This is a genomic window from Lentzea flava (assembly GCF_014648475.1).
GTDB classification, from domain to species: Bacteria; Actinomycetota; Actinomycetes; order Mycobacteriales; family Pseudonocardiaceae; genus Lentzea; species Lentzea flava.
This window is the reverse complement of the sequence record NZ_BMRE01000032.1, coordinates 1-96,590: the sequence shown is the minus strand read 5'-3', so window position 1 is coordinate 96,590 and position 96,590 is coordinate 1. Positions and strand designations below refer to the sequence as shown.

Annotated in this window: 92 protein-coding genes, 1 tRNA gene and 2 pseudogenes; 61 read left to right on the top strand and 34 right to left on the bottom strand. The window is 69.1% G+C overall.

Features of this window, described 5'->3' with window-relative positions; genetic code table 11:
* Positions 1-811 (top strand): DUF5753 domain-containing protein (locus IEZ09_RS29720; RefSeq protein ID WP_229813070.1); only part of this gene is annotated, 811 nt, incomplete at its 5' end.
* Positions 726-968 (top strand): DUF397 domain-containing protein, encoded by a 243-nt coding sequence (locus tag IEZ09_RS29715; RefSeq protein ID WP_308427937.1) that lies wholly within the window; start codon positions 726-728, stop codon positions 966-968. The genes IEZ09_RS29720 and IEZ09_RS29715, both read left to right, overlap by 86 nt.
* On the opposite strand, the gene IEZ09_RS29710 is transcribed toward IEZ09_RS29715, so the two are convergent.
* The 3 genes from IEZ09_RS29710 to rocD form a co-directional block, all read right to left on the bottom strand.
* Positions 952-1,356, bottom strand: coding sequence for a GNAT family N-acetyltransferase (locus IEZ09_RS29710; RefSeq protein ID WP_189257091.1), 405 nt, complete (start codon positions 1,354-1,356; stop codon positions 952-954). The genes IEZ09_RS29715 and IEZ09_RS29710 overlap by 17 nt on opposite strands.
* 44 nt (positions 1,357-1,400) lie before the next feature.
* A complete protein-coding gene (locus IEZ09_RS29705) occupies positions 1,401-2,786 on the bottom strand; it encodes a DUF2252 domain-containing protein (protein WP_189257090.1) in 1,386 nt (461 codons plus the stop codon).
* Positions 2,787-2,878: 92 nt separating this feature from the next.
* Complete coding sequence (rocD, locus tag IEZ09_RS29700; protein ID WP_189257089.1) at positions 2,879-4,108, bottom strand: ornithine--oxo-acid transaminase; 1,230 nt, start codon at positions 4,106-4,108, stop codon at positions 2,879-2,881.
* Between the two features lie 140 nt (positions 4,109-4,248).
* Here rocD and IEZ09_RS29695 point away from each other — a divergent pair, with 140 nt between their 5' ends.
* From IEZ09_RS29695 to IEZ09_RS29645, 11 genes are all read left to right on the top strand, one after another.
* On the top strand, positions 4,249-5,079 hold the full coding sequence (locus IEZ09_RS29695; protein WP_189257088.1) for a PPK2 family polyphosphate kinase: 831 nt from the start codon (positions 4,249-4,251) through the stop codon (positions 5,077-5,079).
* 145 nt (positions 5,080-5,224) lie between these two features.
* On the top strand, positions 5,225-6,280 hold the full coding sequence (locus IEZ09_RS29690) for a lactonase family protein (protein WP_189257087.1): 1,056 nt from the start codon (positions 5,225-5,227) through the stop codon (positions 6,278-6,280).
* Positions 6,281-6,330: 50 nt separating this feature from the next.
* Complete coding sequence (locus tag IEZ09_RS29685; RefSeq protein ID WP_229813069.1) at positions 6,331-7,068, top strand: SGNH/GDSL hydrolase family protein; 738 nt, start codon at positions 6,331-6,333, stop codon at positions 7,066-7,068.
* 10 nt (positions 7,069-7,078) lie between these two features.
* On the top strand, positions 7,079-7,381 hold the full coding sequence (locus IEZ09_RS29680; RefSeq protein ID WP_189257085.1) for an ArsR/SmtB family transcription factor: 303 nt from the start codon (positions 7,079-7,081) through the stop codon (positions 7,379-7,381).
* Positions 7,378-7,833 carry an SRPBCC family protein gene (locus tag IEZ09_RS29675; RefSeq protein WP_189257084.1) on the top strand — a complete coding sequence of 152 codons (456 nt, stop codon included), beginning with the start codon at positions 7,378-7,380 and terminating at the stop codon, positions 7,831-7,833. Before IEZ09_RS29680 ends, IEZ09_RS29675 begins: the two co-directional genes overlap by 4 nt.
* A 10-nt stretch (positions 7,834-7,843) precedes the next feature.
* Positions 7,844-8,611, top strand: a complete 768-nt coding sequence (locus IEZ09_RS29670; protein WP_189257083.1) for a HipA family kinase — start codon at positions 7,844-7,846, stop codon at positions 8,609-8,611.
* Positions 8,595-8,981, top strand: coding sequence for a DUF3037 domain-containing protein (locus IEZ09_RS29665; RefSeq protein WP_189257082.1), 387 nt, complete (start codon positions 8,595-8,597; stop codon positions 8,979-8,981). The genes IEZ09_RS29670 and IEZ09_RS29665 overlap by 17 nt, the downstream gene beginning before the upstream one ends.
* A 75-nt stretch (positions 8,982-9,056) precedes the next feature.
* A complete protein-coding gene (locus IEZ09_RS29660; protein WP_189257081.1) occupies positions 9,057-10,076 on the top strand; it encodes an LCP family protein in 1,020 nt (339 codons plus the stop codon).
* A gap of 294 nt (positions 10,077-10,370) precedes the next feature.
* Positions 10,371-11,102, top strand: coding sequence for a 3-hydroxybutyrate dehydrogenase (locus IEZ09_RS29655; RefSeq protein ID WP_189257080.1), 732 nt, complete (start codon positions 10,371-10,373; stop codon positions 11,100-11,102).
* 10 nt (positions 11,103-11,112) lie between these two features.
* Entirely contained in the window at positions 11,113-12,396 is a 1,284-nt protein-coding gene (locus IEZ09_RS29650) for an MFS transporter (protein ID WP_189257079.1), read from the top strand.
* Positions 12,393-13,940, top strand: coding sequence for a helix-turn-helix domain-containing protein (locus tag IEZ09_RS29645; RefSeq protein WP_229813068.1), 1,548 nt, complete (start codon positions 12,393-12,395; stop codon positions 13,938-13,940). The genes IEZ09_RS29650 and IEZ09_RS29645 overlap by 4 nt, the downstream gene beginning before the upstream one ends.
* On the opposite strand, the gene IEZ09_RS29640 is transcribed toward IEZ09_RS29645, so the two are convergent.
* From IEZ09_RS29640 to IEZ09_RS29620, 5 genes are all read right to left on the bottom strand, one after another.
* Positions 13,920-15,383, bottom strand: a complete 1,464-nt coding sequence (locus IEZ09_RS29640) for an APC family permease (RefSeq protein WP_189257078.1) — start codon at positions 15,381-15,383, stop codon at positions 13,920-13,922. The two genes, IEZ09_RS29645 and IEZ09_RS29640, sit on opposite strands and share 21 nt — an antisense overlap.
* A complete protein-coding gene (locus tag IEZ09_RS29635) occupies positions 15,380-16,858 on the bottom strand; it encodes a GMC family oxidoreductase (RefSeq protein ID WP_229813067.1) in 1,479 nt (492 codons plus the stop codon). The genes IEZ09_RS29640 and IEZ09_RS29635 overlap by 4 nt, the downstream gene beginning before the upstream one ends.
* Positions 16,855-18,294: an aldehyde dehydrogenase family protein gene (locus IEZ09_RS29630; protein WP_229813066.1), complete on the bottom strand. Its 1,440-nt coding sequence runs from the start codon at positions 18,292-18,294 to the stop codon at positions 16,855-16,857. Before IEZ09_RS29630 ends, IEZ09_RS29635 begins: the two co-directional genes overlap by 4 nt.
* A gap of 181 nt (positions 18,295-18,475) precedes the next feature.
* On the bottom strand, positions 18,476-19,588 hold the full coding sequence (locus tag IEZ09_RS29625) for an NAD(P)/FAD-dependent oxidoreductase (RefSeq protein ID WP_189257076.1): 1,113 nt from the start codon (positions 19,586-19,588) through the stop codon (positions 18,476-18,478).
* Positions 19,585-19,905 carry a bifunctional 3-phenylpropionate/cinnamic acid dioxygenase ferredoxin subunit gene (locus IEZ09_RS29620; protein WP_189257075.1) on the bottom strand — a complete coding sequence of 107 codons (321 nt, stop codon included), beginning with the start codon at positions 19,903-19,905 and terminating at the stop codon, positions 19,585-19,587. The genes IEZ09_RS29625 and IEZ09_RS29620 overlap by 4 nt, the downstream gene beginning before the upstream one ends.
* A 119-nt stretch (positions 19,906-20,024) precedes the next feature.
* Here IEZ09_RS29620 and IEZ09_RS29615 point away from each other — a divergent pair, with 119 nt between their 5' ends.
* From IEZ09_RS29615 to IEZ09_RS29595, 5 genes are all read left to right on the top strand, one after another.
* Positions 20,025-20,795: an IclR family transcriptional regulator gene (locus tag IEZ09_RS29615; protein ID WP_189257074.1), complete on the top strand. Its 771-nt coding sequence runs from the start codon at positions 20,025-20,027 to the stop codon at positions 20,793-20,795.
* A gap of 216 nt (positions 20,796-21,011) precedes the next feature.
* Positions 21,012-23,378, top strand: coding sequence for a GcvT family protein (locus tag IEZ09_RS29610; protein WP_189257073.1), 2,367 nt, complete (start codon positions 21,012-21,014; stop codon positions 23,376-23,378).
* Between the two features lies 1 nt (position 23,379).
* Positions 23,380-24,495 (top strand): N-methyl-L-tryptophan oxidase, encoded by a 1,116-nt coding sequence (gene solA, locus IEZ09_RS29605; RefSeq protein ID WP_308202435.1) that lies wholly within the window; start codon positions 23,380-23,382, stop codon positions 24,493-24,495.
* On the top strand, positions 24,492-25,604 hold the full coding sequence (locus IEZ09_RS29600; RefSeq protein ID WP_189257072.1) for an aromatic ring-hydroxylating oxygenase subunit alpha: 1,113 nt from the start codon (positions 24,492-24,494) through the stop codon (positions 25,602-25,604). The genes solA and IEZ09_RS29600 overlap by 4 nt, the downstream gene beginning before the upstream one ends.
* Before the next feature lie 43 nt (positions 25,605-25,647).
* A complete protein-coding gene (locus tag IEZ09_RS29595) occupies positions 25,648-25,899 on the top strand; it encodes a hypothetical protein (protein ID WP_189257104.1) in 252 nt (83 codons plus the stop codon).
* A gap of 3 nt (positions 25,900-25,902) precedes the next feature.
* On the opposite strand, the gene secA2 is transcribed toward IEZ09_RS29595, so the two are convergent.
* The 5 genes from secA2 to IEZ09_RS29570 form a co-directional block, all read right to left on the bottom strand.
* The gene (gene secA2, locus IEZ09_RS29590; protein ID WP_189257071.1) at positions 25,903-28,188 is read right to left on the bottom strand and encodes an accessory Sec system translocase SecA2; all 2,286 of its coding nucleotides are present in this window, start codon (positions 28,186-28,188) and stop codon (positions 25,903-25,905) included.
* Between the two features lie 91 nt (positions 28,189-28,279).
* A complete protein-coding gene (locus IEZ09_RS29585; protein WP_229813065.1) occupies positions 28,280-29,110 on the bottom strand; it encodes an oxidoreductase in 831 nt (276 codons plus the stop codon).
* An 88-nt stretch (positions 29,111-29,198) separates the two neighbouring features.
* Complete coding sequence (locus tag IEZ09_RS29580; RefSeq protein WP_189257070.1) at positions 29,199-29,615, bottom strand: hypothetical protein; 417 nt, start codon at positions 29,613-29,615, stop codon at positions 29,199-29,201.
* Between the two features lie 117 nt (positions 29,616-29,732).
* On the bottom strand, positions 29,733-31,019 hold the full coding sequence (locus IEZ09_RS29575; protein WP_229813064.1) for an MFS transporter: 1,287 nt from the start codon (positions 31,017-31,019) through the stop codon (positions 29,733-29,735).
* A 10-nt stretch (positions 31,020-31,029) separates the two neighbouring features.
* A complete protein-coding gene (locus IEZ09_RS29570; protein WP_308202434.1) occupies positions 31,030-33,954 on the bottom strand; it encodes a carboxyl transferase domain-containing protein in 2,925 nt (974 codons plus the stop codon).
* Positions 33,955-34,132: 178 nt separating this feature from the next.
* Between IEZ09_RS29570 and IEZ09_RS29565 the strand changes: the two genes are divergently transcribed.
* Positions 34,133-34,912, top strand: a complete 780-nt coding sequence (locus IEZ09_RS29565; protein ID WP_229813063.1) for a sporulation protein — start codon at positions 34,133-34,135, stop codon at positions 34,910-34,912.
* A 92-nt stretch (positions 34,913-35,004) separates the two neighbouring features.
* Positions 35,005-35,277, top strand: a complete 273-nt coding sequence (locus IEZ09_RS29560) for a GlsB/YeaQ/YmgE family stress response membrane protein (protein WP_189257068.1) — start codon at positions 35,005-35,007, stop codon at positions 35,275-35,277.
* Here the strand turns inward: IEZ09_RS29560 and IEZ09_RS29555 are convergent.
* Positions 35,270-35,893, bottom strand: a complete 624-nt coding sequence (locus IEZ09_RS29555) for a TetR/AcrR family transcriptional regulator (RefSeq protein ID WP_189257067.1) — start codon at positions 35,891-35,893, stop codon at positions 35,270-35,272. The two genes, IEZ09_RS29560 and IEZ09_RS29555, sit on opposite strands and share 8 nt — an antisense overlap.
* Before the next feature lie 92 nt (positions 35,894-35,985).
* Between IEZ09_RS29555 and IEZ09_RS29550 the strand changes: the two genes are divergently transcribed.
* The 3 genes from IEZ09_RS29550 to IEZ09_RS29540 are packed head-to-tail and all read left to right on the top strand — an operon-like array spanning position 35,986 to position 39,096.
* Entirely contained in the window at positions 35,986-37,131 is a 1,146-nt protein-coding gene (locus IEZ09_RS29550) for an acyl-CoA dehydrogenase family protein (protein WP_189257066.1), read from the top strand.
* Positions 37,132-37,141: 10 nt separating this feature from the next.
* On the top strand, positions 37,142-38,338 hold the full coding sequence (locus IEZ09_RS29545; protein WP_189257065.1) for an acetyl-CoA C-acetyltransferase: 1,197 nt from the start codon (positions 37,142-37,144) through the stop codon (positions 38,336-38,338).
* Positions 38,338-39,096, top strand: coding sequence for an SDR family NAD(P)-dependent oxidoreductase (locus tag IEZ09_RS29540; RefSeq protein WP_189257064.1), 759 nt, complete (start codon positions 38,338-38,340; stop codon positions 39,094-39,096). Before IEZ09_RS29545 ends, IEZ09_RS29540 begins: the two co-directional genes overlap by 1 nt.
* Positions 39,097-39,109: 13 nt before the next feature.
* On the opposite strand, the gene IEZ09_RS29535 is transcribed toward IEZ09_RS29540, so the two are convergent.
* The 3 genes from IEZ09_RS29535 to IEZ09_RS29525 are packed head-to-tail and all read right to left on the bottom strand — an operon-like array spanning position 39,110 to position 43,205.
* Positions 39,110-40,000: a decaprenyl-phosphate phosphoribosyltransferase gene (locus IEZ09_RS29535; RefSeq protein ID WP_189257063.1), complete on the bottom strand. Its 891-nt coding sequence runs from the start codon at positions 39,998-40,000 to the stop codon at positions 39,110-39,112.
* On the bottom strand, positions 39,997-40,500 hold the full coding sequence (locus IEZ09_RS29530; RefSeq protein ID WP_189257062.1) for a phosphatase PAP2 family protein: 504 nt from the start codon (positions 40,498-40,500) through the stop codon (positions 39,997-39,999). Before IEZ09_RS29530 ends, IEZ09_RS29535 begins: the two co-directional genes overlap by 4 nt.
* A complete protein-coding gene (locus IEZ09_RS29525) occupies positions 40,497-43,205 on the bottom strand; it encodes an arabinosyltransferase domain-containing protein (protein WP_189257061.1) in 2,709 nt (902 codons plus the stop codon). The genes IEZ09_RS29530 and IEZ09_RS29525 overlap by 4 nt, the downstream gene beginning before the upstream one ends.
* A gap of 221 nt (positions 43,206-43,426) precedes the next feature.
* Between IEZ09_RS29525 and IEZ09_RS46815 the strand changes: the two genes are divergently transcribed.
* The 7 genes from IEZ09_RS46815 to IEZ09_RS29490 all read left to right on the top strand — a co-directional run bounded on the left by IEZ09_RS46815 (position 43,427) and on the right by IEZ09_RS29490 (position 49,892).
* On the top strand, positions 43,427-44,584 hold the full coding sequence (locus IEZ09_RS46815) for a polysaccharide biosynthesis protein (protein ID WP_229813062.1): 1,158 nt from the start codon (positions 43,427-43,429) through the stop codon (positions 44,582-44,584).
* Positions 44,557-45,660 carry a glycosyltransferase family 4 protein gene (locus tag IEZ09_RS46810; RefSeq protein WP_229813061.1) on the top strand — a complete coding sequence of 368 codons (1,104 nt, stop codon included), beginning with the start codon at positions 44,557-44,559 and terminating at the stop codon, positions 45,658-45,660. The genes IEZ09_RS46815 and IEZ09_RS46810 overlap by 28 nt, the downstream gene beginning before the upstream one ends.
* An 86-nt stretch (positions 45,661-45,746) precedes the next feature.
* Positions 45,747-46,874: a hypothetical protein gene (locus IEZ09_RS29510; protein ID WP_189257058.1), complete on the top strand. Its 1,128-nt coding sequence runs from the start codon at positions 45,747-45,749 to the stop codon at positions 46,872-46,874.
* Positions 46,871-48,295, top strand: a complete 1,425-nt coding sequence (locus IEZ09_RS29505; RefSeq protein WP_189257057.1) for a vWA domain-containing protein — start codon at positions 46,871-46,873, stop codon at positions 48,293-48,295. The genes IEZ09_RS29510 and IEZ09_RS29505 overlap by 4 nt, the downstream gene beginning before the upstream one ends.
* Positions 48,282-48,992 (top strand): hypothetical protein, encoded by a 711-nt coding sequence (locus tag IEZ09_RS29500; protein ID WP_189257056.1) that lies wholly within the window; start codon positions 48,282-48,284, stop codon positions 48,990-48,992. The genes IEZ09_RS29505 and IEZ09_RS29500 overlap by 14 nt, the downstream gene beginning before the upstream one ends.
* A gap of 22 nt (positions 48,993-49,014) precedes the next feature.
* Entirely contained in the window at positions 49,015-49,557 is a 543-nt protein-coding gene (locus tag IEZ09_RS29495) for a 3'-5' exonuclease (RefSeq protein ID WP_189257055.1), read from the top strand.
* A complete protein-coding gene (locus tag IEZ09_RS29490; RefSeq protein WP_189257054.1) occupies positions 49,554-49,892 on the top strand; it encodes a hypothetical protein in 339 nt (112 codons plus the stop codon). The genes IEZ09_RS29495 and IEZ09_RS29490 overlap by 4 nt, the downstream gene beginning before the upstream one ends.
* On the opposite strand, the gene IEZ09_RS29485 is transcribed toward IEZ09_RS29490, so the two are convergent.
* Complete coding sequence (locus IEZ09_RS29485; protein ID WP_189257053.1) at positions 49,882-50,931, bottom strand: DUF2855 family protein; 1,050 nt, start codon at positions 50,929-50,931, stop codon at positions 49,882-49,884. The two genes, IEZ09_RS29490 and IEZ09_RS29485, sit on opposite strands and share 11 nt — an antisense overlap.
* Before the next feature lie 38 nt (positions 50,932-50,969).
* Here IEZ09_RS29485 and IEZ09_RS29480 point away from each other — a divergent pair, with 38 nt between their 5' ends.
* Positions 50,970-51,545 carry a TetR/AcrR family transcriptional regulator gene (locus IEZ09_RS29480; RefSeq protein WP_229813060.1) on the top strand — a complete coding sequence of 192 codons (576 nt, stop codon included), beginning with the start codon at positions 50,970-50,972 and terminating at the stop codon, positions 51,543-51,545.
* Here the strand turns inward: IEZ09_RS29480 and IEZ09_RS29475 are convergent.
* Together IEZ09_RS29475 and fabG are read right to left on the bottom strand one after the other, a co-directional pair.
* On the bottom strand, positions 51,526-51,978 hold the full coding sequence (locus tag IEZ09_RS29475; protein WP_189257051.1) for a MaoC family dehydratase: 453 nt from the start codon (positions 51,976-51,978) through the stop codon (positions 51,526-51,528). The two genes, IEZ09_RS29480 and IEZ09_RS29475, sit on opposite strands and share 20 nt — an antisense overlap.
* Before the next feature lie 3 nt (positions 51,979-51,981).
* Entirely contained in the window at positions 51,982-52,734 is a 753-nt protein-coding gene (fabG, locus tag IEZ09_RS29470; RefSeq protein ID WP_229813059.1) for a 3-oxoacyl-ACP reductase FabG, read from the bottom strand.
* Between the two features lie 165 nt (positions 52,735-52,899).
* Between fabG and IEZ09_RS29465 the strand changes: the two genes are divergently transcribed.
* Positions 52,900-53,700, top strand: a complete 801-nt coding sequence (locus IEZ09_RS29465; RefSeq protein ID WP_189257049.1) for an SDR family NAD(P)-dependent oxidoreductase — start codon at positions 52,900-52,902, stop codon at positions 53,698-53,700.
* 1 nt (position 53,701) lies between these two features.
* The gene (locus IEZ09_RS29460; protein ID WP_189257048.1) at positions 53,702-54,673 is read left to right on the top strand and encodes a quinone oxidoreductase family protein; all 972 of its coding nucleotides are present in this window, start codon (positions 53,702-53,704) and stop codon (positions 54,671-54,673) included.
* A 61-nt stretch (positions 54,674-54,734) separates the two neighbouring features.
* Here the strand turns inward: IEZ09_RS29460 and IEZ09_RS29455 are convergent, their stop codons facing one another.
* The 5 genes from IEZ09_RS29455 to IEZ09_RS29435 all read right to left on the bottom strand — a co-directional run bounded on the left by IEZ09_RS29455 (position 54,735) and on the right by IEZ09_RS29435 (position 58,369).
* On the bottom strand, positions 54,735-55,187 hold the full coding sequence (locus tag IEZ09_RS29455; protein ID WP_229813058.1) for a DUF6319 family protein: 453 nt from the start codon (positions 55,185-55,187) through the stop codon (positions 54,735-54,737).
* Positions 55,188-55,280: 93 nt separating this feature from the next.
* A complete protein-coding gene (locus IEZ09_RS29450) occupies positions 55,281-55,502 on the bottom strand; it encodes a hypothetical protein (protein WP_229813057.1) in 222 nt (73 codons plus the stop codon).
* Entirely contained in the window at positions 55,499-56,653 is a 1,155-nt protein-coding gene (locus IEZ09_RS29445) for a S8 family peptidase (RefSeq protein WP_189257047.1), read from the bottom strand. The genes IEZ09_RS29450 and IEZ09_RS29445 overlap by 4 nt, the downstream gene beginning before the upstream one ends.
* 64 nt (positions 56,654-56,717) lie before the next feature.
* Positions 56,718-57,869: a cation:proton antiporter gene (locus IEZ09_RS29440; RefSeq protein ID WP_301325955.1), complete on the bottom strand. Its 1,152-nt coding sequence runs from the start codon at positions 57,867-57,869 to the stop codon at positions 56,718-56,720.
* A gap of 26 nt (positions 57,870-57,895) precedes the next feature.
* A complete protein-coding gene (locus IEZ09_RS29435; RefSeq protein ID WP_189257045.1) occupies positions 57,896-58,369 on the bottom strand; it encodes a cation:proton antiporter regulatory subunit in 474 nt (157 codons plus the stop codon).
* A gap of 18 nt (positions 58,370-58,387) precedes the next feature.
* On the opposite strand from IEZ09_RS29435, the gene IEZ09_RS29430 reads away from it, so the two are divergent.
* From IEZ09_RS29430 to IEZ09_RS29400, 7 genes are all read left to right on the top strand, one after another.
* Entirely contained in the window at positions 58,388-59,491 is a 1,104-nt protein-coding gene (locus tag IEZ09_RS29430; protein ID WP_189257044.1) for a DUF1015 family protein, read from the top strand.
* A gap of 64 nt (positions 59,492-59,555) precedes the next feature.
* The gene (locus IEZ09_RS29425) at positions 59,556-60,500 is read left to right on the top strand and encodes an NsdA family TPR-like regulatory protein (RefSeq protein WP_189257043.1); all 945 of its coding nucleotides are present in this window, start codon (positions 59,556-59,558) and stop codon (positions 60,498-60,500) included.
* Complete coding sequence (locus tag IEZ09_RS29420) at positions 60,500-61,246, top strand: ATP-binding protein (RefSeq protein WP_268247654.1); 747 nt, start codon at positions 60,500-60,502, stop codon at positions 61,244-61,246. Before IEZ09_RS29425 ends, IEZ09_RS29420 begins: the two co-directional genes overlap by 1 nt.
* 8 nt (positions 61,247-61,254) lie before the next feature.
* The gene (locus IEZ09_RS29415; RefSeq protein WP_189257041.1) at positions 61,255-61,575 is read left to right on the top strand and encodes an STAS domain-containing protein; all 321 of its coding nucleotides are present in this window, start codon (positions 61,255-61,257) and stop codon (positions 61,573-61,575) included.
* 40 nt (positions 61,576-61,615) lie between these two features.
* Complete coding sequence (gene aroH, locus IEZ09_RS29410) at positions 61,616-61,978, top strand: chorismate mutase (protein WP_189257040.1); 363 nt, start codon at positions 61,616-61,618, stop codon at positions 61,976-61,978.
* A 2-nt stretch (positions 61,979-61,980) separates the two neighbouring features.
* Complete coding sequence (locus IEZ09_RS29405) at positions 61,981-62,577, top strand: DUF4937 domain-containing protein (RefSeq protein WP_189257039.1); 597 nt, start codon at positions 61,981-61,983, stop codon at positions 62,575-62,577.
* A gap of 106 nt (positions 62,578-62,683) precedes the next feature.
* The gene (locus IEZ09_RS29400) at positions 62,684-63,115 is read left to right on the top strand and encodes a toll/interleukin-1 receptor domain-containing protein (protein WP_189257038.1); all 432 of its coding nucleotides are present in this window, start codon (positions 62,684-62,686) and stop codon (positions 63,113-63,115) included.
* On the opposite strand, the gene IEZ09_RS29395 is transcribed toward IEZ09_RS29400, so the two are convergent.
* Positions 63,116-63,550: a toll/interleukin-1 receptor domain-containing protein gene (locus tag IEZ09_RS29395; RefSeq protein ID WP_189257037.1), complete on the bottom strand. Its 435-nt coding sequence runs from the start codon at positions 63,548-63,550 to the stop codon at positions 63,116-63,118.
* A gap of 82 nt (positions 63,551-63,632) precedes the next feature.
* Between IEZ09_RS29395 and IEZ09_RS29390 the strand changes: the two genes are divergently transcribed.
* Positions 63,633-65,198 (top strand): Hsp70 family protein, encoded by a 1,566-nt coding sequence (locus IEZ09_RS29390; protein ID WP_189257036.1) that lies wholly within the window; start codon positions 63,633-63,635, stop codon positions 65,196-65,198.
* Positions 65,199-65,286: 88 nt separating this feature from the next.
* Here IEZ09_RS29390 and IEZ09_RS29385 read toward each other — a convergent pair whose 3' ends face one another.
* The gene (locus IEZ09_RS29385) at positions 65,287-70,473 is read right to left on the bottom strand and encodes a CHAT domain-containing protein (protein WP_189257035.1); all 5,187 of its coding nucleotides are present in this window, start codon (positions 70,471-70,473) and stop codon (positions 65,287-65,289) included.
* A gap of 117 nt (positions 70,474-70,590) precedes the next feature.
* On the opposite strand from IEZ09_RS29385, the gene IEZ09_RS29380 reads away from it, so the two are divergent.
* Genes IEZ09_RS29380 through der form a run of 10 tightly spaced genes read left to right on the top strand, consistent with a single transcriptional unit; the run spans position 70,591 to position 83,433 of the window.
* Entirely contained in the window at positions 70,591-71,112 is a 522-nt protein-coding gene (locus tag IEZ09_RS29380; protein WP_189257034.1) for a molecular chaperone GrpE, read from the top strand.
* Positions 71,113-71,120: 8 nt separating this feature from the next.
* On the top strand, positions 71,121-72,728 hold the full coding sequence (locus IEZ09_RS29375) for an Hsp70 family protein (RefSeq protein ID WP_189257033.1): 1,608 nt from the start codon (positions 71,121-71,123) through the stop codon (positions 72,726-72,728).
* 6 nt (positions 72,729-72,734) lie between these two features.
* Positions 72,735-75,389: a SaeA-related protein gene (locus IEZ09_RS29370; protein WP_189257032.1), complete on the top strand. Its 2,655-nt coding sequence runs from the start codon at positions 72,735-72,737 to the stop codon at positions 75,387-75,389.
* Complete coding sequence (locus IEZ09_RS29365; RefSeq protein WP_229813056.1) at positions 75,367-76,575, top strand: TRAFAC clade GTPase domain-containing protein; 1,209 nt, start codon at positions 75,367-75,369, stop codon at positions 76,573-76,575. Before IEZ09_RS29370 ends, IEZ09_RS29365 begins: the two co-directional genes overlap by 23 nt.
* Positions 76,575-78,926 carry a GTPase-associated protein 1-related protein gene (locus IEZ09_RS29360; RefSeq protein WP_189257031.1) on the top strand — a complete coding sequence of 784 codons (2,352 nt, stop codon included), beginning with the start codon at positions 76,575-76,577 and terminating at the stop codon, positions 78,924-78,926. The genes IEZ09_RS29365 and IEZ09_RS29360 overlap by 1 nt, the downstream gene beginning before the upstream one ends.
* A complete protein-coding gene (locus tag IEZ09_RS29355; RefSeq protein ID WP_189257030.1) occupies positions 78,923-80,461 on the top strand; it encodes a TRAFAC clade GTPase domain-containing protein in 1,539 nt (512 codons plus the stop codon). The genes IEZ09_RS29360 and IEZ09_RS29355 overlap by 4 nt, the downstream gene beginning before the upstream one ends.
* 21 nt (positions 80,462-80,482) lie before the next feature.
* Positions 80,483-80,620 (top strand): hypothetical protein, encoded by a 138-nt coding sequence (locus tag IEZ09_RS29350; RefSeq protein ID WP_189257029.1) that lies wholly within the window; start codon positions 80,483-80,485, stop codon positions 80,618-80,620.
* 55 nt (positions 80,621-80,675) lie between these two features.
* Positions 80,676-81,386 (top strand): (d)CMP kinase, encoded by a 711-nt coding sequence (gene cmk / locus IEZ09_RS29345; protein WP_229813055.1) that lies wholly within the window; start codon positions 80,676-80,678, stop codon positions 81,384-81,386.
* Complete coding sequence (locus IEZ09_RS29340) at positions 81,383-82,015, top strand: lysophospholipid acyltransferase family protein (RefSeq protein WP_189257028.1); 633 nt, start codon at positions 81,383-81,385, stop codon at positions 82,013-82,015. The genes cmk and IEZ09_RS29340 overlap by 4 nt, the downstream gene beginning before the upstream one ends.
* Entirely contained in the window at positions 82,012-83,433 is a 1,422-nt protein-coding gene (gene der, locus IEZ09_RS29335) for a ribosome biogenesis GTPase Der (protein WP_189257027.1), read from the top strand. Before IEZ09_RS29340 ends, der begins: the two co-directional genes overlap by 4 nt.
* A gap of 1 nt (position 83,434) precedes the next feature.
* Here the strand turns inward: der and IEZ09_RS29330 are convergent, their stop codons facing one another.
* From IEZ09_RS29330 to IEZ09_RS29315, 4 genes are all read right to left on the bottom strand, one after another.
* Positions 83,435-84,613, bottom strand: coding sequence for an aminotransferase class I/II-fold pyridoxal phosphate-dependent enzyme (locus IEZ09_RS29330; protein ID WP_229813054.1), 1,179 nt, complete (start codon positions 84,611-84,613; stop codon positions 83,435-83,437).
* Positions 84,610-85,971 (bottom strand): AMP-binding protein, encoded by a 1,362-nt coding sequence (locus IEZ09_RS29325; RefSeq protein ID WP_189257026.1) that lies wholly within the window; start codon positions 85,969-85,971, stop codon positions 84,610-84,612. The genes IEZ09_RS29330 and IEZ09_RS29325 overlap by 4 nt, the downstream gene beginning before the upstream one ends.
* Entirely contained in the window at positions 85,968-86,978 is a 1,011-nt protein-coding gene (locus IEZ09_RS29320) for an acyl-CoA dehydrogenase family protein (RefSeq protein WP_268247656.1), read from the bottom strand. The genes IEZ09_RS29325 and IEZ09_RS29320 overlap by 4 nt, the downstream gene beginning before the upstream one ends.
* Before the next feature lie 73 nt (positions 86,979-87,051).
* Positions 87,052-87,312, bottom strand: a complete 261-nt coding sequence (locus tag IEZ09_RS29315) for an acyl carrier protein (protein WP_189257025.1) — start codon at positions 87,310-87,312, stop codon at positions 87,052-87,054.
* 120 nt (positions 87,313-87,432) lie between these two features.
* Here IEZ09_RS29315 and IEZ09_RS47745 point away from each other — a divergent pair, with 120 nt between their 5' ends.
* The 4 genes from IEZ09_RS47745 (at position 87,433) to IEZ09_RS29295 (ending at position 89,951) form a co-directional block, all read left to right on the top strand.
* Positions 87,433-87,927 (top strand): helix-turn-helix domain-containing protein, encoded by a 495-nt coding sequence (locus tag IEZ09_RS47745; protein ID WP_189257024.1) that lies wholly within the window; start codon positions 87,433-87,435, stop codon positions 87,925-87,927.
* 35 nt (positions 87,928-87,962) lie between these two features.
* A complete protein-coding gene (locus IEZ09_RS29305) occupies positions 87,963-88,595 on the top strand; it encodes a response regulator (RefSeq protein ID WP_189257023.1) in 633 nt (210 codons plus the stop codon).
* Entirely contained in the window at positions 88,589-89,704 is a 1,116-nt protein-coding gene (locus IEZ09_RS29300) for a sensor histidine kinase (protein ID WP_229813053.1), read from the top strand. The genes IEZ09_RS29305 and IEZ09_RS29300 overlap by 7 nt, the downstream gene beginning before the upstream one ends.
* A 173-nt stretch (positions 89,705-89,877) precedes the next feature.
* Positions 89,878-89,951: transfer RNA gene (locus IEZ09_RS29295), tRNA-Pro, on the top strand.
* Between the two features lie 135 nt (positions 89,952-90,086).
* On the opposite strand, the gene IEZ09_RS29290 is transcribed toward IEZ09_RS29295, so the two are convergent.
* Positions 90,087-90,800 (bottom strand): site-specific integrase, encoded by a 714-nt coding sequence (locus IEZ09_RS29290; RefSeq protein WP_189257022.1) that lies wholly within the window; start codon positions 90,798-90,800, stop codon positions 90,087-90,089.
* An 83-nt stretch (positions 90,801-90,883) separates the two neighbouring features.
* Here IEZ09_RS29290 and IEZ09_RS29285 point away from each other — a divergent pair, with 83 nt between their 5' ends.
* The 3 genes and pseudogenes from IEZ09_RS29285 to IEZ09_RS29275 all read left to right on the top strand — a co-directional run bounded on the left by IEZ09_RS29285 (position 90,884) and on the right by IEZ09_RS29275 (position 93,115).
* Positions 90,884-91,705 (top strand): hypothetical protein, encoded by an 822-nt coding sequence (locus tag IEZ09_RS29285; protein WP_189257021.1) that lies wholly within the window; start codon positions 90,884-90,886, stop codon positions 91,703-91,705.
* Between the two features lie 191 nt (positions 91,706-91,896).
* A pseudogene (locus IEZ09_RS29280) lies at positions 91,897-92,689 on the top strand (bifunctional DNA primase/polymerase); the annotation flags it as partial.
* A gap of 27 nt (positions 92,690-92,716) precedes the next feature.
* Complete coding sequence (locus IEZ09_RS29275) at positions 92,717-93,115, top strand: hypothetical protein (RefSeq protein WP_189257019.1); 399 nt, start codon at positions 92,717-92,719, stop codon at positions 93,113-93,115.
* Between the two features lie 98 nt (positions 93,116-93,213).
* Here IEZ09_RS29275 and IEZ09_RS29270 read toward each other — a convergent pair whose 3' ends face one another.
* Entirely contained in the window at positions 93,214-93,459 is a 246-nt protein-coding gene (locus IEZ09_RS29270; protein WP_268247655.1) for a helix-turn-helix domain-containing protein, read from the bottom strand.
* Between the two features lie 68 nt (positions 93,460-93,527).
* Positions 93,528-93,740 carry an oxygenase MpaB family protein gene (locus IEZ09_RS29265; RefSeq protein ID WP_189257017.1) on the bottom strand — a complete coding sequence of 71 codons (213 nt, stop codon included), beginning with the start codon at positions 93,738-93,740 and terminating at the stop codon, positions 93,528-93,530.
* A 189-nt stretch (positions 93,741-93,929) separates the two neighbouring features.
* Between IEZ09_RS29265 and IEZ09_RS29260 the strand changes: the two are divergent.
* The 3 genes and pseudogenes from IEZ09_RS29260 (at position 93,930) to IEZ09_RS29250 (ending at position 95,972) form a co-directional block, all read left to right on the top strand.
* Positions 93,930-95,144, top strand: a pseudogene (locus IEZ09_RS29260) (IS256 family transposase).
* Between the two features lie 75 nt (positions 95,145-95,219).
* Positions 95,220-95,414, top strand: coding sequence for a hypothetical protein (locus IEZ09_RS29255; RefSeq protein ID WP_189257016.1), 195 nt, complete (start codon positions 95,220-95,222; stop codon positions 95,412-95,414).
* Between the two features lie 63 nt (positions 95,415-95,477).
* Positions 95,478-95,972 (top strand): DUF6119 family protein, encoded by a 495-nt coding sequence (locus IEZ09_RS29250; protein WP_189257094.1) that lies wholly within the window; start codon positions 95,478-95,480, stop codon positions 95,970-95,972.
* Positions 95,973-96,590: the final 618 nt, after the last annotated feature.

Sequence of the window (96,590 nt, the reverse complement as noted above, 5' to 3'; positions counted from 1 at the left end):
CACACTGAGCTCCACCAGCATCAGGCCCAGGCCCTCCACCTCGCACGGCGATATCGAGGTGATCGAACCTGTGACCAGCGGTGTCAAGCATCAGGTGAAGCCAACGTGTCAAGCATCAGCCGAAACACGACAAGTGCAGCTCTTCACCGCGTGCGGGAAGGACATCGACTTCTTCGAAGACTTCCGTCGCCGCTACCGCCACGCCTTCGACCTGTACTTCGTCCAGGTGCCGGAGAATCTTCGCACGATCGCCATGACCGAATCGATGGCAAAGAAGATCGTCTCCTTCGACATCATGACGGTGCACGGCCTGTTGCAGACGGAACGCTACGCGCGAGAGCTGTTCGTGGACGGCCAGATCGAGGCGCGGGAGGACATCGAGAAGTTCGTGCAGGCGCGCATGGAACGGCAAACGATCATGAGGCGGCCGAATCGCCCGGAGTGCCTGTTCTACGTGCACGAGCTCGCCCTGCAGACGCGTCTGGGTGACGCCCAGCTCATGGAAGACCAGTACCTGCGCCTTCTCTTCAACACGCACATCATCCGCGTCGTGCCCGCCAACATCAGGTCCGCCGCCTTTCAGTCGAAATGCACGCTGTACGAGTTCCCGAAGGCTGCTCCGGTGGTGTTCACGGAGACCAACATGGGCCAGTTGTTCGCGCAGGACAGCGCCGCCGTCGAGCGTGGCAAGCGGCTGTTCGAGCGACTGGAGGCCGTGGCCTTGGATGAGGAACAATCTCGGAGCAAGCTGGCGGAGTACGTCAGCGGACTGCGAGAGGACTCCCATGACCCGCGAACGGACCTGGCGTAAGAGCACGTTCAGCAGTGCCAACGGCTCAGGCGAATGCGTGGAGGTGTCTCTGGCCCACAACGCCCTTGTGCGCGACTCCAAGAACACAGGCGCGGTGCTCACGTTCTCCGCGCAAGCCTGGCAGGCGCTGGTCGGCCAGGTCAAAGCTCCCAGCTGACGAAGGCGCCGTCGTCGATCGACCCGCCCGTCTTCTTGTAGGTGGCCTGCGCCGCCGCGTCGCCCGCGGCGGTGCCCGTCCACATCGCGTAGCAACCCCGTTCCGCCGCAAGGGTTTTGAGGGCCTCGACCAACGCCGTGCCGATGCCGCGGCGCAGGAACGCGTCGTCCACGCCCAGTTCGTAGAGGAACATCTCGGTGCCCTTGTCCGGGTGGGTCGTCTCCACTCCGGACACGAAGCCGGCCGGCTGGTCGCCCACGTACGCGATCAGCAGGTGGCTGTGATCCTGCGCCAGGAAGCGTGACGTCGCGTCCGGCTGCGGCGGCGCGTCGAACAGGTGCGCGGCGGCGAACACGTCGTCGGGGGTGGCGGCGCGGCGGATCTTCATACCGCCAGGCTAGGTCAACTTGTGACAACTGGCCCGAAGGCGCGTCAGCGGTCCTCGACGACGGCGGGCAGCTTGCCGTTCTTGACCAGGTCGACCAGCTCGGCGTGGTCGGCCTCGGTCTGGTCGGCGTAGCCGAAGGCGTACTTGGCGAATGCCTCGTCGAGGTCGTCGCCGCCGCCGTTCTGGAAGTACCCGGCGAGCAGGCGCGGGTCGAGGGAGCGCGTGTGCGCGCGGGCCAGCAGGGCGCCGGCGAAGCGGCCGTAGTCGTCGAGGTCGTCGCGCTTCAGCGTGGTCGCGTCGATCTCGCCCTTGCGGTTGCGGAACTGCCGCACGATGAACGGGCGGCCCTCGATCGTCGTCCAGCCCAGCAGGATGTCGGTCTCGGCCTGCACGAGCCGCGCGCCGTGCACGATCCGCTTGCCCTCGTGCTTGGCTGGCTCGACGTCCAGGAACGGCTGCAGGGCGGACGACCGGGCTTCCTTGGCCTGCAGGACCAGTGCTTCCGAACCGTTGCCGTGCAACAGGATCAGATAGTTGCGCAGGCCGACGCTGCCGGTGCCGACGACGCGGAACGCCACGTCCGACACGCCGTAGCGCATGATCAGGTTGCGCCGGGACTCGCGCAGTGTGTCCACGTAGGACGGAAGCGCGGCGATCACGGCCTCTTCCGTCTCCGGGGAAACATCGGTGAACGTCGGCGGGTTCGTGATGAACCGCCACTTCTCGCCGTCGTGCGCGGTCCACTTCGCGGCGAACCGGGCGCTCGTGTTCTTGCGCGACTTCTCGGCGGCCTTGGAGAAGTCGTTGATCAGGTCGTCGGCCTTCACCTTCGACAGCACCGACTCGTCGCCCAGCGCGGTCCACGAGTCCATGAACGGGATCTCCGCGAGGTGCCTGATCGCGCCGCGATACGCCCGCACGGCGTCCTCGGCGGCGTCCCGGCAGCCCTTGTCGGACACGCCACCCACGCGGCCCGCCAGCACCAGAGACGCGACCAGCCGCTTCAGGTCCCACTCCCACGGGCCGGGCAGCGTCTCGTCGAAGTCGTTGATGTCCATGACGATCTGGCCCTCTGGCGTGCCGTAGAGGCCGAAGTTCGCTGCGTGTGCATCACCGCACAACTGAGCGTGCAGGCCGGTCGCGCACCCGGCGGCGAGGTCGCCCGCCTGGAGCCCGGCTGCACCGCGGAAGAACGCGAACGGGTTGGCGAGCATCCGCCCCACCCGCAACGGGATCAGGTGCTCCAGCCGTCCTTCGTTGCTGGCGTTCATGAACTCCAGCACGGACGGCCGCCGGGCGGCCAGCGACACCACCCGGTGCGCCCTGAAGTCCACAGAGGACCTCAACGCCTTCCCCCGCGCATACACCTCTTCAGGCTCAGTCCACGTGCCCAACGCGGCGGCAGCCTCAGCCCGAACCCGTTCACCCATACGAGTAATCATGCCTCAGGTGAAAACGATGAAGGGCTCCTTCATCCACCTCACGTGGATGAAGGAGCCCTTCATCGAGCACCCAAATCGGGCTAAACGGGACGAACGACCTCGGCGATCGCCTGGACGCCCAGGTCGATCTCGTCGCGGGTGATGACCAGCGGGGGAGCGACGCGCAGGGTGGTCGCCTGGGTCTCCTTGCACAGCACGCCACGAGTGGCCAGCGCCTCGGAGGCCGCGCGGCCGACCGGGCCGCCGGGGGAGAGCTCGACGCCTGCCCACAGCCCGCGGCCGCGGACCTCGGCGATGCCGTGGCCGACCAGCTCGCCCAGCGAGGAGTGCAGGTACGCGCCCAGCTCACGCGAGCGCTCCTGGAACTCGCCGGTCTCCAGCAGCCGCACGACCGCGCGGCCGACGGCGCAGGCCAGCGGGTTGCCGCCGAACGTCGACCCGTGCTCGCCCGGCTTCAGCACGCCCAGCACCGCGCGTGAACCGACCACGGCGGACACCGGCAGGATGCCGCCGCCCAGCGCCTTGCCGAGCGTGTAGAGGTCGGCGCGCACACCCTCGTGGTCGAGGGCGAACAGCGTGCCGGTGCGGCCGAGGCCCGACTGGATCTCGTCGGCGATCATCAGCACGTTGTGCTCGTCGCACAGGCGGCGGATGCCGGGCAGGTAGCCGGCGGGCGGCACGACGACGCCCGCCTCGCCCTGGATCGGCTCGATCAGGATCGCGGCCGTGCGCGGCGAGATCGCGGACTCGATCTCGTCGAGGTTGCCGTACTTCACGACCTTGAAGCCCGGCGTGAACGGGCCGAAGTCGTTGCGCGCGGTCTCGTCGGTCGAGAACGACACGATCGTCGTGGTGCGGCCGTGGAAGTTGGACCCGGCGACGATGATCTCCGCCGTGCCCTCCGGCACGCCCTTGACCTGGTACGCCCACTTGCGCGCGACCTTGATCGCGGACTCCACGGCCTCGGCGCCGGAGTTCATCGCGAGCACCATCTCGGTGCCGGTCAGGGTGGCCAGCTCGCGGCAGAACAGGCCGAACTGGTCGTGGTGGAACGCGCGGCTGGTCAGCGTCACGCGGCCGAGCTGCTCGACGGCGGCGGCCACCAGGGCGGGGTGGCGGTGGCCGAAGTTCAGCGACGAGTAGCCCGACAGGAAGTCGAGATAGCGGCGGCCTTCGACGTCGGTGACCCACGCCCCCTCGCCGTGCGAGATGACCACCGGCAGCGGGTGGTAGTTGTGGGTGCTCCATTCTTCGTCTAGTGCGACGTAGTCAGCGCTGGTGGTGGTCTGGTGCTCAGCGATGGCTGTCATCCTCCAAGGCTAAGGGCGCGAACAAGCGATTTCAGCCGCCAAGCATTGCGCCTGACCTCAGTTCGTTGCGTAGATTCACCGAACAGTGGCTGAACATTGTGCAACCGGCGTACTTGACGGTTCATCGATACTCTGCGGTGATGGCGAAGAAGTCGGTTCGTGAAGCTCTGCGACTCGATGAGGTGGATCTCTCCACCCTCGATCCCGCCGGCCGTCCGGTCGGTCCCAGGAACAAGAAGGAGGCGGCCGACGACCTCGCCGCCACCGGGGCCGAGCTGGACGACCTGCAGGAGGCGTTGTACGCGGAGAACTCTCGCGCGGTGCTGCTCGTGCTGCAAGGCATGGACACCTCCGGCAAGGGCGGCGTCGTCCGGCACGTCGTCGGGCTGGTGAACCCCCAGAGCGTGCGCATCGCGTCGTTCAAGAAACCGACTCCCGCCGAACGGCGCCAGCACTTCCTGTGGCGGATCAGGAAGGTCCTCCCGGAGAAGGGGCACATCGGCGCGTTCGACCGCTCCCACTACGAGGACGTGCTCGTGCCCAAGGTCGAGCGTCTGCTCACGGCCGCCGAGATCAAGAAGCGCTACCAGGAGATCAACGCGTTCGAGCGGGAGCTCGCCGACGACGGTGTCGCGGTGATCAAGTGCTTCCTGCACATCTCGCCTGAGGTGCAGAAGGAGCGGCTGCTCGCCCGGCTGGACGACCCGCGCAAGCACTGGAAGTACAACCCGGCGGACATCGACGTGCGCTCGAAGTGGTCGAAGTACCAGGACGCGTACACGCAGGCGTTGAAGAACTGCCGTGACACGCCCTGGTACGCGATTCCGTCCGACCGCAAGTGGTACCGCAACTGGGCGGTCAGCCGGTTGCTGCTGGAGACCATGCGCGAGATGGACCCGAAGTTTCCGCCGCCCGCCTACGACATCGAGGCCGAGAAGGCCCGGTTGATCTCGAACGACCCGTTGCGCTGAGCGCAACTTCATTGCGCCTATTGCCTGACTGTAACGGTCTAGGCCACTGTGGGCTGCGCCGCCGCCCGAGAACCTCGGAGGTGCGAACGTGGGTGTGGACCGGCGACGTTTTCTCGGAGCCATGGGTGTGGGAGCAGGACTGCTGATGACCGGAGGAACCGCGGAAGCGGCAGCGGTGACGCGGAGAGTTTTCTTCGGCGCTTACACGACGTGGAGCGGCGGCGCCAAAGGCATCGGCATCGGCACCTACGACACGTCGAACGGCCAGCTGAAGGCAACAGGCGTGATCAGCGGCGTGGTCAACCCGTCGTTCGTGATCGAGTCGCGCGACGGCCGGTTCCTGTACGCGGTCAACGAGACCAGCAAGGGCGAGGTCACCGCGATCAACGCGGGCACGCTCAAGGTGATCAACAAGCAGCCGACCGGCGGCGCGGACCCGTGCCACCTGACGCTCGACCCGTCCGGGAAGTTCCTGATCACCGCGGACTACTCGTCGGGCTCGCTCAGCGTGTTCCCGGTCAAGCCGGACGGCAGCCTCGGCGCGCGCACGCAGAAGGTGCAGCACAAGGGTTCCGGGCCGGACCCCGACCGCCAGGAGGGGCCGCACGCGCACCACATCGTGTTCGACCCGTCCGGCCGGCACGCGTTCGCGGTCGACCTCGGCGCCGACGCGGTGTTCGTCTACACGTTCGCCGCGGGCCAGCTGAAGCTCGTCTCGACGGCGAAGTTCAAGCCGGGAGCCGGACCGCGGCACATCGCGTTCCACCCGAACGGCAAGACCGCGTACGTCGCGAACGAGCTGGACTCGACGATCGTGGCCTGCACGTACGCCGACGGGAAGCTCACGCCGGGGCAGGTGCTGAAGACCGCGCCGTCCGGGTCCGTGCGCAACTACCCGGCCGAGGTGCTGGTGTCCGGCGACGGCAAGAACGTCTACCTGTCCAACCGCGGGCACGACAGCGTCGCGCACTTCGCGGTCAACGGCTCCGAGCTCACCCTGGTCGGCCACACGCCGGTCGGTGGCAAGTACCCGCGGCACATCACGCTCGACCCGTCCGGGCAGTTCCTGTTCGCGGCCAACCAGAACTCGAACAACGTGACGTCGTTCGCGGTGGACCGAGCTTCGGGCAAGCTCACGCCGTCGGGCACGCCGCTGCAGACCGCGATCCCGGTCTGCGTGCTGCCCACACGACTGGGTTAATGCTCTTCTAGTCGATCGTCCACAGTGGTACTCCGACTGCCATGGGTCTCATGGCTGGGGTACTGGCAATTGCGTTGATGGCGCCCGCACCGATCGCGCCGGAGTACGTCGCACTCGGCGACTCCTACGCGTCCGGTGCGGGCGCCGGTTCCTATGTGGACGGCTCGTGCCGCCGCAGCGCGAACGCCTATCCGGCGTTGCGGGGCAAGGACTTCCCGTCGTTCAGGTTCGTGGCGTGCAGCGGTGCGACCACGAAGTCGCTCAAGTCGCAGTTCAGGGCGCTCACGCCGGCGACCACGCTGGTCACGATCACGATCGGCGGCAACGACCTCGGGTTCGTCGACGTGATGACGACCTGCACGCTGAACGGCGACAAGGCCTGCGTCTCGCGGGTCGCCAAAGCGGTGAAGTTCGTCCACGAGCAGCTGCCCGCCCGGCTCGACGGCGCCTACGCCACGATCAGGAGCTCAGCGCCGAATGCCGAGCTGGTCGTGCTCGGCTATCCGCGGCTGTTCACGCCGAACGACCAGTGCCGGACGCTCTCCAAGCGCAAGCGGCAGGCCCTCAACGACGCGGCCGACCAGCTGTCCGAGGTGACCGCGGCGGCCGCCGAACGGGCCGGTGCGCGGTACGTCGACGTCAGGGAAGCGTTTGCGGACCACGGCGTCTGCTCCGCGGAACCGTGGATGAACGCGCTGGTCAGCCCGACCGAAGACTCCTACCACCCGAACAAGGCGGGTCAGTTCGCGTACTTCGAGGCGTTGACAGCGCGACTCGGTAAGTTCTAACTTACCGTTCGTGGAGACTTACCAAGTGGCGTTCGCGGCGCTCGGCGACCCGACCCGCCGCGAGATCTTCACGCTGCTCGCGGCCAGGCCGCGGGCGGTGGGGGAGATCGCCGCCGAGCTGCCCGTGTCGCGGCCGGCCGTGTCCCAGCACCTCAAGGTGCTCAAAGAGGCACGGCTGGTCCGCGTCGAGGCGGAGGGAACACGGCGGCGGTATTCCGTCGACCATGTCGGTGTGGCCGCGATGCGCGACTACCTCGACGACGTGTGGGGTCAGGCTCTCGCGAACTTCGCTGCGGTGGTGGAGGAACAATGACGGAAGTACGGCGCTCGGTTGTCGTGAACGCGGGCGCGGACCACGCGTTCAAGGTGTTCACGGAGAAGTTCGTGACGTGGTGGCCTCCCGCGCACCACATCGGCGAGGCGGAGCTGAAGGACGTCGTCGTCGAACCACGCGAAGGCGGCCGCTGGTACGAGGTCGGCACCGACGGCGCCGAGTGCGACTGGGGAGCGGTGAAGGCCTGGGAGCCGCCGTCGCGCCTGCTGCTCGCCTGGCACCTCAACGGTGACTGGGACTACGACCCGGATCCGGCGCGCGCGTCCGAGGTGGAGATCACCTTCACGCCCGAGGGGGAGGGAACCCGCGTCGAGCTGGTGCACCGCGGGTTCGAGCGGCACTTCACCAAGCCGGAACGGGTCCGCGAGGGCGTGGGCGGAGAGGGTGGCTGGGGCGGAATTCTGCTCGGCTTCGCCAAGGCGTTCGTGTGATCATGCGCGGGTGAATTCGTTGAGGGAGGTCACGGCCACCCGGTATGTGACGCCGTTCCGCGAGGGCGGGTCGATGCCGGGTCTGGTCGAGGCCGACGACCTGGGTATGTACGTGGTCAAGTTCCGCGGCGCCGGACAGGGTGTGAAGGTGCTCGTCGCCGAGATCGTGGTCGGCGAGCTGGCGCGGCGGCTGGGCTTCCGGATACCGGAGATCGTCCTGGTGCATCTCGACCCGGAGCTGGCGCGCGCGGAACCCGACCAGGAGGTCCAGGAGCTGCTGCGGGCGAGCGGCGGCCTCAACCTCGGCCTCGACTACCTGCCCGGCTCGTTCGACTTCAACCCGATCGTGCGCGACCCCGGCGTCGAGCTCGCGACGAAACTGCTGTGGCTGGACGCGTTGGTGCTCAACGTCGACCGCAGCTGGCGCAACCCGAACATGTTGCTGTGGCACCGCGACGTGTGGCTGATCGACCACGGCGCCTCGCTGTACTTCCACTACTCGTGGAGTCCAGAGAGGCCCGCCACGAAAGACTTCCGGTTCGACCCGTCCGACCACGCGATGCTGCCGAACGCGGGTTCACTGTCCGAAGTGGACGCCGAACTGAGCGCGAAGATCACGCCGGAGCTGCTCGACGAGGTGCTCGCCCTGGTCCCCGACGAGTGGCTGGACGGCGATCCGGTAGAACTGCGGCAGCGTTACAAGGACTTCTTCACCTACCGGCTCGCCCACCGCGGCTGGGTCGACTCGCTGGAGGCCGCGCGTGCCGCACGTGTTTGAGTACGCGCTGCTGCGGGCCGTGCCGCGGCAGGAGCGGGGCGAGTTCATGAACGTCGGCGTCATCGTCTACTGCGCCGCACTGGACTTCCTGTGCGCCAAGACCTATGTGGACGGTGACCGGCTGCGGGCGCTGGACCCGCGGCTGGACGTCGAGATGCTGGAGACGTCGCTGAAGCACCTCACCAACTCGTGCGACGGCACCCCCGAGGCCGGTCCGGTCAGCAGGACCACGATCGGGCAGCGGTTCCGCTGGCTGACCGCACCCCGCAGCACGATCGTGCAGACCTCACCCACGCACACGGGATTCACCGACGACCCGTCGGCCGAGGTCAACCGCCTGTTCGAAGCGCTGGTGCTGCCACCCCGGTAGGTTTCTCGCAACCTGACGGGACGCATCGCGTCCCTAGGTGCAAAGCGAAACTAAAGCGATCGGGGTTGGCGACACATGAGCGCTGGGTATCACCACGGCTACCAGCAGCCGCGGCGTCCCATGCCGCCGCAGCGGCCGATGAGGAAGAAGAGGCGTCCCGGACGCGTCATCCTGGTGCTGCTGCTGGTCCTGCTGCTGGCCGCAGTCGGCTTCGGCTTCTACGTCGACTCGACGTTGAAGCGGATCGACGCGCTGCCGGACTACGAGGGCCGTCCTGCCGAGACGCCCGGCACCACGTGGCTGCTCGTCGGTTCCGACGCTCGCGAAGGGCTGACGCAGGAGCAGAAGGACGCGCTCGCCACCGGCGACGCGGCCGGCCGGCGCACCGACACGATCATGATGCTGCACCTGCCGGACAACAGCGCCGCCAAGCCGGTGCTGCTGTCGATCCCGCGCGACTCCTACGTCGCGATCGAGGGCAACGGTCGCAACAAGATCAACGCCTCGTACGCGTTCGGCGGTCCCCAGCTGCTCGTGAAGACCGTCGAGGGCGCCACGGGCGTGCGGATCGACCACTACATGGAGATCGGCTTCGGCGGCTTCTCCGACATGGTCGACGCGGTCGGCGGGGTCGACATCTGCATCGACGAGCCGATCAAGGACCCGCTGGCCGGCATCGACCTGCCCGCGGGCTGCCAGGAGCTCGACGGCCCGAAGGCGCTCGGGTTCGTGCGGACCCGCGCGTTCGCGACCGCCGACCTGCAGCGCGTGCAGAACCAGCGGAAGTTCCTGTCCGCGTTGTTCGCGAAGGTCAAGAGCCCGGCCACGCTGGCCAACCCGTTCCGCCTGGTGCCGCTGATGAACGCGGCGTCCGGCTCGGTGTCGGTCAACGAGAGCGACCACGTGTGGCACCTGGCGAGCGTCGCGTTGAACATGAGCGACGCGACGTCAGGAACGGTGCCGGTCGGGTCCACGCCGACGGTGCCCGGTGCCGGATCGGTCGTGCAGTGGAACAAGGAGAAGGCGTCGCAGCTCTTCGACCTGATCAGCAAGGACGAGCCGGTGCCCGCCGAACTGATCGCCCCTCCGAAGTAGCTCCTACTGCTTGGCGGGCTCGGAAGTGGGCTCCGAGCTGGTCAAACCGGCCTCCTGTGCGATGTCCTCGAGCTCGCGCAGGAGGTCGTCGTAGATCGGTGTCGCGGACATCGGTGTCCCCCTCTTTCTGGATCTTCCCCCGTTCAGGTGACGGGAGCTTACGCCCCTGTACCCGTTCTTCACTCGCCATATGCCTGTGAGACGCTAAATGGTGGCTAAAGCCACCTGGTGACCAGGCGTTATGTGGGCCCGCCACATGTTTCTCACGCCGTGTGACGCCTACCGTTTCCGGTCATGTCGAGTGTCACGGGTCACACCGCGCTGGTCACCGGAGCCGCGAGCGGCATCGGCCTGGCCTGCGCCCGCGCCCTGTCCGAGGCCGGCGCGAAGGTTCATCTGGTCGACCTCGACCCCGGCGTGCGGGACATCGCGTCCGAGATCGGCGGGGTCGGGCACGTGCTCGACCTGACCGAACCGGTGGACGCGTTGCCCGCCGAGGTCGACGTGCTGGTCAACAACGCAGGTGTCCAGCACGTCGCACCGATCCACGAGTTCCCCGCCGAGCGCTTCTCGGCGATGGTCGAGCTCATGCTGGGGGCGGCGTTCCGGCTCACCCGGCACGTGCTGCCGCACATGTACTCGCGCGGCTGGGGCCGGTTGGTCCACATCTCCAGCGTGCACGGACTTCGTGCCTCCGCGTTCAAATCCGCCTACGTCGCCGCGAAGCACGGCCTGGAGGGCTTCTCCAAGGTCGCCGCGCTGGAGGGTGCGCCGCACGGCGTCACGTCGAACTGCGTGGCGCCCGGTTACGTGCGGACTCCGTTGGTGGAGAAGCAGATCGCGGACCAGGCGAGGGTGCACGGCATTTCCGAGGACGACGTTTCCTCGCAGATCTTGCTGCAGCGCAGTGCCATCAAACGGCTGATCGAGCCTTCCGAGGTCGCGGATGCCGTGTTGTGGTTGTGCGACAACAGTTTTGTCACCGGTACGTCGTTGGCCGTCGACGGCGGCTGGACTGCTCAATGAGGAGTTGTCGATGATCAAAAAGGTAGTGGGCGCTTCACTCATCGGGACAACTGTCGAGTGGTACGACTTCTTCCTCTACGGGTCGGCCGCGGCTCTGGTGTTCAACAAGCTGTTCTTCCCGACCGCGGATCCGCTGACCGGCACGCTGCTCGCGTTCACCACGTACGCGATCGGCTTCCTCGCCAGGCCGTTGGGCGGCCTCGTCTTCGGACACTTCGGGGATCGCTTGGGGCGCAAGAGGTTGCTGGTGTTGTCGTTGCTGCTGATGGGTGGCGCGACGATGCTGATGGGCGTGCTGCCGACGTACGCGTCGGTGGGTGTGCTCGCGCCGTTGCTGCTGACGTTCCTGCGGCTGGTCCAGGGGTTCGCTCTGGGCGGCGAGTGGGGCGGTGCCGTGCTGATCGTGTCCGAGCACGGCGACCCGGCGCGGCGCGGGTTCTGGGCGTCGTGGCCGCAGGCGGGTGCGCCGGGCGGAAACCTGCTGGCGACGGCCGTCCTGGCGGTGCTGGCGGCAGTGCAGTCGGACGCGGACTTCCTGGCGTGGGGCTGGCGGATCCCGTTCCTGCTCTCCGGTGTGCTGGTCGTGATCGGCCTGTGGATCCGGCTGCAGGTGGCCGAGTCGCCGGTCTTCCTGGAGGCGCAGAAGAAGGCGCCCAAGCACGAGAAGGCGCCGGTGTTCGAGCTGTTGCGGCACAACTGGCGTGAGGTGCTGGTCGCGATGGGCGCGCGGCTCGCTGAGAACGTGTCGTACTACGTGATCACGGCGTTCATCCTGGTGTACGTCACGACCGGGCTGGGGCTGTCGAAGTCGGTGGGGCTCAACGCGGTGCTGATCGCCTCGGCGGTGCACCTGGTGACGATCCCGGTCTGGGGTCACCTGTCGGACCGGTTCGGGCGGCGTGCGATCTACCTGGTCGGCGCGGTGGGCATGGCGGTGTGGGTGTTCGCGTTCTTCGCGTTGCTCGACACTCGCGATCCCGTGCTGATCACGCTGGCGACGACCGTCGGACTCGTGCTGCACGGCGCGATGTACGGGCCGCAGGCGGCGTTCTTCTCGGAGCTGTTCGGCACGCGGGTGCGGTACTCGGGCGCGTCGATCGGCTACCAGCTCGCCTCGATCGCGGCCGGTGCGCTGGCGCCGCTGATCGCGACGGCGTTGCTGAAGGCCTACAAGTCGTCGTTCCCGATCTCGATCTACGTGGTGGCGATGTGCGTGCTCACGGTCGTGGCGGTCGTGGTGGCGCGCGAGACCCGTGGTGCGGATCTGGAGGAACGTGACAGGGTTGGAGTGTGACACGACGGCGTGAGGCCGAACTGGCGGCGTTGTTCGAGACCGCGTCCGAGCTCGCGGGCATGCGCGACCCGGACGCGGTCCTCCGCTCGATCGTGCGGAGGGCGCGCACCCTGCTCGGCACCGACGTGTCGTACCTGTCGATGAACGACCCGGCCGGCACCTACATGCGGGTGACGGACGGGTCGTTCTCGCCGCTGTTCCAGAAGGTCCGGCTGGGGCTCGGCGAGGGCCTGGGCGGGCTGGTGGCGCAGACCGCCCGCCCGTACGCGACGTCCGACTACTTCGCCGACGCCCGGTTCAACCACACCCGGCCGATCGACTCCGCGGTGCGGGACGAGGGCCTGATGGCGATCCTGGGCGTGCCGCTGAAGCTCGACTCGAAGGTCATCGGCGTGCTGTACGCGGCCGACCGGACCACGCGGGAGTTCCCGCCGGAGGAGGTCGCGCTGCTGCAGTCGCTGGCCGACCACGCGGCGATCGCGATCGACACGGCGTCGTTGTTCGCGACGATCCAGTCGCACAACGAGGCCATGAAACGGGCGGAGGAGGCGCACGACCGGCTCACGGACCTGGTGCTGCGCGGTGGTTCGTCGGCCGAGGTCGCGGCGGCCGTGGGGGAGTTGCTCGGCGGGCCGGTCGAGGTGCTGGAGACCGTGCCCTCGCTGGCGGTGCGGGCCAACGGACGCGCCGTGCTGCTCGACGACGTGTGGGTGTGCGCGGTGCTGGCGGGATCGGAGCTGCTCGGCGGGATCGCGCTGTCCGGACGTCCCGACCTGTCGGACGCGGACCGGCGGCTGTTCGAGCGGTCGGCGGCCGTGACGGCGTTGCTGTTGCTGCTGCGCAGAACGGTGGCGGAGGCCGAGAACAAGGTCCGCGGCGAGCTGATCACCGACATCCTCGACGGGCGCGATCCCGCCGGGTTGCTGGCGCGGGCGCGGCGGGTCGGGGTCGAGCTGACCGAGCCCCACGTGGTGCTGGTGGCGGACGGAAACCTGTCGGGGGCCACGCATTACGCCTCGGTCCACAGAGGACTGGCGGGTTCGCGCGGGCGGGAGGTCGTGCTGGCGTTGCCGTCCACGTCCACGGGGATCGCCCGCGAGGTCGCGAAGGCGCTGGACGCGACGGTGGGTGCGTGCGGGCCGGTGACCGGGCCGGTGGCGATCGCGGCGGCCTACGAGGAAGCGCGCAGGTGTCTGAAGGCGTTGCGGCAGCTGGGGCGGGAGAAGGACGCCGCGACGATGGACGACCTCGGATTCGTCGGCGTGCTGCTGGGCGACCGCGCGGACGTCTCGGGGTACGTGCGGTCGGTGCTCGGGCCGGTGCTCGACTACGACGCCGAACGCGGCACGGAACTGGTGCACACGCTGGAGGTCTACTTCCGGTGCGGTGCGAACCTGAGTCGTGCCAAGGCGGAGCTGCACCTCCACGTCAACACGGTCACGCAACGGCTCGACAGGGTCTCGACGTTGCTCGGCGACTGGCAGTCGCCGGATCGTGTGCTGGAGGTGCAGCTCGCCCTGCGCCTACTTCGCTTGTTGGGCTAGAGCATCGCCCGCCGGCGCGTCCGAGTTGCCGAACGGCTTGGCGATCGCCATGTACACCAGGCCGATGCCGACGACGAGCGCGCCGCTGAGGATCACGACGTAGTTGTCGTACCAGGGCGCGTCCGGGGTGCGGGGCCAGACCATGTTCACCATCGCCGCGACGCCGTACGCGAGCGCCAGGACGTTGACGACGAGGCCCCACCGGCCGAGCGTGAACTCGCCCGACGGCACCCAGCCCTTGAGCCTGGCCCGCAGCGCCGCGAACACGACCATCTGGAAGCCCAGGTAGATGCCGAGCGTCGCGAACGACACGATCTTGTCCAGCGCGTTCGTGGACAGCATCGACGCGAACACGATGACCACCGGGACGACGCCGGCGAGCGCCAGGGCGTACGGCGGGATGTGCCGCTTCTGGTCGAACTTCGCGAGCGCCCTGTGCCCGGACAGCATCTTGTCGCGGGCGTAGGAGTAGGTCAGCCTCGACGCCGCCGCCTGCAGGGACATCGTGCAGGACAGGAACGAGATCAGCACGACCGCGATCACGATCTTGTAGCCGACCGGGCCGAACGCGTTCGTCAGGACGTTCGTGACCGGGTCGGCGTCCTCGCCGCTGATGACCTTGCCGAAGTCCGGGACCGCGAGCAGCAGCGACAGGCACGCGAACGTGGCCGCCGCGCCGCCGATGTAGATGGTGCGGCGCATGGCCTTCGGGATCACGCGGCCGGGATCCTTGACCTCCTCCGCGGTGTCACCGCAGGCCTCGAAGCCGTAGTACTGGTAGAGGCCGATGATGCCCGCCGCGAAGAACGCGGGCAGGTAGCTGCCCGGTTCGCCGGCGCCGAAGTTGTCGAACAGCACGCCCAGGCCGTGCACCCGGTTGTCGACGAGCAGCCAGATGCCGACGACGAGAGCACCGACGATCTCCGCCGCGAACCCGAAGATGGCGGCCCACGACAGGACCTTCGTGCCCGCGTAGTTGATCAGCGTGGAGACCACGATGATCGCGATCGCGCACAGCACGGTGTTGCCGACGGTCGCGGTGTAGCCGAGAAGTGTTGCCAGATAAGGGCCCGCGCCGTAGCTCACGGACGCGATGGTGACCAGCAGGGCGATCAGGTAGACCCAGCCGGTCATCCACGCCCAGCGCTTGCCCCACAGGCGGCGGGCCCACGGGTAGACGCCGCCCGCGACCGGGTACTGCGCGACGAGCTCGCCGAACACGAGCGCGACCAGGAACTGGCCGACGCCCGCGACGACGAAGCTCCAGATCATCGGCGGGCCGCCCAGGGCGAGGGCGGTGCCGAACAACGTGTACGTGCTGACCACGGGGGAGAGATAGGTGAAGCCGAGCGAGAAGTTCGCCCACGGGCTCATGTCCCGTTTGAACTCCGAGGTGTAGCCGAGGTCCTTGAGCCTGTCCGCTTCCGTCAGGGTGGCCGTCATCCGACCACCCCCTTGATCAGATCTGCGGCTCGTTCTCCAATCATGAGGACCGTGACCATCGGGTTCACGGTGGGCATGGTGGGGAACACGGACGCGTCGACGACCCGCAGGCCTTCGAGTCCGATGACCTTCAGGTCACCGTCCACAACGGACCCGATCGCGCAGGTGCCCGCCGGGTGGTAGACGGTGTGGGCCGCCCTGCGGCCGTACTCGGACAGGGCCTCGTCGCTCTGGACGTCCGGGCCAGGCGCGATCTCCCGCTTGAGCCACGACTTCAGCGGTTCCTGCTCGGCGATCTTGCGCGCGATCTTGAAGCCGTCGACGAGGGTCTGCTCGTCGTAGCCGTCGGGGTTGGTGAAGTAACCGAAGTCAAGTGCGGGCTTCTCCGCCGGGTCGTTCGACTTCAGCCACAGCTTGCCCTTGCTGTGCGGCCTGGGGATGTTCGGCGTCATGCAGACCCCGTGCTCCACCTTCGGGTAGCCGAGGCGTTCCGTGTTGGTGGTGAACGGAATTTGGTAGAAGTGGAACATCAGGTCCGGGCGCGGGTCGGAGGAGTCGCGGCGGATGAACAGACCCGCGTCGGAGTCCATCACCGAGTTCTCCGGCAACGGCCTGGTGGTCTCCCAGACGATGACCGACTCGGGGTGGTCCAGCAGGTTCTCACCGACGCCGGGCAGGTCGTGCTTCGGCTCGATGCCGATGCTGCTGAGGTGCTCGGCGTCACCGATGCCGCTCAGCATCATCAACCGGGGCGTGTCGATCGCGCCCGCGCAGAGCAGAACCTCTTTGTTGGCCTCGACGTAACCCTTGTCGGTGTGCACGCCGATCGCGCGGGTGCCGTCGAACTCGATCTTGCTCGCCCAGGTGTTGAGCAGCAGGGTCAGGTTCTTGCGGCTGTCGAGGATCGGGTGCAGGTAGGCGGTGGACGCCGACGACCGCTGGTTGTTCTTCTCCGGGTGGTAGGCGATGGAGAAGAAGCCGACGCCGTCCTCGAACGGCTTCGCGTTGAAGTTGTCGATCTCCGGGACACCGGTGGCCTTCTGCGCGGCGGCCACGAAGTCCTTGGCGATCGGGTTCCTGTCCTTCTCCTCGACCGGGATGATGTTGAGCGCGACCTTGTCGTAGTACGGGCCGATCGCGTCCCACGTCCAGCCGTGGCCCCAGTCGTCGAAGTCCTGGGGCAGCGGGTTGAAGCAGATCAGCGTGTTGTGGCTGGAACAACCGCCAAGGACCTTCGCGCGGCTGTGCCGGATGTGCGAGTTGCCCCGCGGCTGCTCGACCGTCGGGTAGTCGTAGTCGTACTCGGTCTCCAGCAGGTTGATCCAGTTGCGCAGGTTGAGGATCTTCTCGTCGCCGACGTCGGACGGGCCGCCCTCGATGACCGCGACCGTGACGTTCTCGTCTTCGGTCAGTCTCGCCGCGAGCACGCAGCCCGCCGTACCACCGCCGACGATCACGTAGTCATGTGCGGTCACTGGGAATCCTTTCGTGCGAACCAGTTCTGGGCAGCGGGCTTGAGGTTCTGGTAGACGTGCTTGGGCTCGGTGTACTCGTGCAGGCCCGCGGTGCCGAGCTCACGGCCGACGCCGGAGCGCTTGAAGCCGCCCCACTCCGCCTGCGGCAGGTAGGGGCCGAACTCGTTGATCCACACCGTGCCGTGGCGGAGCTTCTTCGCCACGCGCTGGGCCTTGTCGAGGTCCTGGCTCCAGACACCGCCCGCGAGGCCGTAGTCCGTGTCGTTGCCGAGGAACGTGGCCTCGTCCTCGGTCTCGAAGCGTTCGGCGGTGATGATCGGGCCGAAGGTCTCGTCCTGGACGAGCTTCATCGTGCGGGTGCAGTCCGCGTACACCGTGGGGCGGAAGAAGAAACCGTTCTGCAGCTCGGGTTCGTCCGGTCGCTTGCCGCCCGCCTTGAGGGTGGCGCCCTCCTGCTCGGCGATCTCGACGTAGCTCTCGACCTTCGCGCGGTGCTCGGCACTCACCAGCGGGCCGGACTCGGTGTCCTCGTCGAACCCGTTGCCCAGCTTGATCTTGTCGGCCCGGCGCGCGACCTCGTTGACGAAGTCGTCGTAGATGTCGGTGTGCACGATGAGCCTCGTGCCGGACGAACACACCTGGCCCGCGTGGAAGAACGCGGCGGTGAGCGCGTAGTCGACCGCGGTGTCGATGTCGGCGTCCGCGAAGACGATGTTCGGGTTCTTGCCGCCGAGCTCGAGCGCGACCTTCTTCACGGTCTTCGCGGCCGACGCCATGATCCGCTGGCCGGTCGCGAGGCTGCCGGTGAACGAGATGAGGTCGACGTCGGGGTGTTCGCTCAGCGGCGCGCCGACCTCGGGGCCGGTGCCGAGGACGAGGTTCGCCACGCCGTCGGGCAGCCCGGCTTCCCGCATGAGCTCGAACAGCTTGATGGTGGTGAGCGGCGTGATCTCGCTGGGCTTCGCCACGAGCGTGTTGCCGGCGAGCAGCGCCGGCGCGATCTTCCAGGAGATCTGCAGCAGCGGGTAGTTCCAGGGCGCGATCATGCCGCAGACACCGACGGGTTCGTAGTCGATGCGGCTGATGACGTCGGGCGGCGTGCCCTGGACGATCTTCGGGTGCAGCAGTCCTGCGAGGTTGCCGTAGTAGCGGAACACGGCGACGACGTCGTCCACGTCGATGCGGCTCTCCACCAGCGTCTTGCCGGTGTCGAGCGTCTCGGTGCGGGCGATGTCCTCCTTGTCGCGCTCCAGCAGGTCCGCGATCCGGTTCAGCACGGCGGCGCGGTGTTCCGGGCCCGAGTGCTGCCAGTCGCCGTGGTCGAAGGCGTTTCTGGCCTTCGCGATCGCCTGGATCGCCTGTTCGCGGGTTTGGTCCTCGACCTCGGTGAGAACACTCTGGTCGAAGGGGTTGATGATCTGCCGCACCGGCGACACTGACTGCCTCCCTGTTCGTCTGTCCACGAAGGACAATGGGGTGTAGCCGATCGCCGGTGGCGGTAAACCGTGACGACCGTCTCAAGTGGTCTGAGCTCAATCTTCACCACGTCTTTCGGCGCCCAGCAGGGCACCTCACGGCACCCGTCTGAACGGCGAAACACGCGGCGAAGGTTCGAACTCAGACCACTTGCTTCAAATTCCTGCGCAGCCGGGTGAAAAGTCGAGCGTTGCTCATTGCCACAATGCCGACAATGTCCTCTTCGTTCTGACTGTCTCGATAGGTCGCGACGAACTTCCTGTCCTCGATGGACCCATCTTCGAGGCGAACGTCGTCCGTCGCCCGTCCGATGAACTGGATCCGCACGCCGTACTGGTCGGACCAGACGTAACCGCCGTTGGTGTGCGTCGCGACCGTCTCGCCCGCGAGCAAGTTGCGAGTGGCAACTTGTGCCTGTTCGGTCGCGGACGTCCAGTGCTCGGCGCGATGGCCCGCGCAGTTCGCGACGTCGCCGACGGCCACGATGTTCTTCAGGTTCGTCACGCCGCCCGCGTCGCACACGACGCCGTTGCCGACCTTGACGGGTCCGCCGGCGAGCCAGTCCGTCGCGGGGCGCATGCCGATGCCCGCGACGACGACGTCGGCGTCGACACGGCGTCCATCAGCGAGGTTGATTCCGCCGTCAACGTTGACTGAATCAACATTGACTCCCGTAATCAATGTTGATCCGTGGTCGCCGTGCAGTTGTCCACATGCGGCGCCCATCTCCGCGCCCAGCACGCGCGTGAGCGGCGTGGGGAGCGCCTCGACGACTGTGACGTCCTTGCCCAGAGCGCGCGCACTCGACGCGATCTCCGCGCCGATGAACCCGGCGCCGATGACGCCGACGTGCTGGGCGTTGGCGAACGCCTCGCGGAGGTTGATCGCGTCGTCGAGGGTGCGCAGGACGCGGGTGTTCGGGATCGTCCGCGGTACGCCGCCGGTCGCGATGACGACGCCGTCGGCCTCGACCGTCGTGCCGTCGGCGAGCGCGACCTCGCCGCTGGAGAGCAGTGCGGTCGCGCGGTTGTTCAGGCGCCATTCGGCGTTGAGGGCGTCGAGGTCCTCCTGGTCGGCGAGCGGTACGGCCTCGACCTTGCCGAGGAGGAAGTCCTTCGAGAGAGGAGGTCGGTCGTAGGGCAGATGGACTTCATCGCCGATGATGACGAGCCGTCCGTCGAACCCCTGCTGGCGCAGTGCCTGCGCCGACCTCAAACCGGCGAGCGAAGCGCCGATGATCGCGATCGTCCTCACGCCACGTCCTTGTTCACCTCGACATCGACATAGACCTCTCCATCCTTCACGTAGACGGGGTAGGTCTTCACCGGTCTTTTGGCGGGCAGACAGGTCGGCTCGCCGGTGCGAAGGTCGAACGACGCGGCGTGCAGCGGGCACTCCACGAAGCATCCTTCGAGCCATCCCTCGCTGAGGGAGGCGTCCTGGTGGGTGCAGGTGTCGTCGATGGCGTACAGGACACCGTCGGCGTTGAACACCGCGATCGGTGCATGAGGACCGACGATGCGCACCGCCTCTCCCGGGGGCAGGTCCATGAGAGCGCAGGCGCGGATCATCGTCGGCCTCCGTTGCGTGACGCGGCACACGTTCCGAATGACGCAACACAATGTGAGGCCCGCGCGACACGTAGTCAATAGTTCGAGTGAGTGTTTTGCCTGCCGGTTACTGTTGCGCCATGAGCAACTCCGACTCGGCAGCTCAGGTGCAGTCCGTCGACAGAGCCATCAGCGTGCTCGAACTGCTGGCCCAGGGAGAGGCCGGCATCACCGAAATCGCTGGTGAACTGGGTGTGCACAAGTCCACGGTGTCCAGACTCGTCTCGGTGCTGGAGGCGCGTGGCCTGGTCGAGCAGCTCGGGGAGAGAGGCAAGTACGCGATCGGCTTCGGCGTGGTCCGGCTCGCCGGTGCCGCCACCGGCCGCATGGATCTGACCAAGCTCGGCCAGCCCGTGTGCCAGGCGCTGGCCGACGAGTTCGGCGAGACCGTGAACATCGCCGTGCACGACGCCGGGGTCGCCATCAACATCACGCAGGCCCGTGGGTCGGCGGCCGTGTCGGCGGTGAACTGGATCGGGCAGCGCACGCCGCTGCACGCCACGTCGTCCGGCAAGGTCCTGCTCGCGTACCTGCCGCTCGCGGAACGCAAGCGGCTCGTGTCGCTGCCGCTCGACGCGTACACCGAGAACACGGTCGTCGACCCCGGCAAGCTCCTCGCCGAACTGGAGGTGGTCGCGTCGCAGGGGTACGCGGCGTGCTTCGAGGAGCTGGAGCTGGGGCTACACGCGGTCGCCGTCCCGGTGCGCGGGCATCGCGGTGAGGTCGTCGCGGCGATGAGCGCTTCGGGGCCGTCGTACCGCCTCTCGCGTGAACGCGTGGAGCAGATCGTGCCGTCGATGGTGTCGGCGGCCGCGGATCTGTCGGCGCAGCTCGGCTACTTCGCGGACTGACCCCACCAGGGGATCCGGCCCCAGTCGTCCAGGCTCGGCCAGGTGGCCAGCAGGCGTTCGGCGAGCGTGCCGCCGAACGCCACGGACGATCGCCCTGCTCGACGTTTTCGCTGGAAACCCGAACGGCCGTCTTGACAGCCGAACCCGCTGGCCGCAGTTTGTTGCTGATCGCGGAACGGGTTCCGTTGCGCGCAACGGCGGCGAAGGGGTGTCCAGATGTCTGGAGAAGTGCCTCGCGTGGTGCTCGTGGGGGCGGGGATCGTCGGCTGTGCGCTGGCCGACGAGCTCACCGAACGGGGCTTCACCGACGTCACGGTGCTGGACCAGGCGCAGGGCCTCGCCGCCGGCGGTTCGAGCAGCCACGCGCCGGGGCTGGTGTTCCAGACGAACCCCTGCCGCAGCATGACCGCCTTCGCCCGCTACACGGTCGAGAAGTACACCGCGCTGGGGTGCTTCGACCAGATCGGCGGGCTGGAGATCGCCACGACCGAGGCCCGGCTGGCGGATCTGGCGCGGCGGCACGGCTGGGCCACGTCCTGGGGTGTGGAGAGCCGGCTCATCGGGCCGGACGAGGTGGCGCGGCTGCACCCGTTGCTGGACCGCGAGCAGGTCCTGGGCGGGTTCCTGATCCCGAGCGACGGCCTCGCGAAGCCCGTGCTGGCGGCGGAGGTCCAGGCGCAGCGGGCGATCGCGCGGGGTGCGCGGTTCGTGTTCGGGCAGAAGGTCGTCGCGGTGGAGACCGCCGGGGACCGGGTCACCGGGGTGCGGACCGAGGCTGACACCTTTCCCGCCGACATCGTCGTGTCGTGCGCCGGGATGTGGGGGCCGGTGCTGGGGGAGATGGTCGGGCTGACCGTCCCGCTGGTGCCGATGGCGCACCAGTACGCGTTCACCGGGAACCTGCCGGGGGTCGACGCGGAAGCGCTGGCGCGGCAACCCATTCTCCGGCACCAGGAGGCGGATCTCTATTTCCGTGCGCATGGTGAGGCGCTGGGGATCGGGGCGTACGGACACCGGCCCATGCCGATCGCCGCTCGCGACATCACCTCGTCGGAGCTGCCGTTCACCAAGGAGGACTTCGAGGCGTCGTGGGAGTCGGCCGTCGAGCTGATCCCGGCGCTGGCGGAGGCAGGGGTGGACCGCGGGTTCAACGGGCTGTTCTCGTTCACCAGCGACGGGATGCCGTTGCTCGGGGAACACCCGCGGCTGCACGGGTTCTGGGTCGCGGAGGCCGTGTGGATCACGCACTCCGCCGGTGTGGCCAGGTCGATGGCCGAGTGGATCGTCGACGGGCAGCCGGAGCTGGACCTGCACTCCAGCGACCTCAACCGGTTCGAGCAGGTGCAGCTGGCGCCGGACTACGTGCTGGAGCGCAGCTGCCAGAACTTCGTCGAGGTCTACGACGTGCTGCACCCGTTGCAGCCCATGGAGAGCCCGCGGCCGATCAGGACGAGTCCGTTCCACTCCAGGCAACAGGAGCTCGGCGCGTTCTTCCTGGAGGCGTACGGGTGGGAGCGGCCGCACTGGTACGAGGCCAACGCGAGCCTGCCCGAGGTGGCCGAGGTGCCGCCGCGCAACGAGTGGGCGAGCCGGTACTGGTCGCCGATCTGCGGGGCCGAGGCGCTGGTGACGCGCAAGCGCGTCGCGATGTTCGACATGACGCCGTTGAAGCGGCTGGAGGTCGGCGGGCCGGGGGCGCTGGAGTTCTTGCAGCGCATGACGACCAACAACCTCAACCGCAAGCCCGGCGCGGTGGTCTACACGCTGCTGCTCGACGAGCGGGGCGGGGTCCGCAGCGACCTCACGATCGCCCGGCTGGACCAGAACACCTTCCAGGTCGGCGCGAACGGCAACCTCGACCTCGACTGGCTCACCAGGCACGCGCCGGACGACGTCCAGGTCAGGGACATCACGGCCGGTACCTGCTGCATCGGTTTGTGGGGACCGAAAGCCCGTGACCTCGTCGAGGGCGTTCCCACGACGCTGGACACGCGGAAGGGCTACTTCACGGCGCAGCGGGCGTTCATCAAGAACGTTCCGGTGACGGCGCTGCGACTGTCCTATGTGGGCGAACTCGGCTGGGAGCTCTACACCACCGCGGACCTCGGCCTGAAGCTGTGGGACACGCTGTGGGAGGCCGGGCAGGAGCACGGCGTGATCGCGGCCGGGCGCGGGGCGTTCGCCAGCCTGCGGCTCGAGAAGGGCTACCGGTCGTGGGGCACCGACCTGACCGACGAGCACGACCCGTTCGAGGCCGGGCTCGGGTTCGCGGTCCGCACGGACAAGGACTTCCTGGGCAAGGACGCGCTCGCCGGTCGCACGTCGGACAAGAAGCTCACCTGCCTCACGATCGACGACCCGTGGCAGGTCGTGATGGGCAGCGAACCCGTGTTCCACCAAGGGGAACCGGTCGGGTACGTCACGAGTGCGGCGTACGGGTACACGACCGGTCTCAACATCGCCTACGCGTGGCTGCCGACCGGCGTCGACGAGGTGGAGATCGAGTACTTCGGCGAGCGCGTCACGGCACGCGTGGCGCAGGAGCCGTTGTTCGACCCCGAGATGAAGCGCCTCAGGGGCTGACGTGGCCCCAAAGATGTCCTACGACGCCATCGTCATCGGGCTCGGCGGCATGGGCGGTGCCGCCGCGTACCGGCTCGCCCAGCGCGGGAAGAGGGTGCTCGGGCTGGAGAGGTTCACGCCCGTGCACGCGCGGGGGTCGAGCCACGGCGGGTCGCGGATCACGCGGCAGGCCTACTTCGAGGATCCCGCGTACGTGCCGTTGTTGCTGCGGGCGCACGAGATGTGGGACCAGATCGAGCGCGACAGCGGTGAGCGGATCTTCCACCGCGTCGGCGGCGTGATCGTCGGCCCGCCCGAGTCGCGTGCGGTCAGCGGCAGCAGGGCCAGCGCCGAGCAGTGGGGCCTGAAGCACGAGCTGCTGGACGCCGCCGAGATCCGCAAACGCTTTCCCGCGATGCGTCCACGCGCGGACGAGATCGCGCTGTACGAGGAGGCGGCGGGGTTCGTCGTGCCGGAGAACGCGGTGCGGGCGCACCTGGAGCTGGCCGCGAAGGCGGGTGCCGAGCTGCACTTCGAGGAGCCCGTGCTGCATTGGGAAGAGGGCAGGGTGATCACGGTGCACGGCACGTACGAGGCCGAGCACGTCGTGGTGTGTCCCGGCGCGTGGGCCTCGGAACTGTTGGAGGACCTCCAAATCTCGTTCGAGGTCGAACGGCAGGTGCAGTTCTACTTCACCCCCGAGGACGACTTCACCGGCCACCCGGTCCACATCTGGGACCGCGCGGACGGCACCGAGTTCTACGGGTTCCCGGAGATCGACGGCGCGGTGAAGGTGGCGTTCCACAGCGGTGGCGCGATCTGCACGCCGGACACCGTCGACCGCACGGTGCACGACCACGAGGTGGAAGCCATCACGAACGCCACCCGGTCCGCGATGCCCGGCCTCGGCTCCTTCCAGCGCGCCGTCACCTGCATGTACACCAACACCGCGGATCACCACTTCGTGATCGCCCGACACCCGGCGCACGACAACGTGACCGTGGCGTGCGGCTTCTCGGGGCACGGCTTCAAGTTCGTGCCGGTCGTCGGCGAGATCCTCGCCGACCTCACGATCGACGGGGCCACGCGGCACCCGATCGCCCTTTTCGACCCTGCTCGCTTGAGAGGCGGAGCATGACCGGCAGCCTGATCTCCACCCTGGAGGGCCGTTACTACACCGACCAGGGGATCTTCGCGCAGGAACAAGCCAGCATCTTCGAGAAGATGTGGTTTTGCGCCGTCCGCTCGAGCGACCTCGCGAACCCCGGCGACTTCCGCACCGTGCAGGTCGGGCGGGAAAGCGTGCTCATCGCCCGCGATCGCAACGGCGGCCTGAACGCGTTCCTCAACGTCTGCCGGCACCGCGGCGCGCGCATCTGCGTCGACGAGGCGGGCAGCGTCAAGCGGGCGTTCCAGTGCCCGTACCACGCGTGGACCTACGCGTTGGACGGCAAGCTGATCGCCGCGCCGAACCTCACCTCGATGCCGGATGTCGACCGCGTGGAATACGGGCTGACGAAAGTCCATCTCAGAGAATGGCTCGGCTACGCCTGGGTGTGCCTCGCCGATGAACCGCCGAGCTTCGAGGACGACGTGCTGCACGCCGTGACGGAACGCCTCGGCTCGCTGGACGCCATCGACGGCTACGAGATCGACCAGTTGTCTGTGGGCAAACGAATCGTCTACGACGTCAAGGCCAACTGGAAGCTGATCATCGAGAACTTCATGGAGTGCTACCACTGCGCGACGATCCACCCCGAGCTCACCGAGGTGCTGCCCGAGTTCGCCGACGGCTACGCGGCCCAGTACTACGTCGGGCACGGCGCGGAGTTCGGCGACGAGATCAAGGGCTTCACCGTCGACGGCGGCGAGGGCTTCGGAAAACTTGCGGCGCTTGAGGAAGACCGCGACCGGAAGTACTACGCGATCACGATCAAGCCGCAGGTTTTCGTCAACCTCGTGCCGGACCACGTGATCCTGCACCGCATGTACCCGGTGGCGGTCGATCGCACGATCGTCGAGTGCGATTGGCTCTACGCCAAGGAAGTGGTCGACACCGGGCGTGACGTCTCTCGCTCGGTAGAGCTGTTCCACCGGGTGAACGAGCAGGACTTCGAAGCATGCGAGCGTTGCCAGCCCGCGATGGCCTCACGCGCTTACGCGCGCGGCGGAGTGCTGGTGCCCTCGGAGCATCACATCGGCGGTTTCCACGAGTGGCTCGTCGGGAAACTGGATTCAGCCGACTAGGGGATCGACGCATCACCCGTGCACGCGAAAGCTTGCACGGGTGATGGAGCAGACGGACTTCTTGCTCCCGGACGGGGAGCTCGATCTCCTCCGCCGCATCCGGCAGCTGGCCGAGCGCGCGGAACGGACGGCGCACAACCGGTCCAACCTCGTTGGCCCGCCGCCGTCGCAGGAGCACCTGGACATCCTCGCGGAGATCAGGAAACTCACCGAGGAGATGTCCGTGAGCAGACGGGCCGAGGCGTTGCCCCGGCCAGCCAGACCTGCCGATGATCTCGTCGGTGAGAGGTGGTGACGGTCAGCGGCGCTGACCGCGCACCATCTTGACGAGACCCTTCATCGTCTCCTCGAGCCCCGAGCCGAACGGGTTGTCGTGCACCAGGTACGTCCACGTCGAGCTCGGGCGCTTCACCCCCGCGTCGGCGAGGTCGTAGCCGTCGTCGGTGATCTTGGCCGCCTCGTACTTGTCCTTGGCCAGCTCCCACGACTCCGGCACGATCTTGTTGAACGCCGGGATCGCCTCGCGGTGGAACTCGTCCAGCGGGTTCTGCCGTGCCAGCGCACGCAGGTGGATGCCCTCGCGCAGGTCTGACAGGAACGTCAGGTGGTGCGTCCACAGGTCGTCGAGGAAGAACAGCGTGATCTTGCGGGCGGCGTCGGCGGCCACCTCGTCGGACACGCCTTCCTTCTTGCCGAGCTTCTCCAGCGCGGCGTCCGTGCGCAGCACCACGTCGCGGTGCTGCAGCAGCAGGTCGCGCTGGTGCTCGATCAGCTTGTTGTAGCGCCACGTGTTGCGGTGGATCTCCAGGTTCACGCCCTCGGCGACGCGCTGCGCGTGCTCGAAGGTGTGCAGCAGGCCCTTGTCCCGCACGCGGCCGTCCTCGTCCACTTCGGACGGATCTTCCGCGTCCGGCGCGTACTGGGTGATCAGCTCGTCGTGCAGCGAGGAGAAGAACACCGAGCCGCCGGGGTCGCCCTGCCGGCCGGCGCGGCCGCGCAGCTGGTCGTCCAGGCGTGAGGACGAGTGCCGCCCGGTGCCGATCACGTACAGGCCGCCGAGCTCGGCGATCCGGTCGTGGTCCTCGCCCTCGTGCCCGCCCAGGCGGATGTCCGTACCGCGACCGGCCATCTGCGTCGAGACGGTGATGCGGCCGTACGAGCCGGCGTCGGCGATGATCGCCGCTTCCTCGGCGTCGTTCTTCGCGTTCAGCACCACGCACTCGAGCCCGGCGGCGCGCAGCTTGGACGAGATCCGCTCGGACTCCGCGACGTCGAGCGTGCCGACGAGGATCGGCCGTCCGGTCTCGTGGACGGTCTTGATCTCCTCGACGATCGCCTCCTCCTTCTGCTCCAGCGTCGCGTAGAGGCGGAAGTGCTCGTCTTCGCGGATGTTCTCCTTGTTCGGCGGGATCACGAGCACCTCGAGCTCGTAGAACTCGCGCAGCGTCTCCGCGACGGCGACGGCGGTACCGGTCATGCCGCACCGGGTCGGGTACCGCGACAGCAGGCCCTGCACCGTCATCGAGTCGAGGATCTCGCCCGACTCGGTCGTCTGCACGTTCTCCTTGGCCTCGACCGCGGCCTGCAGACCGTCCGGCCACCGCTGCAGCTTCGCGATGCGGCCGCGCGAGTCGTTGATCAGGTGCACCTTGCCGTCGCGCACGATGTAGTCGACGTCGCGGTGCAGCAGCACCTGCGCGTGCAGGGCGACGTTCACCTTCGACAGCGTGGAGGTGACGTGCTCCTGCGAGTAGAGGTCGATCTCGCCGAGCGCGCGCTCGACCGCCTCCGAGCCCGCGCCGGTGAGGAAGACGTTGCGCTCCTCGTCGTCGACCTCGTAGTGCAGGCCGTGGCGCAGGCGCTTCACGAGGTCCGCGATGACGGGGTCGGCGGCCTCGGCGCTGGTCGAGCCGGCCAGCACGAGCGGCACGCGGGCCTCGTCGACGAGCACCGAGTCGGCCTCGTCGATGAGCGCGACCTCCTGCTCGGGGACGATCAGGTCCTCCTGGCGCGTGACGATCCGGTCGCGCAGGATGTCGAAGCCGATCTCGCTCACCGGTGCGTACGTGACCTCGCACTGGTAGGCCTCGCGGCGCTCCTCGGTCTTCGAGCTGCCGTTGAGCCAGCCCACCGTGACGCCGAGCAGCCGGTACAGCGGCCCCATCCACTCCGCGTCGCGCTGCGCCAGGTAGTCGTTGACACTGACCACGTGGACGCGCTTGCCCTTGATCGCGAACCCGGCCGCGGCCATGGCGCCCGCGAGCGTCTTGCCCTCACCGGTGGCCATCTCGACGACGAGCCCGCTGAGCATGCCCAGCGCACCCAGCACCTGCACGTCGAACGGGCGCTGCCCGATGGCGCGCTCCGCCGCCTCCCGCGTGAGGGCCACGAGCTCGGTGTCGTCGTGCTCCTCACGCAGCTTCGCGGCGTGTGCCGTCAGCTCCTCGTCACTGAACGCTTTGAACGTGTCAGCGTGTTTCTCCACGTCCTTGAGCAGTGCCTGAAACGGGGCGAGGTCAACCGACGCCGGTTTCTGTGCGAACCGGCGCATCCGCTGCTTGAAGCGCGCCATGAGAGTGGTCACGACGCAGCAACGTACGGCATCGCCTCGGGGTTCCGCAGAGGTCTTGACAGTGAAGGCGTGATTTGTCCGGATTTTGCCGGATTTGTGCAGGTCAGCGATCGAACTCGGTCTCCCTGGATACCTTCTCCCAGAGCGCGATCTCGGCTTTGACGTCCTCGAGATGGGTGAGCACGGCGTCCACGGCGTCCCCGCCCAGCGGCAGCCTGAGCGGCGTCTCGGCGGCGTCCAGCGCGGTGAGGATGGCGGCGGCGGCCTTGTCCGGGTCGCCGGGCTGCTGGCCGTTGCCCGCAGTGATCATCTGCCGGGTCTTGCCGACCGAGTCCGCGTAGGTCTCGGTCTCCTTCGAGCCGCTGTAGCCGCTGAACAGGCTGGTGCGGAAGGAGCCGGGTTCGACGATCAGCACCTTGATCCCGAACGACTTCACCTCGTCGGCGAGGGCTTCGGAGAGGCCTTCGAGGGCGAACTTCGTGGCGCTGTACGCGCCGAAGCCCGCGAACGACAGCTGGCCGCCCATGCTGCTCAGCTGGACGATGGCACCCTCGCGGCGGGCGCGCATGTGGGGCAGGACCGCCCTCGTGAGCGCGGCCGGGCCGAACAGGTGGACCTCGAAGAGGTCGCGGAGCTCCTCGTCTGTCGTCTCCTCCACGGCGCCCACGTGCGTGCGGCCCGCGTTGTTGACGAGGACGTCGATGCGGCCGTGCTCCGCGATCACGTTGGCGACCGTCGTCCGGATGGCCTCGTGGTCGGTCACGTCGAGAGCGGCGGGGACGATGTGGCGCGGATGGGTGCGCACCAGGTCGTCCAGCGACTCGATGCGGCGTGCGGTGGCCACGACGAGATCGCCCGCTCCTACCGCCGCTTCCGCGATGGCCCGGCCGAAGCCGCTGTTGGCGCCGGTGATCAGCCACACCCTGTCGGCCACGTGTTCTCCCCTCGGTCAGCCGTGTGCTCCTGCGGGGAGTATTGCCGGTCGCGCCACGGGGTCAAACGACTATTGGCCTCACGCGTTTTCACCAGCAAGTACTGCCGCCCGGGTACTTCTCTGCTTGGCGGTTCACATCCACGCACAGCCCGAGGTAGCTCGAGTAGTCCTCGACCGAGCCGAGGTTCCCGTCTGCGGGTGGCTCGGCGTAGACGCCGGGTGCCAACTGCACGAGACTCGGAAGCTTTGAGTAGTAGGTGAACCTGGGATCGATCTGCGCAGCGTCAACGAGCCTCGGATACTCGCTGCTTGCCGTGGTGGTCACCGGTAGCGTTGTTGTCCTGAACGTTGTCGTGGTGCTGGTGGTCGTTGCTGGCGCGACGCCTGAAGGTGCTGAGGAGGGCCTGTCGTCCCCGTTCATCACGACGACGGCAATGCCGGCGCCGAGCGCTCCGGTCGCCAAGTACTCGGCAATGGTGACGGCGATACCAAGTCGTGGGTGCATCAGCCCGGCCTTCCTGACGGCGTCACGGTCACCGCTGCCTTTCGGCGCATGCCAACAGGGTGTTGCGCAGGTGGGCCTGACCGGATTCGGCCGGCCAGGCCCACCTGCAGGCGCAGATCAACCCACCCGGTGCGTCTCCGGGAGCTTGAGCGCCGAGAAAAGCGTGACCAGGCCCATCAGGCACAGGAACGCGGACACCGACATCGACGTGCCCGTCGCCCCGAGCAGCGCGGTCATGATGAACGGCGTGCCGCCGCTGACCAGGATCGACGCCAGCTGGTAGGCGAGCGAGGCGCCCGAGTACCGCACGTGCGGCTCGAACAGCTCACCCAGGTACGCGGCGATCGGGCCGTACACGAGAGAAGACGCGATGCCGCCGACCGTTGCAGCGACGAACAGCCACAGCAGCGAGGCCGTGTCCACGAGCAGGAAGTACGGGAACGCCCACACGACCAGGCCGATGGCGCCCGCGATGATCAGCGGACGGCGGCCGAGGCGGTCCGAGGCGTGGCCGGCCCAGAGGATCACCGGGATGCTCACGACCGACGAGAGCAGGCTGACGATCAGCACCGACTCGCGGGACAGGCCGAGCGTGGCGGTGGCGTAGGAGAGCACGCCCGCGATCGACACGTAGAAGATCGCGTTGGAGGCGAACATCAGGCCCGCGCCGAGCAGGATCGGCTTGCGGTGGGTGCGCAGGGCTTCCTTCAGCGGTGCGGGTGCCGGGGTGTCGGAGCGGCGTTCCTTCAGCTCGCGGAACACCGGGCTGTCCTCGACCTTGAGCTGGATGAAGAGGACGACCGGGAACAGCAACGCGCTCGCCAGGAACGGCACGCGCCAGCCCCAGGCCGCGAACGCCTCCTTGGACATCGTCGTGGTGGCCAGGATGAACGCCACGTTGCCCAGGAACACGCCGATCGGGACACCGGCCTGACCGAACGTGCCCGCGAAGCCTCGTTTGCCCGCGCCGGCCGACTCGGTGAGCAGCAGGACCACGCCGCCCCACTGGCCGCCCACCGCGATGCCCTGCAGGAAGCGCAGCAGGACGAGCAGAAGCGGTGCGCCGACGCCGATGGTGCCGGACGTCGGCAGCAGGCCGATCAGGAACGTCGCGGCGGCCATCAGCGCCAGGCAGATGACGAGAGCGGGCTTGCGGCCGAACCTGTCGCCGACGTGGCCGAAGACCAGGCCGCCGATGGGACGGGCGATGAAGCCCGCCCAGAACGTGCTGAAGGACAACAGCAGGCCGACGATCGGGGTGGCCTCGGGGAAGAACAGCTTGGGAAACACGAGTGCCGCAGCGGTTGCGTAGATGAAAAAGTCGTACCACTCGATACTGCTGCCGACGAGTCCGGCCGCCATGAGCCTGCGCAGGGTGTTCTTCTCCGGGGCAACACTGACCACGGGGTCTCCTTCACCAGGTGTCGATGTACGGGCGTTTCTTCCCTTGGGGGCGGGAAGTTGCGGGGGCGAGCGCGGTGGCGATCCAGCGGCGGGTGTCGGCCGGGTCGATCACGTCGTCGATCTCGAAGACACTGGCGACGTTCAGCGCTTTGCCGTGTTCGTACGCTGCGGCGACCATTTGCTCGTAGCGTTGCTTGCGTTCGGTTTCGTCTTGGATGGCGTCCAGCTCGCGTTTGAAGCCGAGTTTCACGGCGCCTTCGAGGCCCATCGGGCCGAACTCGCCGGTGGGCCAGGAGATGGCGAACTGGGGGACCTTGAGGCTGCCCGCGGCCATCGCCTGGGCGCCGAGACCGTAGGCCTTGCGGAGCACGACGAGTCCGAAGGGGACGGTGATGTTGGCGCCCGTCACGACCATGCGGGTCAAGTGGCGGACGGTGGCGGTGCGCTCGGCGTCGGGGCCGACCATGAAGCCCGGGGTGTCGCACAGCGAGACGACGGGCAGGTCGAAGGCGTCTGCCAGCTGGAGGAAGCGGGCGCACTTGTCGGCGGCGTCGGCGTCGATCGCGCCGCCCAGGACGTTCGGGTCGTTGGCGATCAACGCGATGGGGCGGCCTTCGACGCGGATCAGGGCGGTGACGACGGCCTTGCCGAAGCCCTTGCGGAGTTCCAGGACCGAGTCGGTGTCGGCGAGGGTGTCGATGACCGTGCGGATGTTGTAGGCGCGGAGGCGGTTCTCCGGGATGGCGTGGCGGAGGAGGCGCTGGTCCGCGCACGACCAGTCGGTCGTCGAGCCCTGGAAGTAGGAGAGGTACTTCTTGGCGACGGCGACGGCTTCTTCCTCGGACGCCACGGCGATGTCGACGACACCGTTCGGGATCTGGACGTCGAGCGGGCCGATGTCCTCCGGGCGGAACGTGCCGAGGCCGCCTCCCTCGATCATCGCCGGGCCGCCCATGCCGATGTTCGCGCCCTCCACCGCGATGATCACGTCGCACGTGCCGAGCAGCACCGCGTTGCCCGCGAAGCACCGGCCAGCGACCACGCCGACCAGCGGCACCTGGCCGCTCAGCGAGGCGAACGCGTGGAACGAGCCGCAGTCGAGTCCGCTGACCATGCTGTGGTCGGTGTCGCCCGGCCGGCCGCCGCCACCCTCGGCGAACAGCACCACGGGCAGGTTCTCCTGCTGTGCCAGCGCGAACAACCTGTCCTTCTTCTGGTGGTTGCGCACGCCCTGGGTGCCGGCGAGCACCGCGTAGTCGTAGGACATCGCGACGATCCGCTGGCCGTTGACGACGCCGATGCCTGCCACCATGCCGTCGGCGGGAGTGCGTTCGATGAGTTCGGAAAGCGAGCGGCGTTGGCGTTGGGCGGCGATCGCCAGGCCGCCGTACTCGACGAAGGACGAGCAGAGGTCCGCGATGTTCTCGCGCGCGGTCCGGCCACCGGCGGCGTGGCGCCGCGCGGCCGCCTCCGGGCGGTCGAACCGATGCCGTTCGAGCACCTCGGCCAAATCCGGGCGAACGAGATCAGGATCGACCTCGACGGTGTCCTCAGTGGACTCACCGGAGCCGGAGGCGAGCAGCTGTCCCTCGGCCACCGTGTCGCCGACCGACACCAGGACGTCACCGGACACCCGGACGACGTGCTGCATCTTCATCGCTTCCAGCACCACGGAGTCCGCGGAGACGGACACCACCGTGCCCGTCAGGGGCGCCCGCATGCCCTCGGGAGCCTCGTCGACCACGAAGTCGGTCGTGGCGCCCACGATGTCGCGAGCCAGCAAGGACTTCAGGAACTCCAGGTTCGTGGAGACGCCCTCGATCCGGAACTCGCGCAACGCCCGCCGCGCCCGGTTCAGCGCCACGTCCAGGTCCTCGCCCTGCACCACGAGTTTCGCCAGCAACCCGTCGTAGCGCGTCCCGACCCGGTAGCCGACGTATCCGTGCGTGTCGACGCGAACGCCAGGCCCGGAAGGCAACACGAACGACGACAGCACGCCACCGGACGTCTGGTTCACGCGCACCTGCACGGCCGCACCGCGATCAGCAGGCGTGTAGTCGACGTCGCCGCCCCACGCCAGCAGGAGCTGCGTGCGCACGAGGTCCACACCGGACACCATCTCGGTCACGGTGTGCTCGACCTGCAGCCGGGGGTTGACCTCCAGGAACGCGAAGGAGTCGCCGGACACCAGGAACTCGACGGTGCCGACGCCGGTGTAGCCGACCGAGGACGCGAGCGTCCCGGCCGCCTCGTGCAGTGCCTTGCGCAATGCGGGATCCAGCAGCGGTGCCGGGGCGATCTCGACGACCTTCTGGTGACGCAGCTGCAGCGAGCAGTCGCGGTCGCCGATCACCGTGGTGCCGACGAGCTGGACCTCGATGTGCCGGGCGGAGGGCAGCAACCGTTCGAAGTAGACGTCACCGTTTCCGAACGCCGCCAACGCCTCCGCCCGGCACGCCTCGACGGCGTTGTCGAGGTCCTCCGGCGCGTACACCGCGCGCATGCCCTTGCCGCCACCACCGGCGACCGCCTTGACCATCACGGGGAACTCGCCCGGCGCCGCGTCCAGCACGGGAATTCCCAGGGATGCGGCCAGCGATCGTGCGCGTCGCTTGTCGCCCAACAGTTCCAGCACATCGGCGGAAGGACCGACGAACGCCAGCCCGCGCTCGGCGCACGCCCGTGCGAACGCGGCGTTCTCCGAGAGGAAACCCCAGCCCGGATGCACGGCCTGACACCCCTCGGCCGCGTCGAGAAGCTGATCCACGTCCAGGTACGGCGAGTCTCCACGCAGCGCGACCGCGCGGTCCGCGAGCGTCACGTGCAGGGCGGAAGCGTCGTCCTCCGCGTACACCGCCACGGTGCGAATGCCCAGGTCAGCTGCCGCGCGCAACACGCGAACAGCGACCTCACCCCGGTTGGCGACGAGCAGCACGGCAATCCTCCTGAGCGACCGCTTAGTATGTGACGGCGGTCGCATGCTGCCATCTGAAGTCAACGGAAGTCCATACGGAACCGATCTGGGTGGTGAGGCGTCAACGGAACACTTCGCCGCAAACGGGCGATTCAGTTGGCAGACTTCCCCGCAGTTGCGAGTGGCTCAGGAGGCCGCAGTGGTGTTCAAGAGGATGTTGCGCGCGTTCGGCGTGGGCGGGCCGACTGTCGACACGGTGCTGACCAACCCGAACGTCCGGCCGGGCGAGGTGCTCTCCGGTGAGGTGCGCATCGCCGGCGGCGACCACCCCGCCGAGATCGACCACGTCACCCTGGCGCTGCTCACCCGCGTCGAGGTCGAGAGCGGCGACAACGAGTACAACACCAACATGGAGTTCCACAAGTTCTCCGTGGGACAGCGCATCCTCGCCCAGCCGCACCAGAACCTCACGCTGCCGTTCCAGATCCCGGTGCCGTTCGAGTGCCCGCTCAACGTCGTGGGCGGCACGCAGCTGCACGGCATGCAGCTGGGCCTGCGCACCGAGCTCGAGGTCCGCGGCGCCGTCGACCCCGGCGACCTCGACCCGATCTGGGTGCACCCGCTGCCGTCGCAGGACGCGGTGCTGCAGGCGTTCGGGCACATGGGTTTCCGCTTCACCAAGGCGGACAACGAGCGCGGCCGCATCTACGGCGTGCCGCAGCAGCTGCCGTTCTACCAGGAGATCGAGTTCTACCCGCCGCCGCAGTTCGCCGGTCGCCTCAAGCAGGTCGAGCTGACGTTCGTCACGACGCCGAGCGAGCTCCACGTGGTCCTGGAGGCCGACAAGCGCGCCGGGCTGCTCCGTGCGGGCGGTGACGCCTACGGCCGTTTCGCGGTGTCGCACCAGCAGGCGATCGGCACCGACTGGACCGCCACGATCAACCAGTGGATGAGCCAGGTCTCCGGCAGCCGCTGGTAGTTCTTCGAGCTGCGGACGGTGACGAGTGACGGGATGATTTTCTCCGGAGGTTTCCGGGTATGTGTCCCGGGAACGGACTTCAGGAGGCGACCGTGACCATCGAGAGCATTCTCGGAGCACTCGTCATCGGCCTGATCTTGGGCTTCCTCGGCAAGCTCTTCGCGCCGGGCAGGCAGGCCATCCCGATCTGGCTGACCCTGCTGGTCGGCATCGCGGCCGCGTTCATCGGGTCGTGGATCGCGCGGCTGCTCGGCGTGCAGGACACGCCCGGCATCGACTGGATCGAGGTGATCGTCCAGATCGTGGTCGCGGCGATCGGCGTCTCGGTCGTGGCCGGGATGTACGGCCGCAAGTCGGTCAGTTAGCCGGACGGACCATCCTCAGGACGAGATCGGCGTACAGGGCGCCGATCTCGTCCGGGGTCCGCTTTCCTCCCGGCTGGTACCAGCGCGCGACGTCGATGCACAGCGACAGGACGGCGAGCGTCGCGCCCTTCAGGTCCGGCACGTCGAACACGCCCTCCGCGACGCCGTCCGCGATGAACGACCGCATCTGCTTCTCGATGCCCCGGCGCAGCTCCGCCACCTCCGCGTGGTGCTCAGGGGTGAGCGCGCCGAGCTCGTACTGGACCACCCGCGCCGTCGTGTGAAACTCCGCGTGCCAGCCCGCGAACGCCTTCACCGCGTTGCGCAGCCGTTCGACCGGGTCCGCCCCCGTGATCGAGGACAGCAGCTTCAGCGACGTCTCGTGGCCCACGAGCGAGATGTTGAAGAGAAGTTCCTCTTTGGACCGGTAGTGGATGTACACGGCCGCCGGTGACATTCCCGCCAGGGAAGCGATGTCACGGGTCGTCGTGGCGTGATATCCCTTGCCCGCGAACGCGTGCGCGGCGGCGATGAGCATGCGGCGGGCGGCGTCCGGGGTGACCGAGCGCCACGTCTCGTCGAGCAGCGCGAACTCGTCCAGTCCGGTCGTCGTCATCGGGCCGCTCCTCGCGTGTTGACAGGTGATGAATCGTACTGCACGCTAAGCGGGCGCTTAGCGCTAAGCAACCGCTTAGTATGGAGGTAGTCGTGCAGCGGACGCTGTTCAACGAGGATCACGCCGCGTTCCGGGAGTCGGCGAAGGCGTTCGTCGAGCGCACGATCACGCCGAACGTCGAGAAGTTCATCGAGCAGCGCGTGATCGATCGCGATGTCTGGCTGGAGGCCGGTCGCCAGGGGCTGCTGGGCCTCGAGATTCCCGAGGAGTACGGCGGCAGCGGCGCGAACGACTACCGGTTCAACACCGTGTTCGCCGAGGAGCTGTGCCGGGTCAACGCGGCGGTCGCGTCGTCGCTGGGCATCCACGGCGACGTCGTGGCGCCGTACCTCGTGGACCTGTGCACCGAGGAGCAGAAGCAGCGCTGGCTGCCAGGCATGTGCACCGGCGAGATCAAGACCGGCATCGCGATGACCGAGCCCTCCGGTGGCTCCGACCTCGCGGCGCTGAAGACCAACGCCGTGCGTGACGGTGACGACTGGATCCTCAACGGCTCCAAGACGTTCATCACCAACGGCTACACCGCCGACATGATCGTCGTGGCCGCCCGGACCGACCCGGAGAAGGGCGCCAAGGGCATCACGCTGTTCGCCGTCGAGACCGGCATGCCCGGCTTCGAGCGCGGCCGCAAGCTCGACAAGGTCGGCCAGCACCCGTCCGACACCGCGGAGCTGTTCTTCTCCGACGTGCGCCTGCCGGCCGCGAACGTGATCGGCGAGGTCGACAAGGGCTTCATCTACATGATGGAACGCCTGCCGCAGGAGCGGATCGGTGCCGCCATCTCGAACCTCGCGCACGCGCAGGGCGTCTTCGACGAGACGCTCGAGTACGTGAAGGAGCGCAAGGCGTTCGGGCAGCCGATCGGCAAGTTCCAGCACAACAAGTTCCTGCTGTCGGAGCTGCGCACCAAGCTCGACGTCACGCAGGCGTTCGTCGACACCCTGACCATGCAGCACGTGCGCGGTGAGCTGACCTCCGTCGAGGCGGCGCAGGCGAAGTACTGGAGCGCCGAGGTCGAGAACGACGTCATCGACGCCTGCGTGCAGCTGCACGGCGGCTACGGCTACATGACCGAGTACCGCGTCGCCCGCGCCTGGATGGACGCCCGCGTCACGAAGATCTGGGCGGGCTCCAACGAGATCATGAAGGAACTCATCGGCCGCGACCTGGGCCTGTAAGGGGTGTTCCATGGCTGAAGCAGTCATCGTTTCCACCGCCCGGTCGCCGATCGGCCGTGCCCGCAAGGGATCGCTCGTCTCGCTGCGGCCGGACGACCTGGCCGCGCAGGTGATTTCCGCGGCGTTGCAGGACATTCCGGCCACCGAGATCACCGACCTGCACCTCGGATGCGCCGAGCCGCAGGACGAACACGGCCAGAACATCGCGCGGCGCGTCGCCGTGCAGCTCGGGTACGACACCCTGCCCGGCACGACCGTGAACCGGTTCTGCGCCTCGTCGGTGCAGACCGCGCGCATGGCCTTCCACGCCATCAAGGCGGGGGAGGGGCACGCGTTCATCTCGGCCGGTGTCGAGTGCGTCTCCCGGTACATGCACTCCGGTGTGCCGTCGTTCAACCCGTTGTTCGACGAGGCGCAGCAGCGGACGTTGGACACGGCCGCGTCCAACGCTCCGTGGACCGACCCGCGGCTCGACGGCAAGCTGCCCGACTACTACATCGCGATGGGGCAGACCGCCGAGAACGTCGCGACGCAGCTGGGCATCTCGCGGCACGACCAGGACGAGTTCGGTGTGCGGTCGCAGAACCTCGCGGAGAAGGCGATCGCGGACGGGTTCTTCGCCCGCGAGATCACGCCCGTGACGCTGCCGGACGGAACGGTCGTCTCGACGGACGACGGTCCCCGTGCTGGCGTCACCTACGAGGCCGTCTCCGCGCTGAAGCCGTCGTTCCGGCCCGAGGGCACGGTCACGCCCGGCAACTGCTGCCCGCTCAACGACGGCGCCGCCGCTGTGGTGATCATGAGCGACGTGCGGGCTCGCGAGCTGGGGCTGACCCCGTTGGCGCGCATCGTGTCCACGGGAGTTTCCGGGCTCTCGCCGGAGATCATGGGTCTCGGCCCGGTCGATGCGACCAAGCAGGCGCTGGCCCACGCCGGTCTGTCCATTTCGGACATCGACCTGGTGGAGATCAACGAGGCGTTCGCGGTGCAGGTGCTCGGCAGCCAGCGGCAGCTGGGCATCGACATCGACAGGCTGAACGTGCACGGTGGTGCCATCGCCCTCGGGCACCCGTTCGGCTCGACCGGCGCGCGGATCATGACGACGCTGATCAACGGCATGCAGGCCCGCGACGCCCAGTTCGGCCTCGAGACGATGTGCGTCGGCGGCGGTCAGGGCATGGCGATCATCCTGGAAAGGCTTTCGTAGTGAGCATCCTCGACAAGTTCCGGCTGGACGGGAAGGTCGCGATCGTCACGGGCGCGTCCTCCGGCCTCGGCGTGGCGTTCGCGAAGGGCCTCGCGGAGGCGGGCGCGGACGTCGTGCTGGCGGCCCGTCGTGCGGACAAGCTGAAGGACACGGCGGCGCTGGTCGAGGCGGCCGGTCGTCGTGCCCTCGTGGTGCAGGCGGACGTGTCGCAGCCCGACGACTGCCGTGAGGTGGCGCGGGCGGCCGCCGAGTTCGGCACGGTGGCGGTCCTGGTGAACAACGCGGGCGTCGCGTCCGCGGTGCCGGCCTCGCGCGAGACGCCGGAGGAGTTCCTCGGCGTCATGGACGTGAACCTCAACGGCGCGTACTGGATGGCGCAGGCCGCGGCTTCCGTCATGAAGTCCGGCGGGTCGATCATCAACATCTCCAGCGTTCTCGGGCTCGTGACCGGTGGAATTCCGCAGGCCGCGTACTCGGCGTCCAAGGCCGGTCTGCTGGGCCTGACGCGTGACCTGGCGCAGCAGTGGACCGGGCGCAAGGGCATCCGCGTCAACGCGATCTGCCCCGGGTTCTTCTCCTCGGAGATGACCGACCAGTACCCGCCCGGCTACATGGAGAAGATGCAGGCGGCGCTGCCCGCCGGTCGCATCGGTGACCCCGAGGAGCTCGCCGCGGCCGTGGTGTTCCTGGCTTCTCCCGCCGGTGGTTACGTGACGGGTGAGACGCTCGTGGTCGACGGTGGAGCCGTCATCGTCTGATCGCTGGTCCGGGTCAGAGGTAGATGGCCAGGGCGACGGTGACCACCCAGGCGATGCCCAGGGACTGCAGGACGTGGTCGGAGCGGGCCAGGTCGTCCGGAGCGCCTGCTTTGCCGCTGTCGACGTCGACGGCGTAGCGGAGGACGGCGATCACGAACGGGACCATGGAGAGGGCGGCCCACGAACTGCCGGTGCGCTGGCCCAGCTCGAACGCCCACAGGCCGTAGGTCATGTTCATGACCGCGGCCGAGGTGGCCCACACGAACCGCAGGTAGGTCGCCGAGTACTTGGTCAGCGAGTGGCGGATCGCGGCGCCGGTGTCGTGGAAGAGCTTGATCTCCGCGTAGCGCTTGCCCGCCACGATGAACAGCGACCCGAACGCCGTCACGAGCAGGAACCACTGGCTGGGCGCGATGCCGGCGCCCAGACCGCCCGCGATGCTGCGCAGCAGGAAGCCCGAGGCGACCACGCACAGTTCGAGCACGGGCTGGTGCTTCAGGCCGAAGCAGTAGCCCAGCTGCACGGCCAGGTAGACGATCATGAGCACGAGCAGCTTCCAGCCCGCCACCGCGCCGACCGCCAGCGACGCGGCCATCAGCACACCTGCCGTGCCGATCGCGAGCGGCACGGGCACGATGCCCGCCGCGATCGGCCGGTCGCGCTTCTTCGGGTGGGCGCGGTCGGCTTCCGCGTCCTTCGCGTCGTTGATCAGGTACACCGCCGAGGCCGCGCAGCAGAACGCCACGAACGCCAGCGCGGCCGAGCGCAGCACGACGGTTTCGGTGATCCTGCTCGACGCGAACGGGGTGGCCAGCACGAGGACGTTCTTCGTCCACTGGTGTGGCCGGGCGGTCCTGATCAGTCCGCGGACCACCGACGGCCGGGTTTCCGTCGCCACGGTCATCGACGCCCCCACACCGCGCGGTGCACACCGCGGGCCACCGCGGCACCCAGCACGGCGCCGGCCAGCACGTCCGTCGGGTAGTGCACGCCCAGCACCAGCCTGCTGATCACCATGGGAGGCACCAGAAGCGGCACCAGCGGCTGGTTGGTCAGCGCGCCGTAGGCGATCGCGGCGGCAGTGGTGGAGGTCGCGTGTGACGACGGGAAGCTCAGCTTGCTCGGGGTGCCCGCCAGCACCTGGACGTCCGCGTGGTGCGGGCGCCGGCGCCGGACCAGGCGCTTGACCACGATGGAGGTGGCGTGCGCGGCCACCACGGACGTGGCCGCGACCGTCCACTCCGGACGGCGCCGGCGGTCGACGAGCCAGCCCGCCACGCCCAGCGCCACCCAGCCCGCGCTGTGCTCGCCGAAGAAGGACAGCATCCGGGCCGCGCGCACCGCCGGTGGTTTCGCGAGCGCCGTCTGCACAGCGACCAGCACCTCAGCTTCACGATCGCTCATCGGACGCCCTCCCAGCCCATGCGGGTCTGCCTGTCGTGGGTGATGGTGTACTGACCGGCCTCGTACCGCGGCTTGGTCTGGTACACCTGGATCGGATACGCGCCGGGGAAGTCCCGCAGCCGCGCCGGCAACGCGGTGACCTCCTGCGAGGAGAGGACGTCGCCGAACAGCGCGCCGCGCACGGGTTGCCACGTCGCGTCGCTCAGGCCGAGCCACTGCGTGTCGCCCCACTGCACCGCGTAGGAGATCGGCTCGATCACGCCGTCCTGGACGCGCGGCTGACGCTGGCAGGGGAACAGGAACGCGAACTGCCACGCCACCCCGACGGCCGCCTCACGCGGCAGGAACTCCCGCAACGGCACGTACTTCTGCGCGGCGGGCGCGGTGAACTCGCCCTCGCCGGTGAGCCGCACCTGCGTCGCGCCCTTCGGAGCCGGTGGCAGCACGAGGGTCCGCCGCAGCGTGCTGTCCACGTTGTCGGTGAGCACGCCGGTGCTGAGCACCTCCGCGTTCGACGTCGCGTACTCGTAGGTGACCGGCGTGGGTTTCCCGGTCACGACGGTCGCGATCTGGTCGATCTGGATCGCGAACCACCTGTCGCGCAACGGGGTCAGCGCCCGCGGTGTAGCCACCTCGATCGCGTCCGCCGCGACGCAGCGTTCGGCGAGCGGGTCCTGCACGCTCGCCGCCCACGGCGACCAGGTGTGCAGTGTCCGCGCCGTCGCGACCGCGAAACCGCCCACCAGGTAGGTGATGTTGGCCGCGAAGAACATCACGATCACCACCGGGATCGCGATGACCGGGGCGTAGGAGCCCTTGCCCCGCCGGTGCAGGACGAACGCCACGATCGCGATCAGCAGGAGCCACCAGTACGGCTTGTCGAACTTGAGCACCGACAGGTGCGGTGGCTCGCCGGCGAACGGCAGACCGAGGTGCCACGAGTACGGCCATTTGTTGGCTCCGTGCCCGGCCAGCCCGAGCATCGCGACGACGCTGACGACGCCGCCCAGCAGCACCGGTACCGGCACGCGGCGGTCGCTGGTCAGCTCACGGACCAACGGCACCGCGGACAGCAGCATCAACGCGATGAACACCGAGCCGATGCCGGCGAGGCTGCCGAAGTGGTGCGTCCACTTGCTGGGCGTGAACCACAGCAGGAAGAACGCGAACATCGTCGACCAGCCCGCCAGCGCGAGTCGCGGCGGCACGTCGACGCGGCGGGCCCGCGCGGCCGTGACCAGCACGACGAACCAGACCAGCGCGACGACGCACACCAGCACCGGCGCCCGCTTGGCGTAGTTCGCCATGGCGTCGCCCTGGTTCAGCAGGAACATCCAGCGGACGAACTCCGTGTACCAGGTCTCGGAACCCGCCATCCTCTTGAAGATCTCTTGCGCGTACAGGAAGTCGCGCAGGGTGCCGTCGCTGAACGCCATGATCATCGCGACCGCGCCGGGGGAGAGCACAGCGAGCGTCCTCGCCATGATCGTGCGCCGGCCCGCGTCCTTCGTCAGCAGCTTCCACGCGAACGGCAGGCCCGCCAGCAGTGGCGCGAGCGTCGTGAAACCGGTGGGGTGCGCGAAGAACCCGATACCCGCGACACCCACGGCCGCGCCGAGCAACGCGAGTCGCTGCCGCTCGACCGCGACCGTCACGGCCAGCAGCGTGAGCATGCCGCACATGGTGACGACGCCCTCGGGCCGCACACCCATGTCCAGCGGCAGCCACCACGCCAGGAACGCCGCACCCAGCACGACTCCGCTGAACTTGCCCGACACGTAACGACGTGCGGCGAACCACGTCACGAGTCCGAACAACAGTGCCGGGATGCGCAGCACGACCGGGGCGAAGCCGAAAACCTGCCACTTGGCCAGGAAGTAGTAGAACCAGGAGAACGGCGTGAAGCCCTGGTTGAGGATCTGGTAGTAGTTGCCGACATAGCCCTCGAACGGCACGTTCTTGGCCATCGCGCTGTAGTAGCCGTCGTCGTCGGACATCGGCGCCAGGAACACCCAGAGCACCATGATCGCGGGCACGACGAGGTCGACCGGACTCAGCCGCAACCGGAACCGGCCCGGCTCGCGGTGCACGCGACGATCCAGCAGCACGAGACAGGCGAAGGCGGTCGCCGCCGACAGCGCGAGCACCACCATCAGCACGATCTTGAGCGGTGCGGGACTCGTGCTGAACTGGTCGTCCACCCGGATCCGCGCGGACAGGTCGGGAGTGCTCAGGCTGGTGATCGAGGTCGCCAGCACGTGCACGTCCGGCATGGTCGCGGACCGGCCGATCTCCGTGCCGTCGCGCAGGATGCTCAGCCCGTCACGGTCGCCGCGGATCCCGTACGCGCAGTTGCCGGGAGGCACCGGCTCGTCCAGCGTGGCGACGCCGCTCACCAGCAGGCGACCGTTCTCCGCCTTCACCACGAGCCCGCGCGCCGGGTCCGCCGGCATGACGGTCGCGAACACGACGCCACCGGCGGCCTGCGCGGTGCGCACGGTTTCGCAGCCGAAGCGCACGTCCATCTCAAATGGACGGTAGGCGCTGAGTGCGAGCATCGAGGATCGCGGCGCGGACGCGTCCGCCGGCCAGTTGACGGTCGGATCGTTGATCGTCACGGGTGCGAGCGGCATCAGCGCCGACAACAGCACGGTGAGCGCGCCGGAAATGACAGCGACGGCGAGCAGCCGTCTCTTCTTCGGCACAGGCCCGGTGGTCGTAGCGGGCGCTTCGGGGGCGAGCGGAATCGTTTGTGTCGTCACGCGCCGTTGCCTTAGGGGTCGGTGGGTGAGGCGTCAGAAGCTAGCCACCGCCCGTTACCCGGAAAGACCGAGCGCACCGCGCTTTGCTACGTTCGCGTTGCCATACCCCGGATTTGTGTTTCGGGCGGGAAAATCGCCAAGTCGTGGCGGATATCGTGCCGCCCATGGTCCGTGCGCTCAGCTTCGTCGGGGTGTGCGTCGTCCTGTCCGGACTGCTGATCAACACCTACCTCGCGGTTGTCGCACGCAACGTCTCACCCGCGGAGTACAGCGACTTCGGCGCCTTCTGGTCGATCGCGCTGCTCGTCGGGTTCGGTGCTTTCCTTCCGGTGGAGCAGGAACTGGCGCGCCTCGGTTCTCGCGCGCTGCGTTCGGCCGCCGTGGTCGCGCTCGCCATGGCGGTCGTCGAGTGCGCGCTGGCGGTGTTCGTGTCCCCGGCCGTCGTCGTGCTGTGCTTCCTCTCCGCGGGACAGTTCCTGGTGCGAGGAGTGCTGATCGGCAGCGGGAGGCTGGCGTGGCACGGCGGCCTGCTGGTCGTCGACACCGCCTTGCGCGTGGTGTTCGCGCTGCTCGCCGCATGGCTCGGAGCCACAACGAGCGAACAGTTCGAGTGGACGCTCGTGGCAGCGGTCGCGGTCGCCCACCTGCCGGTGCTGGCCGGCCTCTGGTGGCAGGGAGAGAGCGAGGTGCCCGTGCGCGACGTCGCGCGCGCGGTAGCACCGTTGCTCGTCGGATCTGTGTGCGCGCAGCTGTTGCTCAACGGCGTTCCGGTGCTGGTGGCCGCAGTCGCCGCTGCGGACGAACGCGCCAGGGCCGGCGTGTTCCTCGCCGCCTTCCTCCTCGCCAGGGCCCCGCTCTTCGTCGCGGTGCCGCTGCAGACGGCGCTGTTGCCGGTGATCAGCGGCAAGCCGGTGCGCGCTGTCGTGACACGGCTGGCCGCCGCGCTCGCGCTCATCGGTGCCGCGGGCGTCGCGCTCGCGTTCACGATCGGCCAGTGGCTGGTGCGACTCGTGTTCGGCCCTCTCTACGTCGTGTCCTCTGTGGACCTGGCGCTGGTCGCGCTCGGCGTCGTCGCCCACCTCGGGTTGATCGTCACGACACAGGCGCTGGTGGCGAGCGCGTTGCACAGCCGGGTCGCGTGGAGCTGGCTCGCGGGCGTTCTGGTCGCGGCCGTGACGTTCGCACTCATCCCGGATCTGTTGCTGCGCGCGGAGATCGCGTTCCTCGCCGGATCACTCGCCGGTTGGCTGACCGGCCTCCGGCTGCTCACTTCCCCACGACAGGAGAGCGGACTGTGCTCGACGACCTCGTCATCGCCCTGACCTACTACTCGCCGTACGTGTCGGGCCTGACCAACTTCGCGCGGGACGTCGCGGAGGGACTCGCCGAGCGCGGAAAACGCGTCCGCGTCGTCACCACCCGGCACGACCCGATGCTGCCGCACGAGGAAACGATCAACGGTGTGCGGGTGAGCCGCGCGCCGGTGCTCGCCCGGTTCGGCAAGGGCGTGATCAGCCCGGCGTTCGCCACGATGGTGCGTGAGGCCTCGGCGAACGCCCGCGTGCTCAACCTCCACCTGCCGATGCTGGAGGCCGGTCCGGTCGCGGCACTCGCGAAGTGCCCGGTCGTCGTGACCTACCACTGCGACGTCAGCCTGCCACCCGGTGTGGTGAACTCGGTGCAGGACAAGGTGATCGACGCGTCCAGCCGGCTGGCGATGCGCCGCGCGGCGGTCGTCGCGGTGACGAGCGAGGACTACGCGCGGGAGAGCCGGCTGTGGCCGTCGATCCAGCCGCACATGGCCGCCGTGCCGCCGCCCTGCCGCCCGGTCCCGGAAGGCGCACCGCGGTTCCGCGACGGCGCCGGCCTGCACGTCGGGTTCCTCGGCCGGATCGTGGAGGAGAAGGGCGTCGAGCACCTGGTCGACGGTTTCCGCGCGTTGAACGACCCGTCCGCGCGGCTGCTGATCGGTGGCGACTTCGGCAACGTCGCGGGCGGCAGTGTCATCGCCCGCGTGCGGGAGCACATCGACGGCGACCCGCGGATCAAGCTCCTCGGGTTCGTGCCCGACGAGGACCTCGCCGACTTCTACGCCTCCCTGGACGTGTTCGCGCTGCCCTCGGTGAACGCCTTCGAAGCGTTCGGCATCGTGCAGGTCGTCGCCATGCTGGCCGGGGTGCCGGTCCTGGCGAGCGACCTGCCCGGCGTGCGGATCCCGGTGCGGGAAACCGGTTTCGGGCTCATCGTGCCTCCCGGTGACGCGGCCGCGATCACCGCAGGGCTGCGGTCGTTGCGCGACGAGCCGCCGGTCTCCGACGGCACGGCCGCGGCGAAGTTCAGCGTCCCGGCCGTGCTCGACGCCTTCGAAGCGCTCTTCGAGAAACACGCACGGAGATGACTGATGACCCTGTTCGGCGTAGTGCAAAACGGTTCCCTCGACGCGTCTAATCCTCGTCAGGGGCCGTTTTGGCATGAGGGGGAGCCGTGCAGGAGCCGGAGTTCAGGGCTGTCGACCCGCGAAGATGTTTCCTGCTGTGGTTCGTGCCGCCGTTGACGGTGTTCGTCCTCGGGCTGGTCGTGCTGCTGGTCTCCGGGCACATCACCGGCCCGTTCCGGAACGTCACGGTGGTGCGGGCGCTGCTCGCGTCCAAGCGCGACTTCTTCCAGGACGAGCAGGTCAAGCGGATCCTGATGGCGCGCGGCTACCAGGTCCACGTGACTCCGGCGGGCTCGCGCGACCTGGCCCGCAAGCCCGACCTGGACTCCTACCACTTCGTGTTCCCGTCCGGGCACGTGGCGAACGAGCACGTGAAGACCCGGCGGACGGGCAAGCACGCGGTGCCGTTCCGGCCGTTCTTCTCGCCCGTCGTGCTCGGAACCTTCCGCGGGTACGCCGAGGCGCTGGTCAGGGCGGGTGTCGCGACACCGCACGACCAGGGTGAGCAACCGCTCTACTACAACCTCGACCTCCAGAAGTTCATGGAGCTGGTCGAGAAGCACAAGAGGTGGAACGACTACGGTGCCGCCAACGGCAACCGGGTGATCATCCAGTCACCGGATCCCTGCAAGGCCTACTCGGGGGCCGTGCTCGCCGGGTTTCTCGCGTCCGCCCGCGACGACAACCCGCCCCAGACCGTCGAGGCCGCGGAGGACCTGGCGCGCAGGATCAAGCCGCAGATCGACGCGCAGGGCCAGACCAGCGAGGACATGGCGCCGAAGTACTTCGCGCCGGAGGGGCCGACGCACGCGGCCATCGCGGTGATCTACGAGCACCAGTACCTCGCTCACCAGCTGGAGAAACGGGGCGCCGACAAGGAACGCGTGCTGCTCTACCCGACCGTGCAGCACCAGAGCACGCCCGAGCTGATCTCGTTCACCCCGGAGGGCGACCGGATCGGTGAGCTGATGATGACCGACCCGGAGCTGCGCCGGCGCGCGGTGGAGCTGGGTTTCCACTCGTTGGGCTGGAACGGGGCCACGGAGCAGGACTTCGCCGGCCACCTCAGCGAGCGCGGGGTGCCGGAGCCGCCGAGCGGTGAGCGGGGCCGGGTGGCGCTGCCCAAGGCGGAGCTGTTCGAGCGCATGATCGACGTGGTGGGCGACTGCCGATGAGGATCCTTCTCGCGGTGCTCCTGCTCCTGCTGGCGGCGTGCACTTCCAGCACACCGCAGCCGGTCCGGCTGAAGGTGCTGGCCAGCCCGGAGCTCGCCGACCTCGGTCCCGTGCTGGAGGAGCTGAAGCGCGCCACCGGCGTCGAGCTCGCGGTCGAGCACCGCGGCACGGTCGAGGCCAGCCGCTCGCTCGCCGGGTTCGACCTGGCGTGGTTGTCCACCACCAGGTTCCTGCGGCTGCGTGGTGCCGAGCCCGCGCTGTCGACGAGCATCATGACGTCCCCCGTGGTGCTCGGCGTGAAGCCCGGCAAGCGCGCCGTGCTCGGCGAGCGGCCGACGTGGGCGGACGTAGCGGACCGGGCCGCGGTGGGCGAGTTCCGTTACGGCATGGCGGATCCGCGCGTGTCCGGCGGCGGGATGGCCGCGCTCATCGGGGTCGCGACGGCGGCCGCGGGCACCGGTGCGGCGTTGCGGACCGAGGACGTGAGCTGCGACCGGCTGCAGGGTTTCCTGACGGGGCGGGTCTTCGACGTGCCGGACCCGATCGCCGAGTACGCCCGCAGGTCCGATGTGGACGGAGTGGTGGCGCACGAGTCGGAACTGTTGTCGCTCAACGCTTCGGGACGCGCCGATCCGGTGGAGATCGTGTATCCGCGGGACGGGATCGTGCTGTCGGACTACCCGCTGATGCTGGTCGATCCCGCGCACCGGGCCGCGTACGACCGGGTCGTGGAGTGGCTGAGGTCGGCCGAGGCCCAGCGGATGATCGCCGAACGCACCTGGCGGCGCCCCGTCGACCCGGCCACGCCGCGCGACGAGAAGCTGCGCGCCGACATCGGCACCGCGCTGTACTTCCCGGACCGGCAGGAGGTGCTCGACCGGTTGCTGCTCTTCCACGACCGGGCGGGCGACGGCCGCCAGGTGATCTTCGTGCTGGACTACTCGACGTCCATGCGGGGCGCTCGGATCGCCGCGCTGCGCGAGGCTTTCGCGTCCCTCAACGGGTTCGACCGCTTCCACGTCGGCGAGACCGTCACGATCGTGCGCTTCGCGGGCAGCGTGTTGGAGGAGCGCTCGATCACCGTGCGCGGACGTCAAGACCTCGACGCGCTGCTGGCCGTCGTGGCGTCCGACGACCTGCGGGACAACACGGCGATCTGGGCGGCGCTGGACCACGCGCTGCGCCTCGCCCGTGGCGAGACGACCGTCGTGCTGATGACCGACGGCGAGAACAACGCGGGACCGTCGGTGGACGAGTTCCTGCGCGTCGGACGGGGCGAGGTGCCCGTGTACCCGATCCGGTTCGGCGAGGCCTCCGCGGCGGAGCTGGACCGCGTGGCCCAGGCCAGCGGCGGCCGTCTCGTGGAGGCCGGCGCGAAGTCGTTGCTGGAGGCGGTGAGGGAGATCCGTGGCTGTCGATAGAGCGCTGTGGTGGTCCGTCGAGTGGCCCTGGATCCTGCTGTGGTCCGCGACCCTGACGGCGTTGGTCGTGGTCGTCGTCCTGGCCGTGCGGTGGACCCGCCGGCGCGCCCCGGAGTCCGAGGTGCCCGGCCTGCTGTTCTACGTCCACGGCCAGCGCATGATCAACCTGTGCAAGGTGGGCCGCTACGACGACGCGGTCACCCGCCAGTTCGTCAAGCAGATCACCGTGACCAAGAACGGCAAACTGCAGGTGGGCCCGAGCGAGTTCGGCATCGGCGTGGACGGCTCGGTGGTGGAACAGGACACCTCCAACTACGAGAAACCCGCCACCGAGATCGACGTCATCGGCGTGGTGCTGGCGGGCCTGCGCGCGGCCCACGGCGTGGTGGAGGTCGACCTGCCCACGCAGACGATCGTCGCCGACGAGGCGTGGCGGCGCAGGAAGCCTTTGCGGCTCAACGACATCCGCGACTACGTGTCGCTGCACGGCCGGTTCGAGCTCGGCGACGGAACCGACTCGAACGCGGTGCTGCTGGCTCCCGCCGGTTCGGCTCGGGTGCGGGTGGAGTGCGACCGGGCGAGCCTGCGCGACACCCTGCCGCCGGGCCAGTTCAACGCGCGGTGCCTGGGCAAGGTCCAGTCGTGGAACGCGTCGACCGGCGAGATCGTGGTGCTGCCCGTCGTCGTATTCCAGTAGACGCGTCGGGGACGATCGGCACGTGATTTCGTTGGATCAGGTGCTGGTCGTCGACGTGGAGTCGACGTGCTGGGAAGGGTCTCCGCCCGCCGGTGAGGTGTCGGAGATCATCGAGATCGGGGTGTGCCCGGTCGAGGTGGCCACTGGTGTGCGCGGGGAGCGGCGCAGCGTTCTGGTGCGGCCGTCGCGGTCGTCTGTGAGTCCATTCTGCACTCGGCTGACCACGTTGGCGCAGGAGCAGGTGTCGTCCGGGGTGTCGTTCGCCGAGGCGTGTGCGGTGCTGCGGAAGGAGTTCCGGTCGGAGCGTCGGGTTTGGGCGTCGTACGGGGACTACGACCGGAAGATGTTCGAGCGGCAATGCGCAGACTTCGGGGTGCGGTATCCGTTCGGGCCGCGGCACGTCAACGTGAAGACGCTCTTCGCGTTGATGCACAGGTTGCCGCGGGAGGTCGGGATGGCCGAGGCGGTGCGCATCGCCGGGCATCGGCTCGACGGTACGCACCACCGGGGGCACGACGACGCCTACAACATCGCCGGCCTGCTGGCCGGGCTGCTCGCCAGATGAGCATCGGTCGTCCCGAGCTCGCGGGGCTGATCGCGAAGATCACCTCGGCGATCCCGGAGGTGCGGGAGGAAGGGACCGAGAACGTCTGCGACTGGTCGCGGTCGTTCGACCCGCTGGAGGCCAGGGTGGTCGTTCGCGTCCTCTCGGTCATGGCCTGCCACGAGGAGAACTCGGTGACGCGGGAGGCTCAGCTGAACGCGATCGGGGAGATCCTGGATCCGCGGTCGATGACACGTGACGATGTCGCGCCGGTGTTCGAGATACCGGTGGCCTCCCTGGGGCCGTCGGAGATCTGCCATCTCGAGGGAATCGAGGAGGCCCTCGTCAGAAGGTGATCACGTCGGCCGTGCTCGGGTCCGTTTTGCCCGCCAGCACGGACTGCCACACCTCGACCAACTCGTCCGGCCCGCTGTGCTGCGCGATCCCCACCCACTCACCGGCCTGAGCGGTGAAGGCGCGCCAAGCCGCACCGAAGCGCTGCCCGAAGCCGTCCTGCCCCCAGTCGGCGGCGCGCTTGCGGAGCTGGTCCGGCGCGAAGAAGAACTGCGAGCGCGGGTCCGCGGAGGCCTTCTGCTGGGTGAGGCCGATCGAGATGTCCTTCACCAGCGAGGCGCCGAGCCGGTCGTGCAGGGTCGAGCGCAGGTCGGCAGAGCCGCTGAAGTCCAGGTACACCGAAGGTTCGACGTCCACTGCGGCGTCGTAGGGCAGCACGGTGTCGTAGAGGCCCAAGCTTTCCGTGAAGCCGACGTTGCGCGATGAGGTCAGGCCCACCAGCCGCACGCCGGAACCGCGCAGGCACTGGGCCGTGCCGAACGCCGTCTTGCTGGAGGCGGAGGAGATCACGACGGTGCGGGCGCCGTAGAAGTCGTTGTCCGCCAGTTGGTCGGCGAGCAGGAACGACGTCATGAACAGCGGGCGGTAGAGGACCTGGAGGTCTTCCTGCTGCGGGTCGTACGCCGGGTCCGTCGACGTCACCAGGTAGCTGTTGTAGACGGCCGGGAGCGGGGCGCGGTGGTCGGCCGTGTCGACGAAGCCCGACGAGGTCAGGCGAGCGCGCACGACGAGGTGGCTCGACATCGGCAGGTAGCCGTAGACGCGGGTGCCGGGCGGAAGGGCGTCCAATGTGGAGTCGACGACGTCGGCGAAGCCCCACAGCGGGATGACGCCGCGGCCGTCGGCGGAAACCGGGAAGAACTTCCAGTAGCCGATGAGGTCGCCGATCACGCCGTAGGTGACGTTGTTGGCGGTGAGGCCGACGCGGTCGACGCGGAGCAGCACCTCGCAGTCGCCGAGCTCGGGGGAGAGTTCGTCGTGCAGGACTTCGGTTTTGGTGAGGTCGTCGCGGTCGACGACGACGGTCCAGCGACTGATCATTGCCAGGATTCTCCTTGGTCGGGAGGTACGCTCCGGTCGTGACCGTGCCTGAAAGACTGATCGACGCCGCTACCAGCCTCTTCGCGGACAAGGGGTACGAACGCGTCGCCGTGCAGGAGATCGTGGAGCGCGCCGGTGTCACCAAAGGCGCGATGTACCACTACTTCGGGTCGAAGGACGACCTGCTGCACGAGATCTACGGGCGGTTGCTGCGCATGCAGACCGAACGGCTCGACAAGATCGCGGGAGGTGCGGGGCCGATCACCGAACGGCTGCGCGAGGCGGCCATCGACGTGATCGTCACCAGTGTGGACAACTTCGACGCCGCCAAGGTGTTCTTCCGCTCGATCGACCACCTGTCGGCCGAGAAGCAGAAGGAAGTGCGGGCGGAACGGCGGCGGTACCACGAGAAGTTCCGCGGTCTGATCGAGGAGGGGCAGCGGGACGGGACGTTCCGCGACGACGTGCCCGCGGACCTCGCCACGCACTACTTCTTCGGGTCGTTGCACCACCTGGGCACGTGGTACCGCCCGGACGGGGAGATCCCGGCCGGGCGGCTGGCTGAGCACTACGCGGATCTGCTGATCCACTCGGTCAGGGCACAATCACGCTGACGATCTCGGCGACGCACGCGGGCTTGTCGCTGCCCTCGATCTCGATGACGACCTTGGTCACGAGCTGCTTGCCCAGCGCGATGTCCGAGACGTCGAGCAGCTCGACGCCGCCGCGCACCCTGGCGCCCACGAGCACCGGCTGCGGGAAGCGGACCTTGTTGCTGCCGTAGTTGACGCCCATCTTGATGTTCTTGACGGTGTAGACGTCGCGCACCAGGTACGGCACCAGCGAGAGCGTCAGGTAGCCGTGCGCCACCGGGCCGCCGAACGGGCCCTTCTTCGCCTTCTCGACGTCGATGTGGATCCACTGGTGGTCGAGCGTCGCGTCGGCGAACAGGTTGACCTGCTCCTGCGTGATCTCGTGCCACTCGCCGAAACCGAGGTGCTCGCCCTTCGCGGCGGCGAGCTCGTCAACGCCTTCGAATACGCGCATCGATCAGTCCTTCGGTCCGCCGGCGACGTAGATGACCTGGCCGGACACGAACCCGGCGCCTTCGCTGACGAGGAACGACGCGGTGTGCGCGATGTCCTCTGGCTGGCCGACGCGCGCGACCGGGATCGTCTGCGCGGCACCGTTCACCAGGTCCTCGAACGAGATCTTCATGCGCTCGGCCGTCGCCTTGGTCATCTCGGTGGCGATGAAGCCGGGCGCGATCGCGTTGACCGTGACGCCGAACTTGCCGAGCTCGATCGCGAGGGTCTTGGTGAAGCCCTGCAGACCGGCCTTGGCGGCGGAGTAGTTGGCCTGGCCGCGGTTGCCGAGCGCGCTCGTGCTCGACAGGTTGACGATGCGGCCCCAGCCCTCCTTCGTCTGGTAGGCCTGGACGGCCTTGCTCATCAGGAACGCGCCGCGCAGGTGCACGTTCATGACCGTGTCCCAGTCGCTCACGGTCATCTTGAACAGCAGGTTGTCGCGCAGCACACCGGCGTTGTTGATCAGCACGGTCGGCGGGCCGAGCTTCTCGGCGACCTGCGCCACCGCGGCGTTGACCTGCTCCTCGTCGGAGACGTCGACCTTGAGGCCGATGGCGCGCCCACCGCCCGCGACGATCTTGTCGGCGCCGTCGAGCACGCCCTGCTCGTCGAGGTCGAGCAACGCGACGGCCAGGCCGTCCGCGGCGAGACGCTGGGCGACGGCGGCACCGATACCGCGAGCCGCGCCGGTGACGATGGCAACCCTGTCGGCCACGGGTCCTCCTTCGTTGGGGGATGGTGAGCTAAGCAAGCGCTTAGTAACGTACCTATCAGTCCGCTTGACGTCCAGCGCTGTGCGGACGACCATACCGACTGGTCGGAATGTTGCCCAGATCGTCGTCAATCGAGTCAGCTCAGAGTGGTCTCAGCGAGGAGGCAGATGCCCGTGGAACTCACCGGCAAGGTCGCACTCATCACCGGTGGATCGAACGGCATCGGTGCCGCGTCCGCCCGGCGCCTGGCTTCGCTCGGGGTTCGTGTCGTCGTCGCGGACATCGACGCTGACCAGGGCAAAGTCGTCGCCGACGAGGTCGGTGGCGTGTTCGTGCGCTGCGACGTGACGCAGCCCGCCGACTCGGCCGCCGCGGTGGAGACCGCCGTGCGCGAGTTCGGTGGGCTCGACATCGCGTTCCTGAACGCGGGCATCGGCACGGGATGCTCGTTGGGCGACGACTTCGACGTCGAGCGCTACCGCCGTGCGATGGCCATCAACCTCGATGGCGTCGTCTACGGCGTGCACGCCGCGTTGCCCGAACTGCAGAAGCGCGGCGGTCAGATCATCGCCACGGCGTCGATGGCCGGCCTCATGCCGATGCCGGGCGATCCGGTTTACGGCGCCAACAAGGCTGCTGTGGTCGGCCTGGTCCGTGCGCTGGCCGGTGCGTACTCGGACATCCGGGTGAACGCGCTCTGCCCGGCGTTCGCGGACACCAACATCATCACACCGCTGCGGTCGACGCTGGAGGACATCGGCATGCCGATCCTGCCCGTGTCCGCCGTGGTGGACGCGTTCATGTCCATTGTGGAGGGTTCGGGCACCGGCGAGGCGTGGTTCGTGCAGTCCGGCCGGGAGTCGGAGCCGTTCGCGTTCCGCAACCCGCCAGGGCCGCGCGCCGCCGACGGCTCGCGGGTCGAGGCCGCCAAGAAGGACCCCATTTCGATCGCGCTCAAGGAGAGCTGACGTGCGTGCCATCCAGATCACCGAGTTCGGTGGGCCCGAGGTGCTTCAGCAGGTGGAGCTGCCCGATCCGGTACCGGGCGAGGGCGAGGTGCTGATCAACGTCTCGCGCGCCGGGCTCAACTACGCGGACACGCACCAGGCGGAGAACTCCTACCTGGCGAAGATGACGCTGCCGCTCGTGCCGGGCGGTGAAGTCGTCGGCACCACCGAGGACGGGCGTCGTGTCGTCGCGCTCACCAAGAACTCCGGCGGCTACGCGGAAAAGGCTGTCGCGCCGGCGTTGACGACGTTCGACGTGCCGGACGGCGTGGACGACCTCACGGCGCTGTCGTTGATCGTGCAGGGCGCGACGGCCTGGCTGCTGCTGCGGAAGTCGACTCACCTGGAGCCCGGCGAGTCGGTCGTCGTGCACGCCGCCGCCGGTGGTGTCGGCACGATCGCCGTGCAGCTGGCCAAGCTGTGGGGAGCCGGGCGCGTCATCGCCACCGCTTCCTCCGACGACAAGCGGAAGCTGGCGCTGGACCTCGGTGCGGACGTGGCGATCGACTCGCGCGCCGAGGACATGACCGCCGCGCTGATCGAGGCGAACAACGGACGGCGCGTCGACATCGTGCTGGACATGACGGGAGGGGCTACCACTGACCAGTCGCTGGTGGCGCTGGCTCCGTTCGGGCGGCTTGCGTTTTATGGCATGGCCTCGCGGGAAAGGCCGAAGCCGGTCGACCTCGGGGCGCTGCTCGTGCACTCCACGACCGTTGCGGGTATGTGGCTGCCACACGCCCTGAAGGTGCGGGACGCTGAGCACGGCACCCTCGCCCACCGCGCGATGGCCGAACTGTTCCAGCTCGTCGTCGACGGCAAGCTGAAGGCGGTTCCCGGCGGGGAGTACGGCATGGGCGAGATCCGGCAGGCGCACGAGGACCTGCGCTCCCGCAAGACCGCGGGCAAGCTCCTGCTGGACCCGTCGCGCTGAACGATGAACGGCGCTTTTGTGCACTCCAGGTGCACAAAAGCGCCGTTCATCGTTTCAGGTGTTACTCGGAGAGCTCGGCGAGCTGGGCCTTCACCCTGGCCAGCTCGGCCTCCAGCTCCTCCATGCGGGTGCGGTGCTGGTCGCGCGCCGCCTCGAGCACCGTTTCGATGCCCTCCGCGATGTCGGAGTGCAGTTCCTTCGCCGCCTTGGCCACCGCGATGGCCGGGATGACGAGGCCCGACACCACGCGCTGCGTGCCGTGGACCAGGTCGGCCTGCCATTCACCCTCGGCGGTACCGGTCACCGTGAGCGTGAGCTCGACGGTGCGGGTCTTCTTCGCCGTGCTCTTGGCGCGGGCGGCCTTCGGCTTCTCGGCCTTGGGGGCCTCAGCCTTCGGCGTCTCAGCCTTGGGAGCCTCGACCGGCTTCGCAGCCTCGGCCTCGGGGGCCGGCGCCGGAGTCTCCTCCACGACGGTCTCCTCGACTGCCTGCACCTCGGTGAGCGTGTCCGACACGATCAGGTTTCCTCTCTGCGCAACGACGTGACCCCGCGCACATCCTAGAACACGTGTTCGATCAGACGTGAATGGGGTCAGCGCAGAGCCTAGTCAGTACGGCGGGAGCTGCACGCGCCACTGCCGTTCGACGTCCAGGACACCGGGCACCGAACGCAGCGACGGGATCGCGCGGACCTCGACGGTGCCGGTCACCACGCCCAGCGCCTCCAGGACGGTGTCCACCACCAGGCCCGCCTCCCGCAGGTCGTCGAGGACCTGCGGGAGGCTGCCTTCGGTCACGGACACCATCACCTGGTCCACCGAAGTGGTCATGGCGCCTGAACGAGCCCGGTGCCGATGTCGGTGGACGGCAGCGGGAGCCGCAGCGCGGTGCCGACCAGGCGGGCCCACAGCTCGAAGCCCCGTGCGCCGGTCTTCTCGGCGATCAGGACCGCGACGCCCGAGACGTGCGGGGTGGCCATGGACGTGCCGCGCAGGCGGCGGTACTTCTCCGGGAGCTTGAAGGACGAGTAGACGTCCACTCCCGGTGCGCAGACGTCGATCTGACCGATCTTGTCGGCGCTGCCGGACGAGAACTGCGCGATGGCGCGGTTCACGTCGATGGCGGCCACGGCGATGATGGACGGGCAGCGGGCCGGGTGGCCCACGGGTGCGATCTTGGCCGGGCGCATGGACGCGTTGCCCGCCGCGGCGATGATCAGGGTGCCCTTGGCCATGGCGCGCTGGGCCACGGTCTCGTAGATCTGCGAGTACGGCGTGCCCGCCGGGACGTCGGCGCCCAGGGACATCGAGATGACCGCGCAGCCGTTGGCCACGGCCCAGTCGATGCCCGCGAGGATGCCGCCGTCGGAGCCGGAGCCCGCGTTGGACAGGACCTTGCCCGCGAAGATCTCGGCTTCGTGGGCGACGCCGTAGCCCGGCAGGGTGGCCGGCTTGCGCGGGCCCGCCGACGTGCCGATGCAGTGCGTGCCGTGGCCGTGGCCGTCCTGCACGTCCTCACCGGTGATGAACGACTTCGTGGTGATCGAGCGGCCCTGGAAGTCCGGGTGGTTCTTCTCCCACCCGGTGTCGAGGACGGCCAGTTTGACGCCCTTGCCGGTCGCGGTGCTGACGTCGGCGCCCACCGCCTGCAAACCCCAGGTCAGGACCGACTCGTCGGCCGCCGGTTCGATGTCTTCTGCCGGTGCGGCGTCGAACGCGTGCACGACGCGTTCCGGCTCGACGATCTGGACCGGGCCGGGACGCTCCGCCGCGCCGTTCAGCTCGGCCAGCAGGTTCGGGTCGGCGGACACGACCGCGACACCCAGCTCGGGGAACACCTGGACGGTGTCCGGGTCCAGATCGCCGCTGTTCGGGTCGAACCCGGCGATCGCGCCGAGCTCGGCCACCCCCTCCTCGACGGCGTCCTCCTGCAGCAGCACCAGGAACCGGCCGGTGGTCTCCACTTCCGCGGGTTCGGTCATGACGGATCGCCCCTACTCTCTGCTAGCCCCTACTAGAGAGAGTCGTCATCCGGGGGCTTGTGTTTCAGACCGTTTGCCTTCTTCGCTGAAAGAATTCCCCGATCGGCTCAACGTACTTGGCCGCGATCGGCCCCAGGATCGCCATCAGCAGCACGTACGCGGTTGCGAGAGCTGCCAGGTCGCCGTTCACCTGTCCGGACGCCACGGCCAGGCCCGCGATGACGATGGAGAACTCGCCGCGCGCCACCAGCGCCGCGCCCGCACGGATGCGGCCCATCTTGCCGATGCCCTGCCTGCGGGCCGCCCACCAGCCCGTGACGACCTTCGTGGCGGTCGTGATGGCTGCCAGCGCGACGGCGATTCCGAGAACGGGTGGAATCGAGCGCGGGTCGGTGTTGAGTCCGAACACGACGAAGAACATCGCCGCGAACAGGTCGCGCAGGGGTTCGAGCAGGCGCGTGGCGTTCTCGGCGGTCGAGCCGGAGATCGCGATGCCGAGCAGGAACGCGCCGACCGCCGCCGACACCTGCAGCTGCGAGGCGACACCGGCCACGAGCAACGCCGAGCCGAGGAGCTTCAGCAGGAACACCTCGTGGTCGGGACTGTCCACAATGGCCGAGATGAACCTGCCGTACTTCAACGCCACCACCAGGACCACGGTGATCGCGAGCAACGAGATGCCGACCGACGTGAGCCCGCCGAGGAAGCTCACGCCCGACAGCACGGCCGTGAGCACCGGCAGGTAGACGGCCATCGCCAGGTCCTCGAACACGAGCACGGACAGCACGACCGGCGTCTCGCGGTTGCCCAGCCGGCCGAGGTCGCCGAGGACCTTCGCGACGATGCCGGACGACGAGATGTACGTGACGCCCGCCATCGCCAGCGCCGCCACCGGGCCCCAGCCCAGCAGCAACGCCGCGATCGCGCCCGGTGCCGCGTTGAGCACGAGGTCGAGCACGCCCGCCATCCACGAGCGCTTCAGGCCCGTGGTGAGCTCGGACGCCGAGTACTCGAGACCCAGCAGCAGGAGCAGCAGCACGACGCCGATCTCGCTGGCGAGGTGCGTGAACTCCTCGATGCCGTGTAACGGGACTAAGCCACCGGCGCCGAAGGCGAGGCCGCCGAGGAGGTAGAGGGGAATGGGCGAGATGCCCATCTTCCAGGCGACGCGGCCGAGCAGACCCAGGCCGAAGAAGACGCCACCCAGCTGGATCATGGCGACAGTGGTCTCGTGCACAGTGATTAACCGCCGTGGAGGATCTCAGCGGCGGCGTCGAGGCCTTCCGCGGTGCCGACGACGACAGCGAGGTCGCCGTTTTCGAAGAGGAAGTCGGGGCCGGGCGACGGGTGTGCGTTGCCCGAGCGCACGACGGCCACGATGGACGCACCGGTCCTCGTGCGCAGAGCGGTCTCACCGAGCGTGCGGTTGGCGAACGCGGTGACCGGCAGCTGACGGGTGGTGATACCGGTGATGTCGCGGTGCTCCTCGCGCAGGTGGGCGACGAGCTGCGGCGCGCCGAGCAGGCCCGCGAGCGTGTTCGCCTCTTCCGGTGAGAGGGGTATCGACGCGGCACAGGAATCGGGATCCGACGCCTTCGAGAGGATGAGCTCGAACCGGCCGTCCCGGTATGTGATCACGCCGACGCGGCGTCCGGCGCGGATCATGAAGTCCTGGCGCGTTCCGATTCCCGGCAAAGGCGTGATCTCGACGTTCACACAGATCATGATACGGGGATGAGTCTGCGAGTACGCCCGGTGCGACGCGGGTGGGTGGTGCGCGACCGCGTGCCAGGTCCCGACGTCGACGAGTTCGCCGAACCCGGTCAGGTGATCGGCGCGCTCGCCAGAGCACCGCACGGCACGTTGCTGGGCGTGCAGCACCCGCACCGCACCCCTGCCGCCCTGGCCGCGGGGACGCGTCTGCTGGATGCGCTGCCGCACGCCCGCACCGAGCTCGCGGCGCTGATCCGGCGGGCGTACCGCGAGGTGACCGACGTCGTCGCGCCGTACCGGGTGGACGGACCGGACGGCACGGCGTGCGGCGTGCTGTGCCTCGTCGACCCGGACGCGATCGCGCACACCGAGGACGTCTACCCGGACGTGGTCGCCGAACGCGGCCAGGTGCTCGCCTCGCTCGGCACCGCCACGAGCGCCGCGATGCTCATCCCGATCACGCCGCACGACGGGCTGACCGATCTCGTGCTCGGCATGACCGACGAGCCGGAGGTGTCCCTTGTGGACTCCGGCGGGCGCAGGCACTGGGTGTGGCTCGTCGGGCCGGGCGCGCTGCAGGACGCGTTCCTCGAAGCGGCGGGCGCGCACCCGTTGCTCGTGGCGGACGGCAATCACCGCGTCGCGGCGGCGCGGTCAGCGGGACTGTCCGGTTTGCTGGCACTGGTCACGTCAGGGCCAGGGCTGCGAGTCGGGCCGATCCACCGGGCGATCGCAGGCACCGGGTTGGGTGCGTCCGATCTGGTGACCGCGTGGGAACGGGTGGGGCTGACGGTGTCGTCGTTGCCCTACGTCGTCGACCCCGAGCCGGGAGTGGTCGTCGTGCGGTGCGCCGACGAGGTCCTGCGGGTGGAACTCCCTGCGGCGCAAGGGATCGACCACGCCGTCGTGGAGTCCGTCCTGCTGGACGAGGCGCTCGGGCTGGACCCGGAGAGCCCGTGCGTGCGGCCGGTCGTGGACCCCTCGGTCGAGGCGGAGGCGGTGCTGCTCATCGCGCCGGTGCCGATGGAGGAAGTGCTGGCCGGCACCAAGATGCCGCGCAAGAGCACGTACTTCACGCCCAAACCGCGCAGTGGCTTGCTGCTCGCCGACCTGTCTCATCCGTAGGGCCCTGCCTGGCGGGTTCGTTCGGCCCTGGTTCGGTGCCAGGTCACTGGCCCAGACTCGGCAGATGCATCAGGACGCCTCGCCCTTGCTGCCACCGCCGCACGCCAGGATCGGACTCGTGCACGTCCGGCACCTGCGGGCGATGACGGCCGCGTTGCGCGCGGTCGACTACCGCTACGGCGGCGGGTCGTGCCGCACCCAGGTGCAGGCGCTGTTGTCGTGGTGTGACAAGGCGTTCGCACATTCGGCGAGTGCCGCGGTGCGTCGTGAGTTCCGGCGCGCCGTCGCCGAACTGCACGCGCTCGCGGGATGGACCGCCTTCGACGCCGGGCTCGGTGGGTCCGCGCACCGCCACTTCCACCTCGCCCTGGACTTCGCCCAGGACGAGGACCTGGTGGCGAACATCCGCTATCGGATGGGGCGGGTCCACCTGCACCACGGTGGACCCGCCGAGGCGCTCGGCATGTTCCGCCTCGCCGGCCTGGTCGGGACCAGCCACCACACGGCCGCGATCCTCGCCGCGAACCAGGCGTGGTGCTACGCCGAGCTGGGGCAGCGCGAGCCGGCGCTGGCGTTGCTGGGTCGCGCACACGACGAGTTCGCACGGGCGGATGTGGACAGTGCGCAGCCGTGGGCGGCGTTCTTCGACGTGCACGACCTCGCCGGGATCACGGGTGCCGTCTACACGACTCTCGCGCGCACGGTCGACGTGAGTTTCGCGCGGCCGGCGATCACGTCGCTGGGGCAGGCCGTGACGGGCTATCGCGAGGAGATGGCGCGCAGCCGCACGTTCGCGCTGATCTCGTTGTCGCTCAACCATCTGCTGGAAGGCGACGCGGACGAAGCGGCGGCGGTCGCGGCGCTGGCGGTCGTGCAGTCCGGGGACATCCTGTCCGCACGGACGCGCAAGAAGCTCGAACCGCTGCACGCCGAGGCGGGCAGGCGTCGCGCGACCACGCTGAGGGAGTTGATCACACCGTTGCTGACCGCTCCGTCGCACGCCGCGTGATGAGCGCGCGGACCCGATGGTTTCCAGCGGTTCCGGGGTCGTTGCCCGAGATCCGGGCTTTCGTGCGGGACCTCGCCGGTGAGTCGGGCCTGAACGACGAAGACGCACGGGACGTGCTGCTCGCGGTGTCCGAGGCGGCGGAGAACGCGGTGTGGCGCTCTGGCGCGTCCGTCGTGGGGGTGACGTGGGAGCCGCGCGATCACGCGGTGCTGCTGACGATCGAGGACGACGGCGTGTTCGACCACGACCGCGGCGACTCCTCCCGCCCGCTCGGGTTGCGGCTGCTGTTCGGCATCGCCGACGAGGTGCAGGTGCGGCCCGGCAGACCGACCTGGCCCGGCACCGTCGTACGGGTGCTCGTCCGGGTCTGGTCGCGTGCGGGCGTCCCGGATCCGCCCGCGCCACCGGGACGCCCGCGCGTGCTGATCGTGGACGGTGACAGGTTCTCCGGTCAGTCGCTGGCCGCGTTCCTGCACGCCGAGGGGTACGACGCGACGCTCGTGACGACTGTGGACGCGGCCGAGTCCGCGCTCGAAAGCCCACCTGCGCTGGCGATCGTCGACCTCCTGACGTCTCATGGTGAGGGGACGCGGTTCGCTGCCGTCGCGCGGGCGTTCGGAGTGCCGGTTGTAGCCGTTTCGGCGATCGAGTCGGCCACTTCGGTTGCCGATGCTTACTTACCGAAACCAGCGCATCCACTGCGTGTGCTCGCGGCGGTGCGCGACCTGCTGTCTCCCGATCCGTGAGGCGCGCGATGGAACCGGAAACAGGGCTGCTGGAAGTGCGTCGCCGGGGTGCGACGGTGACGCTGCTCGGCGAGGTCGACCTGAGCACCAGCGAGCTGCTGCGGTCCGAACTGGCCCTCGCCTGCGCGTCCGGGGACGGCGACGGGGACGTCGTGGTCGACTTCACGGACCTGACGTTCATCGGGTCGAGCGGTCTGCACGTGCTGATCGAGGCGGCGGCGAAGCTGGGGGAGCGGAGGCTGGTGCTGCACGGTGGCGGGTGGGCGGCCTACGTCGTCAACCTGCTCGGCCTCACCACGCGGTATCCCAACATCGTCGTCGACGGGTGAGCCCCGGCGTGCGCGGCCGGGCCGCGCTAGTGTCGATCGCATGGCGGTACGAGCGATCAGGGGAGCCACGCAGATCGACGCGGACTCGCGCGACCTGCTGCTGGAGGCCACGGCCGAGCTGGTGCGGGAGGTCCTGGAACGCAACGCCCTCTCGACCGACGACCTGATCAGCGTCGTCCTCACCGCCACACCCGACCTGACGTCCGAGTTCCCCGCCTACGCCGCGCGCCAGGCGGGGCTCTCCGACGTTCCGCTGCTCTCCGCGACCGAGATCGCCGTGCCCGGTGCCATGCCGCGCGTGATCCGGCTGCTGGCGCACGTCGAGACGGACCTGCCGCGCTCCTCGGTCAAGCACGTCTACCTGCGCGGTGCGGCCGCGCTGCGCACCGACCTGAACCACTGAGCGTGCTGATCAAGTGGGTGCGGTGCCGGGTCACCGACCGTGCGGCGTTCGGCCGTGGCCAGGAGGGGTGGGGAGCGCTCGCGGAGGTCCCCGGGTTTCTCGGTCAGTGCGGCGGCTGGAGCCGAACGCAGCGGGATGTCGCGCACGTGGTGGCGTGGTGGCGGTCGGCTGACGATCATGCGGCGTTCCTCGCTGGACCACACGATCGCCTCGCTGCGGCTCAGGCCGGGAGCTACGGGGAGATCAGCGTGCGCCTGTTCGAGCGCGAGCTGACCATCGGCGCGGGGCCCGGCGTGGGGAACGTGGTCAGGCTGGCCCACTGCGATGTGCGTCCTGGCAGAGAAGAGCACTTCGTCCGCGCGCAGTCCGAGGTGTGGAATCCGGGCATGGAGGCCGCGCCCGGCATGACCGGCGGGGTGTTCGGGCGTCACGGGCAGGAGTTCCTCGTTCTGACGTGGTGGCGGTCCGCGCAGGACCACGACCGGTATCGGGGAGAGCGCTTTCCCTCCTTGCGCGCGGCGTCAGGGGCCGCGGACGACCTCGCGGCCATCACCGGGGACCTCGTCGTCCTGGAGCCCGCGTGGGCCGTGCTGCCCTGAACGGCTGCCAGTTCATGGCCAGATCGTTGTCACGGCCGCTCTGACGGACGGCCCGGTCCTACTGTGCCGGGTGGCAGAGCGGGGTACGTCCAGGGCAGAGGGCAACGTGGCAGCTGACTTCTTCGTGTCGTTCGCCAAGCACGACATCGACTGGGCGCGCTGGATCGCGGCCGTGCTGGAGCTGGAGGGCTACGAGGTCGTCTTCCAGGAGCAGGACATGCTGCCCGGTCACAACGTCGTGCGGCAGATGCAGCTGGGCGCGGCGGCGACCCGCACGATCGCGGTGCTCAGCCCGACCTACGCGGACCGGCCCTACCCGTTGTCGGAGTGGGCGGCGGCCTACGTGCGCGATCCGGTCGGGGTGGAGCGCACGCTGATTCCCGTGCGGGTCAAGGAGTGCAGGCCGCCGGGGCTGCTCGCGGCGATCGTCTACATCGACCTGGTCGGCACCGATCGGGACGAGGCGAAACGGCGGCTGCTCAAGGGCATCTCCCTCGAACGGCCACCGGCGGAAGAGCCGCCGTTCCCGGGAGGGTGATCAGTGCGGGAACAGCCGCTGCCCGGTCGCGCGCCGGTGGGTGCCGTTGATCCACGCGATCAGCGTCGCCGCCGCCTGGTCGCGGTCCAGGCCGACGAGGTCGAGGTGGCGCACGTCGCGCAGCAGGCCCTCCGGCCGGCAGTCGGCGACGCGGACCGGGATCAGCGTGCGCCGCACGCCCGCCGGATCGGCGTCCCACGCGGCGTGCCACTCGGCGGCGAGGGCGGTGTCGGCCAGGTAGGCGGGGGACAGCACGACGAGCGTCCGGCGGGAGAGGCGCACCGCCTCGTCGACGCGGTGCACGCGGTTGTGGCCGGGGAGGCGGTCGCGGACCTCGGTCCGGACCTGGTGGCCCTCCTGCTCCAGCTGGAACGCGATCCACCTCGCCCAGTCGCCGTCGGTTTCTGCGGCGGACACGAAAAAGTCCCAGAGCATGAATTCCACCCGGACGTCGAATAGTTTCCGCTGTGCACTCCGAGTGGCAGAATAGTCGGCCTTCACGAGACTTGGGGTGTGGATGACTGTCTACGGCATCGACCTCGGAACGACCTATTCCTGCATCGCGCGAATCGACCAGGCGGGCCGCCCGCACGTAATCCGGAACGTCACCGGAGAGGAATCCACGCCGTCGGTCGTGTACTTCGAGACGCCTTACAACACGGTGGTCGGGAAGGAAGCGAAGAACGCGGCGCTGCGGGATCCCGGGCTGGTCGTCGCCCTCATCAAACGGGACATGGGCAAACGCGACGTGCGGCTCGACTTCCACGGCCAGGAGTACTCGCCGGAGGGCATTTCCGCGTTCATCCTGCGCGACCTGGTGCGGTCGGCGCACGAGGCGGGCGAGATCGTCAGGGACGTCGTCATCACCGTGCCCGCCTACTTCGGCGTGGCCGAGCGCGAGGCCACCAGGACCGCCGGTGAGATCGCTGGCCTCAACGTCGTCAACGTCGTGCCGGAGCCCGTCGCGGCGGCGTTGTACTACGGGGTGCTCAACGCCGGTGCCGACCGGACGGTCCTCGTGTTCGACCTGGGCGGCGGCACCTTCGACACGACGGTGATCAAGCTGGTCGGCAACGACGTGACGGTGGTCTGCACCGACGGCGACCACGAGCTGGGCGGCGCCGACTGGGACGAGAAGCTCGCGGGTCTCGTGTGCGAGCGGTTCATGGCAGAGCACCCCGACTCGGACGCGACCGAGAGCGAGGACTTCCTCCAGGACGTCGGGCTGCTCGCGGAGGACATGAAGAAGGCGCTGACCAGCATGCAGCGCCGCCGCCAGCAGGTGCACTTCGGCGGGCGCAGCGCGCTGGTCGAGATCACCAGGCAGGAGTTCGAGCAGGCCACCGCCGAGCTGCTCGGCCGCACGATGGACATCACCGCCCGCACCCTCGCGCTGGCCGAGCAACGAGGCGTCACCACGTTCGACGAGGTGCTGCTCGTGGGCGGTTCGACCCGCATGCCCGCGGTGGCCGAGGCGCTGCGGACCCGCTTCGGGTTCGCGCCGAAGGTGCACGAGCCGGACCTCGCCGTCGCGAAGGGCGCGGCGCTGTTCGCCCTGGCCCAGTCGCTGAAGATCGGCGGCAACGACGCGGAACGGCTCGGCCTGTCGAGCGCGGCGGTCGAGGCGGTGGCGTCCCGCAAGGTCACCATCGTGACGCCGCGGGCGTTCGGCGTCGCCGTGGTGGACCCGGAGCACCCGGAGGACAGGAAGAAGTTCCTGGTCGCGCACCTGCTCGACGCCAACACGCCGTTGCCGGCGCAGGAAACGCAGCAGTTCCAGACGTTCGACCACAACCAGCGGTCGATCGACATCGAGATCTGGGAGCAGGCGGGAGCCATCGCGTCGGAGCTGCCCGAGCACAACAAGCAGATCGGCGGGGCGTGCATCGACCGGCTGCCGCCGCTGCCGAAGGACTCGCCGGTCAACGTCACGTTCCGGATGGACGAGAACGGCACGCTGCACGTCACGGCGCAGGACCTGCGCACGAACAAGACGGCGGAGACCGAGATCAAGATCGGCGATCTGACCAGGCAGGACGTGAACGCGGCGAAGGACGCCGTCGCCCGCATGTCCCGAATCTGAACCCGGGAGTCCGAGGTCGACGAAGGGCTCCTTGCTCCACCTGAGGTCGATGAAAGGACCCTTCATCGACGTCGAATGGAGCCGGTGTTCACACGGACGGGCTCACGACGGCGGGCACGCTCGACACCCCGGACGGCAGCGGCGCCAGGTCGCGCACCACGTCGTCGATCGCGGGCCCGACCCTGGCCACGAACCGGTCCCCGGACGCGCTCTCGCCGTCGGACGCCCGCCGGCGGCGCAGCCACAGCAGCGCGGTGAGCTCCGCGCGCACCCGCCGGTCCAGCGCGGGGACCGTCTCGCCGTCCAGCAGCGAGTCGACCGAGTCGGCCACGGCCGGGACGTGCAGGTCGTCGGCCAGTACGCCTGCCTCCGCGAGATGGCTGCGGTCGCCGAGCGTGCGTCCCCACGCCCAGTGGACGTACATCGCCAGCATGGGGTCTTTCTGGTGTTCGCAGATCGCGAGAGCAGCGGCGAAGTCACTTGGTGAGTCCTGGCCCATGCGCGCCGCGACCAGGGCGAGGTGCAACCGGCAGTCCGCGAGCAACGAGCGGACGCCCGTGTCGAACGCCATCCGCCGCGCGTCGTCGTAGCGTTCCCACGCTTCGTGCAGGTCACCGTCGGCGAGGGCCCCGTCGCCCGCGAGCAGCAGACCCACCACGACGGAGACCGACGGCGGCAGCTCCTCGGCGACGCGCCCGGCACCGCGCATGATCGCCGTCGCGGACCGGTGCCAGCCGCCCGTGGCCAGCACCCAGGCGAGCGACACCAGCGTCGTGAGCACCTCCGACCGCCTGCCCAGCTCGCCGAACGTCTCCTCGGCCAGTGCCAGGTTCGCCACCGCCTCGGCGTGGTCGCCCAGTTCGGCGAAGCAGCGGCCGGTCTGCCGGAACAGCTCGGCGACCAGGTCGGGTGCCACGATGCCGGCGAGCTTGTCCGTGCAGTCGTCGTAGAACTTCATGGCCCCGGCCGGGTCGCCGTGCTCGAACTCGAGGTCGCCCTTGCGCAGCAGCGCCTCCGACACGAGCCTGGGGTCGTCCGCGGCGACCTCCATCACCGCGTCGTACCAGTCCTCGGCGTCGCCCGGCCGGTTGCGAGATCGCGCGATCATGCCCAGCGCCAGCATGCACACCGCACCGCCGCGGCGGCTGTTCAGCTCCTGCGCCCGGTCGATGCCGCGTTCGAAGAGCTCCTCAGCACCGGCGATGTCCTCCCGCCGCAGCCGCACCAGGGCCAGCTGGATGACGAAGCCCATCGCGAGCAGGTCCGTGCTGGCCGCGAGACCGCGTTCGAGCACCTCGGCGGCTTCCTCCAGCTGCCCGGCCTTGGCCAGCACGCCACCGAGCACCAGCTGCGAGGTGCTCGCCAGCACCGGGTCCATCTCCACCGACCGCCGCAGCGACTCGCGGGCCCCGCGCAGGTCGCCCTGGGCCGCCCAGATCCGGCCGAGCTGCTGGTGGGCGACGGCCTGGCCGCGCTGGTCGTCGAGGTCCTCCGCGAGCTCGATGAAGTACTCGTAGGCCTCCCGCGCGTCGGTGAGCCTGCCCAGCTGCAGCAGCGCCTCGCCCTCCAGCTGGACGCAGGTGGCGAGCAGACCCGCGTCGTTGAGGTTCTGGGCGTGGTCGCGGGCGTCGACGAAGCAGTCCCACGCCTGGTCGAACAGCCTTCGCGCGATGTGCACGGCGCCGAGCTGCAGCAACGCGGCGGCGAACACCCTCCGCACGTCGACGTCGGCCGCGCTCACCTCCTGGGCGCGCAGCTCGTGCCGTTCGGCGGCGGCGTGCTCGCCGCACGCGTGGGCGAGTTCGGCCAGGTCGGCGTGGATGGTGACCGAGTCGGTCTCCTCACCGATCTCCGCGGCCACCTCGAGCGCGCCGAGGCTGTAGAAGTGGGCCTCCTCCTCGTCGCTGCGGGCCAGCGCGAGCCCGCCGAGGCGCTGGTAGCAGCCCGCGAGCACGGTCCGCGCGTCGAGCTGTTCGGAGATGCGGGCGTCGCCGGCGACCCTGATGGCCTCGCGGTAGGCGCCTTCCGCGGCGTCGGGATCGTGGGCGACGTGGGCGATCGTGCCGAGCTGCTGCAGTCCGGCGGCCACGGCGACGAGGTCACCGGAGGACTCCGCGAGCCGTTGCGCCCGCAGCTGCGCGGCGTGGGCGGCACCGAACTGGCCGCGCCGCAGCTCCACCACGGACATGCGGTGATGGAACGGCCGTGCGCGCGGGTCGTCGTCACCGATCAATGCGAGCGTTTCGGCGCACAGGTGCCGTTCCCAGTCCAACGCGCCGATGCGGTCCAGGACAGCGCACATCTCCGCGCTGATCGCGATCGCCTGGCCCGTGAGGCCCGCCGCCCAGCTGTGGTGCCTGGCCTCCTCCAGCGACGTGAGGCTGACGACCAGATCGGACCGCCACAGCTCGGCCTGCCTGCGGTGATAGGCCGCCGCCCTGCGGTGCGCGGTGGTGAGCTGGTCAGGCCGGGCGAGCTCGGCCAGGGCGTCCGCGGTCCAGCGGTGCACCATGAACCGGTCGCCGACCGGCGTCAGCAACGTGAGCCTCATCAGCTCGCCGCACGCCTCCGTCAGCTCCGGCCGCACGAACGGCCGCATCGTCGAGAGATCGGTGTTGAGCTGGGCGTGGACGTGGTCGGGCAGGGGGAGATCCGCGCGCGAACGGGCGGTGCCGTGCCGTTCCGCCTCGCACAACAACTCGTACGCGGCGGCCAGCCGGGCACGGACGGCCGGTTCGGGAACGACATCGGCCGCGACCACCCAGGCGAGGCCCTGGACCTCCACGGGCTGGCGGTAGACCGAGGCCGCGACCAGCAGCTCGGCCGCCGCCGGCGCGGACTCGGCGAGCCCCGCGCACAGGTCCTTCAGCAGCACGTCGGCGGCCGCGATCGTGACGGTCGCGGCGATCGCGGAGTCGAGACCGCGCTCGCCGTCCTGCCACCACCGCGCGTCCGGCGTCAGCCGCTCGATCCGCCGCACCACCGTGTCGAAGTGGGCGCCGGAACCGCGCTCCGCCGTGTCGCGCCGTCCGCCGCGCAGCACCGCGTCGAGGTACTCCAGCGCCCGCGGATGACCACCGACGGCCTGGTAGGCGCGCTGCGCGTCGTCGGGAGGCAACCGGTCGAGCGCGGGCAGCCGGTAGATCAGCTTCCTGGTCTCCGCCAGCGACAACGGACCGAGGTGGTGCGTCACGAGCTCGCGGTGCCGGGGCGGCACGCGCGTGGTCATGATCAACCGGGCGGGCGTGCGCAGGTCGAGCCACTCGGGCACGAAGTCGGGCAGCTCGTCCGAGTGCGGATCGCTCGCCGGGTCGTCGAGCAGCAGCACGACCTCGGCCTCGATCCTCGGCAGCACGTGCCTGTCGAGCTCGTCGAGGCGGTCGCGCCACGGTTCCGACTGGTCGAGCAGGAACGCGAGCTCCTCGCGCGGCGCGACCTTGTGCCAGCGCAGCTCCCTGGCCAGCTCCTTCAGCACCTGATCAGGCGTGCACTGGCCGTGCAGCGTCACCGGGATGATGGGCCGTGACTCGCCGAGCAGGTGCACGAGGGCCGCGGCGAGCGTGCTCTTGCCCGCGCCGCCCATGCCGTGGATCACGACGCCGCGCACCTCGCGGAGCTGCCGCAACAGCTCGCGCAGCTCGGCGCGACGGCCGACGAAGTCTCCGATGCCGAGGTCGACGATGCCCTTCGCGAGCACCGCGCGGGCCTGGTCGTCCACCGGGCCGATGTGGCCGGGATCGAACAGCCGATGCCCGCGGACCCGCTGGAACAACGCCGGGGTGGCCCACTCGGTGAAGCGCTGCTCGGCGTCGATCAGCCTGCGCACCGCGGACACGGCCGTGAGCGGGTCCGGTGCCTCCTGGCTCGCGAGCTCGCCGTACACGCGGGAGAGGAACTCCGTCGCGTAGTCGTCGCTGACCGACGCCGTCATCGCGAGCACCGCGGGCACACCGTGCTCGATCAGGCCCTGCGCGAGGCCCGGCATCGACGCGGCCGACTGCGCGGTGGCGCACCCGGCGAGCACCACGAACGGCACCACGCGGCCGGGTTCGATCAGCTCGTCGACGAACCGCTTGGTCGTGAGCTCCTCGGCGCGGCCGTCGGTCGTCTCCAGCACCAGCGCGCCCGGCCGGGCGTGGCACGAGATGTGCAGGACGTGGAAGTCCTCCTTGAGCGCCTCGCGGATGGCGTCGACCGAGCCCCAGTTCAGGATCCGCACGTGGGCGCGGTGGCGGCGGGCCCGGTGGACCTGGTCGAGGATGCGAGCGAGCTCGTACTCGTAGTCGAGCAGCTCGCCGCCGCCGGTGTCCGGGCTCGCGATCACCGCCAGCACCCGCAACGGGCCGGGCACGTCGGTGCGCGCGGTCGGCCCCAGCCCCGGCTGGTGCCGGTACACGTTCACGCCCGGCCGCAACGCGAGCGGCTCGCCGTCGAGGACCAGGCTCTCCCACGGCAGGTCGGCGAGCTCGGGGCTCACGTCGAACGCGACGTGCGCCGGGCGGCCGGAGCGCGCCGACTCCCTGAGCCGGTCCGCGAGCGCCGTCGAAACGCTCGCCGGCAGGAACGCCTCGGCGAGCGTGGTGCCGAACGCGCGGGTGGTGGCGTCGAGGTCGCGTTCCCGCGCGGCCCTGGCGGCGTCGGAACGGAACACCCTGCCCGCGGTCGTGCGGGCCCTGTCCAGTTCCCACCAGGCGTGGTGGACCCGTTCGGTGAGGCCGCGATGGGCTGCCGAGACCTCGGTGTCGTCCGTCGCGAGCGTGGTCGTGGCCGGCCGGATCCGGATCGTCGTCCACAGCGGGCTGTTCGCGGTGCGGGCGCGGTCGGCGGGCACGGTCAGCGAGAAGTCGCCGCTGCGCGTCGGCCGTTCGGACCTGAGCTCGGCGACCAGGCCCGTGACGAGCGCGTCGAAGCTCGCCATGTCGGTGGCTTCGGCGAAGTTGTAGGCCCGCCAGCTGTCGAGAACGGGAGGCAGCACCGCCTCGTCGTCGCGCAGCACCGGGATCAGGCGGTCCAGCTCGCCGCGGAGCGCCTTGGTGGCGAGTGCGGCGTACTCCTGAGTGACCCTCAGGTCGTCGTTGTTGTTCTTGCTGCACACGACGATCCCGACAACAGCCGCCGCGATGGCCTTGTCGATGCGGCCTATCACCGACTCGCCGGGGCGTACGTCCACCTCGTAGAGGAAAACCTCGAAGCCCGCGGCCTTGAGCTTGTAGTAGAGCTCCTCGGCGAAGACCAGGTCCGCCGCGGAGTACGAGATGAAAATGGGCGGCTGCATCACGGGAATGGTGTCACCGCGTCCCGCCGGGCCCGGTGTGTTGGCCACTTGTTGTCCATGAAATGGCCAGCTATAGGCGGTCGCGCGGTGATAGGAAATGGAGCCATGCTTCCCGCAATGGGGCCGCCTGCCGAAGAAAGCAAATCCGAGCCGTTCGCCGACCTGGCCGAACGGCTCTCCGCTGTCGAGACAGCGGTGAAGGATTTCCACCGCAGGGCCGCACATCGTGAATCGGTGATAGACCGCCTGCACGAGGAGAACCAGTCGCTGCGCAACGGGATGCGCCGCGAGGTCCTCGACCCCGTCATCTCCGATCTCGTCCGCCTCTACGACGGGCTGAACGCGCAGGCGCAGCGGCTGTCGAGCGAGCTGTTCGCGAGCTTCGCCGACGACGTCGTGCTCGTGCTCGACCGGTGCGGGATCGAGGTCGTGGCCGCGGTGGCGGGGGAGGAGTTCCAGTCGGGGCTGCACGCCGTCGGCTCGGTCGAGGAGACCGCCGACCCTGCGCTGCACAACACGGTCGCGGCACCGCTGCTCGCGGGGCTGCGCGAGCGGGACACGGGCCGGATGCGCCGGCTCGCCAAAGCGGTGTTCTACCGCGCCGGGCAGGCCGCGCCGGCCGAGCCGGCAGGGGCCTGAGGAGCACAGTGGGAATCTACGGAATCGACCTCGGCACCACGTACTCGTGCGTCGCGCACATCGACGACACCGGGCGCCCGACGATCGTCAAGAACGCCGTCGGCGAGGAGACCACGCCGTCGGTGGTCTTCTTCGAGACCCCGGACAACATCGTGGTCGGCCGGGACGCGAAGAGCTCGGCGAAGATCAGCCCGGAGCTGGTGGCGTCGCTGATCAAGCGCCAGATGGGCGAGAAGGTCTCCTACACCTTCCACGGCGAGGAGCACACACCGGAGAGCATCTCCGCGGTGATCCTGCGCGAGCTGGCGCGCTCCGCGTCCGAGCACACCGGTGAGCAGGTGCGCGACGTCGTCATCACCGTGCCCGCCTACTTCGGCGTGAGCCAGCGGGAGGCGACCCGCAACGCGGGCACGATCGCCGGGCTCAACGTGATCGACGTGGTGCCGGAGCCGGTCGCCGCCGCGTTGCACTACGAGGCGATGAACTCGGGCGAGGACCGCACGATCCTGGTGTACGACCTGGGCGGCGGCACGTTCGACACGACGGTGATCCGCCTGTCCGGCAACGACGTCCAGGTCGTCTGCACCGACGGTGACCACCACCTCGGCGGCGCCGACTGGGACGAGAAGATCGCGGACTTCCTCCGGGACGCGTTCGTCGCCGAGCACCCCGACGTGGGCGCGGGGGACAGCGAGGACTTCCTGCAGGAGCTCGCGACCGCCGCCGAGGACATGAAGAAGGCCCTGTCCGCCATGACCTCGCGCCGCCACAACATGCGGTTCGCCGGTGAGGTCACCAGGGCCGAGCTCACCCGCGAGATGTTCGAGCAGAGCACCGCGGAGCTGCTCGACCGCACGATGGACATCACCGCGCGGACGGTCGAGACCGCGAAGGCCAAGGGTGTCACCAAGTTCGACGAGGTGCTGCTCGTCGGCGGCGCGACCCGCATGCCCGCGGTCGCGGAGACGCTGCGCAGCCGGTTCGGGTTCGAGCCCAAGATCCACGACCCGGATCTGGCGGTGGCCAAGGGAGCCGCGCTGTTCGGGTTGATCCAGTCGGTGAAGATCGCGCTGCCGGACGGTGACGGCAGCGGCGCGGCGCCGAGTGACGCCGCCGTCGCGCTGGTCGCCGACCAGCTGGGCATCGAACCCGCGCAGGTGGCGAAGCTCGCCGAGAAGCAGGTCGTCACGGTGTCGCCGCGAGCGTTCGGCATCAAGGCGTCCAAGGGCGGCAGCGACGTGACGTTTGTCGACCACCTGATCAACGCGAACGACCCGCTGCCCGCGCAACCGCCGTCGCGGCAGTACGTGACGAAGTACGACAAGCAGGTCTCGATCCAGATCGAGGTGTGGGAGCAGGCCGGCGCGCGGGCCTCGGAGTCGTTGGAGGACAACGAGAAGATCGGCGACGGCCTGATCAGCGGGCTGCCGCCGCTGCCGAAGGGTTCGCCGCTGGACGTGACGTTCACGATGGAGCGCAACGGAACGCTGCGGGTGCACGCGGTCGAGCTGAGCACCCGCAAGGACCTCACGATCGAGCTGATGATCGACGGGCTCAGCCGTGCCCAGGTCGAGCAGGCACGCGACGTGGTCTCGCGCTACAGCATCGGCGGGTAGCCGCTGATGTTCGACACCTATCGGGAGACGGTGCTCGACCCGGCACGGGCGGCGGGCAACACGCCGCCCGCCGACCTGTTCGTCAGGTACGACCTCGATCCGCGTTCGGCCGGTGATCCCGAGGAGTTCACCCGCCGGGTCGAGGAGATCGTCAAGTACTGGCGCAAGCTCAAGCTGCAGAAGAAGTACGGCGCGCTGGCGACGGCGTTGCTCGCGGCGGACACCGACCTGCGCCGCAAGGGGCTGCTGAACCTCGAAGCGTTCACCAAACGGCGCGAGGAGAGCAGGGGCGACGCCCACAGCCGGCTCAACGAGGAGATCGCGGTCATCGCGGCGGCGCGGCCCTGCATCACGCCCGCCGGTCTGCGCAGGCTCATCGCCTCGATGGACAACCTGTTCTCCGAGCAGGAGATCAGAGAAGCGCTGGGGCAGCACAACGTCCGGGTGATCGACCCGCCGTGGGACCTGCCGGCCGGCCCGCCGATCCCCGCCGTGCGGTCGTTGCGGGCCCCGCTGACCGCGCTGGGCTTCAAGCTGTCGCCGGAGGCGTTGTTCGGCACGGAGGCGGTGCGCAAGGGATTCACGCTGCGCAACGGTTTCCGGCTCGCCGACGGGCGGACGATCACCACGGCCGCGCTCCAGCAGGCTCGCGCCGAGCAGGCCCGCAGCAAGCAGGACGAGCGCAAGACCGCGATGGACAACGTGATCGCGATCCTGATCAACGCGGCCACCCAGGCCAACAACCTGGACGCGTTGCTGCTGTGGGAGATCAGGGAACAGCTGCGGCCCGCGATCGAGGCGGGTGAGACGGACCGGCTCGTCGCGTTGCAGGCCACCAGGCTCGGCCTGGACGAGGGTGAGGCGATCGAGCTCGCGGTGACGCTCGCCGGGCAGAGCGGCGAGGTGAAGCGGGGTGACGACTCAGCGCGCCGCGTGGCGGACGCCCTGCGCGACGGCGAGCTGCGAGAGGCGCAAAGACTTCTCGACGCCCTGCCGTCCGGTGACTGCGCCGAGCAGCGGGCCCAGCTCGACGAGGCCCTGCGCCGCGTAGCGGACCTCGTCACCCGGGCAGAGGACGCGCTCCGCCAGGGCGACGGCGAACTCGCCGCCGGGTTGTTCGCCGCGGCCGCCGAGGTCGCGCGCGACGACGACGGTCTCGAAGCCCGGCTGGCGGAGATCCCGCCACCGCCGCCGGGAGAGGTGACGGCCGGCGTCGACGGCGACCGGGTGGTCGTGCGCTGGACGCCGAGTCAGGCACGCACACCGGGCGTGCGGTACCGGGTCGTGCGGTCCGACGGCACACCCGCGGTGTCGAGCACCGCGGGCACCGGCGTGACGGAGACGCAGGCGAACGAGGCCGTCGACGAGCTGCCTCCGCCCGCGACCCCGTTGCACTACACGGTGTTCGCGTCGCGCGGCGAGACGTGGTCGGTCGGTGCGAGCGCGCCCGTGCTGGAGGTGACGCCTGAAGTGCGGGACGTCGTGCTGAGCGCCGACGAGGGGGTGGTGAGCGGGACGTGGCAGGCGCACCCCGACGCCACCGAGGTGATCGTGACGCGCGCGGACCGCACGGGTTCCGCCGAGCGCCGGATCCGGGTCGCCGCGGCCACGTTCACCGACACCGACGTGGTCAGCGGCGAGACGTACGACTACACGTTCCGCGCGGTGTTCCTGAGCCGGACCGGGGAACGGCGGATGTCGCCGCCGGTCGTCGTGTCTGCCCGGCCCGACGCCAAACCCGTCGCGGTGACCGACCTGGTGCACGAGGTCCGGCACGAGCACGGCAAGGCCGTCCTGGTCGTGGCGTGGCGGCCGCCTCCGTCCGGGGTCGTGGAGCTGCGCACGTCGCAGAGCGCGCCGCCGTGGCCGGTGGGCAGCCTGGTCTCCCGTGCCGAGGCACAGGCGTTCGGGCAGCCCGCCGGGGGAATCGCCGCACCCGGCGACGACGGCCGCGTCCGTCAGGCGTTGTCGGTGCGGTCCGGACGGCTGACCGTCACGGCGGTCACGGTGTCCGGTGACCACGCGGCGATCGGCGAGACCGTGACCCAGTCGCTCGTCGCACCGGTGACCGGGGTGAAGGCCGAGCGGTTCGGCGACCTGGTCCGGGTCCGCTGGGTGTGGCCGGACGGCGCGACCGCGGTCAGGGTGCGGTGGTGGCCGTCCGAAGAGGACGACACGCCGCTGCACGTGGAGGAGCTGGACATCTCCGCGCGCGTGCACACGGACTCCGGTGGTGCCGAGATCTCCGCCGGGCCGGGTGCCACGACCGTCGCGCTGCAGACCGTCATGCGGGACCGCAACACCGACAGCGTGTCCGCCACCGTGCTCACCCGCATCTCCGGCCGGCCCGCCAACGTCGGCTACACCGTGCGCCTGGCGGGGCTTCCCGGCAGGCGCCGTCTCGATCTCACGCTCACCAGCGACCGCGCGTGCCGCGTGCCTGCCATCGTTGTCGTCCACCGCACGGACGGCGTGATCCCGTTGCGCGCCGACCGCGGCCGCGTGATCGCGACGCTGCCACCGCGCAACCTGACCGCGGGCGTGCCGGTGACCGTGTCGCTGCCGGAGCGGGTCAGCCCGCTGTCCGGGCTCGCCTGCTTCCCCGACCCCGGCTCCACGACCGCCGACGAGGTGACCCTTGTTCCCCGCACTGCTCGGTAGCAGGCTGCACTGCCCGTACTGCTACCGCTCCTTCACCCACAAGGAGATCCGGTTCCGGTGCTCCGGCCGGGTCGGGGTGAAGAAGCGCTGCGAGATGAAGCTCGACCGCGTGCTCGCCGACCAGATGGGCGACCACGACCCGCAGTACCCCGTGTTCGACGCCAACGGCCGCAAGTCCACTGCGGTGCACGAGGTCTGCCAGGCGGAGACGCACTACCGGGTCTGCCCGCGGTGCCACAGCCAGCTGCCCGTCCAGTTCGGACAGATCGACAGCAGGCTGATCGCGTTGGTGGGTGCGAAGGACAGCGGCAAGACCGTTTACATGACGGTGCTGCTGCACGAGCTGATGAACGACGTGGGCGCGCGGATCCACGCGTCCGTGCTCGGTGCCGACGCGTCGACGAGCAACCGGTTCGAGACCGTCTACCAACACGCGCTGTACGACAAGCACGAGCTCTACGGGGCGACTCCGACGGCCAAGAAGGAACGCGGTGGCCGCCGGCCGCTCGTCTTCAACCTGACCATCGGCGGGCGCAGCAAGGTGCGCAGCACGCTGTTGTCGTTCTACGACACCGCGGGCGAGGACATGACCACCGAGCACAGCATCGACCAGAACGTGCGGTACATGACGAGCGCGGACGGCATCATCCTGCTGCTCGACCCGTTGCAGCTGCGGGGTGCGCGGCCGCACGCGGCCTCCGACGCGTTGCTGCCGGAGCTGGTCTCGGCGGAGGACTCGCCCACCGCGGTGCTCGCGAACATCATCAAGCAGCTGCAGGGCAGCACCGGCGTCAAGGCGGGCAAGCGGATCGAGAAGCCGATCGCGGTGGCGTTCACGAAGATGGACGCGCTGCAGGGCTCTCTGCCGCCGGGAAGCCCGTGGCTGCGCACACCGCCCAGCGGGGACAGCTTCAACGAGCCGGACAGCGTCGAGGTGCACCGGCACATGCAGGCGCTGCTGCACGAGTGGGCCGGGCGCAACGTGGACGAGACGCTGGCCAACAGCTTCAGCCGCTACCGGCTCTTCGGCCTGTCCGCGCTCGGGGAGAGCCCGCGGCTGGAAGGCGGTGGCCTGCAACGGGTGTCGGAGCGGGGCGTGCAGCCGCACCGGGTCGAGGACCCGTTCCTGTGGCTCATGAGCGAGTTCGGTGCCATCCGCAAGACGGTCAAACCGGTTGGTGAGTGATGGGGTTCAGCCAGCTCTACTACACCTCGTGCGAACGGGGTCTGTCCGGGCATCCCGGCTACCAGTTCAACGCCGCGACGCCCGGCGTCCGCCCGGACGTGATGGCCGAGGTGGCGTCGATGACCGCGTACAAGCCGCCGCCGACGCTCGCCTACGACGTCGACCCCGCCGTGCTCGCGGCCGCTCCCGTGAACCTCTGCTACCGGCCCGGTTCCACGACCGTGCTGGCACAGGTCGCGTTCGTCGGCACCGACTACTCGCGCCGGTTCGGCAACTACTTCGCGCACGCGCTGGTCACCGAGAACCAGGCGGACTTCGGGCAGGCGCTGCCGATCGAGCTGTGGGGATCGGCGCTGTGGACCCGCAGGGAAGCAGACGACCCCGCGCTGCCGGTGCTCGGCGGGCTGGTGCCGGGAACGCTGGACCGGCACGAGGCGATGGAGTTCGTCGCGGCGCATCCCGGTGCGCGGCACCTGCCCGCGTTGCTGACGGCGATCGATCTCGCGGTCCGCAAGCAGGAGCGCAAGGTCGTGCTGATCGAACGGGACGCGGACGCCGTGGCGCGCTGGATCGCCGCCGCCTCGTACCTGCTGCCGCCCGAGACCGCGCGCCAGATGTCGTTCTCCACCTACGAACACGAGCCCCGGCAGAGCCGCATGAACGTGGTCGGCACGCTCGCCGAGTCCGATGTGGACAGGAACGGGTTCGAGACCTACCACCTGTTCGACCTCGTGGCGGACGAGGTCAGCGAGATCCCGGTGCACCCGCTGGCCCAGTTCCTGGTCGACATGGGCGTGGAGTCGGCGGAGGAGCTGTGGCGGCGCGCCGGTGATCTCGCGGACGGGTCCGAACACGGCCTCGACGACTGGCATCCCGTCGTGCTGGCCGACAACGGCACGGACCGCGAGGGCGTGGTGGTGGTCGCGCCGTGGCTCGCCGCTCATGCCCGCAGGCTCGGTGCGCCGACCGTCGACCGGATCGGCACCCTGCTCGACGTCGAGGGCTGTCCGGCGGACGTGCTCGCGCCGCTGGCGGAGGCCGTCGGCGCCGTCGGTGCGCGCGGGTTCGCGGAGAACGTCGAGCTCGCCTGGGCGCGGGCGTTCGTGGCGGGATCACCGACAGGGTCGGCGTTGTCGCTGCGGTCGGCCTCCGCGCGCGACTACGCGGCGGTGGCGCTGGCCGAGCGGCTGCCCGTCTCGTCCGCCGACGTCGCGGCCGCGTTGCTGTCGTGGGCGGCGACCTGCCGCATCCCGGTGTCCGATGACGTGCAGTTCCAGACGGGTCTGCGGGCGTTCGGGCCGGAGGTGTTCGGCGAGAACGCGGGGGCGTGGCTGCTGCCGTTGCTGCGGGACTGGCCTGATCTGCGCGCCGGTGTGGTGGCGCACCTCTCGACGGTCGTGCGGTCCGATCTGTCCAAAGTGGTCGATCTGTTGTCGTCGGAGCTGGCACCGGCGCTGGGACTGCGCCAGGCGCCGGGACTCACGACGGCGGTGCTCGTCGCGGACGCGGCCGCAGGGCGGATCCCGCCGAGCCGTGCGCTCGCGCGGATCGCGGACTCCGGCATGGTGCCGCCGGAGGTGCTGACCAGGCTGTGGCCGAACGGCTGGACGCACCACGACGCGTTGCTGTTGCTGGAGAACGTGGAGAAGCGGCTGTTCTGCGAGTCGCCGCTGCTGGAGTGGCTCGACTCCGCGTTGCTGCTGCCGCCGTCGGAGAGCGGTGGGGAGACCTACGACCGGCTGTGCGCGAAGGTGCGCGAGGAGCCCGTGATGGACGTGCTGCCGCGGGACACCGTCAAGCAGATCACCACGCGGTTCGAGACGGTCGCGCTGGTGGACCGGATGGTGGCGGCGCAGTCGGCGGGGCAGTTCGACCAGCGGATGAAGGAGTTCATCCAGGCGTTCCACCGCGTCCGCAGCGGGCCGCGCAAAGCCGACATGCTGTCGATGGTGCTCGACCGGATCGGCGAGTTCCGGTTCGAGTGGTTCGCGTTGCTGTACGTGGCGCTCGGTGCGCTGCGCAAGGCGTACTGGGACGAGGCGGACCAGGCGTTGAACGGACGCCGGCCCGACCCGGCCGTCGCGGCCGACCTGCTCACGTTGGCGTGGCACCTCAAGGACATCGGTTCGGTGCGTGGCGCGAACGCCGCGCACAGGACGTTGCAGGACCACACGCTGAAGTCGGTGGGGAAGTGGCGGCGCTCCGACGTGCTGCGGACGGCGGAGATGCTGCGCCGTCGCGGACCCGCTGACCTCGCGGACTGGTTCGCGGAGCAGTCGAGCACGTACGCGGGCAACGCGATCGCCAGGTTCGTGCTCAAGCAGATGCGGAAGAGGGGAGCGAAGCCGTGATCGTGTTCGCGACCCTGCTCGCTCTGGTGATCCTGCTGCCGCCGTTGATCTCCGCGATGGGTTTCGCCCACACCGCCCTGCGCGCGTACGTGGTCGCGCTCGCCGGTGGGTACGGGCTGGGCAAGAACGCGAACGCGGCCGTGGCGAAACGACCGGTGGCGAAGCGGACGCAGCGGGAGGAGCCGGCGTGGGACTTCTACCTGCGCGGCCAGGCGTGGCGTGACATCCTGCACGCCCACGGCGCCGGACTGCGCGCCACGCGGGAGGCGATCGCCAAGCGTGCCAAGGACATCCACGCGAAGCACTTCGCGGACCTGTCCGGGCAGAAGTGGATCGGTGCCTTCCAGTACTTCGGGATGGCGCTCGGACTGGTGCTGGCCTTCTGCGCGCTGCTGGCCGCGGGTGTGGGCGCGGGCGTGCTGCTCGCGGTGCTGCTCGCCCTGAGCTACGTCGCGTTGTACCTGCTGCGGCTCGTGGACGCCGCGATGCTGCGGATCCGCGGCATCACCATGACCTGCAAGACCTGCGGCCACCGCGTCACCGAGGTGCTGTACGGCTGCCCCGGCTGCAAGACGCTGCACGGCGACGTCCGGCCGGGCCGGCACGGGATGACCCACCGCCGGTGCAACTGCGGCAAGGCGTTCCCGTCGATGATGGTGCTGATGTGGTTCGTGAAGCCGGAGGACAAGCCCACGCTGTGGTGCCCTGGCCACCGCAGCGGCGAGGAACCGCACGAGCTCAGCGGGCACACCGGCGAGACGGGCGAGATCGTGCTGCCGGTGTTCGGCGCGCCGAGTGCGGGCAAGACGCAGCTGATCACCGTGCTGATCATCGCGGTGGAGGCGATGGTCACGAGGTCCGGCGGCGAGTTCTCCTACGCCGATGCGCAGAGCCGCAAGGAGGCCGACAAGGCGCGCAGCACGCTCATCGCGACCTCGCGCACCGAGAAGACCGCGCCCGCTCGCCAGTCGGGCGTCGCGCCACCCGCGTGCTCGGTGCTCGTGTCCCCGCGCAGGGGAGCGCGCAAGCTCGTGCACGTCTTCGACGCGGCGGGCGAGATCTTCAGCAAGCCGAAGGAGATCCAGGAGCTCGAGTACTTCCGCAACGCGCGGACGTACATCTTCGTGATCGACCCCACGTCGATCAAACCGGTGTGGGAGGAGTTCGACGCGGCCGAGCAGCAGGAGCTCGACAGCCGCCGGGCGAGGCAGGAGCCGCACGTCACCTTCAGCGAGACGGTGACGACGATGACGAACATGGGCGTGGACCTCGGCCGGATCCGCCTCGCGGTCGCGGTGAGCAAGGCCGACCTGATCAAGCGGCTGCTCACCGATGTGGACACCGGCGACTCGGACGCGATCAAGGCGTGGCTCGAGGGACTGGGCCAGGGCAACATCGTGCGGCGCATGGGCTCGACGTTCAAGGAGGTGACGTTCTTCCTGACCTCCGCTCTCACCGACGACCACCACGACGCGCACCCGAGCGTCGAGACGTTCACCGAACAGACCCTCGCCGACGAGGGACTCCGGCTCTGACCTCCAGGAGGGGGATCGGACGTGCAGAAACAGCCCTATCACCGGTGGCGGGTGGCGGCGTTCACACTGACCGTGTCCATCGGATCCGTGATCGTGGCGGCGTTCCTGGTGGTGGTCCTGCTCACGCTCGTGGGCCTGGTGAGCGCCCCCTTCGCGTAGGCCGGGCCGCCGCACCAGGCACAATGTGCCGGTGGGTGTCTCGGAGGGAGCTGTGGTGGGCCAGGGTCAGTTGCGCGGTGTGGTGGCACTCGACGGTCCGTCCGGCACCGGCAAGTCCACCGTCGCGAAGCGCCTCGCGATGGCGCTGGACGCGCGCTACCTCGACACCGGCTCGATGTACCGGGCGATCACGGTGGCGGTGCTGCGCGCCGGGGTCGACCCGGCGGACGCGCTGAAGGTCGCCGAGGTCGCCGACGGTGCCAAGCTCGTGGTCGGCACCGACCCGTCGGCGCCGGGGATCACGCTGGACGGCGACGACGTGTCGGTGGAGATCCGCGGGCCCGAGGTGACGCTGGCCGTGTCGCCGGTGTCGGCGACCGCGCACGTGCGGGAGCTGCTCGTGGCGCAGCAGCGGGCGATCATCGCGGACGCCGTGGACAACGTGGGCGGCATCGTCGTCGAGGGGCGGGACATCGGCACGGTCGTGTCGCCGGACGCGCCGTTGAAGGTGTACCTGACGGCGTCGGCGGACGCGCGGGCGCAGCGGCGGACCAAGCAGGACAACGCGGCCGGACGCGAGTCCACTGTGGACGCGGTACTCGCGGACGTGCAGCGGCGCGACAACTACGACTCGACGCGCGCGGTCTCGCCGTTGCGGGCGGCCGAGGACGCGGTCGAGGTGGACACGACCGACCTCGACCTCGCGGGCACCGTGGACGCTCTGCTGGACCTCGTCGAACGCCGCGGGCTGCGGGTGACCGGGTGACGGTGCCTGAGGGCAGCCTGGGGTGGCTGTTCGACTTCGGACGCTGGATCGCGCGCGTTCCGTACGCGTGGCAGTTCCGGATTCGGGTGCACGGCCGCGACCGCGTACCCTTGAGCGGCGGCGTGGTCGTCGTCGCCAACCACAGCTCGATGGCCGACGGGCCGATCCTGTTCGGTGTCCTGCCCCGGCGCGTGACGTTCCTGATCAAGCAGGAGATGTTCAAAGGTGTCGTGGGCTACCTGCTGCGCAAGATCGGGCAGATCCCCGTCAAGCGGGGTGAAGCCGACCGCACGGCGCTGACCAGCGCGTTGTCCGTGCTCAAGGCCGGTGGCGTGGTCGGGATCTTCCCCGAGGGCACGCGTGGTGAGGGCGACGTGGCCTCGGCGCAGAACGGCGCGGCGTGGCTCGCGAGGGTCGGCGGCGCGGTGGTGCTGCCGGTTGCGTGCCGCGGCACGTACCAGGCCAAGGGCTGGCGACCCCCGGTCGACGTGCTGATCGGTGAGCCGTTCCACCTCCCGGAGGGGAAGGGGAAGGCCGCTCTCGGCGTTGCCACCGAGCAGGTGCGCGACCGCCTGGCGACACTGGTCGCCGAACTCGATGAACTTCGTGTGAGTGAGGAAAGACGATGACGGACCTGGACGGCACCTGGGAGGACGAGGCCGACTGGTCAGCCTTCGACGACCTCGACGGCTCCGACGGCGAGGAGGCCGCGCCGCCGCAGCCGGTGCTCGCGGTGGTCGGACGGCCGAACGTGGGCAAGTCCACGCTGGTCAACCGCATCATCGGCCGGCGAGAGGCCGTGGTGCAGGACGTGCCCGGCGTCACCCGTGACCGCGTGGCCTACGACGCGCTGTGGAACGGCCGCAAGTTCACCGTGGTCGACACGGGCGGCTGGGAGCCGGACGCGGTGGGCCTGCAGGCCGCCGTGGCCGCGCAGGCCGAGCTCGCGATGGCGACCGCGGACGTGATCCTCGTGGTCGTGGACGCGACGGTGGGCGCGACGACCACGGAGGAGGCCGTCGCGAAGGTGCTGCGCCGGTCGAAGAAGCCGGTGATCCTCTGCGCGTCCAAGGTGGACGACGACCGGCTGATGGCCGACGTCGCGTCGCTGTGGTCGCTGGGGCTCGGCGAGCCGTACCCGGTGTCCGGTCTGCACGGCCGCGGCTCCGGTGACCTGCTCGACGTGATCCTGCAGAAGCTGCCCGAGACACCGCGCGACGACTTCGGTGCGCGTGGCGGCGGCCCGCGGCGCGTGGCGCTGGTCGGCAAGCCGAACGTCGGCAAGTCGTCCCTGCTCAACCGCCTGACCGGCGAGCAGCGCTCGGTCGTCGACTCGGTCGCCGGCACCACGGTCGACCCGGTCGACTCGCTGGTCGAGCTGGACGGCGAGATCTGGCGGTTCGTCGACACCGCCGGCCTGCGCAAGCGGGTGAAGTTCGAGAGCGGCGCCGAGTACTACGCGTCGCTGCGCACCAAGTCGGCGATCGAGACCGCCGAGGTCGCGATCGTGCTGCTGGACGCGCACGAGCCGTTGTCCGAGCAGGACCTCCGCGTGCTGACGATGGTCGTCGAGTCGGGCCGCGCGTGCGTGCTGGCGTTCAACAAGTGGGACCTCGTCGACGAGGACCGCCGCAACGAGATGGTCCGCGAGCTCGAACGCGGCCTGGTGCGCGTGCCGTGGGCGGACAAGGTCAACATCTCCGCCCTGACCGGCCGTTCGGTGCACAAGCTCGCCCCGGCGTTGCGCACGGCCCTGAACTCGTGGGACACCCGCGTCCCGACCGGCCGGCTGAACCAGTGGCTGTCGGACCTGATCGCGGCCACCCCGCCGCCGGTGCGCGGCGGCAAGCAGCCCAAGGTGCTGTTCGCGACCCAGGCCTCGACCCGGCCGCCGACGTTCGTGCTGTTCACGACCGGTTTCCTCGAGGCGGGCTACCGCCGGTTCATCGAGCGCAAGCTGCGTGAGGAGTTCGGCTTCCAGGGGAGCCCGGTCCGCATCTCGGTCCGCGTGCGCGAGAAGAAGAAGGCGGGCTCCGCCAAGAAGTGATCTACAGCGAGAACTTGTTCCTCGCTTCGGTGAGCCGTTCGACCAGCACCGCGCACTCGGCCTGAGTGTGGGTGCTGGTCACCCCGATCCGCAGCCTGCCTTCTCCGGTGGGCACGTGCGGGTGCACGAATGTTCCGACGAAGATCCCGTGGTCCATCAGCCAGTTCGAGACGGCCACGGTCTTGTGCTCGTCGCCGATCAGCACCGGGACGATGTGGCTGGTCGTGCGCATCAGGTTCAGCCCGGCCTCGGTGAGGCCGTCGATGACGAACCTGACGTTCTGGTCGAGCTTGGCGCGCAGCTCGGTGCCGTGTTCCTCGACCAGTTCGAGCGACGCGAGGCTGGCGCCCGCGACGCCAGGTGCGCTGCCGCGTGAGCTCGTGTAGCTCGGGGCGAGGTAGCGCAGCTCGCGTTCGAACTCCTTGCCGGTGAGGACGAACCCGCCGACGCTGCCGAGCGCCTTGCTCATCGTGCCGACCACGGCGTCCACCCGGTCCAGCACACCGAAGTGGTCGGCGACGCCCAGGCCGTTCGGTCCGATCGCGCCGAACGAGTGCGCCTCGTCCACGACCACTTTCGCGTCGTGCTCCCCGGCGAGCGCGGTGATCTCTTTGAGTGGTGCGAAGTCGCCGTCGGCGCTGTACAGGCCGTCGACCAGGATCACCCGGCGGCGCCTGTCCTTCTCCTTGCGCAGCAACGCTTTCAGCTTCTTCACGTTGTTGTGCGGGAACGTCCGCAGCTCGGCGCCGGACAACCAGCTGCCCATGTAGATCGAGATGTGGGCGGTGCGGTCGCAGAGGATCACGTCCTCGTCGGAGGCGATCGTGGAGATCACGGCCAGGTTCGCGGCCATGCCCGACGGGAAGAGGATCGCGGACTCCTTGCCGGACAACGACCTGAGCTTCGCCTCGATGCCGTCGTGCAGCCGGGTGCGGCCGCAGAGCAGTTGCGCGCCGTAGGTGTTCGTGCCGAACTCGCGGATCGCGTCGATCGCGGCTTGCTTGAGTCGTGGGTCCTGGGAGAGGCCGAGGTAGTCGCACGAGCCGAACATGAGCAGGTCGCCGTGCTTCGCGGTCGTGACGTGGTGGCCGCGGTTGGTCTCGATCACCGGGAAGAACGGTGAGACGCCCTCGTCCTCCCACTCGTCGTACAGGGCAGTCGACTTGCCGAACAACGTCACTGGATCCCCCTGGAGAGTGCGGTGCGGTCGGTCTTGCCGTTCGCCGTGCGCGGCAGTTCGGCCACCACGGCGAGTGAGTCGATGATCATGTAGCTGGGCAGACGTTCGGCGCAGTGCCGTTTCAGGCCGACGAGCCCTGGGCGTTTGTCGGTGCGCGGCACGACGACGGCGTGCAGTTTCGCGTCCAGGCCGGTGCCCTTGACGACGACGGCGACCGCGCCGACGTCGGGGTGACTGGCCAGTGCGGTCTCGATTTCGCCGAGCTCGACGCGGTGGCCGCGGACTTTGACCATGGCGTCGCGGCGGCCCGCGTACTCGAGCACCCCATTCGTTCGTCTGCCGAGGTCTCCTGTGCGGTACGGGCCTTGGTGCGGTGGTTCGCCCCAGTAGCCGAGCATGACGGTGGGGCCGTCGACGACGATCTCGCCGTCGACGAGGTCGATCGTGTTGCCACAGCTGGGAGTTCCGATCGGCAGCGGGCGGCTCGGGTCGACGTCGTGCACCTCGTACGACGTGCAGACGTTCGTCTCCGTCGGCCCGTACCAGTTGAACAGCCTGGTGTTCGGCCACGCCTTGCGCAGTTCGAGCACCTGGTCCGACGGGAACGGTTCTCCTGCGAAGATGCAGACGCGCAGGGCGTTGTTTCTGTTCAGCAGGCCGCCTTGCCTCATCATCAGCAGCAGCGCGGACGGCACGGAGTACCAGACCGTGATGCCGCGCGTGACGAGGAATTCCGTGAGTTCTGCCGGGTTGTAGGCGACGTCGCTCGGCACGAGGTCGACCGCGGCGCCCGCGTGGAAGGCGCCGTAGAGGTCGAACACGCTCAGGTCGAAGTTGAACGGGGCGTGGTTGCTGAGCCGATCACCTTGGTGCAGACCGGTTTCTGCTACCGCCCAGGTGACGAACGCCTCGGCGTTGCGGTGGCTGATGCAGACGCCCTTGGGTTCGCCGGTCGAGCCCGAGGTGTAGAGGACGTAGGCGGGGTCGTCCGGCTCCGGCTCGTGGATCTCCGGTGCTGTGCCCGTCGGTACGGTGCGCGGGTCGGTGACGACCAGCTTCGGGCGGGCGCTTTTGATGATCTTGTCGACGCGCGCTTTCGGGTTGGCTGGTGCGACCGGGACGTAGATCGCGCCGATCCGCAGTGCCGCCTGCATCAGGGCGATCGTGTCCGCGCTCTTGTCGGCGTGGATGACGATGCGGTCGCCTCTTCTGACGTTGTGCTGTTGCAGACCTGCGGCTAGGCGGTTCGCGCGGTCGTCGAGCTCTTCGTAGGTGATCGTCGTTGTGCCGTCGTGGATGGCCGGTGCTTGCGGGGTGCGTCCGGCGGCTTCGCTGACGAGCCGGTGCAGTGCGGTCACAGGCCCAGCTCCAGCGCCGCGAGCTGCCGCTGGATGTCCGACGTGCCCGAGAAGATCAGGCCGCCGACGGCGTCCCTGAGGTGCTCCTCGATGCCCTCGTCGGTCTGGTAGCCGCGGCCGCCGAAGAGTTCGACGGCGTCCAGCGCGGTCTGCACGGCGGCCTGCGAGACGGCGAGCTTCGACAGTGCCGCTGGAAGCACGGCGTCGTCGTCCTGATCGATGGCCCAGCACGCCTTGTAGAGCAGCAAACGGGAGCTTTCCAGCCGAAGCTTCATGTCCACGATCCGGTTGCTGACGGACTGGAAGGTGCTGAGCCGCTTCCCGAACTGCTTGCGCCGCTTGACGTGCGTGATGCAGCGCTCGACGAGCCGCTCCTGCACGCCGAGGTAGATCGCGAAGAGGCAGGCGCGTTCCAACAGCATGCCGTGCTGGAACACGAGGCTGCCGTTGCCCAGCACGGCGTCCTCCGGCACCGCGCAGTCGTGGAACTCGACGGTGCCCGCCGCGCAGCCGTTCAGGCCGAGCTTGCCGAACGGCTCGCTCCTGACCAGGCCGGGCGTGCCGGCGTCGACCACGAAACCGGTGGTGCCGAGGTGTTTGGCGTTGGGGTCGGTGACGGCGTAGGTGACGTAGACGTCCGCGATCGGGCCGTTGCTGACGAAGCTCTTCACGCCGTTGAGCACGTAGCCGTTGCCGCTGCGCACGGCGGTGGTCTTCAGCGCCCCGATGTCCGATCCGGCGTCGGGCTCGGTCATCGCGTTGGCGCCGACGAGGGTGCCGTCGCACAGTCCGGGGAGTTTCTTCTTCTGGCTGTCGCTGCCGAACTCGGCGATCGGCAGCGCCACGGCGAAGAGGTGCGCGCCGGCCGCGAAGATCAGCCCGGTGTCGTGGCAACCGTATCCCGCGGCCTCGAAGACCAGGGCGGTGTCGAGCGCGCCGAGCCCCGTCCGCCGTGCTCGACGGGGATCGCGGCGCCGAGCACGCCGAGTTCGCCGAGCCGTTGCCAGTCGTATTCTCCGGCGTCCCGAATTGTCCGGCAGAGCTCTCTTTGCGCCGCCGTCCGGCCGAACTCCATTCCACTCACCCGCGCAATGCCGTGACGAGCCCGGCGATGCTTTCCAGATCCCGGAAGTTCTCCGTCGTGACTTGGGCCGCAGGTACGCGCACGCCGAATTCGTTGCGCACGTATGCCACCAGCCGGGTGGTTTCGATGGACTTGAGGATCCCCCACTCCATCAGCGGTGTCGTGGCCGTGAGCTCCTCGTCCTCCCCGTCCAGGAACTCGTCGCGCACCAGTTCGGTGAGCTTGGCCAGCACGTCGCGGTGGTACTCGTCGGACATGGTTCCCCTATTCCACGTCGGTCCGGTTCCTTCTTTCTACTGCTGAAACGGATTGTTCGGGGACAACACCTGGACTTGTACGACGAAGCGTGAACAAAATGGGGAGCGGGGGAGGTATCCATGGCTCGCAAAGAGCGTCCACTCGACGAAGGAACCAGCCCGCTACTCCGATTCGCCGCGGACCTGCGCGCACTGCGACGGGCGGCGGGCATGCCGACGTATCGCCAGCTCGCGGCGCTGACGCACTACTCGGCCGCGACGCTGTCCGACGCCGCCGGCGGCCGCAAACTGCCCACGCTCGACGTGACCCTGGCCTACGTCCGCGCGTGCGGCGGCGACGAACCGTCGTGGAAACATCGCTGGACCTCACTGGCCGCGCAACCTCCAGATGACAGGGCGAACCGCGCGCCCCAGGTCCGCGCCTTCAACGCGGCAGCCACGATGCTCGCCACCGTGGCGGGCCCCGGCGTCGTCCTGTGGCACATCCCGGACCAGCGCGTGGTGACGGTGCTACCGCTGCTGGGCCCACCGTTGCGCGCGTTGGTCTTCACGTCCGATGACACCCACGTGATCGGAGTGCACACAGATGGTGTCGTGACCACTTGGGTGATCTAGTTGCCCTTTGGCATGGGGTGCGGTTGGTTGGTTTGGTGGCCGTACGAGTGGTGCTAGCCGACGACGAGGCCCTGCTGCGGCGGGGCCTGAAGGTCCTCCTGGAAGCCGACGGACGGGTGGAGGTGGTCGGCGAGGCCGCCGACGGCGCCGAACTCGTCGAGGTGGTCCTCGCCTGCCTACCGGACGTCGTCCTGGTCGACGTGCAGATGCCGGGCGTCGACGGCCTGGAGGCGGTCCGCCGGCTGCGCACCTGGGCCACCCCGCCGGCCATCGCCGTGCTGACGACGTTCGACCTGGACGACTACGTGGCCACGGCCCTGGACCTGGGCGCCCAGGGCTTCCTGCTGAAGGACGCCGAGCCGGAAACCCTGGTCCGCGCCGTGGTGGACCTGGCGGCGGGCGGCGCCGTCCTCGACCCCCGCATCACCGCCCGCCTGCTACCCCGCCTGCGCGGCTTCCGCGCGAACCGCCACCTGGACTCCCTGTCGGCCCGCGAACGCCAGGTCCTGGAACTCCTCGCCGGCGGCCGCTCGAACCACTCGATCGCCGAGGAACTGTGCCTCTCCGAGGCCACGGTGAAGAGCTACGTCTCCACCGTCCTCACCAAGCTGGGCGTGGAAAACCGGGTGCAGGCGGCTCTGGTCGCGCACCAGGTCGGTGTGTGGTGAAGCCGCTCTACCGCGAAATCCTCACCGTGGGCATCGCCACGGGAGTCGTCCTGCTGACCCAGGACCGCCCGTTCCCGTGGTCGTTCTGGACCGCCGTGGGCGCCTCTCTCCTGCTGCCCGTACGCCTGCGCTGGCCGTGGCTGGCATCGCTGCTGTGCGTCCCGGCCGTAGCAGGCGGCCTGGGCTGGGCCCCGGCCCTGGTGGCCCAATACCGCCTGGGCCGCAAGGAAAAGTCCATCCCGATCCAACTCTTCTGGGTGGTCCTGCAAACCGTAGCCGCCATAGCCCCGGTCCTCCTGACCGAATCCATCCCCCTGGGCTCCCTGCTGCTAGCCACCGCCTTCGCCTTCGGCCTGGCAGGCGCCCCCACAGCCCTCGGCGCCCTCGTCACCACCCGCAAGGACCTGACCCGGTCCCTCTACGAAACCCGCAGAGCCCGAGCCGCAGAACTGGAAGCCCAGGAAACCTCGGCCCGAGCCGCCGAACGAGCCCGGATAGCCCGAGAAATCCACGACGCCGTAGGCCACCACGCCACCCTGATAGCCGTCGAATCGGCCGCCCTGGCCGCCACCGCCACCGACCCGGCCGTCCGCGAGACAGCCCTGCGCCTACGCGCCCTGGCAAAGGAATCCCTGTCGGAAATGCGCGCCGCCCTGGGCCTCCTGAACTCCGACACGTCGTACCCGTCCCTCCAGGAACTGATCGACCGCGCCCGCGTGGCCGGCGTCTCCGTGACGCTGTCCGAAACGGGCGACGCCCCACTGTCCCCCGCCGTCTCCCGCGCGCTGTTCCGAGTGGTCCAAGAAGCCCTGACCAACGTGACGAAACACGCCCCAGGAGCCACCGTGACGGTGACCGTGGACCGCTCATCCCCAGTGCGCGTCTCCGTGGTGAACGGCCCAGGCACCCTGCCCGCCCTCGACGAAGGCGGCGGCGCGGGCCTGCACGGCCTGTCCGAACGAGTCCGCCTGGCCGGCGGCACCCTCACCACCTCGTACCGAGCGGACGGCGGCTTCAGCGTCTCCGCCGTCCTACCACCCGGTAAGTCGAAGGTTGACGGACAAGACTCGACTTTCGGCGGTGGTGCCCGCTCCTCGGCCACCGCATAGTTCTCGGTGTCGGTCGAGGATCGGGGGATCGGTCGGACCGAGGGACGCGGGGACCCGTACGCCGGGTCCCCGCCGTATTTCCGCAGCTCCGACCCGGTGCCGGGGGCCGTTTTTGATCTCTGTTCAGGGTGTTGTAGGATTCTTCCTGCACGCCGGGGAACCGGGAGTGTGGCCGGGACGTGGCGCAGTTTGGTAGCGCACTTGACTGGGGGTCAAGGGGTCGCAGGTTCAAATCCTGTCGTCCCGACGGTCGGAGAAAGCCCCTCTGATTCAGGCGAAATGCCTGGTCAGAGGGGCTTTCTTATGTATCCAGCCTGATCATGCTCGTGGTCACGCCTGGGGACCAATTGGGGACCTGAGTGACTATGTGAGTGACAACGGTCTAACTCGCCACCGGGAAGATGTCGTCCATCGTGATGGCCGCGTGCTGCATCACGGGCACGATCTGGTGGCGGTAGACCGTCTCCGTCACCGTCGTGCTGCTGTGGCCGACCAGGCGCGCGATGTCCTCGATCTTCACGCCGGACGCGGACAGCACCGAGACGACGCTGTGCCGCATCTCCCGCGGCGTCCACTCCTTGGCGTTGAGACCAGCGGCCTTGACGACCCTGCGGAACGAGCGGCGGACGTTGTGGGAGTCCAGCTCCGTGCCGACCAGCGACGCGAACACGAGGCCATGTTCCTGCCACTTCTTGCCCGCGAGCTTGCGCTTGGCCTCCTGGTAGTCGCGGTGCACCTTCAACGCCTCGACACACCGTGTCGGCATGGCGAGCGTCCTCCGCGACTTCTTCGTCTTGGTGTCCCCACCCTCCCGCACAGACCTCCACACCGAGATAGACGGCAGCACAACCGGAACGGCGTCCGGCTTGCCGACCAGGTCGACGTGGTCCCACGTCAATGCACGCAGTTCCTCAGTGCGCGCGCCGATCAGCAAAGACAACACGATGTAGGCGTACATCGGCGTGTTCTCCGATGCTTTCAACACCGCTTCCACCTGGTCGAAAGTGAGCGACTTGGACGGACGGCCGTCCTGACCAATCGGCACCTCGCACAACTGCACGACGTTGCGCTTCACCATGTCTCGCTTCTGTGCCATGCGCGGCGTCGCTGGCCGTCCTCGGTGACGGCCTCGATCCACAGTCCGTCGGCCAGGCGATCTCTGAGCTGTTCATAGCGTTGGTGAGCAGGTCGAGGCTCGACGGCGGCCTGTCCGCCGGGTTGTTGGCGCTCGTCCTGGCGATCCTGCTGCTCGGGCTGCTGATCGGCTATGTCGTGCGGGTTGCGCTCACCGTCATCTGGCTGGGCGGTGCACCACTGGCGCTGATGTGTCACGGCTTGCCGCAGACCGAAGGTGTGGCGCAGTGGTACTGGCGCGTCGGAGGCGGAGTGCCCGGCATCCAAGTCGGGCAGAGTCTGGCGCTGATCTGTGCGTTGAAGGTGTTCCTGCAGCCAGGTGGTTTCACATTCACCGGTACGCCAACGCCGGACGGGATCGTCAACCTCATCGTTCTCATCGCGCTGGTGTGGATCCTGGTGAAGATCCCGACGTGGGTGCTGCACCAGGCCCGGATCGGCGGTGGGCACCGCTCGTTTCTCGGCGGTCTGGCGTACGCCTTCGCCTTCGGCAAAGCCATGGCACTCGTATCCGGAGGCCGTCTCGGCTTCGCGGGTGCTCGGGCAGCGCACAGAACTGGTGGAGCAAGCCGCACACCGCCCGGCGCGGGAGACCCACCGTGGCCCGCACAGCCACGTCTGGCCCCGACGCCGGAGATGGTCACCAAGCGGCTCAAGGACGCCTACGACGCGGAACGCATGCGTGCCGCGCGCCGGCCACGAGTGCCCTCACAAGCACCCCAGTTCCTCCAGCCGCAGCCACAACAGACCATCCACGATCCCGCCGTCGTGCCCGCGACGCTCGGACCGGCTCTGCCCGAGTTCAGCTCCGACCCTGCCGACGTGACCCCGCCGTCCCCGCCGGACCTGCTCGACGGGCCCGTCTGATCACCAACCGCAAAAGGAGCCAACCGATGTGCATCATCACGTCCCGCCCGGACGGCCGCGCGTTCTCGCCAACCGGCGCGGCTGCGCTGGCGGCGGCGCTGCGTGGCCATCGGGTCATCCCGCTGTGACCGCGCAGCAAGGTCCCTGCCTACCACGGCGCGAAGGACTGCACGGGCAGCGGGGCCTGCCGCGACGGGCACGCCGGGTGGGAACAACAGGCCACCAGCGACCCGCACCAGCTGCGGGCCTGGTGGCGCGCCCGGCCCGACCTCAACGTCGCGATCGCGACCGGCGCGTCCGGGCTGCACGTGCTCGACCTCGACCGGGCCGCGGGCGAGGCCGCACCCGAGCGGTGGCGCGGTGCGCGGCACGGCCGCGACGTCCTCGCCCGCATCGCGGCCGAAGCCGGACGGGCCTACCTGGGCGACACCTACGCCGTGCGCATCCCAACGGTGGCCACCACCTCTACTACCGGGTGCCGACGGGATCGAGTTGCGCAACACCGTCGGCCTGCTCGGCTGGCGCATCGACAGCCGCGGCCACGGCGGATTCATCGTCGCCGCCGGCTCCGTCCTGCGGACCGGGCGGTACCGCGTCGAGTCGGACCGGCCCATCGCCGACCTCCCCGCCTGGCTCCTCCCGCTGCTCACCCCACCCACGCGCGCACCCGAGCCGATCGATGCCGCCGTGCTCGGGGACACGGCGTTGCCCTGGCCGAACGGCGCCGCCGCGACAACTACCTGCGCACCGTCACCGGCCGGGTGGCCGCCGCGCCGGTCGGCCAGCGCCGCCGCACCCCTGCTGCGCGCCGCCGCCACCCTAGGGCGGCTCGTCGCCGGCGGCGAATACGACCACGACGAAGCCGCCGCAGCCCTGCACCAGGCCGCCGCCCGGCTGCGCGGATTCCCCGCACGCGAAGCCACCCGCACCATCACCGACGGCCTCACCTGGGGCGCGCAGCGTCCCCGCCGCCTGTCCGCCTGACCCAACCCTCGAACCGGAGGCCCGCCCATGCCCGCATCCGACGAACCCGCAAACCCCGATTCCGGCCGTGACGACGAGCCCGACGAACGCCGAGAAGTGTGGACCTACGCCGGTATCCGCTGGGACGGCAAGCTGCACTACGCCTGGTGGGACGACTCAGAGCTGCTGCACTACCGCAAGCGCCTCGTCACCGTGGCTGTCGGCGGGCAGGCCGAGCTGAGTGTGCGCCGCAGCGACGACCTCATCACCGTGATGACCGGCCCGGCGCAGCCCAACCGCGCCCTGGCCACCCCCGTCTCGACAACGCCGAGCTGGTTCACCGGTGGGCTGCCGCCGGCCTCGCCGCCGTGGCTGAACGTGACGCGCAGCGCATCGACCCCTTGGACGACCTGCTGCGGCCGCTGCAGCACCTCGCGCCGCAGCTGACCACTGTGCAGCGCCGTGCGCTGGCCATCCGGATCCTGCAGGCCCTGCACCTGTGACCCAGCGCCACCCCGCCATCCAGAACAACGTGCGAGGAGCCGCTATCCCATGTCCGAGACCACCGGCCAACAGCAGCCGACCGATCCCGCCTCCGCCGGCGGCACCAGTTGGCCGTCGTGGTAGGCGCGGCGCACTTCTCGCCACACGGCGGCCTGGATCAGGCGGTCCTTGCTCTCGTACTTCCGGTACACGGTCATCCGGCCGACACCGGCCCGCCGCACAATGTCCTCGACGCGGGCGCGTCGCAGCCCGAACCGTTGGAATTCCTCCACGGCGGCGTCGAGGATGCGGTCGGCGAGTGAGTCGGCCGGCTCGGGTCGGCGAGTTGTGTGAGGAGTTCGGTGAACATCGCAACCTACGCGGCTGCGCGCCGCAACGCTTCGTAGGCGTAGGGGATCATCCTGTGCCGCTCCGGCAGGACGCCGGTCGCCGCGCGCAATGATCGCAGTGCCGCGCGGTACTCGGATTCGCGGGCCCGGCTCCAGCGCACCCCCCACATGTCGCGCAGTTCCGGTGGGAACGCGCCGTAGACCAGCGTCCGCGCCACATGACCGCCGGGTGGCCGCACGATCGGCCACGCCGACGAGAACGTTGTCCCAGGCGGTCGTGCCGGCGGCGAACTGCATCATCATCATGAAGGTGCTGAGCGCTTCTCCATAGCTCTCGGGGAGGCCAACGGCGACGTGATCGACTCCTCGTTCGGTGAGTGGGGACTGTAAAACGTTCGGTGTAACTCCTGATCATGGAAGTGCACCTGATGACCGACATGATGTCCGGCGTGGAGAACTCTGAGGACTCGAAGCCCGCGACTGGTCCGGACGGCCTGGACGAGCAGCTCGTCGCGCAGCTGCTGGAGTCCGCGCTCGAGGGCGAGATCACCGACCACCTCGGCGATGACAAGCACGACCCGGCCGGCCGCGGGACTGGCAACTCGCGCAACGGCATCCGCTCGAAGACCGTGCTGACTGATGCCGGCCCGGTCGAGATCGATGTGCCGCGGGATCGGGACGCGAGCTTCGAGCCCAAGATCGTGGCGAAGCGGCAGAGGCGCCTGGGTGGTGTGGACAAGATGGTGATTTCGTTGCCGCCAAGGGACTCACGACCGGAGAGATCTCCGCGCACCTGGCCGAGGCCTATGGCGCCGAAGTGTCGCAGCAGACCATCTCCACGATCACCGACAAGGTGATCGAGGGCATGGTCGAGTGGCAGAACCGCCCCTCGACGCGGTGTACCCGGTGATCTTCATCGACGCGATCCACGTCAAGATCCGCGACGGCCAGGTGGCCAACCGGCCGATCTACATCGCACTCGCGGTCACCTGCGAAGGACGTCGCGACATTCTCGGGGTGTGGGCCGGCGATGGTGGCGAGGGCGCCAGGTACTGGCTGCACGTGCTCACCGAGCTCAAGAACCGAGGCGTGGCCGACGTGCTCATGGTGGTCTGCGACGGGCTGACCGGCTTGCCGCACGCGATCACCACCGTCTGGCCGCAGACGATCACCCAGACCTGCGTGGTTCACTTGCTGCGCAACAGCTTCCGCTACGCGGGCCGGCAGCACTGGGACGCGATCGCCAAGGCTCTCAACCAGTCTGCACCGCGCAGACCGAAGCCGCCGCCCGCGAGCGGTTCGCCGAGTTCACCGACGCCTGGGGCACCCGGTATCCGGCGATCGTGCGGTTGTGGGACAACGCCTGGGCCGAGTTCGTGCCGTTCCTGGCCTTCGATCCTGAGATCCGCCGGGTGATCTGCTCGACCAACGCCATCGAGAGCGTCAACGCTCGCATCCGCCGCGCCGTCAAGGCCCGCGGCCACTTCCCCAACGAGCAGGCCGCGCTCAAGTGCGTCTACATGGCCATCATGAGCCTGGACCCGACCGGCACCGGCCGCAAACGCTGGACCCTGCGGTGGAAGCCGGCTTTGAACGCGTTCGAGATCGCCTTCGGCGGCCGCCTGGCCGCCGGACGCAAGTAGTTTCCTTCAACCCGAATTACACCGTTCGTTTGACAGACCCGCACGTTCCTGCTGGCCGAGTTGCGGACGGAGGAGGTGTACGCCGCGATCGACGAAGTCAACGGATGGCGTGATCCCTTGAACTCGATCAAGGTTGTCGCGCTGGACCTCGATGGCAACGAGGTACGGCCGAAGGAGCCACTGCGCAAGTACGTAGTGGGTGCGGCGCGCCTGGAAGTGGATGAATGGTCACCGTTACTACGCCACGGCGGGGCAGTGGTTCCGGGTTGATCTGGAGTACGCGGAGATCGTGGACCGCTACCTCCAGGACAACGTGCCGGATGTGACGGACAGCTGGACCTGCCGAAGTGGGATGACGACTTCCTCAAGGCGAACGTCAAAGGCAAGTACGGCGAGGACCGCTACAACAGGTACAGCTGTGACCAGCTCGGACATGGTTTGCTGGACCGTGACTTCTATCGGGGCCGGGCTGGCGAGCAGGTCGAGATCTGTGACCAGCTGACGCCGGCCAAGCAACTCGTATGCGTCAAGCGCATGGACGGTTCCGACAAGATGAGCCACCTGTTCCAGCAAGGGTCGGTGTCAGCAAGCTTGATCATGACGAACGACGCCTACCGGGCGAAGCTGATGGCGAAGCTACGCGAACTCGTTGCCGACGCGGAGTTTGGAAACGCCACCGAGTGGACGATGGTGTACGCGGTGGCGACGAGCAAGGATGGAAACCTGAAGGACATCATGCCGTTCTTTTCTCGTGCCGCCTTGCGGATCCATTCGATCGCGATCAAGGCAACCGGCATCAAAGTTGCTGTGGCCAAGATCGATCGCTGAGTCCGCCACTGTTGAGCCATCCGCACGCTCCCTAACGCCCGTTGGAGCTCCAGTCCTTCGTCAGTGCGGTTCTTAACGCGGGCCAGCGGCCGTCCATCGCGTGGCGCCTCCCTCGACGTGCTACGTCCGGCCGTCGACTGTTGATCTTCGCGAGCGTTGTCACCTGACCTTGAACGTGGCTGACCCGCTTATCGCGGGTGAGTACGGGAAAGGCGGCGTGCGATGCTGTTGACTGCTTCTCCTGATCGGCTGGTCCGAGGTCGTCCTGGGGTGCTGCAGGCGATCGGTGCGACGAGGTCGTCCATGGACGATGTTCCGGAAGTCGTCCATGAGGTCCTGTGGGGTGAAGCGGAGCGGCGGGTCGTTCCGCTGCTGGGCAGGAGGAGGTGGAACTGCAGTACATCAGAGCGAAGCTACGTGAGCGTTCTGATGAGAATTTTGTTGACAAAGCTCCAAGGTATTCTCGCCTGCTTTAGGCGCAGTTGGTTCCCTTTACCGGTGAGTGTTGAGAGATTTTGGTGCTCAGCGATTGTGAGAGTTGGATCGGGTGGGTCGACGCCAATGCCGCTAAGTTAAGCGGCCCTGCCGAAGATGTGCAGCTCGGGCGGCATGTCGTGG

What these genes read in the sequence shown, in the direction of transcription:
- aroH (WP_189257040.1), top strand. Translation starts at nt 61,616, where the DNA reads ATGGCGGTACGAGCGATCAGGGGAGCCACGCAGATCGACGCGGACTCG.
- IEZ09_RS29390 (WP_189257036.1), top strand. Translation starts at nt 63,633, where the DNA reads ATGACTGTCTACGGCATCGACCTCGGAACGACCTATTCCTGCATCGCG.
- IEZ09_RS29535 (WP_189257063.1), bottom strand. Translation starts at nt 40,000, where the DNA reads ATGACCGTGGCGACGGAAACCCGGCCGTCGGTGGTCCGCGGACTGATC.
- IEZ09_RS29710 (WP_189257091.1), bottom strand. Translation starts at nt 1,356, where the DNA reads ATGAAGATCCGCCGCGCCGCCACCCCCGACGACGTGTTCGCCGCCGCG.
- IEZ09_RS29640 (WP_189257078.1), bottom strand. Translation starts at nt 15,383, where the DNA reads ATGACGGCCACCCTGACGGAAGCGGACAGGCTCAAGGACCTCGGCTAC.
- IEZ09_RS29615 (WP_189257074.1), top strand. Translation starts at nt 20,025, where the DNA reads ATGAGCAACTCCGACTCGGCAGCTCAGGTGCAGTCCGTCGACAGAGCC.
- IEZ09_RS29555 (WP_189257067.1), bottom strand. Translation starts at nt 35,893, where the DNA reads ATGACGACGACCGGACTGGACGAGTTCGCGCTGCTCGACGAGACGTGG.
- rocD (WP_189257089.1), bottom strand. Translation starts at nt 4,108, where the DNA reads ATGACAGCCATCGCTGAGCACCAGACCACCACCAGCGCTGACTACGTC.
- IEZ09_RS29380 (WP_189257034.1), top strand. Translation starts at nt 70,591, where the DNA reads ATGGGGCCGCCTGCCGAAGAAAGCAAATCCGAGCCGTTCGCCGACCTG.
- IEZ09_RS29600 (WP_189257072.1), top strand. Translation starts at nt 24,492, where the DNA reads ATGACCGGCAGCCTGATCTCCACCCTGGAGGGCCGTTACTACACCGAC.
- IEZ09_RS29420 (WP_268247654.1), top strand. Translation starts at nt 60,500, where the DNA reads ATGAGCGCGCGGACCCGATGGTTTCCAGCGGTTCCGGGGTCGTTGCCC.
- IEZ09_RS29485 (WP_189257053.1), bottom strand. Translation starts at nt 50,931, where the DNA reads ATGATCAGTCGCTGGACCGTCGTCGTCGACCGCGACGACCTCACCAAA.
- IEZ09_RS29370 (WP_189257032.1), top strand. Translation starts at nt 72,735, where the DNA reads ATGTTCGACACCTATCGGGAGACGGTGCTCGACCCGGCACGGGCGGCG.
- IEZ09_RS47745 (WP_189257024.1), top strand. Translation starts at nt 87,433, where the DNA reads ATGGCTCGCAAAGAGCGTCCACTCGACGAAGGAACCAGCCCGCTACTC.
- IEZ09_RS29445 (WP_189257047.1), bottom strand. Translation starts at nt 56,653, where the DNA reads ATGACCGAACCCGCGGAAGTGGAGACCACCGGCCGGTTCCTGGTGCTG.
- IEZ09_RS29650 (WP_189257079.1), top strand. Translation starts at nt 11,113, where the DNA reads ATGATCAAAAAGGTAGTGGGCGCTTCACTCATCGGGACAACTGTCGAG.
- der (WP_189257027.1), top strand. Translation starts at nt 82,012, where the DNA reads ATGACGGACCTGGACGGCACCTGGGAGGACGAGGCCGACTGGTCAGCC.
- IEZ09_RS29660 (WP_189257081.1), top strand. Translation starts at nt 9,057, where the DNA reads ATGAGCGCTGGGTATCACCACGGCTACCAGCAGCCGCGGCGTCCCATG.
- IEZ09_RS46815 (WP_229813062.1), top strand. Translation starts at nt 43,427, where the DNA reads ATGGTCCGTGCGCTCAGCTTCGTCGGGGTGTGCGTCGTCCTGTCCGGA.
- IEZ09_RS29705 (WP_189257090.1), bottom strand. Translation starts at nt 2,786, where the DNA reads ATGGGTGAACGGGTTCGGGCTGAGGCTGCCGCCGCGTTGGGCACGTGG.
- IEZ09_RS29275 (WP_189257019.1), top strand. Translation starts at nt 92,717, where the DNA reads ATGCCCGCATCCGACGAACCCGCAAACCCCGATTCCGGCCGTGACGAC.
- IEZ09_RS29595 (WP_189257104.1), top strand. Translation starts at nt 25,648, where the DNA reads ATGGAGCAGACGGACTTCTTGCTCCCGGACGGGGAGCTCGATCTCCTC.
- IEZ09_RS29450 (WP_229813057.1), bottom strand. Translation starts at nt 55,502, where the DNA reads ATGACCACTTCGGTGGACCAGGTGATGGTGTCCGTGACCGAAGGCAGC.
- IEZ09_RS29620 (WP_189257075.1), bottom strand. Translation starts at nt 19,905, where the DNA reads ATGATCCGCGCCTGCGCTCTCATGGACCTGCCCCCGGGAGAGGCGGTG.
- IEZ09_RS29530 (WP_189257062.1), bottom strand. Translation starts at nt 40,500, where the DNA reads ATGAGCGATCGTGAAGCTGAGGTGCTGGTCGCTGTGCAGACGGCGCTC.
- IEZ09_RS29675 (WP_189257084.1), top strand. Translation starts at nt 7,378, where the DNA reads ATGACGGAAGTACGGCGCTCGGTTGTCGTGAACGCGGGCGCGGACCAC.
- IEZ09_RS29360 (WP_189257031.1), top strand. Translation starts at nt 76,575, where the DNA reads ATGGGGTTCAGCCAGCTCTACTACACCTCGTGCGAACGGGGTCTGTCC.
- IEZ09_RS29315 (WP_189257025.1), bottom strand. Translation starts at nt 87,312, where the DNA reads ATGTCCGACGAGTACCACCGCGACGTGCTGGCCAAGCTCACCGAACTG.
- IEZ09_RS29715 (WP_308427937.1), top strand. Translation starts at nt 726, where the DNA reads ATGAGGAACAATCTCGGAGCAAGCTGGCGGAGTACGTCAGCGGACTGC.
- IEZ09_RS29505 (WP_189257057.1), top strand. Translation starts at nt 46,871, where the DNA reads ATGAGGATCCTTCTCGCGGTGCTCCTGCTCCTGCTGGCGGCGTGCACT.
- IEZ09_RS29490 (WP_189257054.1), top strand. Translation starts at nt 49,554, where the DNA reads ATGAGCATCGGTCGTCCCGAGCTCGCGGGGCTGATCGCGAAGATCACC.
- IEZ09_RS29610 (WP_189257073.1), top strand. Translation starts at nt 21,012, where the DNA reads ATGTCTGGAGAAGTGCCTCGCGTGGTGCTCGTGGGGGCGGGGATCGTC.
- IEZ09_RS29430 (WP_189257044.1), top strand. Translation starts at nt 58,388, where the DNA reads ATGAGTCTGCGAGTACGCCCGGTGCGACGCGGGTGGGTGGTGCGCGAC.
- IEZ09_RS29545 (WP_189257065.1), top strand. Translation starts at nt 37,142, where the DNA reads ATGGCTGAAGCAGTCATCGTTTCCACCGCCCGGTCGCCGATCGGCCGT.
- IEZ09_RS29385 (WP_189257035.1), bottom strand. Translation starts at nt 70,473, where the DNA reads ATGCAGCCGCCCATTTTCATCTCGTACTCCGCGGCGGACCTGGTCTTC.
- IEZ09_RS29475 (WP_189257051.1), bottom strand. Translation starts at nt 51,978, where the DNA reads ATGCGCGTATTCGAAGGCGTTGACGAGCTCGCCGCCGCGAAGGGCGAG.
- IEZ09_RS29415 (WP_189257041.1), top strand. Translation starts at nt 61,255, where the DNA reads ATGGAACCGGAAACAGGGCTGCTGGAAGTGCGTCGCCGGGGTGCGACG.
- IEZ09_RS29290 (WP_189257022.1), bottom strand. Translation starts at nt 90,800, where the DNA reads ATGGCACAGAAGCGAGACATGGTGAAGCGCAACGTCGTGCAGTTGTGC.
- IEZ09_RS29580 (WP_189257070.1), bottom strand. Translation starts at nt 29,615, where the DNA reads ATGCACCCACGACTTGGTATCGCCGTCACCATTGCCGAGTACTTGGCG.
- IEZ09_RS29440 (WP_301325955.1), bottom strand. Translation starts at nt 57,869, where the DNA reads ATGATCCAGCTGGGTGGCGTCTTCTTCGGCCTGGGTCTGCTCGGCCGC.
- IEZ09_RS29655 (WP_189257080.1), top strand. Translation starts at nt 10,371, where the DNA reads ATGTCGAGTGTCACGGGTCACACCGCGCTGGTCACCGGAGCCGCGAGC.
- IEZ09_RS29695 (WP_189257088.1), top strand. Translation starts at nt 4,249, where the DNA reads ATGGCGAAGAAGTCGGTTCGTGAAGCTCTGCGACTCGATGAGGTGGAT.
- IEZ09_RS29685 (WP_229813069.1), top strand. Translation starts at nt 6,331, where the DNA reads ATGGCTGGGGTACTGGCAATTGCGTTGATGGCGCCCGCACCGATCGCG.
- IEZ09_RS29395 (WP_189257037.1), bottom strand. Translation starts at nt 63,550, where the DNA reads ATGCTCTGGGACTTTTTCGTGTCCGCCGCAGAAACCGACGGCGACTGG.
- IEZ09_RS29425 (WP_189257043.1), top strand. Translation starts at nt 59,556, where the DNA reads ATGCATCAGGACGCCTCGCCCTTGCTGCCACCGCCGCACGCCAGGATC.
- IEZ09_RS29690 (WP_189257087.1), top strand. Translation starts at nt 5,225, where the DNA reads ATGACCGGAGGAACCGCGGAAGCGGCAGCGGTGACGCGGAGAGTTTTC.
- IEZ09_RS29465 (WP_189257049.1), top strand. Translation starts at nt 52,900, where the DNA reads ATGCCCGTGGAACTCACCGGCAAGGTCGCACTCATCACCGGTGGATCG.